The following is a 113,310-nucleotide window of genomic DNA, read 5'->3' as shown; positions in this document are numbered from 1 at the left end:
TAGCGATCGACAGCAGAAGAATGCCGAGTGTCGGACCGCAGTCGAAGAACAGGATGTTCCAGCGGCCTGGGGGCAGCTGCTCGTCCAGGACGTTCTGCAGCCACAGCACACCGGCAGGGTCGAGGCCAAGGTTGACTTCCGCATCCGCCATCTCTGGCGTCCCGAGGATGAGGTCGAGGTTGGGGATACGGCGGAACGCGTTGTCGTCTTCGCCTTCACCGATGCGGTAGCGGGCCGGCACGACGGCTTCCTCAAGCCGGTGCTTCCCCTGCAGGACATCGAAGATGGTCGGCTGGCCCTCGGGTGGGTCCTGGTAGCCGAGGATGTGGGACGCGGTGCGCTGGGGGTCGAAGTCGGCGACGGCTACGGAATGCCCTCGCCCGGCCGCCTCAACGGCGAGGTTGATGACGTCCTGAGTCTTGCCAGCGCCACCGGCGATGACAGAGCAGGCGAAGATGCGGGGCTCTTCGGGTGCCTGGGTGGTCCTAGAGGTTGGCAATGGTTCTCCTGAGAGTCGTGCTGTGGCGCCCTCGTATTCCGTCGGAATATCGCTGCCTCAGCGAGCGCGGTATTCCGACGGAATACGAGCCTGCCTCACTTGCCGCCGAGGCGGTCCTGTTCCCACTCGGTGGGCTGATAGTTGACGGCGGACTTGAGGTGGGCGAGGTAGTCACGGTCCTGGGCATCCCAGGAGCGGCTGGCGGCCGAGGCGCGCTGCTCGGCGACGGCCAGGGCGACGGCCAGGGCCACGTGAGCGATCAGCCTTGCGTCGCCGGATGCGGACACCTCCGCAAAGTATTTGTCCGGCTTCGCTGCATCGGGACCGATGGGCTTGGCACTTGACCGGAGCCACTCGTGGGCCGTCTCCCGTGCGGCCTTGCTCGGGGCAGCGAGAAGGGCGGGGGCGAGGAGGCGCAGGGTCTCCCGGGGGTTCGAGGGGACTCCCAGTTCCAGGACGGTGCGGCAGGCCTGCACTCGCAGTTGTGCCGCTTCGGCGCTGGGATCGGGCTCTGGTTCCTTCTGCTCCTCGGGATTGGTCCGCTCGGTCTGCTGGTCGGAGGCGTTGAGTTCAGAGCTGCTTGGCTTGGCCTGTCCAGGATTGGCACCCGTTGCCGGGACTCCCTCGGGCCCTGGGTCGTCGGGGGAGTGCTTCTGCTGCTGCGGGACGGGGGGAGCTGGCTTGGCCTTGGTCTTGGCCTTGGAGGGTGTGGGTGCTGGCGGTGACAGAACCCTGGCGGCGGCGAAGGCGGCCTTGATTCCCTCTTCCTTCATGACCAGCCAGGCCTGCAGCAACTGCTCCGGAGTGGTGAGCCTATCGAGCAGGATCTCTGCCTCGCTGACAGCGAGTCCGTCCATGACGGCCCTTTGCACTTCGGTGGGCAGTTTCAGGAGCTTGATCCGGCGCGAGATGTGAGGCTGCTTGCAACCGGTCTGTGCGGCGACCTCCGCTTGAAGCATCCCGTCGTCGAGCGCTCCTTGAAAGCCCAAGGCCTCTTCGATCGGGTTGAGGGGGATCCGCCGCATGTTCTCGGGCAGGCCGAGGAGTCGGGCCCTGGGGATTTTCGAGTTCGTGACTTTGCAGGGAGCAGTGTCGTGGCCGGCCCGGGCCAGCGAGATCGCCCTGTTATGTCCGATCAGGGTGACGTAGTCCCCCGTCGGGACAGATCCCAGTTTCTCTTCCAGCTCGTCAAGCTTCTCCGGCTGCGTCTCAGCAAGGCGGGCACGCCAGTACTCGAGGAACCCTTCGACCTCAGCAACCGACAGGTCCTGCAGGACTCCGCCTTCTGCCTTGATCGACTCGGTGAGGTCGTCGATGTCCTCGTCCCGGTAGACGAGGCGGGGATTGAAGGGGTTGGGGTGGAGTTGCTCAAGGGGGATTTCGATGACCTCAACGGCATCAGGGTCGTCCCAGATGCTCCGGGTCTTCTTCTTCCTGCCGAAGGTCATCGTGGGCCCGGAGGCTCCAGCGGCCATGAGGGGTACTCCTGAGACGAAAGGGTGCTAACTGCAGGTGACCCTAGCGGGCTGGCAGCCCGGTCCTCGCCAACGGGGCGGTATTCCGTCGGAATATCCGAGACTTCGGGTCGATCTATACGCCCAGTTTTGGTAGCTCTCGTCTCGTTGTGTCCGCTCATCCAGCATGCTGCCGCGCATCGGCCTGGGGGACTGATATTCCGTCGGAATACTCGATCGGATGACCTCTCCCTGCGGCGCGTACGACGCTGGGTGCCAGGGACGGTCGTGCCAGGATTCGGCTACGGCTCGGAGAGACCCACAAACACGAAAGGCCCCGCACCCCGGATCTGTGTCCGGGGTGCGGGGCCTCATGGTCACGGTCTGTTGGCTGGACGGCCGACCGCCGGTGGGTGGGCCGTGGCTATCCGGCTTCACGGAGCCGAGGAGGGCGCCGTACGCGATGCAGGCCCTCTTCCAGATGCGGGCGGCTTCTTCGTATCCCTCCTGTGCGTGCAGGCGTGCCCAGAGATCAGGGAAGTTGCGGCCGGTGTCGTCCCCGTCTGGGTCGCTGTCCATCAGCATGGCGAGTTGGTCTGGGTCCCCCGGAACGGTGGGTCGAGGTAGTCGAGTCCGGGGAGATGGGGATGCACGGTCACGGTCGTGCCGGGGACGTGCTGGGTGCTGGTCCGTTGCAGACGGAGGCTCGTGGCGATGGATACCGCCAACCCGATGGCCGCTGCTCGCTACCGCGACAGGCATAGCGTCTCGCGCAAGAAGTCCGACCCTGGCGATGCCCTCGTACTGGCAAACATCTTGCGCACGGACATGCACGCTCACCGTCCCTTGCCTGACTACAGCGAACTCGGTCGAGCGATCGCCGTTCTCGCCCGCGCCCAGCAGGACGCGACGTGGAACCGTCAGCAGATCTCCAACCAGCTCCGCTCCCTTCTGCGCGAGTACTACCCTGCCGCGCTGGCCGCCTTCGAGCCTTGGAGGAACGCTCTCTGCCGACGGGAAGCACGGGAGATCCTGAGGGTCGCCGCCACGCCGACCCAGGCTGCACGGCTCACGCGCACGCAGCTGCAGGCCGCGCTGAAGCGCGCCGGTCGTGAACGGAGCATCGCCACCGAAGCGGACCGCATCCGTGACATCTTCCGGGCCGAGTGGGCCCACCACTCGCCGCTGGTCGAAGAAGCCCTCGGCAAGCAGATGCACGCCCTCCTGGTGCAACTGGAGGCGGCCTGCACGGCTGCCGACGACCTCGCCGGGGCGGTCGAAGATGCTTTCCCTCAGCACCCGGACGCTGACATCCTCCTCAGCTTCCCCGGCCTCGGCGTCCAGCTCGGCGCCCGGGTGCTTGCCGAGATCGGCGACGACCGCAATCGCTTTGCCGACGCCCGCGGCCAGAAGGCATACGCAGGCTCCTCACCCATCACCAGAGCCTCTGGGAAGAAGTCGAGCGTCTCCCGGCGATGGGTGAAGAACGACCGGCTCAACCACGCCGGCTACCTCTGGGCCTTCGCTGCCATCACTCGATCACCTGGGGCCAAGGTGCACTACCGGCGGCGCCGCGACCACGGGGACTGGCACTCCGCGGCTCAGAGGAACCTCTTCAACCGCATGATCGGACAGCTCTACTGCTGCCTGCAGCACAACCGGACCTATGACGAGGCCGTGGCCTTCCCACAGGCCGGTGCCGCCGCACAGGCGGTTGCAGCCTGAATTATCGAGCCTTCACCGAACAACGCGAATGTCTGGCAACACCGAGGCGTCCACGCCTTCCCGGGCGAGAACGGTCCGCGCCAGTTCCCGGACAGCACTCCACCCGGGGTCGCTGCCAAGAGCCGCTGTCGTCCACCGGTTCGTGGTTTCGTTGCGTGTCATCCCGTCGAAGATCGAGTCGATCACCCGCAGGTCGGGCAGCGAGTCACGGCCGAGGAGCCCTTCCTCCACCAAGCGCTCGGCCATACGGAAGGCATGCTCGAAATCGAGGGCGATCTCGTCCGTCACGACACCGTGTTTCTCCAACCACGTTGTCTGGTCCGATGCCGGTGCCGCCATCACCGTCAGAGACTCGATCAGGAGGCGCCGGCGAAACGAAGAACCGTGAGTATCCACAGCGGGATCATCCCACTCGTCTCGGAGAAAGATCCGCCTGTTCGACCGGCCCCCAGCAGCCGACTTGACCCGTTAACCGCCTGAGGTGTCTCGTAGATCCGCAGGTACATGACGTCCAGCTCCTCTCGCTGCTCGGTGGTGAGGGACCACCGCGACCGCCCCGGCCCCACGTCGATGCGGGGCCGGGGCGGCGCGGAGCGCCCGTCACGCCGGGGTCGGTTTCCCAAACTTGGGAAACCGACCCCGCCGGTCAGAGGTCCAGGTGGATCGTGATGGGCCGCCGGGGATCACCGGCGTGGGTGTGGACGGTGCGGCGGTGCGCGGCGAGGCCGGCGTCCCCGCCCTGGATGGGCAGGTGACAGTCCGGGCAGCCGCGGAACCAGGCGTCACCGTCGGGGAGTTCGGCCAGGGTGAGCGGGTGCGGGTGCGGGCCGTCAGCTGCGCGGCTCACGCGACCGCTTCCGCGTACTGCGCTTCCAGGTCCGGCCCGCCGATGCCGAAGACCTTGTGGCGGTTGACCTTCCACCAGGTCGGAGCGGGGGCTCGGTGAGCACTCCTATGACGGTCGGGGCTTTCGCCAAAACGGGGTCTCCTTCTCTCGCGGGCGGGTGGTGCAGGCGGCCGGGCGGCCTGTCCGGTCCTCGACGACCCGGAGCGGGGCGGGCGAGGGCCAGGCAGAGCGTCAGGTCAGCGGGCGGTGCGGAAGCGGCGGGCGGTCCACGACCGCAGCCGGGCGAAGCGGGTCGGGTGGGTGTGCCGCCAGGCGGTGGGCCACACGTCGTGCTCGGTGGGGAAGGAGCGGGACGCGCCGCACGTGCACGTCCAGACGTACGGCTCCTCACGGGTGTCGTCGCGGGTCGCGGTGACCTTGGCGGGGAGGCCGTCGTGGCTCCCGTGGAAGGTGCCGACCCAGAACTCAGTCTGCTCAAGCTGCGGCTTCATCAGGTTCCCTTCGGTGCTCGGTGGCGGTGCCGGACAGTGCGACTGCGGGGTCAGCGCTGGAGCGGATGGACGTTGTCGGGACCGAGGTCGTCGCCCGCCGGGGTGGGGGCGGGGATCGTGGCGTGCAGGTGGAGCGCGGGGTTGAACTGGTACTGCGGCGGGTGGTTGCGGACGATGGGCCGCAGGGTCAGGCCGCGCAGGGCGAAGATGCTGGCCAGTGCCCACATGAGGGCGGCGAGCCCGGTTGCGGCGGCGCGGCCTCCGGCCGGGGCGGCGGACCAGATCATGGCGAGGGTGCCGATGCCGAACAGCAGCCAGGCGATGCGGGCTCCGGCGTTGCCGAGGAACCCGCCGACCAGACCGAGCAGCCCGGTCAGCTGCCAGAACGCGTACAGGGCGGCGGGGGCGACGGCCAGGTGCGCGGCCTGGTCGGTGAGGAAGACCCGGACGGGGTGGTCGACCGTGCCCCACAGGCCGCTGCCGTCACCGCCGCTCGAGGCGGGAACGGCGGACAGGCCCTTGAGCGTGGCTGAGGCGATGTCGCCGGCGGCGTCCAGCATCATGACGATGAGGCTGATCCCGCCGAACAGTGCGGCCGCTTTGATCCAGTTGGCGACCTCTTGCCAGCCGCCGTGCCGGGCCTGGAAGACCTCCTCCCACCGCTGGTAGAGGAAGCCGCCCTCCTCCCAGGACTCCTTCCACGCGGCGCGCAGCCGCGCCAGGCGCTGCTTGTCCTTGCGGCCCGGGGGCAGTTCGAGCTGGTCGAGGATGCCGTTCGGGCGGGCCTGGCCGTTCATCTGCCTGTCGTTGTCGGACATGGTGCAGCTGCTCCTTCGGCGAAGAGGTTGGTGGTGGGCTGGCCGGAGCCGGTCAGCGGATCTCGTTGCGGGTGCGGGCGAAGAACGCCCCGCGCGTGGTGGTGTTGTTGTGGATCTCGGTGTGGTGGGTGACCGGACCCTCGAAGACGTTCTTGGTGACGGCCGCGCGGGCCTTGCTGATCGCGCCGCCGATGGCGGTGGCGGCCATGGCCAGGCCCGCGAACGGCAGGGTGACCATGAGGACGCCGTTCAACGTGACGGAGGCCAGGCCCTGGAGCACCAGCCAGGCACCACAGCCGATGCCGGTGATCCCGGCGCCGACGCCGATGCTCGCGACCGCGATCCCGGCCGCCCAGGCCGGGACGATCCGCTGGTCGTCCTGCTTCACGGGCGGGGTGGTGCCGAAGGCCGGCGGCTCGGTCTCGTCGCGGAACGAGGTGGGGTGGTGGCGTACGGGCCGGGCCGCCCAGTCGTCGATCAGGCGGCGGGCTTCGGCCGCGGCCTCGGACTCGGGCATGCCGTGCTGGGTGTGCAGGGGGTCCATCGGTGTTCTCCGATCACGCGGAAGGGGAGCGCCCTCCTGGCCGTGGTGGCCGGGAGGGCTCGTGGGGGAGGGGTGCGCGACGGCGAAGGGCGTCGCCGGAGTCGTGTCCGGCGGCGCCCTTCGGCGTTGCGTAGCAGGGGAGTTGAGGCTGGCAGGTGGGTAGTCACCGCACACGCGCCGCGGGCATCCTCGGACCAACAGGCGCAGGGAAGGGGCTGGGGTGGAGTTCGTCTTCGACTGCGGGTGGTGCGGGGGTGAGAACTTCTTCGTGGGCAAGCAAGTCGGCTTCTGGGTCGACAAGTGGGAGGTGCCCTCGGAGTGGGACTGCCGCTTCTGCGACGGACTCAACTACACGCCCGACCCGCCGTGGACCGAGGCGTAGTCAGAAGCTCGAGATCAGTCCGGCGAACGAGGCGAGGCCGCTGTTGATGGCCGGGGCCAGGCCGGTCGCGGCGAGGGTGAAGCCGAACAGCGTGCAGGCCAGCGCGGAGCCGACGCGGACATAGCCGCCCTTGACCAGGACGACGACGATGATGCCCAGCAGCACGGCGGCGGAGATGGACAGGGCCACGGTGGTGGTGCTCCTTCACAAGGGGTCGGGTGGGGCCAGCCACGCTCAGGCGGGCCGGCCCCGGGGATGGGTGGGTGTGATCAGGCGTCGGTGAGGCTCTTGATGGCCTCCAGCGCCTGGCGGGGAGAGGCGACCTGCTCGGAGCGGCGACCGCCGCCCTTGGAGCCGCGCCCGCCACCGCCCTTGCCGCCTCCGTCGCCGCGCCGGCGGGAGCGGCCATCGCCCTCGTCGTCCTCGTCGGGCTCGGGCCAGAACTCGCCGGGCCGCACGGGCTCGTTCCAGTCGAACCACAGGCCGCGCTTCTCCAGCTCGCTGATCTCGTGGTCGGTGAGCCGGTTGACCTCGTCGGGGAACAGCTCGGAGAGGTCGGTGTCGAAATCCGCGTACAGCGACCGCATGAGCACGGCGCGGCCGTTGTCGAGGACGATGACCGCGACGCCGCCCGTGCTGACGCCGTTCTCCGGGTCGGCCTCGCCGCGCATGGCCCGCTCGATCGCGGAACCCTCGCTGCGGGAGTAGCGGGCCGGGATGGTCGGCACGTCGTAGGCGTTCTCCATGGTGCCCTCCGCCGCCTTGCGGGTGGCGCCGGGCGAACCCATGTTGAAGATGACCGGCCTGCTGTTCTGTCGCAGGTTGTCCTTCATCTCCGTGGAGAACCCGTTGTGCGCGAACGGGCTCTGCCCGGCGGGGTTGAAGCCGATGCCGTACTTGAGCCCAGTGACCGTGAGGTCCTCGCCGTCCTTCTGGATGAACTCGCCGAAGTCCCCGTCCTGCGCCGCGGTCATGAACTCATCGCCGTAGACGTTCAGCTGCCGGTACGGGCAACGCGGGTCTCCCGGCTTGTAGTCGTGCGGCTGACCGTCGTGCGGCCAGGGCATCTCCGCCCTGATCTCGCACAGCGCCTTCGCCGCCCGCAGCGAGCGCGCCATCCACAGCGCGTTCGAGCCCTGCCGGTCGATGTACCGGCCCAGAGCGCTCGTCTTCTCGTCCTTGCGGACGGTGCCCAGCCACACGACCTCCCCATCCAGGGACTGGGCGGCCATGTGGATCGCGAAGAACTGCGTCTTGCCCGACCGGGACACCCCGAGGGTCAGGCCGTGGGCCGGGGCGTTCTTGTCGTGCTGGTACACCATCGTCTTCACCGGCTGGCCGGTGATGGTGAACCCGCACACGTACATGCCCTTGGCGTCCGGGGTGAGCAGCTCGCGGGTCGCCCGGAAGACCTGCGACAGCGGCGGGGAGTCGAACGCGCTGATCAGGAACTCGCTGCCGTCGATGAGGACGAACACGCAGGAGTCGTCCTCGGGCAGCTTCAGCGCGCGGCAGACTTTGGCCAGGTCGATGCGCGGGGTCTCGGTGGAGTCGGCCATCTTCGCCCGGTAGAAGGTGACCCCGCGTTCGTCGTCGCGGGTCTTGTGGACCAGCTCGGAGCCGGGTGCGCCGCCCTTGGGTGAGCCGACCTTGTCCGTCCAGCGCTCCTTGTCGGTGGGGGCCTTGCGGCGGCGCTGGTTGCCGTCGGGGGTGATGTGGGCCTCCATCCAGCCGGGGCCACCCTGGCGGCCGGGCTGGATGGCGACCTCCGCCAGGACGACGTCGCTGGAAGGCACAGCGAACGGGGCGGCGACCGCGGCCTCCGTGAGGCCGGTGATCGGCCGGCCGGTCTCCGAGGCGCGCAGCAGGATCGTCATGTCGTGCTGCATGCCGGGGTGCCGGGTGGCCTTGACGATGTGCGTGCGGCCGGGCATCCCGGCCTGCTCCCACAGCACCCGGGCGTCGCGGGTGAGCAGGTCGGCCCCGTCGTCCGGCTGCGCCACCGACTCCTCGAGGACTTCGGCGGGCGCCGGCTGCGGGGCCGGGGCGGCGAGGGCGGGGCGGTGACGGCGGCGGGTGTGCCGGGAGAACGGCATCACCAGGTAGCCGGCCACCGCCCATCCGGCGGCGAGCAGCCCGTCCATCCAGTACGGGCCGAAGCCGCCGGTGTGCCCGCCGGCGACGTCGACGGCGGCGGCCAGGACCAGCGGGGACCAGCGCAGGATCTTGCGTCCGGCGCCGGGCTCATCGCTCTTGGCGGCCAGGAACCAGCCGCCGATCCCGGCCGCGCCGGCCAGCTGCACGACCTGGTTGACGGGACTGTCGGGGTACAGGTTCGGGGCCACGGCCAGCACGGGCGCGGCGAGGGTGTAGGCGAGGCGTTCGAGCGCGACGCTGCGCGGCGTGGTCACCGGCTTCTCCTTCGGGAACAGCCACGGGCGGCCCCGCGAGGTGTGCGGGGCCGCCCGTGGCGGGGGGTGGGTGGGGGAGGGGGGTCAGCGGTTGAAGAACCCGGGCCGGGGTGTCTTCTCGCGCCGGTTGGAGCGGATGTCGTCCAGCGCGCCGTACAGCTTGGAGTGGGTGCGCTTGGTCTCGTAGGTGAGGTCGGCGGTCTCCTGCGCGGTCTCGTACAGCTTCCTGACCTGCACCCCGGCGCCCCCGAGGGCGACACCGACGTTGCTGGTCAGCTCCACGAACTTCGGGTCGAGTTCGGCGTTGTCGACGTCGCGGGCCGCGTCCTCGGCACGCTTGGCGTTCCTCTTGATGCTGCGCACGAGCTCCTCCAGGCCGAGCCCGGCGTCGTCGAGCGCGCGCCCGAGGGTGTCGAGCTTGGCCTGGACGGCCTTGTAGCGGTTGTCGCCGTCGGCCACGGCGGGCGCCGCGCCGCTGGGGCGGGGTGCGAGATCGCTGCTCATCAGCGGGTTTCCTCCCTGTTCCTAGTCGTGGTGGGCGGCGGCCGACACGTACTTGAGGCCCGCGTCTTCCTTGGCGGCCATGTCCTGGCCGTAGATGCGGGCGACCATCGCGGCCGCGAGCTTGGCGGCCTCCAGGGCGAGACCGCACTCGGTCGCGCACCGTTCGGCCTGCTGCTTCATGCGGGCCGCGGCGTCGGCCAGGTCCGAGATCAGCTCGGTGACCTCGGTGGTGACGTTGTGGTCGCCGATCAGGTCGGTGGCCATGTCCCGCAGGGCGTCGGCGACCTTGTCGAGGGCCTCCGCGAGGGCTTCGGCCCGCTCCTGGTCGGAGGCGGCCTGGATGGCGATGTTCGCCATCTCCATCAGGTAGTCGTCGAACGTGATGTCCGTGCGGTGCTGGGCGGCGAGGCCGCCCGCGCCGGACGGCCTGCTGACCTCCGAGCTGCTCACGCTGCTCCCTTCCGTGCTGGTCGGCCGGCTGGTGCCGGGCCGTGCGGTGTGCCGTTCCGGCGCGGGCGGCAGGCCCCGCACGCCGGTCGTCATGGCCGCGGGCTCGTCGGGGACGATGTCCGCGTCGACGATGTCGTCCCCGCCCGTGGCGTCAGTGCGCGGCGGGCGGCTGGGACGGTCGGGCCACTCCACCGTCGGGGTGGAGTCCTCCGCGCCGAACGGGCTGTCCGCCGGACGGCCACGCCGACCGGTACGACCCGTGCGGCCCGTACGACCGCGTCCCGTCCGGCCGGTGCGGCCGGTGCGGCGGGTACGTCCGCGTCGTCCGGCCCGGCCCGTGCTGCCGGTGCGCCGGCGCCGGAACCGTCGCCGCTTCTTCGCACCATCAGACGCTCCGTCACCGGCCGTTGAGTCGGTGCCCGGCGTATCACCCGCCTTGCCGTCCTTCGCGGCGCTGGAGGCCCCGTCGGGGGCGTCCTTGGCGGTCTTGGCGTCCTTGCCGTCGGTGCCCTTGGCCTTGGACTCCTTGTCCTTGGCCAGGCTCACCTTCTCGGTGCCGGCCGCCTTGGCGTCCTTCGCGTCCGCGGCGGCCTTCGCGTCGGCGCGGCGCTTGTCCCAGCGGCGCTGGGCTTCCTCGCCGACGGCCTTGCCAAGCGTGGTGCGGCCCGGGTCGGCCGACGCCGCGCCTTCCCGCTCCGCCTTCCGAGCCTCAGCCCGCTGCGCCTTCCTGGCCCGGCGGTCCTCCCACGCCTGCTGCTGCTGGGCGCGGGCCTGGTCGCGGTCCTTGCTCCGGTCCGCGACACCGGCGGCGTGCCCGGCGGTGCGCCGCTCCTGCCGCCCGGCCTGCCGGACCCCGGCGCGCTCCTGGCGGCCGCGGGCCCGCTCGGCACGGGCGCCGGGCGCCTGACTGGCGCCGTCACCCCGGGAGTTGCCGTTCCGGCCGGAGCCGCCAGAGCCCGTCTGAGCGCCTTTCGACCCCCCGGACTGACCGCTGCGCCCGGAACCGGCTGCGCGGCCGCCAGAGCCCGACTGGGAGCCCTTCGCGCCGCCCTTGCCGCCTCCGGCGCCCCCGGTCGATCCGGTCCCCGAACGGCCGCCGGGGCCGCCGGAGTTGGAGCCGCGCGACGCCCCGGACCGGTTCGGCCCGGCGCCGGAGTTGTTGCGGGACGGACCGCTGCCGCCGCCGCGCGAGGACCCTCCCCCGCCGCCGGCCTTCGAGCGGCCCTTGTCCGACCCCAGGCCGGAGCTGGACGACTTCGTGCGGTCGGCGTCGGCCTTTCCGCGCGCCGCCGCCTTGTCGCCCTTCGCTTTCATCATCGCGGCGTGGAGCTTTCCGTTCTGCTCCATCATCGCGACTTCCTGCGCGGTGCGGCCCTCCAGCAGCGCCGCCTTCCGTGCTATTTCAGCCTCACGGAAAGGCGCTTCGCTTTCGTGATTGGCCCGCGCCGTTTCCAGCCGGAATTCCAGCCAGTCACCGAGACGGTCAGCGAGAGAACGCGGCTGAACGTATTCGTCTTCGAATTCGATATCCGCGTCATCGTCTGCTTCGGGCGGGGAAATCCCGTCCGAGCGCAGCGCCATTGCCGGGTCCGGAGCAGCCGGAATCGTCGGCAGTTCCATCGTCGTTTCCTCCGGGCTCTCCGGGGGAGCGGCCGGAATGTCTTCCGGCGGCGGAATGGTGTCGATGAAATCCGGGGTCGGCGGCAGCGAGTACGTGGAATCGCCGCTCCACGGGCCGTGGACCAGGGTTCCGCCGCCGATGTCGTCGGACTCGTCGGACACAGGGCACCTCCCTTCCAGGGGACTTGACAGACAGTGGGGTCTCGTGTGCACGCGCGTGCACGTGCACGTGTGCACGCTTTACGCGCGCGAGGCCCCGCCGGAGCCCGGCGGGGCCTTCGTGGGTGACGCTCAGCTACGCGGGCCGTGCTGCTTCAGGACGGTGTCCGCGTACTGCATGAGGTGGTCGAACAGCCGCGGGTCGCCCGCGCGCCGCTTCTCCAGCACGAGCTTGAAGAGGCGGCAGACCAGCGTGAATGCGGCGATGACGTCGCCGCGTCCGGCCTTGATTTCCTTGGAGATTTCGGACCGAGTAACGCGGAGCCAGAATTCCATCCGGCCTACTTCCCCGCGACTTTCGATCGCCTTGCGCTCTTCTTCCTGCAGCCAGCCGTTCCGCCCTTGAATCGAGCGTTCGACGCTGCTGAGGGGGCGCGTCACGCCGACTCCCTCCTACCGAGGTCGTAAATCGACGTGGGGCCACCATACCCGGAATTCTGGGTCTGCGCACCCTGCTGCAGCGGATTGGGTGCGGCCTGGAGGCTCGGCGGGTTCTTCTTTCGCTGCCTTTCCAGCTCCTTTTCCTTCCTGTCCTTGGCCGTATTCACAACGGCCTCGTCGTGGGCGCGGCGCTTATAGGCGCTCTTTTCCAGGCCCTCGGTGAGGTTGTTCAGGTTCTTGAGGACCTGCCCGAGGGCCTTTTCCACGGGCATCGCGCGCAGCCTGGCGTGGTACCAGCGGTCGCCCTCCACGTGCGTGTCGCGCAGGTGCACGCGGGTCTCGTGCGTGAGGGTCTCCAGGTTCTTGCCGATGTCCAGCAGGACCCGCTGAACGTCGGCCAGGTACCGGGCGGTTGCCTCCGGGCTCTGCGCGACGTCGCGCAGAGGGGAGTAGTTCGGGTCGTTTTCGCTGTTCACGGCGGGGATTCCCTCCTGGTGTACTTGTGGGGGCTGTGACTGCTTCCGGCAGTCGCAGCGAGGGCCAGCCCGAATCCCGCGGGCTGGCCCTCACTGGTGTGTGCCGGACGGTGGATCAGGGGCGGTAGCCGCGGGCGAGCAGCTCGGCTGCCTCCTGGCGGTACTCCGAGGCCGTACCGGGCGAGGTGACCGCCAGCTCGTGCTGGATGTCGGCCAGCGGCAGCCGGTCGGCGTCGCCGCCGGCCACGAGGATCATCCGGGCGACCCGGCGGACCGCCCGCTCGCGCGGCTTGAGCTTCGCGACGTCCTCGGCTTCGACCGCGCGCCGCTCGAATTCGGCAGCAGCCCGCCGCGTTTCGGCGGCAGCCCGCTCGGCTTCGGCGGCTTCCTTCTCGGCACGCGCGGCATCAGCGAGAGCGACCTTCGCGAGGCGCTCCTCCTCAGCCTTCTTGCGGGCGGCTTCGGCGGTGGCACGCTGCGTTTCGGCAGCAGCCCTCTCCGTTTCGGCAGCACGCCGGTTCGCTTCGGAAGCGGCCTCGCGGGCTTCGGCGATGGTCTGGGTCTCGATCGCCTGAGCCTCCGCCGCGGCGACCCGATCGGCCTCCGCCGCTTCCTTCCGCTTCTCGGCTGCCTGGCGCTCCAGTTCCGCCGCGCGGAGATCAGCGGCAGCCTTGGCCTCGCGCTCGTCGGCCTCCTTGCGCTCCGCCTCCGCCTGGCGGGCGCGGGCTTCGGCGATGACGGCCGTCTCCAGCGCCGCCTCCTCCAGCGCGGCGGCCCGCTCTGCGGCGCTGACCTGGGCTCGGGCGTGGGCGCGGGCCTGGCCGGTCTGGCCGTCGACCTCCGCGCGGACCACCTCCACCTTGCCCTTGGCGCGCAGGCGCTCGGCTTCGGACGCTGCCTTGGCGACCTCGCTGCGCGTCTCCGCGTCCAGGCGGCGGCGCTCGGCTTCCTCCTCCCGCTCCTGGGCTGCCTGTTCCTGCTCATCGGGCATGGCCAGGGCCTGGTCGACGGTGTAGCCGTAGGGGGCCATCTTCATCGGCAGCAGTTCGTCCTCGCTGGCCTGAGAGATGTCGCCCTTGTACTTGCGCTTGAGCCACTGCTCGTAGGCGATGAGCTGCTGGTCGCGGCGGATCATCTCCGGGTAGGAAGTGACGCCCCACAGCCGCATGCGGCGGAAGATCCGGGCGGTTGCGACCGGGGCGAGGATCCACCGCAGCCAAGGGATCGAGTCCCGTTCTTCCTGGTCAGGGCGGACAACGCGATCGATGGCGGTGCGGCCGAGTTCGACGACCGTGATGAAGAGGACCGGCACGACGCCGTGGGCTCCGGCGGCGACGTAGTCGAGGAGCTTCCAGGCCCCTTCCGGGGCGCCGGATGCGGCGTTGAGGACGACGGTGGCGGCCGTCAGCAGCCACACCGGGTAGCGGATCCAGTTGATGGGGCGCTTGAGCCAGGCCATCAGCAGGTCGACCGCGATCATCACCATGATGCCGACGTCGACGCCGACCGCGAACAGCTGCCCCTTGCCCAGTGATCCGAAGCGGAGTTCCTTGTGGGCGAAGTCCGCGACGTGCTCGAAGCTGAGGTACAGGCCGATACCTGCGAGGGCGAGCGCAGCGATAACGATCGCTCCGGCCGTCCACTTCTGGGTGCCGGTCAGCTTCGCCGGGGACTCGTTCGTTCCGGTTCCGCTTTCCGTCTCCGAAACGAACTCCGGCGCACCCGAAACGGTGCCGGGTGTCCGCGAAATCGTCTTGGGCGTTCCCGAAACGGCGGTCGATGAAGCCGTCTCGGGGTCGGCTGCGGCCGCGGTCTGCGGCCAGTCGGTGATCGTCATAGGACACTCCAGACGGGGTAGTTCACGGCGTGCGCGAAACGAAGGGGACTGCTCCCGAAACACGGGCGGCTGCTGCCGAAACGGCGGTCGATGAAGCCGTCTCCGGGTCGGGTGCGGCCGCGGTCCGCGGCCAGTCGGTGATCGTTATGGCGCCCGCAGAAGGGTCGGTCAAGGCGTGTGCGAAACGGCATGGGCTGCTCCCGAAACACGACAACCCGTTCCCGAAGCGGCAGGCGGAGCGGTCGGCTGATCAAAAGACCGGCACCTGTTCTGCCCACGTCGGGCTCACGAGCTGGCCGGCGGACATGGGTGCGGGCGGCGGGCCTCGCGAAGCGTCACCGGGTGGCCATGAGACTGGGCGCGGCGCACGCAAGGCGGGCGCAAAGCCAGCCCTGGTCCCCTTCGGCAAGTGACTCAGACTGTCCGGCTCCCTGGCACCGCCCGACCCGGCCGCCGAAAGGCGTGGCGGTCGGTGCGGGCGGATCGGGCAGCCGTCAGGCCAGGGCCGCGATGGGGCGATGCGGGGCAACGACCTGGCCGTCGGGGAGCAGTTCGCCGGTGTCCTCGAAGAGCAGGACGGCGTTGCACAGCAGGCTCCAGCCCTGCTCCGGGTGGCGGGCCACGGTCTTCGCGGCCTCGCGGTCGGGGCTGTCAGCAGGCGGGCAAGTCGGCTCGTGCCGGCACAGCGACGAGGTGATCACGGTCATGGACGAACTCCTTCAGGGGGTCGGGGACGGTGTGGACCGGAGCGGGCGCCAAGGGCGCTGGGGCGATCGGTCCCTGCGTTCTCCGCCGCCACCGGGCCGACGATGGCCGGGCCGGTGGCGACGGGCTGGGCAGGGGCTGCGGGTGATGTGTGGTCAGGCGCTGGCCTTACGAGCGCGGTTGCGGGCCGCGCGGCGCTTCATCGCCCGGCGCTCGTCCTCGGACAGGCCGCCCCACACGCCGGCGTCCTCACCGGACTCGAGCGACCACTGCAGGCAGTGCTCCATCACGGGGCAGCGACGGCAGACCGCCTTGGCCTCCTCGATCTGCAGCAGCGCCGGACCGGTGTTGCCGATCGGGAAGAACAACTCGGGGTCTTCCTCCCGGCAAACGGCGCTGTGCCGCCAGTCGACGCCGGCCTCGGAGGCGGGCATGTGGGCAGCGGAGAGGCTGACGAGGTCCTGGATGTCCTGCATGGGGTCCTCCGTTGAGATCGCAGATGCGGGCAGCCCCAGGAACGCGGAGTCCCTGGGGCTGCGGGGGGATGGGGGCGGCTGAGCGCGGTGATCTCCGGCTCCGCCTGGTGCGGTGGTGCTGCAGTGGCAGAAGCTGACCTTCCGACCGTCCGCCCCGTAAGACAGCTGGTGTTACTCCGCCCGGAGGCGGCACCTGATCTGCTTGCCGAGCGGCGACGGCTCGACCGTCCAGTGATCGGTCAGCAGGTCGAGCAGGTGCAGACCGCGTCCGGACATCGCCTCGGCGCTGTCTAAGGCGACTTCGCGGCGGCCCGGCTGACCCGGCACGGCGTCGTGAACGATCACCTCGACGTCGGACGGGACGGCGTACACCTCGACGATCAGCAGGACGGGCTCGTTCTCCGAACTAGCCCGCAGCACGTTGCCCATCAGCTCGGACACCACGAGCTCGGCGGAATCAGCGAGGCCCGGGTCAGCGCCGTACGTCGTCGCCACCGAGCGGGTCAGCACGCGAACAGCGCTGAAGGCCTCCGGAGAGGCCGTCACCTCAGCGCAGAAGCCGCGCCGCCGCTCGGTCAACACCAGACCCCGCACCGGGTCGGGGACCACGAGTCGTTCGTCCACGGCCGCGGCGTGCAGAGTGCCGGTACCGAAGACCGTGACCGTCACCGGGTCCCACCCCTCTGGTCGTGCTCCCTGGCCCGGCGCAGCGCCTCGTCTTCCTGGCTCGGGTGCTCGTCCCCCTGTGCACCAAGCGGCGCGCGGGATGTCATCATGTTCCTCAGCAAGGTCGTACTTCCTCTCACCTGAGATGGGTGGACGATCGACAACGGCCCCGGGATGCACCCCGGGGCCGTTCTCGTTGTTCGGTTTTTCGCGGGCTGGGTTGGCCTCCCCTGGCGGAGGCCAACCCAGCGGGACTGCTGACCTGAGAAGGTCCTGCTGCCCCCTGCCATCGCCGCACATCACACAGGCGGCGATCACAGGCAACGCAGGCCGTACGGTGCTCAGGAATCAAGGCGGAGCCTTTCGCTCCCCCTCCTTTTCAGCGAGAGACGTGGATCGGTTCCAGCGGGACGCTGGTGTGGTTGTTCGGGGAGTCCGTGTCAGCCGGACGCTGTGCGCGCTCGCGGTCAGTGCGCCGGACTGCGGGCCCCACGCGACGCCAGTCCGACGCCCTCCTGCGGGCGTGGCTGCGGTCACGGCCGCGCTCCCGGCTCTGCTCTTCCCGCTGTTCGCGGACCTGCTGACGTACCACGTCTTCGCGGGTCTGCTCAGTCCACGCCTTCCGCTCGGCCAGCTCGAAGCCCATGGGGCAGTACTGGCCCTTCTTGCAGTCGGCGCAGGCGACACGGTGACGGGCGACGGCCTGCAGCGCACGATCCAGCGCCGCCAATCCCGCACGGCCCGCCGCGCTTTGGGCCAGGATCCGCGGCATCCGGCACCGCTTGCCACCGCTGCAGATTTTGCAGTCGGCCTGGTGCCGGGCGATCGCCTGCCGCGCACGTTCGAGCGGCGACATCTGCACCGTGTGCGACATGCGGTGGACCGTCTGTGCCGCCGGAGGGGCCGGCTTGTGGAACTGCTGTTTGCTCCGCCGGGCACCGGCCTCACGGGCACCCTCGACCAGAGCGGCACCCCACTCCTCGACGGTCATGTCGAAGACGATGCGCCGCGCGCTTCCCGAGCACCGCTTCCCGGCCTGCGGGTAGTGCGGCGTCAGGAGACTACGCTTGATCGAGTGCCAGGCCTCGCACTCCGGGCACCGGAGAGTCGGAACCTCTCCTTCGCGGAGATTGACGTGCTGGGGTCGGAAGTCGCTGAGCCGGTACGGGGGCAGCTTGCTGACACGCAAGACGAGCTCCTAGGCGGGGGGAGTGACTGGGCTGCGTTCCCTGCCAACCAGGAGCCGTACAGCGGGACCCGCTGGTCGGATCGTGGAGGACAGGCAGCGCAACTGCTGTCGGGCTGCCCTGCTCAAACCCGTCGGGGGACATCGTGTCGACTCGGTGGTCGGTCACCCCGGCGCCGCATGTAAGCGATGTCGAGCAGGCTGCACTATGCGGTTGGTCGTACGTCGGGATCGGAACTCGCGTCCGTTCCCTACCGGCCCGCCTACTGCGGTTCCGGGTGGAGGTCCGGTCTCGAGACGGCGTCAACTCAGCGCGCCGAGACGGGAGTCCGGTCCCCCCCCACTTCGATATCGAAGCTGCTTCCAGTAGAGGCTATGCTCACTATCGAAGTCAAGAGCTTCGATATCGAAATACGGCTAAGCGGTCACAGATCAGCGACCGGGGCCGCCACGACGCTGGCGCTGGACATCGAGGCGTCTAGGATCGCTAGCGAGGTGAGGAGTCGTATGGCGGATGAATCGGGCGACGAGCAGCCCAAGTACCTGCAGATCGCTGACGCCCTGAAGGCGGCGATCGAACTGGGCACGTATGGCCCTGGAGCCCGGTTGCCGGGGGAGAACGTCCTCGCGCCGCAGTACGGCGTGTCCCCGATGACCGCCCGCCGAGCACTCCGCATGCTCACGAGCCAAGGACTCGCCGAGTCCCGGAAGGGGGCCGGCTTCTTCGTTCAGGCCTTCCATCCCATCCGGCGACGAGGCATTCAGCGCCTGGCACGAGATCAGTGGGGGAGCGGCAAATCCATCTGGGCCGCAGACGAGAACCGACCGTTGGATGTCGACCAAGTAGCCGTTGAAGAGCTCATCCCCCCGGCTCACATCCAGCGCATGCTGGGGCTGGGAGACGAGGAAACCGCCTGCGCACGGTCGCGGCGCTACACGCTCGACAGACGTCCGGTCATGATCGCGACGTCTTACCTGCCGTACAGCCTCGTGGCAGGGTCGGCGATCACTCAGGCGGATACCGGGCCGGGTGGGGTGTACGCGCGACTCGCCGATCTTGGGCACGCGCCCGTGCACTTCCGCGAGGAGCTTCGAGGCCTTCTGCCTACGAGCAAAGAGGCAGCCGCCTTGGAAATGTCCCTCGAGCGTCCTGTGCTCAAGATCTGCAGGACGGCGTTCGCCGAGGACCAACGCGTGGTCGAGGTTAACGAGATGACACTCGATTCGGCTTCGTACGTCCTCGACTACGAGTTCGACGCCTGACGACATGGGGGCTACCGACCGATCGCTGAATGGCTGGCTCCGTTGCCAACTAGCTTCAGGCGCATGGACTGTGAGCGAGATGCCCCCGCGTAGCAGTGGTGTGGACTTAGCGTGGCAATACGGCCCTTGCTGCCTGTTCAAGGACCCGTCTAGGGGTGTGTAGTGATCGCTGTGGATCGGTGGACAGGTGAAGAGGGTCTGCTGCTGCGGTCGGTGAAACGCCAGTCCGTCCGCGATTTCGCTGACGACCTCGGCATCAGTCCCCGAACGGTCTCTCACTGGCGGGAAGACCCATCTCGCGAGTGCCGTCCCCATATGGCACAGATTCTCGACGCGGCGCTTGCCCGGTGCACGCCAGAAGAGCAGGAGGCGTTCCGCTTCCGACTGGCGGCACAGCGCGGGGAACCTGTCAGTGCCACAGGGGCCGAGGTGGCCCAGCCAGCACCATGCACCGTTGTCTCGTACAAATTCCTGCCGGTGTACCTGGGGGAGCAGCTCGGATCGCTCTACGCTGCTGGCGCGCCCCGGCCTTCGGGCCCGGGAGGCCTTGAGCAGCGGGTTCTGCCTGGTGAGCACCGGACGGCACACGCCTCCACAGTCCACGTCTTCGCGTGCGGGATCGCGTTGGCGCTCGTGGAAGAGCACCAGCGCTTCGACTCGCTGACCGAGTTGGCGCTGTGGCGGTACAGGTCGTACCTGACGGATCGGGACTGGGCCGGACAGCGCATGACGCACCTGTTGGAGCAGCACAGCCCCGCCGGGACGGTGGTTGGCCCTTCGCCGGACCCGGAGTACGTCCTGAGCGTGTACGAGTTGCGTGATCACTCGTGGACGAAGGCGGGGCTCGATCCCGCCTTGCAGCTGCTGACGACGCCATCGGTCCTCGTCAACCGCCAAGACCCGAAGAACATCAGGCCTCTCGGGGCCGGTGTTGAAGAAACGAAGTTCCGCGAAGGCTGGACGCACCCGGAAGCGGTGGCCTTCGACGGCGGTGCCTCGAGGGGAGCGGCCGGCTGGTCTGGAGTGTCCTATCACCCTCAGCCGGACGAGCGTGCCCTGACGACGAGCCAGATCGTTGCCCTGGAATTGGACGTCCAGGCGCTGTGGGCGCTGTCGTCGCACATCCTGCGCATGATCGAAGAAGGGCAGGACCCGGTGATGCCTCCGGCGTACGGGTGGCGCTTCCTGCGCGGCGCGTACGTCCGGCTGACTACGGCGAGGCCGACGGAGACTGCCCAGCATCGAGTGATGCGCGAGGCGATCCTTGCCACCAGCGAACTTCCTGATCGGCTTCGGGCCGCCCAGGATGCACTGCGAGACAGCAACCCATAACAGGCATATGGAAGGCGGACTGGGTGGAACCTCGTTCGACAGCGCTGCTGGTCATCGACGTACAGCAGGGCTTCGTCAACCGGCACAGCCGTGGTGTTCTCCCCGCGATCGTGCAGCTCGTCGAGGGCTGGCGAGCAGCGGGCGCACCTGTGGTGTTGACCCGGTTCCACAACCAACCAGGTTCGCCCTATGAAACGATCACAGAGTGGACCCGGCTGCGATCGCCAGAGGAGCAGGCTTTCGCCGCCGAGCTCGCTCCGTACGCCGCCGATGCGACCGCCATCATCGACAAAGACCAGGCTTCCGTCTTCACGCCTGAGGGAGCTCAGCTCATTCGGGATGCGGGATGGACCGACCTGGTGCTGTGCGGGATCGACACGGACGCGTGCGTGTACGACTCGGCTAGGGACGCCTACCACAACGGCTACCGGCCGTGGATCGTCACCGACGCCTGTGCCTCCACCGGCGGAGCCCAGTATCACGACGCGGCACTCCTGATGGCAGCACGGAACATCAGCGCGAACCACCTGGTGACCAGCGAAACCGTCCTGTCCCGCATCAACGGACCCCGGGGAGCGTCTGCGTGAATGCACGGTCATGCGACACCGATGTCCTCGTGGTCGGCGCCGGCCCGGCCGGGGTTGCGGCCGCGCTCATGGCAGCCAGCCTCAACCTCCGGACCACGGTGCTAGAGGCCGGACCCGTGGGCGGCAAACTGCACCGAATCAGCGCCCTGGGGAACGTACCTGGCAGCTGGACGACCGGCTCTCAGTTGGCCGAGGCGCTGGCCGCAGACCTTGAGCGCCTACAGAAGGCGGGCCGGTGCACCGTCGAGCAGGGCCGAGCAGTGAAGGCCAGCGGACACGACGACCGAGCCGAACTCACCCTCGCTGACGGCCGCCTGCTCACTGCGGAGACCATCGTGGTCGCCACTGGCGTGACCGACCTCGCTCCGTCCGACGTGGAGTGGGTAACCACTCCCTCCGAGTTCTCTGCTCCACCACTCTGGCGCGCCACTCCGCAGGAGCTCACAGGCCGGACGTACGTCCTCGGTGCTGATCGCCCACTCGGGACCTGGCTGCGAGCTCACCCGGATGTGACGACAACACTGCACGTGCTGTGCCCATCGACCGACAGATACAAGGCGGCCGAAGTCGAGGACGACCCTCGCGTACGACTCGTACCCGTTTCAGAGGTCGCGATTACCAAACCCAGGTACGGCGAGGGCTGGACGGTCGAGGTGAAGGACCATGACGGGGCCAAAACGATCTACTCCGTCACATCAGTGCTCAACAATCTCGGGAACAAGCCGGCTGCACTGGCTGGGCTCGTCTCTGACGAGGACGGCTACTGCCGACCGGACCAGCAGCACCGGCGCATTCGAATCGCAGGTGACCTTCGTTCTGCTCGCTTCCAGCGCATAGCCACCGCACAAGGCTCGGGAGCCGAGGCCGTGCTCGCCTACTACTACGGCACAACCCTGCCTGGCGGAGGCGGGGCTCGATGACACTCCCGAAGCGCTGGGCACCACGATGCCGCCATCAGCCGTCAGCGCGCCCCGACGACGAACGGAGCCACCAGGTGAGCCTCAAGGTCTCGGGGCTGTTCAGGCTCCTGGCTGGTGATGCCGGTTGGCCGGAGGGCGTCCAGCGCGGCATTCAGCGTGGCCGAGCCGCGATTCCAGCGCTTCGGAGCAATCAACTTGAGCCTCGGTGCGTCGGATGGGGGCATGACCTGGCTCCTGCAGTCGATCACTGGGACGAGCCCAAGGTTATGGGTGAAAAGCAGGACAGGCTTCTTCGCAATGAGCGAGCGCAGTTCGAGGCGGGCTACGGGACCGAGGACGTGGACGCGGCTGCCGAGGCGCTTAGGCCTGCCGATGACGACGAGGCCGTCGAGCTGGTCCGCAAGGGTGTCCCAGTCGTAGGAGCCCTCCTCGAAGGCCGAGCGGTAGTGGAGAAGTTCGACGCCTTCGGGCAGGTCCTCCGTGATGCGCTTCAGCCAGCGCTGCCAGTTGGAGTCGTTGACGGTCTTGGGGCTGGCGCTGACGTAGACACGGACCGGCGTATCGGAGCCGCGGTGTGCGGCGATGCGGTTCATGGCCGCGATGTAGCGGCGCTGCTGCTCAGGGCGAGCGAAGGTCTCCACATCGAGGGGATCGTCGTGCCTAGGCTTCTGCGTCGCATGCATACCGCTCATGATGCACGGGCGGTGCCCTGCGTGTGGAGCGGGGCAGGTCATCGACTGATTCTGGTGCCCCGTCAGGAAGCGTTCGCCCACTGGCGACACGAGCGGTACCGGGGTGTCTTTGTGGGATCTCAGGGGAGTACCGTGTCCCTGAATAAGATCCATATAGACATGGTTAAGCCCCGCGAGGTGGTGCTCCGGGGCACGGCCGCAGACCTATCCAGAGAAGGTCTCGACATGGAGCAGGGTACCCGTACCCTCCGACAGACACACTCCAAGGCACCCGCCGTGGCAGCGATGACGCGTGCGTCGCTCCGGACGGGTGCCTTCTTTGTCTTCCCGCGCCAATCCGGCTGCGGGTGCACCTCCGCCCCGGAAGGGGGCGAGATGTCGTAGTCGTCTGTGGCGGCGCCCGTTGAACGGGTCTTCGAGCCGCCGGGACGCCCGGCCACCCAGGTGATTAGCGGTCACCTCGGCTGATGGCGTCCCATCTGCCACCAGAGGGTTTGCCGACCCCCTGAAGGGATTGTTCGTCCGGTTAGCGGCCGGTCGAACTTTCGATCTTGGTTCTCCACGAACCAGCGCCAAAGGCGCCTTTTTCATGCCCACCTCGATGTCAAAGCGAGGCAGGAACCATGTTGCAGCATCGTGCTGCCCTTTGTCAGCCCATCCATGCCCGGTTGGCGCATTTTGCGGCGTCTTCCCGGTCACAGTTTCTTCTTGAACCACCCATGCCGCCATGCCAGCGGACTAGCACCACGCCCCGAGCACAGTTCTCTAGGACATCCACGTGAGCGGCATGGCAGCGTCGGCCGCGGTGCTGTCGGAGCGCGTCGAAGACGTCGTAGTCGACGCTTCGGTGCTTCCCGCGCAGCGGGATGTGCTGCGGTCGGTGCCGGCCTGGGATCGTCCTTGCGGCGAGGCTCTGGACGAGGCGCTGCGGCTGGGTCGGGGTATGCGGCTGCGGTTGCTGGCCGCGATCCGGGCGTTGCTAGCTGACGAATCGCTGGCTGGGCTTGGGGACGCGGCGCGGTTGGCGGCGGTGGTCTTGTACGCGAAGTCGCGGGCGCCGGAGGGGCGCAAGGATGATCTCCAGTCGTACATCTGGGGTGCGGAGCTGGGTCGGTGGCTGGGTATGACGGCGTCGACGGTCCATCACGACGTGCTGCCCGTTCTGCGGAGGACGGACGCGCTGCACACCCGGATGGTCATCAACAATGAGGGGCACCCGGTCGGGCTGGACTGCCTGGTCATGCCCCTGTGGCGGGCGCACCAGGGCGGGGGAGCGGCGCACCCTCTGGCGCTGAACAAGGCTGAGCTGGCGGTGCTGCTGCGCCTGATCGAGGCGTTGTTCGGGCCGGGCTGGGCGCCGGAGGACAAGGAGCCGACGCCGCCCGGGCTACTGGCCGGCCGCACGGGCAAGGGCGCGGCGACGGACCGGCTCGGGCTGTTGCTGATGGTGCTGAACACCCGGGCGTCGGGCTGGCTGCAGCTGTGCGGCGGCTCGGTGCGGAAGAAGGAGGGGCGCGGGGCGGCGACGCTGTCCCGGCTGCTGGGCTGCTCGCCGGCCGGGGCGCGGAAGGTGCTGGCCCGGCTGACGGAGGCCGGTGTCGTCGCGCGGCAGCGCAAGGCGACGGTGACAGGGATGAACGGCCGTGGCCGAGTCATGCTGCTGCCGGTCGCCCGTGCGTACGGCCGTGTTCTGGCCCCTGTGGAGCCGGTTTCGGGCTCTGGGTCGGTGTTTTCGCAGCGTCCCGATGGTGCAGTCGGAGATCTTGCTCCCGGCCAGGATGCCGGCGCCCTTGGTACTTCTGGGGTTTGTGGTGCTGAGGCGGCCATGGAAGCGGGAAATTGGGAGCGTCCCGATGGTGCAGAGTTCCACGCAGACCACGCTTCTGTGGTTACTCCCGTCTCTTCTCCTCAGCTCTCTGGTGGTTTTTCCGGCGAAGGCCGTGGGGGTGAAGGCCGTCGGCCGGAGCGCGTGTGCGTGCGCGAGGACCAGGCCGTTGGCGGCGAGGACGCCGCTGCCGAGCCTGCGTCGCCGGTGGCAGAGGTCGGCCCGCTCCGCGGGGCAAAGCCTGGCAAGTCCGCGGTCGATGAGCAGGGTGGGCAGCGTGCTGCCGGGACCAAGGCCGGTGGCCGGCTCAAGGCCGTGGCGGGCGGAAAGACTCGGCAGCGGGGGAGGGTGGACCTTCCCGAGGATCTTGATCTGCGGGTTGCTCTGGGGCCGGTCGCGTGGCTGTGGGCGGGGCTGAACCGCTGGCAGCAAGACCAGGTCGCGAAGGCTGTAAATGCCGAGCTGGAGCGGCTGAAGGACTTGCTGATGCAGCCGGAGGGCGCGCCTCGGCTGCTGGCCGACCGGCTTACCGACCGGCTGGAGGAGACCGGTGGTGAGGCGCGCGTGAGCAGCCCGTTCGGCTGGATCACCCGGCGGGGCCTGGTACAGCGGCCGGCCTGCTCGGACGTGCGCTGCGATGACGGGATCCGGCTGGACACCGGCAGCGACTGCGCGAACTGCGGGAACGTGATTCACATCCGTCGTGCCCGCCGGGTGCGGATCGCGGCTGACATCGACCGGGAGCTGCCCGGGCTGGGTGTGGCGGAGCGGCGCCAGGTCCTCGAGGAGCGGCTGCGTGAGCACGCCGCGGTGGAGGCGGAGGACTTCACGTGGCGCCGTGAGCAGGCCCGCGCGGAGCAGGTCCGGCGGGAGAGGGCCCGTGCGGCTGCCCGGGAGCGGGGGGAGCGCGAGCGCCAGGAGGCGGCGGCCGCCGACGCGGTGCGGCAGGCGCTGGCGTGCGAGGACTGCGGGCAGCAGCGGTCGGCCGGGCTGTGCGAGGCGTGCGGTTACCGGCGCCGGACCGAGGCGGCGATCGCGGAGGCCGGGCTGGTTGCGGCGACCTGGGCGGCCGACCTGGACGACGCCGCGGACGTCGCCGCGGTGGCCGCGCACGTCCGGGCGACGCTGGAAGCCGACATCGAGACCGCCCTGAAGCAGTTCCTGGAGCTGATGGAGCCGGGCGAGCTGGAGGCGAACCCCGTCGCTGCGGCGTCCGTGCTCGCCTTCAACGCCCTCCAGGTCGTGCAGCAGTCCCTGCCGGAGTACCGCAGCAGCGCCCTCGGGCGGCTGGGCGGCACTCCGGAGGCCGACGCGGAAGCCCGCCGGGCATACAAGACCGAGCAGAACCGCAGGTGGTTCCGTGCGAACCCGAACGGCGCGGACGCGGTCGCCGCCGCGACGAAGGCCGCCGACGCTGCTCGGGAGCGCACTGCCGAGTACCTGCTTGCGACGCGGTTGGAGCAGCTGCGCAAGCGGACGGTGGCCCGTACCGAGACGGTCGCGCCTGCGCCGTGGTCGGCCCGGCTGACGGAGCTCGCGGCCCGGCCCCTCGATGGCGACCAGGCCGGGGCGGCGATCGCGTGAGCAGCGAGCTGAGCGGGGTTGACCTCGCGCGCCAGGCCCTGGCCGCGGCCCGGGAGGCGGCGAAGAAGAACGTCGGCGCCGACGTCGCCGGCATGGAGGAGGCCGACGTCTTGTACGCGGAGGAGGAGCTGGGGACGAAGCGCGCCGAGCTCGTGACACTGGCCAGCGCGGCGATCGGCTGGGGCCGCAGCGACAGCGAGGTCGCCCTTCGCGCCCGGATGTCCCGGCGGACCGTACGCCAGCTCCAGGAAAGCGCCGACGGCGCGACAGCCGGGAGCCAGCACGAGTAGGGGTGTCCGGGGCTGCCGTCAACAGCCCCGGAGACCGGACCATCATCCATCCGGAGCCCCGCCTGTGCGGGGCTCCGGCCGTTCCGACTCATCCCGGCGGAGCAGGGGATCACTGTGCCCGCCGCGGAAGCCGGGCCGCAGTGAACCGAGGGAGACGTCATGACGGCGCCACCAACGGAGCTCACCAGCCGATTCCTTCCCGCCGGGCACCGGGCCCGGCTACCGTGGAGGACATGGCCAGGGAACTTCGCATTGAGCTTGATGACGACCAGTACGAGCAGCTCGCGCGCGAGGCGCACGAGCGGCACGAGGATCCGACGGTGTACGCCGGACGCGTCCTGGCCCAGGAGCTCAACAAGGCGCGGTTCCTCGAGGGCAGCGCGCTCTTCCTCAGCACCCCCGGGATGCGTGAGGCGTTCGCCAGCCGGTTCGGCCCGCAGCCCGGTACCGCCGCGTCCGCGGCGTAGGGCGGAAGCGACGCAGTGGACCTCACGGTAGATGTTCCGTGGCTCCTGGAGATCGCCCGCACGCAGCTGGGCGACCCGGACGTCACCGACTGGGGAGCGCTGGAGGCCGCCCGTGCACGGCACGCCTTCCGCGTCCTGGACGAACCCGTATACCCGCGGCCGCATCACCGGGCCGCCGCCCTCTTCCACTCGCTGGCCCGGGTCCCGGCACTGGAGCACAGCAACGAACTCTTCGGCGCGACGGTCGCGGCCGGCTACCTGCACGCCAGCGGTCTGCCCGTACGGTTCGCCGCCAAGGAGGCCGCCGACCTCGCCGTCCAGGTGTCGGGCGGACACCTGGACGTGCGCGCCCTGGCCGCGGCACTCAAGGAGTGGACCGAGCGCAGCTGAGCATAGGCTCCATCCGGTGGAGACGTTGCTGATCATCACGGCTGCCGTCCTGTGGGGCTGCGGCACGGGCGTATTCATACCCCATGCCGCGTACCGGCTCTCCGTACCCCCCGAGGAACCCTGGCGGTCGATGTGCCCGGCCGGCCATCCCCTTACAGGCGTCGGCAACGGATGGCTGGGACGTGCTCGCTGCGCCGCCGAGGACGCTTACGGGCCGAGCACACTGTCCACCGCCGCCGTCACGGCCGTGGTCTGCGCCCTGCTGGCGGCCGCCACCGGGGCCCGCCCCGAGCTGGTGGTATGGCTGCTGCTCGCCCCGGTCGCCGTGCTGCTCGCCGCCGTCGACTTCGCCGCGCACCGGCTGCCCGACGCGCTCACCCTGCCGCTCGCCGCGGCCACGCTCGTCCTACTCGGCGTCGCCGCAGTGCTGCCCGGCGCCGGCGGCAGCTGGACCTCCGCGCTGCTCGGCTCCCTCATCCTCGGAGCCGGCCACTTCGCGCTCTTCCTCCTCAGCAACGGCTTCGGGTTCGGCGATGTGAAACTCGCCCTCGTCCTGGGCGCTGTCCTGGGCTGGTACGGCTGGGCGATCGTCCTGATCGGAACCTTCGCCGGGTACCTGCTCGGCGCGCTGTACGGCATCGGCCTCATGCTCGCGGGCCGGGCCGACCGTACGAGCAGGATCCCGTTCGGCCCGTTCCTGCTCGCCGGGACGCTGGTCGGCGCACTCCTTGGCTCCCACCCTTCGTGAACCCGGGCTCCCGGAGCCAATAGGCCGCTGGATCGGGGGCTTTGTGCTGATAGTGCGAGGGCGGCCTTCCTGCTGACTAGCCTGGGCTCGCGCCGTGCTGGGAGAAAGCAGTCTGGCCAGCAGGGCGCGGGCTGCGTGGACCTTGCTGAAAAGCACCGGGACGGGGTGCTTGCTGTAGTTCAGGTGGCAGTGGACGGCGGCGGCTTCGGCGAGTTCGTCGACCAGCGGGCTGCCCTCGCCTACCGCCAAGAGCGCGAGCTGGAGGGGCTCTCTGACCGAGAGGAGCCCGGCGTCCGTGGTCATCGGATCCGCCCCTTCCTGCTATGCGGCAGCGAGCTGGAGGAGTTCTGGAACGCCCTGAGCGTCCTGGTAGGGCTGGAAGCGGGGGAGAAGGTCGTCGACGAGCTGCACGCAGCGGGGTGCTCCGATGCGACGTGCCAGGAGCAGGGATTGGGTGGCGGCGGCCGCGGCGGGCTCGGGTTCCTTCAGATCGAGGTAGCTCGCGGCGCGGTAGGCGAGAAACACCCCGCGGGTCTTGTCCCGGACCGTGGGGAGCAGGCCTTCGCCTTCGGTGATGAGCTGGTGGGCGCGGCCGATGTCACCGAGGTCCAGGAGGGCCTGGCCGGAGTCCACGGCGAGATCGGCTTTTATGTTGGCGCTTCGTTCTGTCTCACGAAGCATGCAGTTATGTTCGCGTAGCTGCTGTCTCAGGGGGGTCCGATGAAGCACGCCAGTACCAGCTCCTCAACTGCCATCGGTCTGGGTGTCGACGTCCCCATCGAGCCTTCGACACCGGAGGCCGTGGTCCTCCTGCATCGGACTGCGCAGGTTTGGACAGCTGGTTCGTGGACCTTCGACCCGTCCACCGTGCTGGAGCGGGCAGGAGCGCGCGACGGGAAGTACTTCGTCCTCGGTCCCGACGGTTCCTACGACGTCCAGCTGAACCGGTTCGGGCGCGAACTCGGCAGCTGGGGCGTGCGCTCGGACAACGGGCACGAGGGCTACATGCGCGACATCATGCTGTACTGCCGCTTCCTCCACGAATCCCGGGGAGGGAAGTCGATATGGGAGACGGACAGCGCTGACCTGAGCGCCTACAAGGTCGTCCGCATGCGCATGGACGACGAGAACTCGATCAGCGCTGCCACGTGGCGTCGGTCCATCGCGGCTCTCGACAAGTGGGTAGAGTGGGCCCTTTACGAGGAGCTACTGGATCGCGAGCCGTTCCGGTACATCGACAAGACGGTCATGACGCCGCAGGGGCCGAAGCGCGTACGGGTCAACGCCGAGTACGACGTGGACGACGACCAGGAGCCCCTGCGTATCGTGCAGTTCGTTGACTACCTGCTGTGGCGCAATGTCGGGCTGCGGGGCGAGTTGCCGGACGGCAGACCGGACCCGAAGTGGCGTGGCCGGCACGGTGAGCGCAACGCCCTGTTCGCCGACTCGCTCGTCTACACCGGCATGCGCCTGGGCGAGGGAGCGAGTCTGCTGACGACCGAGCTTCCTCCCGTGGCAGGGGGGCGGGGCGAGATCTACCTCGCGGCTCAGGTGACCAAGCGGCACAAGGCCCGCAGGGTGTTCGCGAATCAGCGGACGCTGCGGGCGTGGCACCACTACCTGTCGATCGAGCGTTCGGCCGCCGCAGACCCGCCGACCGGAACCGGAGGAACTGCGTGCGGAGGTATCCCGGCTGAAGAAGGCGGAGCGTGAGCTTCGCAGCGAGCACGCTGCCGAGATCCGGGAGCTGAAGGACACCGTGGCCACCTACGCCAACCAGATCCAGGTCCTGGCCTTGCGCAACGCCGAACTGGAGACAGAGAACGCCCGTCTCCTTGAACGACTGCGGCAGTCGGGGGACAACATCGCGGTCCTGCCGGCCCCGAGCCCTCCTATGCCCTGACTGAGCCCTCTTTGCCCTGACCGGGCGCGTCACCTGCCCGTTCGCGTGGCCTTCAGCGGTGTGACTAATGTGTCGCGCGACAGGCATATGCGGCCCGCCACGGGGGACCTGATCCTCCCCGGAACGAGAGGGCGGGCCTTTGTCCTGGCAGAGCACACGGTTCGGGCGAGTGGGTAAGCGAGCAATCTGGTGATGCGCGAGCTGGATGAGACGGCCGCTGGCGGCCCGATTGGGGCCCGCCTGGCCGCCTGGCGCCGCCGCCGGGGACTGACCCGGGATGACCTTTCCTCCAGCACCGGTCTGGAGCCCGATTACCTCGCCGGGCTGGAGACGGGCGGGGAGTGGATGGACCGCCGCGGCCGACTGGCGGCGCTGGCCACCGCCTTGCGGCTGGATGTCGCGGACCTGACCGGTCAGCCCTACCCGCCACGCGGGGAGGAGCACGCGGCAGTGCGGGCGGTCGCCTTCCACCTGCGACGCCGCATGGTCCGCCGACAAGCTGACACGGCCCCTGGCGTGCTGCTGGAAGACCTGGCGGAACGGACCCGGGCCGCCGCACGGGCCGATGCCGCGGGCGATGAGCACTATCTCGCGCTCGCGCTGCCGGAGCTGATCGGGGCGGCCGACCGCGCGATGGCCGCCGCTGCGGGGCCAGGGCGGGAGGAGGCGGTGCGGCTGCGCGTGGACGCGCATGTGCTGGGCGCCGGGCTGCTGCGGCGGCTGGGCTACAAGGACCTGGCGTGGATGCTATTGCACCGGGCTCGTCCCGGCACGCTCGAACCGCTGCCGGTGCTGGTCGAGGAGGTGCGGCTGTTGATCGATCTCGGCCTGCCGGAGTACGCGCTGGCCCGCGCCGAACGCGCCGAGGACGCCGGAGCCGACTGGGAACTGCCGGCGCTGTCCGCTATCGCCCAGGCCATGGCCGGACGCCGCCCGGAGGCCGAACAACTCCTTGCCGCGGCCGCCGAACGAGCCGCCGACGCACGGGAGTCGTCCCTGGTGGTCGCGGCCCGCGCCGCGGTCGCCGCCGAGTACGGCGACGCGGGCGAGGCCGCCGACCACGTCCGCGCGGCAGACCAGGAAGCCCTCAGCGGCGCGGGCCGCTCCGGTCTGCTGCTGGTCGCCGCAGCGGCCGAGGCCCGCCAGGACCGCGCCGACCAGGCCGCCGCCCGGCTCGTCGAGGCCGAAGCTGTGGCACCGCTGCGGCTGCGGCTGGACCCCTTCGCCCGGGACCTGGTCGCCGCGCTCATTGACCGCACCACCGTTCAGGCCGCGGCGGTGCGGAATCTGGCCGAGCGGGCCGGGCTGCGGTGATGCCGCTCGTCTTGGCGGGAAAGACCCCTGGGGGCGACAGGCTCGCCCTACGCTACGGCTGAGGCACGGGAGTTGAGGCGGGGGCGATGGACGAAGAGCAGGCCAGGCGGATCGGCGAGCGCCTGCGCTCGGCCCGCCGCCAGCGCGGGATGAGCCTGCGCAACCTCGCGGGACTGGCCGGGGTGTCGGTCGGCTACCTGTCGATGGTGGAGAACGGCCGGCGGCTCCTGGACCGCTCCAGCCACATCACCGCCTTCGCCGAGGCCCTGCAGATCGCCCCGTCCGAGCTGACCGGCCAGCCCTTCGCCCCGGCAGAGCCGCATGCGAGCGCGGCCCATGAGGCGATCCCGGCCCTGCGACTGACCCTGATGGGGATCACCATGGCCACCCCGCCGGACCGCCGCCCACCCCGGGTTCCAGTGGCGGTGCTGGCCGAGCGGGTGGAGAAGGCAAACCGGCTCTACCACGCGGCCGAATACGGCACCCTCGCCGCCGGGCTGCCCGCGCTGCTGTCCGACCTGCACGCCGCTGCCGAGGCCGCCATCGGTGCCGCCCGGCGCGCGATGCTGAAGCTGCTGGCGGACGCCTACCACCCGGCCTGCACGCTGCTGCTTAAGAACCTCGGCTACACCGACCTGGCGTTCATCGCCGTCACCCGGGCGTCCGAAGCGATCGCGGAACTGGACGATCCGGTCTACTCCGCCCTCTCCGGCTTCTTCCACACCCATGTGCTGATGTCCGCCGGCAGCCCTACTCAGGCCCTGGCCCAGGCCACCGCCGCAGCCAACACCCTGGAAGCCCATCTGACGAGCCCGGCCGCGCACGCTCTGCTCGGTGAACTCCACCTGATCTCCGCCACCTCGCTGACCCAGGACCGGCAACGGCCCGGGAAGGCCCGCGCCTCCGAAGTCCGCGGCCACCTCGCCGAGGCCGCGAACCTCGCCGGCCGCACCGGCGAGACGCGGTCCTGGCACCTGAACTTCGGCCCCACCAACGTCGGCATCCACCAGGTGAGCCTCAACACCGACCTGGGCCTGCACGGTGAGGCCGTCACCGCCGGGGACGGGGTACATCCCGAGGCCCTGGAACACGCGCCGGGGCGGCAGGCCGCCTTCCACGCCGATCTGGGCCGGTCCCTGTCCCATCTGCACGGCCGGGAGGCCGAGGCGGTCGCAGCCCTGCTGACCGCCGAACAGATCGCCCCCCAGCGCATCCACGCCAACGCGCCGGTGAGGAACACCGTCGAGTTCCTCACCGACCGGCAACTGCCCGCCCACACCGCCCGGGACCTGCGGGGCCTGGCCCACCGCATCGGCCTGCCACTCTGACCGGCGGCGCCTCTTCGCCCGGCTGGGGACATAAGCCCGTACGCGTCACAGTCGTAAGCGGCTGAGTACATTCACCCGTACACACCTCAGCGCGGAGTCCGTACGCGACGGAGCACGGTGCTTCGTACACGAACGCTCCCTGCGGCGGTCTTTCGTCGGCCCTGAACCGGTTGGGGGCCCGTGGGTTCACGACGGTGAACACCCCTGCGTGCTGGAGCTCTTACCCTCGGTCACGGTCCGGGCGGCTGCCGCCCGGAGAGAGGGTGAGCTGCACGATGTCCAGCACTGCGATGCACCACGACCTCCAGCTGATCTCTACGGCAGAGCACGTCCCGCTGGCCCGCCGCGAGACCGTCAAAGTCCTCGCAATCTGGGGTATGTCCGAGCAGGTCGTGGACACCGCGTGCCTGATCATCAGCGAGCTCGTGACCAACGTGGTGCGGCACGCGGCCGTGCTCTCGCCCACCGTCACGGTCACCTTCACCGTCGAGGACGAGGCCGAGCTGGTGCTGGCCGTCGCGGATGCCCACCCGTTCAAGCCGAAGCCTCTGCCGACTGCCCACGACCTCGGGGGCCGCGGCCTGTTCCTGGTCAACGCCCTGGTGAGGGAGGTCCATGGCCGGGCCGAGGTCGTCCCGGACCCGGCTACTGGCGGCAAGCGGATCGTCATCCGCCTGCCCCTGGTCCCCGTCCCCGCCTGATCCATCGCACTTCCGCGCCAAATCTCCGCAGGCGAATTCCCGTCACAAGAAAGGGACATGCTGATCTGATTCACCAACGCCGGTACTGACCTCGCCGGTGACCCTGGCGACAGGCACGCCCCCGAGGCCCCACGGCCCGACAAAACACACCCGCCGTCGGACCGCCTTCGGCGTCCGGACGACAGCAGCACCCGAACGACACCCCGAGAGTGCCAAGAGAGAAGGAGGCTCCGCGTGTTCATCGACATCCCTAGCGAACTCGAAGCCGCTCTGATCGACCGTTTTCTCCCGCCCTGGGAGCTGGACGGTTCGTCCCTGGCGCAGTCCACCATGGAGGAGTACCGGACCGAGCTGACGGTCACGCCGCGGTTCGAGGAGACCGCCGCGACGCTGCGCCACGCGCTGGCCGGAGAGGGGGGCGGATACGCCGTGCTGCGCCTGGGGAGCCTCACCAAGACGTTGGGGACTGGCGAGCGGTTCCGGCGGCTGGTTACGGGCTTCGCGGCCGAGGTGGCGGTCCCGTTCTCGCCCTTCCCGCGCTGGCCCCTCTGGAAGGACATCGGGGTCAAGGTCGACAAGGACCCCGGCAAGTCCAGCGGCATCGGATACAACGCGTTCCACATGGACCTGGTGAACGCGACCCTCCCCCCGGACTACACCACGCTCCTGTGCGTTCGCCCCGACCCGCTCGGCGGCGGCCCCAGCATCCTCTCCGACGCACACGCAGCGGTGGCGCGGCTGTCGGAGGACAGCCGCGCCCTGCTGGCTGAGTCGGCCTACCACTACGGGACCTTCTTCGACCTGTTCGGCGTGGGCGAGGAGTACAAGCCGTTCCCGGTCTTGGATGGCTCCGACCCGGGCGAGGGGTTCGTCCGGTTCACCGCCAAGATGCTGGAGCGGTCCCAGCTCGGCCAGGCTCACGCCGACGCCGCCAGGGAGCTCGCCGAGGAGCTCGTCCGAGGGCAGGTCTCCTTCATGCTCCAGCCCGGGGACTACCTCATCGTGAATCAGCGCCGCTTCCTGCACGGCCGGGAGGCGCTCCACAGCGGTCAGGAGAACGTCCCGGTCGCCGACCGGCGGCTGCTCCTCCAGCTGTTCCTGCGTGCGAGGGCCGGCGACGGCTCGGCCGCGTAGCCGGCGGACGGCACCGGTGACCCACCGAGTCCCACGCCCAGGTCCAGCCCCCGAGCACGCGGCACGGCCACGGGGCGGGGCCCGCTCGGGCACCCCCGGAAACAGACGCGCACCGGGCTCCCTGGGCCCGTGCGCGGAGCTAGATGCGAGAGTTGCGCAGCGACTGCCACACAGCTCCGGCCAGCGCCCGCGTCGACCGGGGAACCGACAGATGCTCGTGCTCGCGGTACAGGGCCCAGTTGTATTGCACGAGCGACAGCTTGTTGGAGGACAGCGACCCCGCCTGGTTGGCCCTGTACACCGCAAGCGGCTCATCCAGGCCCCGGGCGTCAGCGCCGTCCCGCATGATCGACAGCCAGAGGGCGTAGTCCTGGCGCTTGCGCATTTCCGGCATCAGCCTTGTGCCCAGGACATTGCGGTCGTACATGGCGGTGAGGGCACCGATGTGGTCTCGGACCAGCATCGCGCTGTAGTCCACGTGCTCCCGCGCACGGACCACCCGCCCGTTCGGGACCCAGTCGGTGCTCTCGCCGTCGTAGTCGGCGTCCATCTTGAAGTACGAGGTGAACGTCAACGGCGCAGTGCCCTCCGCGGCGAAGGCGAGCTGCTTCTCGGTCTTCTCCGGAAGCCACATGTCGTCGCTGTCGAGGAAGGCGATGTAGTCCCCGCGGGCCCGCTTGATCGCGAGGTTGCGGGCCCGGCCGGCACCGCCCCGCTCGGGTGCCGACTCCGGCAGGACGCGCTCGTCCTGCTCAGCGAACTCGCGGAGCAGGTCCATGGAGCCATCGGAGGACTGGTCGTCGGTGACCAGAAGCTCCAGGTCGCTGTGGGTCTGCGTGAGCACCGATCGGACGGCTGCGCCGAGCGTGGCGGCCGAGTTGTAGACGGGCATCACGACGGACACCAGGGGCACTGCGCTTCTCCTTGCTCGGTCAGGAACGACGGTCCATTCAAACACTGGAATCACTAGGAGCTGTCATGCATGTTGTTGTCGCTGGTCAGGGCTATGTGGGGCTGCCGCTGGCGGTGCGCGCCGCCGAGGTGGGCCACGGAGTCGTCGGCTACGACGTGGACACGGACCGCATCAAGCGGCTCACCGCCGGTGATTCGTACGTGAGGGACGTGGACTCCTCGCGGCTCCGCGCGGTGCTGGACTCCGGGGCCTACTCCGCGACCGCCGACACTGCCGCTCTGGCCGGCTTCGACATCGCGGTGATCACTGTGCCGACTCCGCTGACCGAGGGCGTGCCCGATCTGACCTACATCGAGTCCTGCGCCCGGACCCTGGGCGAGCACCTTCGCCCTGGCGCGACGGTGGTCCTGGAGTCCACGAGCTATCCCGGCACCACCGAGGAGCTGCTGCTGCCGATCCTGGAAGAGGTGTCGGGCCTCAAGGGTGGGGTGGACTTCCTGGCCGGATTCAGTCCCGAGCGGATCGGAAACAAGCGGTGGTCGTTCGACGGGACGCCGAAGTTGGTGTCCGGAATCAACACCACATCACTCGATGTGATCAAGGGTTTCTACGACGGCATCTTTCAGACCACGGTGCCGGTGTCCGGGACGAAGGTCGCCGAGCTGGCCAAGCTGATCGAGAATACCTTCCGATTCGTCAACATCTCCATGGTCAACGAGATGGCGATGCTGGCCGCTTCCCTCGGTGTGAACATCTGGGAGGCGATCGACGCCGCCGCGACCAAGCCCTTCGGATTCACGCGGTTCACCCCGGGGCCGGGAGTCGGCGGGCACTGCCTGCCCGTTGACCCGATGTTCCTCTCGTGGAAGGCCCAGCAGGAGCTCGGCGTCCCCTTCCGGTTCGCGGAACTCGCCGCCGACGTGAACCGCCACATGCCCGACTACGTCGTTCGGCGTGTCGTGGAAGGACTCGACAAGCGCGGGCTGCCCGCCAGAGGATCTCGGGTTCTGCTGCTCGGCCTGACCTACAAGTTCAACGCCACCGACCTGCGCAATTCCCCTTCGGCTCGTGTCGCCGAACTTCTCATCGACCTCGGCGCCGACGTGCGCGGCGCCGAACCCAACGTCCCGAGCGACGCCAAGCTGGACGTGCCCAGGGTCGATGCGACCCCGGACGAGGTAGCGGCTGCTGATGCGGTGGTTCTTCTCATGGACCACCCGCGATTCGACCTCCCGATGATCGAGAAATGCGCGACCTATGTTCTCGACTGCCGAAACCGCTTGTCAGGAGCGAATGTCGAGACCCTGTAGCTTCCGAACTCCCCTGGCCCGCTGCTGACTTCAACCCCAGGAGTTCCCTTGCGTGACGAATGGGAGAACGCCCACACGGACTACACCCGGCCCGCGCAGCGCCCGGCCCCGGCCTCGCTGGCCGAGAGCGAGGGCGAATGGCGCCGCTACCTGGAAGGTGACACCCCCAACGGCTGGCTGATCCAGCACAGTGCGATGACCGAAGCGCTCGTCAGCGGCCGGCCCATGTACCTGCTGCACACCACCAAGGACATCGCCGCCATCCGCACCAGCGGCGAGCTGCACGTCTCCACCGGTTGCCTGGTCGGGGCCCTGTACTGCTCCCCTCTGGCCCGTCAGCGCGAGGGACTGCGCCCGCACAACCTCGGGGCCTACCTGATGCAGACGAAGCCCAACACCACACCCGTGATCTTCGAGGTCATCCCGGACGCTCCGATCCCCACCAAGGGCGTGGACTATCTGCACCTCGGGGCCATTCACCTGCGCACCTACCTGCGCTACCAGAGCTTTCTCACCCTGGCCGAGAGCGACCAGCTTGACCATGCCGTGGCGGCCGGGCTGGGCGCCGCGGCCGTGTTCCTCGACACGGCTCTGCGCAACGCAGCCGGCCGCGCCACGGCGGCTCCCGAGTTCATCGACCAGTTGGCCGCTGCCGTGCCTGCCGTGCCGTTCCTCGGATACCTGTACTTCGAGGTGCTGTCCGAGTACCTGATGCTCCACTCCACGACCCCAGAGACCAAGAACTACGCCCAGGCCGGGGAGCTGAACAATTGGCTGTACAAGCGACTCGCGTTCGCCGCCGTGGACGGCATGCACCAGTTGTTCGACCTGGCCCGCTTCCACCCGCGCCACCAGCAGCTCGTCCAGCTCATCGAGGGTGTGGACCCGGCGCTCGCCCCGGGAGCTGCCGAGTACGTACGGCGGCGGTTGTCCCACCTGCTCGCCCGGACCGCGCTGCACCCGTCCCAGGACGCGGCGTCGGTCAGCTTCCGGGGCACTGATCTCAGCACGCTCCGGCACGTCGCGCCGGGGCTGATCGGTCAGATGGTCTTCCGTGAGATCCGGTACATGCCTCGCTACAAGCAGCTTTACCACTGCTTCGAGAAGGCCAAGGCGCTGGAGGCATGGGACTACTGGAACCACGAGGGCATCCCCACGCCGTTCAACGGCATCCTTCCCAAGGGCGAGATCGGGATACACCCCGTCTACCCGCGGTCAGCCGTCAGAGCGTGGACGGCTCAGCAGGACAGCAGAGGTCTCCTGCACCCGGTCCAGGAGGTGAACGCCGTCCTCACGCCGCACCTGGCGTCGTGGTGGGCGCCACCTCGCAACCGCAGCCGGAAGGCCACCACCGATCCGCGGATCACGGTGGACCGTAGTGCCTCGCTTCCCGCCCGCCACCTATCGATCAAGGGGATCTCCGCATGACCACGAAACCCCTGACCATCCTCACCGGTATCAACCGCACGTCCGAGCCCTCGTCCGGGAGCCTGATCCTCGTCAACGACCTGTACCGCGCCATGCCTGACACCCATACGATCTACCTCGGCCGGACGCCGGTCGATCAGGCGTGGAAGGCCGCGTTCGATCACCTGATCCCCCTCTCCACGACGAAACGCCCCCAGGGCCCCGGCTTCGCCGACTACGTGGACGAGCTGACGCGTGAGGTCGGTGCGCTCGTCGAGAAGATCCAGCCGAACGTCATTCACGCTCAGTACCTCGGGTTCGCTCTCAGCCTGGCCTTCAGCAGAACCGCTGGCAGCATCCCGATCGTCGCCATCGCCCACGGTCCCGACGTGATGGCGGCCGAGCGCAGCCCATCGGAACGCGAGGGCATGAATGAAGTCGCTGCCGCAAGCGCCGCGATCGTCGCCCCGACCTCTGCCCTCGCCGACCACATCGACCGTCTCACCGGACGCCGATTCACTGATCGACTCACCATCATCCCGTGGGGTATCCGGTTGAGCGATGCCCAGGTACGCGATCAACCGCCTACTGGAATCGGACCGCTGTCTCTGGTGCATGCCGGTCGCCTGGACGACAACAAATCCACGATCACCGCCGTCGAAGCCCTCGCTTTAACCGATCAGCCGCACCACCTGACCGTGATCGGCAAAGGAACGCTACGGGAGGGTCTGGAACAGCGGGCTCTCGAACTCGGGCTGCGGGACCGGGTTCGGTTCGATCCGTTCGTGTCCCGCGCCGAACTGTGGCGCCGCCTGCCGAACTTCGATGCCTTCGTCTTCACAACCAGAGGTCTGGAGGCTTTTGGGCTCGTCCTCATTGAGGCCCAAGCCCACGGACTTCCGGTTGCCTACTCCGATCTTCCCGGTGCGAGGGACATCCTCGGGAGCACTGGTGTTCCCTACACTCCTGGCGACCCGCGCTCGCTGGCCGTGGTCCTGGACGAGATGGGCCGGGACTTCCACCGGCGCCAGGCCCTGACCAAGGCGGCTCTCAATAACGCGCGCGGATACGACATCACGACCACCGGCCGCCGGCTACGCGAGCTGACGCTCTGCGTTACGAAGCCGTACGCATCGAAGCCATCATCGCCACCCTGACGACTTGCGCGTTGCTGCCTGGCCGACGACCTCGTCATGCGGCCAGGCAGCAGCGCAGTCTTGAGACACTCCCGGGCTGGAACAGGTTGACAGACCGCATAACGGCGGCGGATACCCAGGCGCACCAGGCGGGCCGGTCGGCGCCGGCGTCGCCCAGGTGTTTTTCCGCCGCGGCAAGGGCACGCAGCACGGCGCGTCGTTCGCTCCGGTCGCCCTGTGCGGCGAGGGTGCGGGCGAGGCGTAGCTGGAGCAGGCAGCGGGCGGCGGGGTTCTGGGCGCGGGTCAGGGCGTGGTTGAGGATGTTGGTTGCGGTGGTGTGGTCGCCTCGCCAGGCGGCCTGGTAGGCGAGGTCGCCCAGGAGGCCGGCGCCCATGTCGTGGTCTCCGGCTGCGTGGGCGTTGTGCAGGCCGGCGATCCAGTTCTGGCTGGCGTGGGTGTGGCGGCCCAGGTCGAAGCGGTGCCAGGCGACAGTCTGGGACAGGGAGGCCGCCAGGGTGTGCAGGCGCAGCCCGAGGGCGGGTGTGTAGCGGCCGTGTTCGAGTAGTTCGGTCACTGTAGCCAGGTGGGCATCCAGCAGTGTGGCGGTGTGCTGTCGCTGCTCGGGGGCGTGAGTGGCGAGTTGCTGGGTGGTGTTCTCCAGGAAGGCGACGAAGTCCTCGCCGATTGGTTTGCCGTCGCGGGCGCGGGCGAGTGCGCTTGTCGGGCCGGCGGCCCAGTCCGCGGCCAGCGCGGACAGGGCGGCGCCGGAGATCGTGAAAAAGGTACGGCGGTCCATCGCTGTTCGCAGAGCCTCTCTCAGGGCGGGCACGGAGCTGTCGGGTCCGAGCGGGACCACGCCGTCGGCAGTGAGCGGCAGCCAATTCGGCCAGTCATCGGCGCGGACGATGTCAGCGGGCCAGCCGAGCGCTTCGGCGATGTAGATCTGGGACTCGTCGTTGGGCTTGATGCCGCGTTGCCATTTACGCACGCGCGCCTCGTCCGTGCCTGAGCGCAGGCCACGCCGGGCGGCCGCAGCACGGATGTTGGAGACGAATTCCTCCATCGTCATGCCGAGCGCGAGGCGCGCAAGGGCCAGCGGGTGGCGGGTGGTCTCTTGCACGCCTTCATCCAATCACTCAGTGCGCATGAAGGGTGGCTGCTTCGCCTGGACGGGACCCCTGCGGGACCCCCGTCAACTTATCGACCCGGTCGCACAGTTGAGCTCATTGTTGCTCTTGCAGAGCGGCTCGTCGCCGGCCACTGCACCCTCGCCCAGGGTTGGCGTGCTGCCCGCCCCGGTCAGGGGCGGGCAGGCGGACCTCAGGGCGAGAAGTTCCCCTGCGGGCCCGTGGCACCACGGGCAGGCGGGCGGCAGGCGCTCGCACTGTCGGCAACTACAGCAACGGAAGTGAAGGAGAAGGCCCATGGAGTCCAAGTCCGATATCGCCGCCGTCAGCGCCTCGACGGAGGAGACCGAGGTCACCGGTCCCGTGGTGGTCGCCGTCGACGTCGAGGACGAGGAGTAGTCCCCGTCTCACGCGTCTTGACCTGGGTGCTCCCTTCCCGGCCCGTCCGGGCCCGGGTCGGGAGCACCCGTCGGTTCGAGGAGTGGAGGTCACAGTGATTCACGTGTTCGTCGGGCCGACGCTGCCCGGGTCCGAGCCGCAGCTCGCCGCCCCGGGCATACGGGTGTGGCCGCCGGCCCGGCATGGCGATCTGTTCGATCCAGCGATCCGCGGCGACGACACGGTGCTGCTCATCGACGGGCTGTATCACCAGGCGCCGGCCCTGCGCCACAAGGAGATCCTGGCCGCGATGGGCAGGGGAATCCGGGTCATCGGGGCGGCGAGTATCGGCGCGCTACGGGCCGCCGAACTGGCCCCGTTCGGGATGCTCGGCGTCGGCCGCATCTACGCTGCCTACGCCCAGGGGGAGATCGACGGCGACGACGAGGTGGCGGTCGGACAAGCCCCGGACGGCGCGCTCGGTGCACTGACCTGGCCAGTGGTCAACCTCCGGCACGCCCTGGAGCTCGCCCAGTCGGCCGGAGTCCTCGATGACGAGCGGGCCGCCAGGCTCCTGGCAGCGTTGCGAGCGGTCTACTACCCGCAACGCACCTGGGCCGCCGTACGGGCCGTGTGTCGCCGCCAAGGCGAGACGGACCTCGCCCGGTGGCTGGCCGAGCGACGCGCGCAGGACGAGCACTTCGGCGACCTCAAGCGTGCCGATGCCCTCGGGGCCGTAGGCACCGTCTTGGACGGCAGGGGGCAACCACAGGTTGATGTCCCACTGGCGCCTGCGGTGTGGGAGACGACGTACTTCCGGCGCTGGGCCAACGCCTTCGCTCGCACCTGTGTGGACGGGCTGGGGATGGCCACCGAAGACCGCCTCGTCTACCAGCAGGTCTTCGGCCCGCTGTTCGCCAAGACGTGGGCCGTCTACCTCGAGCACCGCTCTCTTCGTCCTGCCGACGGCGGGCGGGGGGTTCCGCTGGCGGTGCGGCTGGCCCAGGTCACCGGCGGCGACCTGCCCGCCGACCGCGTGTTCCGCCCTTCGGTCGATCTGCGAGACGAGCAGACGGTGGCCCTGCTGCTGGCCGGCGAGAAGAGGCAGGACCGCCAGGCGGTCGCCCGGTACGCCGACGCTCTTGCGGCCGAGCGCCGCTCCCGGCCCGGGTTCACGGTCGCGGCGGTGCGTGACGACCTGACGCGTCGGCTCCTGTTGCGAGTGTGGCGGTGCCCTGAGCAGGACTTCGACGCGGAGGCGTCCGCGCGCGGACTGGTCTGCGGAGCCGGTGCAGTCGCGGCGGCCAAGCGGTTCGTACCCGGGCTGCTTCAGGACATGAGAGAGACCACCGAACGGACGGAGGCGGCTGGTGTTACGCAGTGACGACCTGGTGGCGCTGTCGGGCACGGTACGGGCCCGGACGCCGGAGGAGACATGGGAAGCAGTGAGCGGACGCCTGCCGGAGTTCGGCATCACCCGCCTCGCGGACCTGACCGGCCTGGACTTGATCGGACTGCCGGTGTGGACGGCAATCCGGCCCGCCTCGCTGACCCTGAGCACGTCCCAGGGCAAGGGCGCCACACCTCTGTTGGCGAAGCTGTCGGCGGTGATGGAGGCGATCGAGTTGTGGCACGTCGAGCAGCCGCTGCCCGTCGCCGCGTACGGGCCGGCCGCCGAGGTCGCCCCCGACTGCCCCGTGACAGCCCTGCCGATGACCGTCCCATACCCCGAGCACACCCTGGCCCGAGTGGTGTGGGAGTGGACCCCCGGCACCGGCCTGGTCAGCGGCCGGGAGGCGCTGTTGCCGGTCGACCTGGTCCGCCGCCGCCTGCAGCGGCCGGAGTGGAGCCCGGATCTGCTGCGCGCGACCAGCACCGGCCTGGCATGCGGGAACACCCGAGACGAGGCGCTGCTGCATGCCCTGTTCGAGGTGGTGGAGCGGGACGTGCTCTACCGGGACGGGCAAGCTGGCGGCCGGCGGCGCACCCTCATCGAGCCCGGCACGGTCGACGACCCGCATGGCCGTGAAATCGTGGACCGGCTGCTGGCCGCGGGCATGGCGCTGGAGATCGCGCTGGTGGCCGGCCCGTACGGACTGCCGGTGTGCGTCGCCTACCTGTGGTCGGAGGACTTCCCGGTCATCTTCGCCGGCGGCGGCTGCCACATCAGTCCGGCGATCGCGCTGACCCGGGCGCTGACCGAGGCTGCGCAGTCCCGGCTGACCGCCATCGCCGGAACCCGCGACGACCTGCCCAGCGACCCCGCCTCGTTCGACACCGTCCCCTTCCCTCCCGCCACGACCGCTGAGCTGACGTCGTGGCCGCAAGCCACCGGCCACTTCATCCCGGCGGGCGGCGGCTTCGCCGAGCAGGCCATAGACGTGGCGCGCCGGGTCGCGCACGTGACCGGACACGAGCCGGTGGTCCTGGACCTGTCCGCCCAGGGCGCCCCCGTCCACGCCGTGCAGGTGGTCTGCCCCGGCGCCCGATCAAGGATGAGAAGGTCGATGCCCCGATGAACCCCACCACTACGGCGCCGCCCGGCGTCTCGCCCCCGCCGGGCGGCGGGCGCTCCGCGCAGTACGACGCCTTCCACGCCGCCCGCGCCCGCACCGATCTGGTCTCCCGCCTGTACGCCGCGGCAATGGGCGAGGACTACCCCGTCGAGGTCGCCGCCTCCGGCTCCTGCGACTGGCCCCTGCTGGGGCTGATGACCACGCGGCTCAGAATGCGGCCCGGCCAGCTCCTCGTGGACGCGGGCTGCGGCACCGGCGGCATCGGCCTGTGGCTGGCCCGCGCCCTCGCCCTGCGCCTGGAGGGCTTCGACCTGTCTTCCGTCGCCATCGCCCAGGCCGCCGAGCGGCGCCCCCGGTTCGGCCTGCCCGCCGAGCGAGCCGCGTTCCGCGTCGCCGAGCTGGAGAACACCGGCCTGCCCGACGCCAGCGCCCACGGGATCGTGTGCGTGGACGCCTTCGGCGGCGCCGCCGACCCGAGCGCGGCAGTACGCGAACTCGGCCGCGTCCTGGCCCCGGGCGGCCGGCTGGCGATGACCCGGGCCACGCGGCGAGGCGCCGCCCCTGCCTGGACGGAGCAGGCCCGCGCCGCCGGCCTCACGGTCGAGCACGTGGACGAGCGACCCACCGAGCCCGCTCTGTGGGAGCGGCTCTACCGACTGTGGATCGCCCACGTCGACGACCTGCGCAGGGAGCTGGGCGAGGACCAGGCGCAGAACATGCTGCGCGAGGCCCGCCAGGTGCTGCCCGCACTGCCGGGCCGCCGCGCCGTGGTGCTGACCCTGCGACGCCCCGCAACCTCCCCGGCCGGGCCCGTTGCGGCCGATACGATGCCCCGACCCGGCCGCCCCGACGAGAGGACCCCCCAGTGACCCCGCACCGCTCCACCCGTGCTGCGGTGTTCTCGGCCGGTTCCTGGGGTACAGCCGTGGCCAAGATCCTGGCCGACGCCGGAACGAGCGTCACCGTGCACGCCCGCCGCGACGAGATCGCCGACGCGATCAACACGACCCACCGCAACCCCGGCTACTTCCCGGACATCAAGCTGCCCATCAACCTCAGCGCGACGACCGACCCGGCCGCCGCCCTGAACGGCGCGGACTTCCTGGTGCTGTCCATCCCCGCGCAGAGCCTGCGGGCCAACCTCGCCGCGTGGGCGCCGCACATCGGACCCGACACGGTGATCGTGTCGCTGATGAAGGGCATCGAGCAGGGCAGCCACCTGCGGGCGAGCCAGATCATCACCGAGGTAACCGGCGTGGACGCCGGCCGCGTCGCGGTGCTGTCCGGCCCGAACCTGGCACGCGAAATCATGGACGGCCAGCCCGCCGCGGCCACCGTCGCCTGCGTCGACGAGGGCGCCACCCACCGCTTCCAGAAGGCATGCCACACCGGCTACTTCCGCCCCTACACGTCCACCGACGTGACCGGCTGCGAACTGGGCGGGGCCGTGAAGAACGTCATCGCCCTCGCGGTCGGCATCGCCTCCGGTATGGGCCTGGGCCACAACGCCCAGGCCATGCTCATCACCCGCGGCCTGGCGGAGACCACCCGCCTCGGCATCGCCATGGGCGCCGACCCGCTCACCTTCTCCGGCCTGGCCGGCATGGGCGACCTGGTGGCCACCTGCTCCTCTCCGCTCTCCCGTAACCGCACCTTCGGCACCCACCTCGGCACCGGGCTGAGCGTTCAGGAGGCGACGGCCGCCACCCGGCAGACCACCGAGGGCGTCAAGTCCGCAGAAGCGATCCTCGCCCTGGCCCGCGCCCACGACGTCGAGATGCCGATCACCCAGGTCGTCTCCGCCCTGCTGAACGAGAAGGTCACCCTCGGCGAGGCCGCCGCCGCACTGATGCAGCGGCCTCCCAAGTCCGAGCGCTGACCCCCGGGCCCCGCCGGCGCGGGCCGCCCCCTTCTACACCTCCTCCCACCCGGAGGTTCCTGCCCATGCGCGCATCCGTGCTGTCCGCTGTCCAAGTCGCCGTCACCATCGCCCTGGCGGCGTGGATGACCACCGGCTTCACCCGCCTGTCCGGCCGCTGGCTGCGCTGGAAGATGTTCTGCCGGGCCACATTCACGATCATCACGCTCACCGGCACCACCATCGATGGCCGTACCGAGCCGGTGAACGTATACGAATACCTCTCCCCGGGCTCCTTCATCCTCGGCCCGCCCCAGCTCCAGACGATCCTCGACCACCTCACCCACGGCGGGCGGTACGACCGGATCGACGGCCACGGCCGCGTCCTGTCCGCCCGCGGCGAGCAGAGGGTGGAAGTGAGGAGCAGCCATGTGGTTCTTTGACGCTCTCGCCTCCGGTTTCCAGCACCCCACCGACCCCGCACGGCTCCAGTGGTTCCGGATCATCTTCGGCACCGTGCTCACCGCGCGGTTCGCCCTCGCCTTCGGCCAGGGCGGCTGGGACCGCTTCACCCCCAGCTCCCTTAGCGCCCACCTTGCCAAACAGCGCCTCGGCCCCGCCCAGGCCCGCCTCCTGACCGGTGTCTACCGGCCCGCGCTGATCGTCCGTACGTGCGCCGCCCTCGCCCTGGCCCTCGGCCTCGCTCCCCGCCTCGCGCTGCTGGTCGTCCTGCCCGGCGCCGCGATGGAGCTGCTGTACCTCAAGAGCCCCAACGCCGTCCGCTACACCCTGCTGACCGGCACCTGCCTCCTGTTCGCCGGGGACCTTGGCCACGGCCTCGCCGTCGAGCACGGCGCCAGCACGGCGAACACCTGGGCGCAATGCCTGCTCGTGTTGATCACGACGGACATCTACTGGAACAGCGCCTGGCAGAAACTCCGCTCCCCACAGTTCCGCAGCGGGCTCTACCTCGCGCAGTGGGTCCACACCTACACCCAGGTCCGCGAGCAACTGCCCTACCGGCGCCAGTTCGCCGTCCCTGGCCTGGTCCGACGGTATGCCGGCAACCTCACCGACCAGGACGTCCGCCTCTGGCGCCTGGTCGCGGCCGGTGTCATCGCGGCGGAGACTGCGCTGCCGCCCGCGCTGCTCATCCCGCAGACGATGCCGTACGCTGTCGCCGCCGGCACCGCCATGCACGCCGCTTTCACCTGCCTTAAGCCCCGCCAGCTCATCACCTTCTCCGGCCTCACCCTCGGCACGTACGTCGCCTTCGCTTGAGACCATCGGCCTCATGGGCCAGGCACTCCCGTCCCAAGCAAGGTGGCCGCGCTGTGGTCGGGCAAGCCGGTCACCGTCCGACTGGATGACCTGGACAAGATCTGCGCCGCCCTCCAGTGCACGGTGGCGGACCTGATGGAGGCCGAGCCGGTGGCGGCGGCCGAGGGACGCTCGGAGACCGGGCAGCGCGCCGTCGGCGAGAGCGGGCCCGCACGCCCGATTCCCAGGCCGGGCAGCGGTGGAGCCCGGCGTTCGCTGCCGCCGAACTGACGGTCGGCCGGTGATCACCTCGTCGGTCACCGTCATCGTGGCGCCGACGGGGTACGCCCGTCACCCGCGAGCGGAGTGCGACTTCAGCGGATGCGGTGCTTCCGCCAGAAGGGGCCGAGGTCCCTGTGCGTCATCGACTGTGCGGCCTTCTTGAAGTCGATGGTGGTGGAGACGCCGTACCAGTGGTCGTGGGCGTACTTCTTGATGAGGCGCGCCATGGTGCCGGCCCCGAGGACGTGCTCCAGGTCGGCCAGGACGCAGGGGCCGATCCCGTACACGACCTGGAAGTACTCGCCACGGTGTGTAGACCAGTAGGCCATCGAGTTGGTGAGCGCGGTGGTGGCGCTCGGCCAGGAGTCGTCCGGCGAGCACTCGAACCCGTCCCAGCGGTAGTAGCGCGCGTTGGCGTACTGAGCGAAACTCTCGTCCAGCCAGGGTGAGTTGTACTCGTCGTTGCCCACGACGCCGTACCACCACTGGTGGGCGATCTCATGGACGGTGGCGCCGCCCTCCTCCTCGGTGCCGAGGATGACCAGGCCGGGGTACTCCATGCCGCCGGCGAACCGGGGGGTCATCACGAGGTCTATCTCGCCGTACAGATAGCGGCCGAACTCTCTACCGAACCGGTCGATGGCGGCGACGCCGTCCTTGCGGTTGAGGCGGACACCGGCGGCGGGCGTGTTCGGCGACCAGTACGACTTCACGCGCACGCCGTCGGGCGAGGTCTGGGTCGCGGTGCGGAACGGGCCCGCCGCCCATGCGAAGTCCCGCACCCGCTTGGCGACGCTGTGGGTGACCGTACGCCCGGTACCGCCGGGGCGGGTCCATGTGCTGCCGGTCGCCGGGACCTTGAGGGCGGACGGGTGGTCGAGGCGCACCCGGAAGTCGCTCGCCAGGGTGTAGAAGCTCTCGCCGTACGACACGGACGGATCGAGGTGCCACCCCCTCGCGTCGTGCACGGCGAGGACCGGCAGCGCGTTGCCCAGGAAGCGGAACGCGCCTTCGCGGCCGAAGCGGTTGTTGCGTGCGGGCACGGTGAGGGCCACGTCGAAGGAGACGGCCGTCCGCTCACCGCGTGCGAGCGGCCTCGGCAGAGTGATGCGCAGCGCCGTGCACTTCACGCCGGGGCGGCCCGGAGTGCCGCCGCGCACGTGGGAGACGCGGACGGGGGACGGTCTTCCGGATGTCACGCAGCCGTCCTCGCCATTGCCCCACAGACGTATGTACACCTCACGCAGGGGCCGGCTGGAGGCGTTGCGGAAGGACACCGTCTGCCGGCCCGCCCAGTGGGAGCCGTCGGCGTCGGCGCGCAGCTTCACGTCGTAGCTGGGACGGTCGGGCGTCGCGGGTTCGGCCGCTCTCACCGCGGCGCCGGGCGCCGGGCCGGACGGCGTGCCGGCCTCGGCCACGGTGGAGCCTGCAGTCGCGAGCAGCGCGAGCAGGGCGACCAGGAGACGGCGACCGGTTCTTGAGGGGCCCGTGGGCGACGAAGGCAACGAAGGCATGGCAGACGACATGACAGATGACATGCCAGCGGATCTTGTCACAGGGTTCCCCACGGCCGAGACAGGCCCGCGCGAAGAGGGTTGGCGCACAGTAAGGATCCCGGGCCAACCCTTCCGCAGTTCATCCCCTTCCATGAGGCCTGGCCACGTGTTCCTGACAATCACCACCACCGGCACCCCCGAACGCCCCGCGACCGACCTCGGCTACCTGCTGCACAAGCATCCGGACAACGCGCAGACGTTCTCCACCTCCTACGGCACTCCGTAGATACGTAGGTTGAAACTGCTTCCCGCTCTGCCTATGGCAGAGACACAGAGGGCGCTACTCGCCGCGCGGATCAGCGTGGACACCGACGAATCAACGTCCATCCCCCGGCGTCACCGCGCCCGGCGGGGCTGCCACCGCCCCGCCGAGCCCTGCTGCTATCAGCGGGTGCCGGTCAGTTCGAGCAGCCGCCGGACCGTGGGACTGCCGGCGCGGACCGCCAGGGTCTTGCCGTGCTCCATGGCCTGCTCCCCCAACCGGATGGCGGCGATCGCCGCCAGGGTCAGTGCCCCGGCCTCGATCAGCTCGGACCGTTCGCCGAGCGGCAGACGACAGACGGCCGCACGGTTGTAGCGAGCGAACCCACGTCAGGCTCTACCTTGTAGAGGAAGATCGGCGACCGGTTCCCCAGAGGAGTCCTCCGAGATTCGGCGAACCCGTCGGTTTCCCGTGTCCGGGGACAGCATGATCGACGCAGCGATCTGCGACGGCGACATCGTGACCGTACGGCGGCAGGACAGCGCCGACCACGGCGACATCGTCGCCGCACTCCTGGAGGACGAGGCCACGGTCAAGGTGCTGCGCCGGCAGGACGGGCGGGTGTGGCTCATGCCCCGCAACCCGGCCTACCAGCCGATCCCCGGCGACCAGGCGCAGATTCTCGGCAAGGTCGTCGGCGTCCTGCGCCTGCTCTGAACTGCCCGGCCTGGCACGCCGAGCGGGGTACCCACGGACCGATAGCCTTGGCCGTCCATACGCGGCCGCCGTCCTCGCTCTGCTGCGGGCCCGCGCCTAACGCCGCCCGTCGAACGGAGCCCCCTTCTCCCGCGGCGACTTCACCCACCTACGAGCGCACCTGGGACGGGTGTGGCACCGTGGACGCAGGCGGGTCCGCCACTCCCCCCGTGGTGGCGGACCACGCCGGTCTACGTGGCCGACGGCTCCGACTCCGGCGAGGAGGCCTCCTCGAGGACCTGTCGCAGATCGGTGTACATCCGCAGCCGCACCCCGGGCTGGCCGGGATCCCGGGTGGTGCGTTCGGCAGTCGAGGTCCCCCAGGTTCGAGCGATCGCCTCCTGGAAGGCGAGAACGGTGTCATCGTCGAAGCCCGCCACGTCGATGACGAGCAGGCCGGGTTCGGACAGGTGCGCTTCTCGGATCGGGTCCACGTCTGTCAGTACGTGTTCGTGTACGGCCGAGGTTCTGTCCAGGATGCGGATTCACCCGACCGGGCGAGTTGTCAGTGGTGGCGTCTACCGTCTCTTACATGACCAGTTCGCCGAACTTTCCTAAGACTGCATGGGTGTTGGAGGCAACCATCCAGACAGCGCCGGCCGCCCATTCTCAATGGCAGGAGCAACTCGACAGGCTCCGCCCAATCGCCTCGTACGACACGGAGACCCAGACGTGGCATGCCCGTCTCGGGGCGCTCGACTTGGCCGGCGTGCAGATGCTGCAGGCACTCTTCGACGCCGCACGCGTCCACGGCACTGCGGTGTGCCTGACGCCTGTGGCGGTTCCGGCCTACTGGGACGGTCCCGTCTTCACGCGGGGCCCGGACGTGGCCGCTCTGTTGGAGGCGCAGGCCGATCGGGGCCGGCCACTCGGCCAATTGCCTCTGGCCTGAGGAGCCCGGCGGTATCGGTCTGGCGCGCTGGCCTGTGCGGAGCATCCTGCGCCAACTCCGAGGACGTCAGTTGCTCACCTTGAAGCGGCGGAACATGTCCGGGAGGAACTGCCGCAGAAGGGCCTGGGCGGCATCGAGACGCTTGAGTTCGTCGTGGCCGAAGCGGAACACTTCGTACCCCCTGAGCTTGAGATCTCGGTCAGCGGCGACCATGTCCGCGTACTTGCCCGTATCCGGCGTGCGGCCGCGGTCGCGGGTGTAGTGCTGGGATCCGTCGACCTCCAGGACAACGCGCTGTCCGTGAGGCAGCAGCAGGAGAAAATCCATACGGGAGCGCAGCAACGCCTCGGGGCCGCGCTCCTTGACGGTCCTGTGGTCCCAGTGCAGCCACACTTCGGGCAGGAGAGCCGGGTCCCCAGGGGACGGCCCGAGGATCTGGTGGTAGGCGATGAAAAGGTTCTTCTGGCCTTCCGAGTTGTCCGGCAGGCTCTTGAGGAGTCGTTGGTATAGGGCCCCTCTGGCCTCGGTCTCACTGCTGAGCTCCCAGGCGTCCTGCCACCAGGCATGCAGATCACGCCAGCGCAGGCCCTCGATGGGGACCTCACGGTCGTAGACGAGGGTGTCGTCCGGGTTGCCTCCGACGATCTCGATGTCGTTGTCCACCGAGGACCGGAAGCGGATGTCGGGCTTGGTGAACGAGGCAAAGATGATGTTCTTCGGCCGCCGGGTGCCATGCAGCCGCGTCGACACCACGGTGAACACGGGGTAGCCGCCATCGTTGCCGGTCACTCTCAACTCGACCCCGACAGTCCGGAGATGACCGTTGATGGTGCCGACCGTCTTCTTCTGGAGGTGCTCGTCAAGGAGGACGTCCGCTGATACCAAGCCTTCCAGGAAGCGGGCGAGCCGGGCGTCCCCGGCCTCGAACACCCCGAGGTTGTCGAAAAGGTCTTCCGTAGACCAGTCCCCGGGGTTGCGGAAAACGTGCCGCTCGATGCGATCTCTCAGCGTCACCGGACGCGTCCCGTTCACCAGCAGGCCCTCCATCTCCTCGAAGGAGAGGCCCGAGTCCTCGGCTATCCAGAATCGGTCAAGCAACCGCAGGAACCGGTCGTGGTGCTGGACCAGCTCCGACAGGTCGAGGGCGCGCGCCAGTTCGCGGCGAGCCTTCTTAGGGATCTCGGGCGGTGCGTCCTCTGCCCACAGCAGGTCCTCGAGCTGGTAGCGGCGCGACGGACTCACATGGACGGGGCTCTGCTCCAGGATGCGTCGCGTGACCTGTGGCAGCTCAGCGTCGGGTACCTGCCCGAGACTCAGCTCGATCCGCTCGTGTTTACTCCCGGCATCATCAGGGACCGGTGGCATTCCCAGGTGTTCGAAGGCCGGATTCAGTTCCCGGTGCGTCAGACTGCCAAGACCCGCGACCACCTCGCCGACCAGTGTGCGAAGCGCTGAACGATCCCTGCTGTCGGCCATTCGCCGATGGTCGCAGAAACCGAGAGGAACCGGCAGCGGCATCCGTGCGCTGGCCCTGAGACACGTCAGGAGCGTCTGGAGAACTCACGTCCCACGACGTCCACGCCCGTCCTCTGTGCGACCGCCTCCGTGCCCCCGGGATGACGGGTCACGCGTACTGGTGGCGAGGGCGGCAGGGTAGAGCACCTGACGCCCGTAACGGGCGCGGGCGCGATCGGCGACGGCTTCGATCGCAAGGGGTTTGTTGTCGCCGGCGTCGAGGGTGAGCTGCCGGGTGGCCCGGTCGGCGGGACGAAGAGTGTCGGCGCGCAGGGCGATGCTGCGGACCCGGCCGCGCTGGAGACCGAGGGAGTCGTACACCGCATAGGCGGCCCGGGCCAGGAGGACGGTGTGCTGGGTGGCTTCGGGCAGGGTTCGGCTGCGGCGGGTGGCGCTGAGGTCGGCGTAGCGGATCGTGCATGTCACACCCGTGGCGATCTGGCCGGAGGCGCGGAGACGGGCACCGAGGTCGTCAGCGAGGGCGAGCAGGACGCACCGGTGGGCGGCCGGGTCGAGCTCGTCGCGGACGAAGCGGTGCTCCGTGCTTAGACTCGCCGGGGCCGGGGTGGGGTCGACGATGGTGATGTCGCGGCCGTGGGCGTGCTCATGGAGGGCGCGGCCGGCGCGGGCGCCGAGGAGGCGCTGCAGTGTGGACTGCGGGACGTCGGCGACGTCGCCGACGGTGTGCAGGCCGTACTCGGCGAGCGTCGCCGCCGTCTTCGCGCCCACGCCGGGCAGTTCCCGTACCGGCCGGGGCCTGAGGAACGCGGTGATGGCCTCGGGGGAGTCGTCGATGACGGTGCGCCGGCCTGGTGGGGTGAGGGCGCAGGCCATGGCGGCGAGCATCCGGTTGCCCGCGCACCCCGCAGAACTGGGCAGGCCGAAGTGGGCGAGCGCACGCAGCTGGACCACTTCGGTGAGGGCCCGGGCGTCGCGCTTCCTTCTCTGGAGGAAGTGATGTGGCGCAATGCAAGACATCGGAGATCTGTGCAGCTCAGAGCCAGTACCACCCACCGTAGCTGGTGCAACAAGTGTGGCGCTATCGCCGATCGAGTGATGTCCTACAAGAAGCTGTGTCACATCCTCTTTCCGCAGCTCACGGGGGCGTGAAGGCTGGTGGTGATCCCGTTTGCCGTTCGGTTGGGGGTCGATAGTCGCTGTTCCGAACGGCAGCGGCAGTGCGCTGGGTCCCCTTCTGGCGGCGCCACAACGTCTCCGACATCAACAACCGCGGCCAGATCGTGGGCTACTACGACGAATCCGGCTTCAACCCCGACGGCAACCTCCCCGCAGGCACGGTTCACGGCTTTGTGTGGGAAGGGGTGCGCTACGACAGCTTTACCGAGGTCCTGACGGCCGGGTTCCGGGGTGACTACGCCGAAGCCGTCGAGCCGGGCGAGGTCGTCGGTCAGGCTGTCGGCCTCGTGCGCCCCCGTCTGCTCGCCGATGTGCTGCCGAACCGGATCGCCGACCGTGCGGCTGCCCTCCACGCTGGCCTGACCCTCAACCAGCGGCCCGACGCACGCATCACATCGGACCCGCGCGTCGCATGGCTGTCGCGGATCATGCGGTGGTCCGGCGCCCCCACGATCGAGGACGACGCCACTCCCGGCGGTGTCCGCCCACCGCGGTCACAGCTCCGAGGACAGGGAGGGGCGCGGGCGGCCACCGGGCACGCGGCCCGACACCGCGGTGAAGCGAGCTGTACGGCAAGCGGCCGGGCGGAGTGACGGGCGACTGTCACGCTCCGAATTCTGTGGTGGCCCGGAGGTGCGATCCCTCCGGGCCACCCGACCATCAGCCGTATATGCCGTGCAACTTCTAGGGCTCCGCTGGTGGGGTGCAGCGGTCTATACCGTCGATGGGTCAGAAATTCCTGCTGCAGCGGGTGCCAGCGTCCGAGTCCATGTTGTACAGGCACACGTGTGCCCAGTAGTGCCCGGTGTCCTTGTACCAGTGCGTGTTATCTTTCGCCGTGCCGTCCCAGGGCTGGACCCAGTGGTCTGCTGAGACCTGCTTCCAGCTTTTGCCGTTCCACTGATCCAGTGTCATCTCGCACTGGTCGCGCCAGGATTGCACCAGGCCTTGGACGTGGAAGCCGTCAGAACGGTATACGCCGTTCATCCAGGCCTTGCACTTGCCAATGGTGACGGCGGACCCGTCGAGGTAGTACGGCTTGCCATTGTGAGGCAGCGAGCCACTGAACCTGACATCTGCGTGATCCGTACCGGGTCCCGCCGCCAGCGCAAAGCCAGCACGGCTGGTGGCCACCGCTGCCTGAGGCTTGGCAGGGTCCGCCTGGGCAGCCGGAGCGGCCAGGGCCAAACCGGCGGCCGTCGCAGCGGTCGCTGCCGCCAGCGCGATGCGGTTACGTGTGTTCACGTCTTCCCCTTCTTCGTCACTCCCCTCCAGCGGCGTTCCAGGGATGAGCGCCGTCGTGGTGCCGGAGGGGCTTGCGCTATCGAGTTCAGCGGGCTGGGGATTGAATGGGCAGCCGGTTTTGCCACCCTGATCAATGGCTGCATTGCAGGTCATGGGCACGGCGCACGACGCTGACCAAAGAAGGCGCCTGTCGTTTGCTCTTCGTCCTGGGCGTGCGTAGCGTCCGGGTGATCGCGCCGCGTCCACGGGGGAGGCGGCGGGCAGAGGGGTGAGCCATTGATGGCAGGACGTCCTGAGAGCCCACTCGATCCGAGTACGGGGCCGGTTGAGCGGTTGGCTGCCGAGTTACGCAAACTCCGGGCGGAGGCCGGGACTCCGACGTACCGAGTGATGTCGCAGCGCACAGGGCAGGGTGCGAGCACGCTGTCGCAGGCGGCCGGGGGTGAGCGGTTGCCGACTCTGCCCGTCGTGCTGGCCTACGTGAGGGCGTGCGGCGGTGATCCGGAGGAGTGGGAGGAGCGTTGGCGGCAGGCGGCCGCTGAAGTAGCGGCGGAACCCCGGGCCGAGAAGCAGGATGCCGAGCCTCCGTACCGGGGTCTGGCCCGCTTCGAACCCGGCGACGCCGATCTGTTCTTCGGCCGCGACGAGCTCACCGACCGCCTGTTCGAGCTGACCCGCGTCCGTCGGTTCACTGCGGTGTTCGGCCCCTCAGGCAGTGGCAAGTCCTCTCTACTGCGTGCCGGCCTCATTCCCCGCCTCCGCACTCCTGACCCGGCTGGCCCACAGCCGGCCGCGCTGCGCGTCCTCACCCCTGGCGAGCACCCCCTACGCACCCATGAACAGCGGCTGGCTCCGAAGGACGGCGACGGGGACACGTGGCTGATCGTGGACCAGTTCGAAGAGCTCTACATCCTCTGCCACGACCCGGCCGAGCGCGACCAGTTCATCGACCGCCTCCTGACCGCCACCGATCCCCGGAGCAGACTGCGCGTCGTCATCGCCGTACGAGCTGACTTCCTCGGCCGCTGCGCCGAACACCCTCAGTTGACCGCCGCCCTGCAGGACGGCACCGTGCTCGCCGGCCCGATGAGCCGGGACGAACTACGCCAGACCATCGTCAAACCCGCACAGGCCGCCGGACTGATCGTGGAACGCGGACTGACGACGAACATTCTCAACGAGGTCGAAGGGGAACCCGGGGCCCTGCCGCTGATGTCGCACGCCCTGCTGGAAACCTGGCGGCGCCGCAAAGGCCGCGCCCTCACCCTGGAGGCATACGAGGCCGCCGGCGGCCTGCACGGCGCCATCACCCGCACCGCCGAGGACGTCCACGGGAGCCTCACCCCGACGCAGGCCGATCTCGCCCGCCGCGTTCTGCTGCGGCTGATCACCCCCGGTGCCGGGACCCCGGACACCCGTCGGCCCGCCCAGCGCGAGGAATTCGACTTCGGCGATCCCGCCGACACCGCGATCGTCTTGAACCGGCTGGCCGGGGCGCGCCTGGTCACACTCGACGAGGACACCGTCGACATCGCCCATGAAGCCCTCATCACCGGCTGGCCCCGACTGCGGCGGTGGATAGACGAAGCCCGCGAGCGGCTGAGCCTGCACCGCCAGCTCACCGAAGCCGCACGAGCCTGGAACAACCTCCGCCGCGACCCCGGCGCGCTCTACCGTGGCACACGCCTGGCGGTGGCGGCGGAAGCCTTCACCGACCCAGGCGTCCTGACCTCCCTGGAAAGGGACTTCCTGGCCGCCAGCCGCGCGGGCCGGCGTCGGGAACGCCGACGGCTGCGTACCGTCACCACGTCCCTATCGGTCTTGGTGGCGCTCGCCCTGGTGGCCGGCGTCGTGGCCTGGCAGCAGAACGGCGAGAGCGGCCGGCGCCGGGCGGAGGCGACGGCACGGCGCGTCGCCTTCCTCGCGGACTCCCTGCGCGGCACCGACCCGGTGCTGGCCATGCGGCTCAGCGTGGCGGCGTGGCGGGCCAGCGCGACGACGGAGACCAAGGGGGCGCTGTTCGCGGCGGACACGCAGCCCGAGCGCGCCGTCTTCCCCCTACCTGCAACCCCGGGCGATGACGGGCCGTTCCTCAGCTCCGACGGCCGGACGTTGATCATGGAGGACGGTAATACGGTGGGTCGCTGGAACGTCGGCGCCCAACGGCCCTCCGGGGCGTTCGCGAAACCCGCTGACGACAGCCTGGTGGACGTGTCCCCCGACGGCCACCAGCTTCTCATGACCGTGGCCAACGGGAACTTCCAAGTGCGAGACGCCGACTCGGGGGTCGCGATCGGAAAGCCGTTCCGGCTGGGAGACGACTTCTTCGACACGGAGCTGAGCTCCGGCGGCGGGACCTTGTTCGCCGCAGGTGACGAATCCGCACAACTCTGGGACGTTCGGCGTCACCGGCTGCTGTTCGAACGCGACGCGGGCGTGAGTCAGGCGCTCGTCAGCCCCGACGGCCGGCTGACAGCTCTGTGCACCGATCAGGGTGGCTCGTTGGAAGTGTGGGACGTCGTCGCCCGACGGCGGGTGCGGAAACCGTGGGTGCGCGCGGCCGCACGAAGCGCCTGCACCGGGTCTATGGCCTTCGGTGCCGGCGGACTTCTGGCGGCCACCACCGACGACGGTGTACGCATCTGGGACACCGCTACGGGCCAAAGCCGCGACCTGCCGGAACTCTCCCAGGACGACCCGAGCGGCTTGGCGTTCAGTGCGGATGGCAGGTATCTGGCCGTGACCGGCGCCAGGGCCCTGGTCCTCTGGCGCATCGACGGCACATCGCGTTCCGTCCTTCAGTACACCCCGCGCAATGAACTGGCCGAGGACGTACGGATTGACCCGGAGGCAGGAGTGATCCGATACCTCGTGCGGGCCGGAAGCCAACTCTCCGCGATTAGGACCATCGCCTTCGACAATGCGGCTGACGCACAGTGGCGCCAGCGCATCACCACCCGTCAGGCACGGTTCAGCCCTGACGGGCGGCTCATCGCCACCGCCCGACGCGCCGGAAACACGGCCGAGTTTGAGCTGTGGCCCACCACCGGAGGCCCCGGCACAAAACTGCAGTCCGCGCACTGCGAGTCTGACGACGAAAATGAAGGGGATGAGTGCACCATCCACCTGACGTTCAGCCCGGACGGTCGCGCCCTCGCCTACGGGACCAAGACCCTGGACGGACCGTCGTCCCGAGCATGGCCGGAACGGATCAGGATCTGGGACACCCGGAAGAACCGGGAGACCACATCCCTGGACATCACGACCCGGCAGCCCGATGACGGTATGGCCGACAGCGTCGTGCTTGGCCCGGATGGGCACTCCCTCCTCGTCTACCGATCCGGCGCGGACGCGTGGGAGCGGTGGGACCTGCGGACGGGTCACCGGATCGCGCGGCACGTGATCCGGCGACCCGACGATGGATCGCGTATCTGGAGCGACACGTCACAATCCCTGGCTCTACGGCCCGACGGCCAGCTCCTGGCGACCAGCTATGCCGTGCTCGTCATGCTGCCGTCCGGCCGCTCCATCCTTCGCACGCTGAGCCAGAACGACGTTTCCACCGTGCCGGAGTTCAGCCCCTCCGGCGATCGGCTGGCTGTCGGTGACGACATGGGCTGGGTCTCCGTGTGGGACGGGGACGGCCGACGACGCATCGCGGAACTCGCGGGGACACTGACTGGGGACTTCACCAACGGGCCCGACGACGTCACCGCGATGGCCTTCTCTCCGGATGGGAGCGTCCTCGCCGTGGGTGGATCCGCAGGGAACGTCACTCTCTGGGACATGGAATCCGCTCAGCGCCTGGGCTCTACCCTGCCGAACTCCGGGGATTCGGTGCTGGCCCTCTCCTTCAGTCACGACGGCCGGACGCTGCAGGTCGCGGGCGAGCACGTGCCGCTGCGCACATACTCTGTAGACCCAGACCGCATCGCCGCCACCGTGTGCCGACGGGCAGGCGGAGGACTGACACACGACCAGTGGCAGACCTACCTCCCCGAGCTGCCATACCGGCACGTGTGCTGATCACGTGTGATCGTCCAGCCCTATGCGCCCGGAGGAACTGCGCGAGGCCATCGTCAGACGCGCTCAGCTCAGGGAGCCTCGGGCGGGAGCTTGCCCTGCGCCGTCCAGGTGCGCAGGACGCGTACGCGGCCGCACGTCCTCTCGATGAGCTGGACGGGTCTGGTGCAGGTTCAGGTGACAGGTTCGGTCACGCGGCCTGGAGGGCCGGTGTGGTCATGACGGTCTCGAATTCGACGGGTGTCAGCCGGCCGAGTGCGGCTTGTCGGCGACGCCGGTGATAGGTCCGCTCGATCCAGGAGACGATCGCGATCCGCAGTTCCTCGCGGGTGGCCCAGCTCCGGCGGTCGAGGACGTTCTTTTGCAGCAGGCTGAAGAAGGACTCCATGGCCGCGTTGTCGCCGGCTGCCCCGACCCTCCCTATCGATCCGACCATGCGGTGCCGGTCGAGGGCCCGGACGAACTTCCGGGACCGGAACTGCGAGCCGCGATCGCTGTGCAGGATGCACCCGTCGACGTGTTCACGTCGGGCCACGGCGTTGTCGAGGGCGGTCACGGCCAGGCGGGACTTCATCCGGTTGCGGCTCACGAGATCGTCGTGCACCGGCGGGCCGGCCTTCTTGCCCCTGCCGCACTTCTTGCCGAACGCGCTCCACCAGCGGTTGTCCCGGCAGATCCGCCACGCGGTCCGGTCCGCCATCCGAGCCCCGGCACCACGCGCTTCATCGGCCAAGAACCGGTAGCCGAATTCCGGGTCGTCGCGGTGAGCGTCGAACAGTGCGTTCGCGCGATACGACTCCTCCAGTACGGCGTCGGCCACCGGCTTGTCGAGCCAGCGGTAGTAGGGCTGTCTGGCGAGCTTGAGCACCCGGCACGTCACCGTGACGGGCACCCCGTCCACGGCCAGCTCCTTCACGAGCGGGTAGATCCTTTTCCCGGCAGATGCGCCCGCGACAGATAGGCCGCGGCCCGGCGCAGGACCTCGTTCTCCTGCTCCAGCAGCTTGATCCGCCGACGCACTTCCCGCAGTTCCGCGCTCTCCTGGCTGCTCACCCCGGGCTTGGACCCGTCATCGATGTCCGCCCGGCGCATCCACTTCCACAACGTCATCGGGTGAACCCCGAAATCGGTGGCCACCTGCTCGACCGTGACACCCGGGCCGCGGTTCCTCGCGACTCGCACGACGTCCTGGCGGAACTCTTCCGGATAGGGCTTGGGCACAGCGACATCCTTCCCACCCGCCCCTCAGGGCAAGCCAGTTCAGATGTCACCCGATCGTGCAGCAGACCCGGCCGTGGCGGGCTGGGTGAAGGAGACCTGGCCGCAGGTGGAAGGTCCGTGGCGGCGCTCGACGCCTGGCTGTGCATCGAAGACGAAGCCGGCTTCTCGATGACGCCGCCCACCGCACGGACCTGGGCCCGGCGCGGACGCACACCCCTCATCCGGGTCCGGGGACGCTCCCAGCGCCGCTTCTCCATCGCTGCTCTGACCTGCTACAAACACGGCGAACGCTCACGACTGATCTACCGGCCCAGGCGCCAAGGGCTGGCCGCAGGTGTCTGGAGTAGTTCACGGCGAGCCACGTTGTCCCCGGGCGGACCACGTCTGCGCAGAGAAGGGCCAGCAACCCGGCCTGGAGATGGCCCGTCTTCGTTGGCCTGCCGACCGTCGCTGTCCACTCCCGGACCTTCTCGTACCACTGCTCCGGTTCGGCGGCGATCGGACTGGCCTCCCAGCACTGCTGCCATGTATCGCCGGGGAAACTCTCCAGCCAGGAGAGCAGGATGCGCACCCCGACCATCCGGCTGTCCTGCGTGGAGGAGCCCTCGACCCTGAGCGGCGGCTGCCCGAGACGAGCGATGACCTCGTCGCGAGTCGCGGCCGTCTCGGGCCAACTGGTCAGCCGCGGACGGGCGGGAAAGCGCTTCAAGAGCGCGACCGCCTCGGCTCCCGCCAGCACCCGGTTCGGTGGTGCTGGGACAGAGGTAGCGCGGGTGAGACTCGACGCCGTCATGCGAGGGTCCCCCCGAACAGGATGCCGAGGGAATCAGGGTTGTAGGCGGGTGCCGACGCTTGACTATTACTCGTGCCGTGGCACGTCTGACTACAACGCCTCATTCCCCCTGCAGCGCCACGTCGGTGATCTCTACAGACACCTTGGTGCCAGCCGAAGCAGTACTGATCGAGGATGGCGTGTAGTTCAGGCTGGTCCGGCTCGACAACTCGGCCGTTTCGATGACCGGGCCGGACTCGTCACCGTGAAGTTCGTAGGTGATCTCGTAAACGGCGTCAGGGTCGATGCTGGCGCTGTCGCCCAGATAGGTGAGGCTCGGTTCGAGCGTCATATTGCAGCCCGCCGACCCGAAGCACTGCCGCTTGGTGGTGCGCAGCTTGATCGTGAAACTGTTGACAGTGATCTCGGCATACCTCGGCTCAGGATCGTCAGAGGCTGCGCTTGTTACCTCTTCAGCCGGAGTCTCGACCGCGGCTGGCTTGCTGTCGTCGTCACTGGCCTGCACAACCACAACCCCAGTGGCCACGACCGCAGCGATGACAGCGACAGCTGAGCCGATGATGACGAGGTTCGTGCGGGATTTCTTTGGTGTCAGCGGCGGGGGCGGCGAAGCGCTGGGCATCGGCGGCGTGTGTGTCGTGTCACTCATAGGTCCCCCCAGGGATCGTGGGATGCCGAAATCATGCGGCTGGGGACTCGGAACACGATGTGGATGTAGTCAACCTGTGACCGAATGAGTGGGCTTCGCGCGGGAGGCACCGATCTCTCAGGCTTCGACAAGTGGGCACGACTCGCGGTGCCGCCGGCTGCCCCGGCCGCGTTGGTGGTTGAGCCGGACCCCAAAGCCCGCCGCCCGGGGGAGGCCAGCGATCCTGGAGCTGCACGACGCTCGTACAACCGGCGATGCGGCTGTGCGAGTGCGGTCGGCCGGTGAGATCCATAGCCTGGTGGTGCTCGGGGGCGAAGCCTGCGGAAAAGGTGTGCCATGCCCCGTACGATCTGGTCCGGCGCGATCTCATTTGGCCTGGTCACGGTGCCGATCCATGTGGTCGGCGCGACCGAGGATCATTCCATCCGGTTCCATCAGTACCACCTTCAGGACGGCGGCCGGGTCCGCTACCGCAAGGTGTGCGAGCTGGAGGATCGCGAGGTGTCCCAGGACGAGATCGGCAAGGGCTATGAGCTGACCGAAACGCAGGTCATCCCGATCACGGACGAGGATCTGAGCAACCTGCCGCTGCCGACCGCTAAGGCGATCGAGATCGACGCGTTCGTGCGGCTGGACTCGATCGACCCGATCCGGATCGCCGAGGGCTACTACCTCCAGCCCGCCGGCCAGGTCGCCGCCAAGCCCTACAAACTCCTCGTCCAAGCCCTCGGCCGCTCGGCCAAGGTGGCGGTGGCGAAGTACGCATGGTCCGGCCGCGAGCGTCTCGGTCTGCTACGGGTCCGCGACGACGTCCTGGTCCTGCACGCCATGCGCTGGCCCGACGAGATCCGCGACCCCACCGAGCTGCTCCCGCCACTGACCGAGGTGACCGACGCGGAGATCGACGGTGCGCTGGCCCTGATGGACACCATGACGGTGGAGAAGCTGGAAGGCCCTGACTTCACCGACCGCTACACCGAGGCCGTTGCGCAGCTCATCGAGGCCAAACGTGAGGAGAAGCCGCTGCCCGAGGCGCCCGAGCCGGAGGAGCCGGCCCCGGTGCTGGACCTGATGGCGGCCTTGCAGGAGTCGGTGCAGAAGGCCAAGGTCTCCCGCGGTGAGGACGCAGGCCCGGCCGAGGTGCATGAACTGCCCACACCGAAGAAGACGGCCGCCAGGAAACAGCCGGCCAAGAAGGCGACCGCGAAGAAGACGACCGCAAAGAAGACGCCGGGGCGTCGGCCACGGAGCGCGTAGCAACAGCAGCCGGGTGCGCTGGGCTCCCGGGCGGTCCGTTACGACGGTGGTGTTGTGCGGAGTCCGGTGTCGGGGTGGCAGTGCACGCACGGCGGCACCTGGTCGCGCAGGGCTGCGAGGGCCTGTTCCCGGGTTGCCGGACGGCACCGGCCGCTCTTCTTGGCCGCCCAGCAGGTACCGGTGTGTACGGCGTCGATGTTGGTCTTGTTCAGGCCGTACTGGATCAGCCACTCAGGCGCGGGCGGCCGACGCTCGGCGCCTTGACGCCGCTCGGTCTCACGCCGCTCCTCCGCGGCGATCCAGCCGTCGATGAGGTCCAGCTGCCGCCGGGTGTGCTGCACGAGGATCCGGCGGGTGAAGCGCAGCGCCTCCAGACGCGACAGCCCCGTCTCATCCACCCTTCCTGAGCCTCCCTCGGCCGTGGCCTGGTCCTTCCTGCAGGTCTCAGCTTGCCTCAAAATTCGAACAAGAGATCTAATTTAAGTATGTACCGCGTCGACTACCTCACCGCCACCCAGGAGCGGATCCTGCGCTATATCCGTGAGCACATCAGCGAGCACGGCGAGGCGCCGACGATGCAGCAGATCGGGGAGGCGGTCGGCATGCGCAGATCCTCGGTGCACTACCAGGTGGGGGAGCTGGAGGCGAAGTACGCGATCGTCCGCGAGCCGGGCCGGTCCCGAGGGATCCGTCTCGCATGACCCGTCCCGGCCGCTACCACGTGCTGCTGGAGCTGGGCGGTCGGCCGGTTAAGCACGGCTGGTGGCAGCGGGAGCACATCGCGCAGGACAAATTTCGGCGCTGGACGAGGGAGTACGGAGGGGTGGCTGGGACCCGCCTCACCCTCCTGGACGACGAGGGGGCGACGGTGCTGGTGGCCTGGCCCTCCCAGGGGTAGAGCCTGATGCCCGGCTACTACGGGGTGGAGTCGCCGTCGGCGTGCCGGGCGGCCCTTTTCACGGCCTGTTCCAGTTCGTACCGGTTGGCGCCGGTGGCTTCCGCGTGAGCGGTGACGGCCGCCTGCGCCTTCCCGGCGGCCTCGCGCCAGCGGCGCCACTGTTCGGTGTGGGCTTCCCCGGTGAGGCCAGCGAGGCGGGCGCGTTCTTCCTCGGCGGATCGTTCCAGCTTGATCAGTTCGTCGTCCGGGGTGTCTGTCACGGGCGGGATCCTATGCGGCCGGATCCGGAGGCGGACGATCGGACTTACCGCCTGTTCGGGTAGATGCGCTGCCGGTTCCCGGGCGGGTCGTTGCACGGAGCGGCTACGAAGATCACGGAACTGTCCGTGATCTCCGAGAGGATGCCCTCCCGTGCGTCTTTCCCGTGCCGCTGCTGCGGCTGCCGTGTTCGCCGCTCTTCTCGTCCCCGCGACCGCACAGGCTGCCCCGGCTGCCGCTGCCGCGCCTGGAGAAGCCGTCACCCTGCCCGTCCGCGAGGTCCTCGCCGAGCTCCCGGTCCGTACCGAGGACCGCACCGGTTATGAGCGCACGAAGTTCAGGCACTGGGTCGACGCCGACGGGGACGGCTGCAGCACCCGTGCGGAGGTTCTGAAGGCCGAGGCCGTCGTCGCTCCCGAGCAGGGTGAGCGCTGCAAACTGACCGGGGGAGAGTGGTACTCGCCGTACGACGACCGCTACATCGCCGGGCCGGGCGGGCTGGACATCGACCACCTGGTCCCGCTCGCCGAGGCGTGGGACTCCGGCGCCTCGGCGTGGAGCGCGAAGGAGCGGGAGGCATACGCCAACGACCTCGGCGACGACCGTGCGCTGATCGCGGTGTCCGCCGCCTCGAACCGGTCCAAGGCCGACCAGGACCCGGCGACCTGGCTGCCGCCGGCCGCGGGGTACCGCTGCCAGTACGTCACCGACTGGGTCGCCGACAAGTCGCGCTGGGGCCTGAGCATCGACACCGTGGAGCTGGACGCGCTCACGGAGGTGCTGGAGAGCTGTCCCGACGTTCCGGTGACCGTCGAGCCGGCCCGCTGAGCCGCTGGGTGCGGAGGAGCTGACCGGGGTGTCGCGCGCCCGGGGTCAGCTGCCCGGGAGGCCGGGCTGAGGGGACCGGGCGCGGGGCGCGGCGGGTTGAGGGGTTGGGTGGTGTGCGGGGTGAGGCGGTGTGTTTTGGCCGTTGTTGACGTACGGGTAGCTTTCCGTTGCCGTGGTCGGGTGCTGCACGTGGTGGGTGTTTCGAGTGGATGCCACCCGTTCGTGTAGTGCACCGGCGTGCACCGGCGTGCACCTGCCAAGGCGGAGTGAGTGACGTGCGCCACAGGGGGCGTGGAGCGCCGGGCGTGCGCCCCGTGGGGGGCGGCATAAAAGAGCAGTTCATGGCCTATGCGCACCGACTTGTTGATCACTGAACGCGTTTGGTGCTGTTCGCTGAGTGATTTTCGACGTCGGGAGCATGCGTGTTCGGCGTCTTTGGCCGCTTGAGTGGTCCTCACCAGCGGGCGGGGCCAACAGCGTTGTTCCTGCCCTTCGCTCCCAGCCCTCAGCGAAGAGGACTCATGACCGAAGACGTACGCGCGGAGGACGGCGGCGGGCAGGTCGCCGATGCCGACGCGGTACTGCCTCTGCCACTGGAGTTCGAGGCTCTGTATGTGGCCACCCAAGAGGCGTTCCACGACTACGCCCTGTTCTACCTGGGCGCCAACGACGCTGCCGAAGAGGCCGTGCACCGGGCCTTTCTGGAGATCCTCAACCACTGGAGCGCGCTGCTGGAGGAGAGCAACCTCCAGCAGCAGGCCTGGGCGATCCTGCGGCGGGTCGTCATATCGCAGGCTCTGGAGGGGTTTCGCAGGAAGCTGGCCCTTCTGCGCAGTGACATCGGCCTGTTCAGGGCGATGTCCAGCCTGCCGCCGCGCCAGTTCGACGTGATCGTGCTGCGGCACGTCCTGGCCTGCGACACCAAGAAGATCAGCTGGTACATGGGAGTCACTCCCAGCACGGTCGACTACCACGGCCGCAAGGCCAAGGACCGCCTGCAACAGGCCGTCTCGTCGTACCTGAAGAAGGAAGGGGACCGTACGTGAGCAGCGTGGAAGAGCGCCTCAGGGCAGCCGGCAAGGCACTGCAGGAGGCCCGGCGTCCCTTCGACGTCGGCGCGGGCCTGCACCGCCTGGCCCGCGAGGCCGGCTACACCGCCACCGCCCGCCCTGCCCCCCGCCAGCGCACCCGCCCCGGCCCCGCTGCCGACCGTGACGTGCCGCCCGGCCCCCGCGCCGGGCACCAGCTCGCCGTCATCGCCCGCTGGGTCCTCAAGCAGCCCCAGGCCGCCGACCACGTCCAGCGCTTAGCTCAGGAGATCGGCGACGAGGACACCGTCGCCCTGCACGAGTCCTCCACCGAGGACCTCGACGTCGACGGCGCCCAGGTCTTCGCCTGCATGCTCTACCTCGCCGGACACCCCGAAAGCGCCTGCTTCTGGTGGCAGCTGGCCGCCGGCGCCGGCCACCGGGTCGCCGCCTACTGCCTCTACCTGCACCACCTGGAACTCGGCGAACTCAAAGAAGCCCGACAGTGGCGCACGCAGCTCCAGCAGGACATCGACGGCCCCGACGACGCCTTCCTCAGCATCGTTGAACAGTTCGCCGGCTACGTCCGCCGCAACTGCACCGCCACACCCGTGCCCGGCCTGACCGAGGAAGTCGAACGCCTCGCCACCCGCCCCAGCGGCGACGTCCTGGTCCTGCCCGAACGCGAACTCGCCGACCGCCTCCAGGACTGCGCCAACCATCGCTGACACCCCGTACGGACACGAGAAGAGCCCACCGGACGGTCACAGGTTCCTAGGCCACCGACCACCAGCAGGCTCCCCCGGCAAAGCCCCAGCAAGGAGCTCCCGCATGCAGCGTAGGCCCACGCCCCCCGCCACGGCCACCACAACGGGCCCTCACCCACACGAAAGCCGTACCACCGACCGGATCCTGGCCCGCCTACGCCGCCACCGCCGCACCGCGACCGCCCAGGTGCTGCGCGGCCTGTGCTACGGCGCCGGCACCGGCGCCGCCGGCTTGGCGTCCTGGTGGCTCCAACAGCACCTGTAAAGCAGAGCCACCTGCCAGGCCCCCACACACCGGCCACCCCGGCCGGTCCGCCGCCACCCGGCACAGCCGAACACCACGGCGGCGGGCCGCCGCGGCCACGCCCCCGAAGGCCGCGCCACATCTGCCACCGCCCTCCCAGGCCCGCATGACGGCCGCATCCACCCCGGAGGAGAAACATGCCCTTCGACGACGAACTCAGCAAAAGCCGCTTCGCCCGCTGGCTCCTGCACCACAGCCACCTCGCCGGCTACGACACCACCACGGCCCAGACACAGATGACGATCCTGCTACTGACCGCCATCGCCCTGTCCGACGGCCTCGACACCGCCACCACCACACACCTCGCCGACGCCCTCGCCGTCACCCCCGAAGACGTCACCACCGCCTACCTCCCCGAGATGCGCCAAGCCGTCCTGACCGCACTACGCAGCCACCCCGACCTACTCGACCTCGACGCCCGCCTGGACCAACTGGCCCGCCGCCACTGAGCCAAAGGCACCTTCCACGCCCGCAGCACGGTCCGTACGATGCCCGAGTGACAACCCGCCGCGCTCTTGGCGCAGGCACTCAGGCCGCGCGCAGTATCCGCGCCGCCCAGGCCGACCTGCTCGACGACCTCCCCGGGATCCGTCTGCCTGACCTGAACGAACTGCGGGGCCGCGGCGTGCTTGGCGCCCACCCGGCGCCGACCCCCGTTCCACGGCGGACACTGAGGTGACGGCGCTCGCGCCCACGACAAGCCCTCACGCCCCCAGTCCTGACACGCTCAGGCCGGGTTCACGCCCAAGCACAGCGGCTGTTCAGGAAGGGGTGCCGGACCGTGCGCTGCCGGCACTATCGTGAGAGGGACACGCCTGCCTGGTCCAGGGAGCCTGTGATGAGCCAAGAGCCGGCTTTTGCCGACAGCGTCCGCCAGCCGCTGAAGCCGGCCGCCGCGGACGCGGTACGCGCCTACGCGGCCCTGACCCGCGCCAGGGCGGACGAGTTCGCCGCCGTCCTGGAGGACATCGCCGCCAACGGCCTGCCCGCAGTGGAAGACTGCACGCCCTGGGAAGACCTCCGCGAAACCCACCTCGCCCGCCTCGCCCGCCAGCGCCCGGCCGTCGCCTGATGCCCACACACCACGGCCCCCGCCGCGCCCGCATCGCCTTCTCCGACGCCGCCGCCAAGCAGCTGGAGAACATCACCCGCGAGGCCGACCTCCACGCCCTGGACCGCGCCCTGGTCGTCATCTCGGTCGAGAACCGCTAGATCTTGATCCAGTAACGCCGCGCGGGACCGAACTCGGTGTCCCGGATCTCCTCGAAGACGCCGCCGCACCGCTCGATGGTCTTCACCGAAGCGGCATTGTCGACCGCGCAGACGGCCAACACCCGATCCAGGCCGAGTGCCCGCGCCTCATCGAGCAGCTGACCCACCGCCCAACTAGCCAAACCGCGCCGCCGCGCGGACGGCCTGATCCCATAGCCGATGTTTCCAGCCCACGACACGTAGTCGCTGCTGCCGTATCGGAGTGCGATTCCGCCGAGCACTCGATCGCTCTCCACGATCCACCGATAGATGCACCGCATCGCGTCGGTCGCTTTCGCCGTGTCCGACTGGTCGGTCAGCCGCTGCACCCAGGCCGCAAACCCCGCGGCCGAGTCCACCTCATCGGACGGACCCAGCCCGAAGCCGTCCTCGTGTTGGCCAGGACCCCACTCAGCGCGGGCCTCAAGCCAGGCGGCATGCAGGCTGACAGTGGGCGCGATCAACTCTGGCATCCGGCAAAGATACCGTCAGAACGTGTCCCCGACGCCGGGCAGTGCCTAACGTCCCTCACTCCGCCATTATCTGGGGTGCTCAGGAGTCGTAAGGCGTGTTGACCGAACTAACTCAAGAGTCCTCGCAGATCAGTTGGGGTTTCTGCTAGCTTCCCGGCATGCCCGGTGGACAGCGTCCCGACAGGGATCTGAAGAACTTTGTACTGCCTGAGTTAGGCAAGTTACTGGAGACGGGAGACCCCTGGGAGCCGTACCAGGTGCTGGACCCGTTCGGACTACGGATCGAGCCTGTCGCGACGTACCTCAGAGACCTGATGGCAGCAGACAGTTCGCCGTTGACGCCGCGCTCGTACGGGATGGATCTGCTGCGCTGGTGGCGCTACCTGTGGGCATGCGGTATCGAGTGGGACCGCGCGGTTCGTGAGGATGCCCGGGACTTCATGCTGTGGATGAAGCTGGCGGACAAGCCGGTACGTGTCCACTGGCGCCACCGCGGCAAGGAACCCGCCGAAATACGCCAGCCCGCCTGGACCGGCAGTCCGGCGCCGGGCGCTCCGAACCCGGTGACGGGCAAGCCCAGTGTCGGCAAGAAGTACGCGCCCAATACCCGGGCGCACTGCGAGACGGTGTTGCGGACCTTCTACGACTTCCACCTGGAGCGCAACACCGGTTCGCTGCTGGTCAATCCCTTCCCTCTGGTCCGCAATCGGCGCTCGGCACGAGCCAACGCCCACCACAACCCCGAGAAGGAACACAAGCAGCAGCGCACTGGCCTCTATCGGCCCAAGGTTCCCAAGCGGATCCCGCGCCGCATCCCCGACGAGAAGTACACCGAGGTCTTCGAGGGGCTCCGCTCGCACCGCGACCGAGCCCTACTGGCCTTCTGGGTCGCCACCGGAGCCCGCGCCGAGGAACTGCTCACTGCCAGGCAGGGCGATGCGGTCGTCGGCCAGCAGACCATCGGCGTGATCCGCAAAGGCACGCGCGACTACCAGGAGTTGCCCGCCACTCCCGACGCGTTCGTCTGGCTGCGGCTCTACCAGGAAGAAGCCTGGAAGAAGGGCGTCCCCCGCCGCCGCGGGCAGCCGCTGTGGTGGACTCTGCGCCGCCCCTGGCGACCTTTGGAGTACGACGCGGCGCGCATGATGTTCAACCGCGCCAACGAGCTCCTGGGCGCCAACTGGACTCTTCACGACCTGCGGCACACGGCGACGTTCTTGATGCTCGACGACCCGAACATGCCGCCGGTCTACGTCCAGCACATCCTCGGCCATAAGCATCTGTCCACCTTGGACATCTACAACCGGCCCACCAGGGACGACGTGATCTCGGCAGGTCTTGCACACCATGCCCGCCAGGAGCGCAAGCGCAACGACCCTCCTCCGGCCCCGCCCGCGCCGGCCTATAACCGAGACTCCCTCGACGTTCTCTTCGGCGGGGGGCCCAGGTGACGACTACCACCGTCCCTCTCGTCTCCCCGCCGGCCCGGGCCGCGAGAAGCCTGACTGGCGGAGAGATCGATGCCTATCTGCAGACGTTTCCGCCACGAAGCCCAGGAACCGACTGGGTCACTACCCGATTCTCCCGTGCGGAGGTTCTCCGCAGGCTGGAGAAGCCGCCGTTCAAGAACGGCAAGGACTCCACCCACTCGATGCGAATGGTCGGTGCGCGCCTGCTGCTGCGATGGCTGGAGACCTTCGAGGGCGAGACCTGGCAGCAACGCTGGAACGCCAGCCCGGGCTCAGCCACCTCGGCCGGCTGGACCGATGCCCCCCTCGCCTGGGGGATTGCCCACGGCAGGAAACCGCGGAAGGCAGGGCTCGGTTCCGGGCTGCTGGCACTGGTCTGCGCTGATGTCATCCGCCCCAGCATGGCGTGGCTCGCCAGCAGCCTGTCGCCCCACTTGCGCGAAGCCATCGAAGCCGCCCGCGATCCCAGAGGCTTTGCCGCACTGCGTAACGCCCGCATGCCCGGACAACCGGACCAGCGACGTACCTCGAAGGCGCTCAAGGCCCTGGCCCGCATCCTCGCGGCGAAGGGCGGCGCCATCGACGACATCGTGGTCGGCGATGTCCTCGAACTGCTGTTGGTGGCCACGCCGAACTCCACAAGTCACACTCGACTCGCCTATGCCCTGCTCCAGAGCCGCGGCCAGTTCCCCCCTGACGCCCCCAAAACGCTGCGGAGCATCGAGAAGCGTGCCGGACAGGTGAGCCCGGCCCAGCTCGTCGACCGATTCGATGTGCACGCCGATCCGCGACCTGCTCGTCAACTACTTGACCGAACGCCAGCCCTCAGTCGACTACGTCACATTGGTACATCTGTCCAGGAATCTGGTCGGCTACTTCTGGGCTGACCTGGAGCGGCACCACCCAGGGATCGACAGCCTTCACCTGGCCCCGGAGGTCCGCGACGCGTGGAAGGCCCGGATCGCATTCAAGACTGTCAAGCACCGCATGCCGAACGGCACCGTCGCCACGACAACGGAGCCACGCATTGGAGCCTTGATGATCAGGATGGCGGTGCGGGGTTTCTACCTGGACATCGCCGAATGGGCTTTGGACGAGCCCGAACGCTGGGGGCCGTGGGCAGCTCCGACCCCAGTAACCGAAGCCGACTGCTCCGCCAAGAAGGTCGCCCAGGAGGTCCGCGCCAGATCCGACGCCCGCACCCGGGACAGACTGCCCGTCCTGCCCGCGCTGGTACAGGCATCCGCCCGCCGGCTGAAGGAAGCCCGAGAGCGCCTGGAGGCATTGGAAGCGGCTGGCCTGGGAGCCACCATCACGGTGCACGGCAAGAGCTTCACCCTGCCCCGATCCACCGAGCGAGCCGACGGCAAACCTTCAAAGGTCGTTGACGCCGCAGGAACACCGCGCGACTTCCGAACGGAGGAGAAACTGGCCTTTTACGGCTGGGCGACCGTGGAGATCCTCCGGCACACCGGGATGCGCATCGAAGAGCTCAAGGAACTCGGCCACCACAGCATCATCAGCTATAAGCTGCCGACCACAGGAGAGGTGATACCGCTCCTGCAGATCGCGCCGTCCAAGACGGATCGAGAGCGCCTCCTGCTGGTCAGCCCAGAGCTTGCCGACGTTCTCAGTGCTGTGATCAGCCGTGTTCGCGGGCAGGACGGCCGGGTGCCGAGCATCCCGTCCTACGACCTGCACGAGAAGGTCTGGAACGCTCCCATGCCGCTGCTTTACCAGTGGTCTGTGGGCGGCGAGAACAGGGCGATCTCCATTCACACGATCCGCAAGTCGCTCCACACGCTGCTGGCGGATACCGGCATCACCGACGCCAGCGGACAGCCGCTGACCTTTCAGCCGCACGACTTCCGCAGGATTTTCATCACCGACGCCATCCTCAATGGCCTCCCGCCCCACATCGCGCAAGTTATCGCAGGTCACGACAGCATCAATACCACAATCGGCTACGCGGCGATCTATCCCGCAGACGCCATCGAAGCCCATCGAGCCTTCATCGCCCGCCGCCGCGGTCTTCGACCCGCCGGGGAATATCGGGCAGTGACTGACGAGGAGTGGCAGGAGTTCCTCGGGCACTTTGAGCGGCGCAAGTTGGCTCTGGGGCAGTGCGGCCGAGCATACGGAAGCAGCTGCGTCCACGAGCACGCATGTATTCGATGCCCGGCACTGATCGTGGGGCCTGGTGAGCGGCCCCGCCTGGAAGAGATCCGCGAGAACCTCCACGCCAGGATCGCCGAAGCCCAACGCGAGGGCTGGCTCGGGGAAGTTGAAGGACTTGCCGTCAGCCTTGCCGCAGCCGAGGAGAAGCTCGCCCAGCTCGACGCACAACAAGAACGTAGGGACTCCCCGCTCTTCCTGGGAATCCCTACGTTCGGTCAAAATGCCGCCCGCTCCAGATACGTCAAGGAGCCCTGAACCGGGCGCAGCCGATGATCTACCTCTGGACTAACGAGGGGCGCCCCCGAAAAAGATCTCCAGCACGCGGCAGGCGGCAGCACGCACACTTTCATCTTCGTGAGTAACAGCGACGGCGCAAGTGAGGCCGACGATCAGCATGAACAGAGTGGCTGGCGAGTACAGCTCGATGGGGTTCATGCTCAGAATTTAGGGCCCCGCAAATGGGAAAACAAACCCGAAAAAGGGCATAATGCGCCCCGGGTTTGCGGTGGTGATGCCAGCATTTAGGCATCAATGTGAACCGTAACAGGCCCATAGGGGCCTAATTCACTAGCCACTTCTAACTATAGAAAGGCGGCAAAGGGTCACAAAGGTTGCAAATCAGCATTAGATCTTCCCTGCTTCGTCACTATGTGAAGAGAAATTTCCACATTCGGACGATCGTCTTCAGGCCTTGAGACGTCGATTCCCCTTGAGCGCTCGACCTCCTGCAGTGCACTGAACTCGCGTTTGACTCAACAAATCGAGTCCAGCACGTCCACCAAAGGCAGCAGCGCAGGGCGATCGCCGCGACTCGCGCCAGGACTTCCCCGCGCCGAATGTCCGCATGCGCACCATCCGGCGTGCCGCCCGGCTGCTGCAGGGACATCCCCTTACCGTGCTTCCGTGACGATGCTGGCCAGCCTCCTCGACTACGTCAGCGTCGTCCCCAGCCCGACCCCCTCGGTTCCCCCGCTCTCGCCCCAAACCAGCGGATCGAGTAGTCCACTCTGGGCGTATCTGATCGTAGGCCTCCTCGGCGGCCTCCTCGGCGGCACAGGAGTGTTCGCCGCGTCCTGGCGTTCCACGAAAGCGCTCCGCGACAACACCAGAGAAACCCTGGGGCACGAACGGACCCGGCTGCTCAACGAACGCTTCGACACTGCAGCTCGACTCCTCGGCCACGGCGAAGCAGCCTGCCGCCTCGCCGGCGTTCACGCCATGGCCGGACTCGCCGACGACTGGGCCGAGCGCCGGCAAACCTGCATCGACGTGCTCTGCGCCTACCTCCGCATGCCCTACCCGCCCCACCCCGACGAGGACGCACCACTCACAGAGCACCTGACCTGGCAGGCCAACCGCGAAATCCGCCACACCGTCATCCGCACGATCCGCGACCATCTCCTGCCCACCACCCCACCGGACACGTCCTGGAGCGGATGCGACCTCGACTTCACCGGCACCGTGTTCGATGGCGGCGACTTCAGCGATGCCAGGTTCTCCGGCCGGGTGACGTTCAACAATGCCGAGTTCGCCGACGGCATCGTGTCCTTCCACGGGGCCGAGTTCTGCGGCGGCACCGTGTCCTTCGCCTACGCCAAGTTCTCCGGCGCCATCGTGTCCTTCGCCAGCGCCAGGTTCGGTGGCGGCACTGTGTCTTTCGACCGTGCCGAGTTTTCCCGCCGCACCGTGTCCTTCACCCGCGCCAAGTTCTCCGGCGCCACCGTGTCCTTCTTCGAGGCCGGGTTCGGTGGCGGCACCGTGTCCTTCACCCGCGCCAAGTTCTCCGGCGCCACCGTGTCCTTCTTCGAGGCCGGGTTCGGTGGCGGCACCGTGTCCTACATCCACGCCGAGTTCTCCGGCGGCACAGTGGACTTCACCAACACCCTGTTCGGTAGCGGTGCCGTGTCTTTCACTCAGGCCAAGTTCCTTGGCGGCACCGTGGTCTTCACCGACGTCGTTTTCTCCAGCGCCGCTGTGGACTTCCGCAAGGCAGGTTTCACAGGAGGTGTCGTCGACCTTCTGAACTCGCACTGGTTAACGCCGCCTGTCTTCGACGACGACGTTCTCGCAGATCACCCACCAGGGTTGCTCCTGCCGGACCGGCCGCCTGAATCAGCATCGTGACAATGCCGGGAGTAGTGATCCCGCGCTTTGGCTCACTGAGGCGCCCGCTGATGAGGTCCCAGGCGGCGACGATGGCGTTACAGGCGTCAGCCTCTGTGCCGCGACCTGCGTCGAGTCGGCCTCAACGGCGTCGCCAGCCGTCGGCATGGACACGGCTGCGGCAGTGTGCTGGTCATCTTGGAGCAAGTTCTGGCAGTTGGCCGTCCAGGAGAGCTCGGTCCGCGCGCATGGGGGCGCTGAGCAGAAGCCGAGCACTGCGACCGGTTTAGTTCAGAGAAGGCAAGTAAGGCAAGTGGCCCTGATCAGTCCGTGCCTTACAGATATCCGTGGGTTCGTCAGGCACGTACGGCACGTCAGCGCCGGGCGTGCTTGGCGCCGTAGGTCAGGAACTGGGTGAACCGTTGCCGGAGCGGAGCTGCCGGACGGCACTGTGGTGCCGGCCGAGGACGGCTCGCTCCAGCGGTACGAGACGATGTGCACGGTGATGCGCAAGGATCTGGAGTGACGCTGGATTTCACAGCGTCGTCGCCGATGCGACGGCCGACCCAGCCGTCGTCGGGTCCGTCCGCATAGCCACCCGTCGCTCCCACCACGACGACGTTTTCGTCATCCCCGCCAAAGACGCGACGAGCGAGCTGGCCGCGCTCGACGGCTACTGCTCTGCGCGGCTCGACCTGATCGTCACCGCCCTCCGCCAGCCCACCGACAATCGGGCAAAGCGACTCAGAACGTCCTCCCAGTCTGACGCCCTGCCAAGGGTCAGTCGAGGCTTCTGTCTGGTCGGGTGTAGAAGGACTCGACGCCCCGCCAGGGCGAGGGGCCGCCCAGTGATCGGTCCAGGCGCCGTTGGGATGGGGCAAGGGAACAGCGGGCCGCATTGACGAAGCTCAGGTGAGCCTCGCCCAGCGCGGTATGAATCGGCCGCAGTTCTTCGAGGTCGGTCGGCTGACGACCATGGAAGAGGATGGTGAAGTCCTCCAGGATCTCGCAGACCCGCTCGGCTGCTGCGCTGGTCGCCGGGTCGGCAACGAGGCTGACCGAGTGCTGGGCGGCCACGAACGGCACCCAGTCGACGGCGGGCCTGCGCTCGTCGAGGAATGCCTCGCGCAGCTCCGCCTCCACGGCCCCGAACGCCTGCAGGAACTTCTCGTAGGCGGCGGTCTGCGTCCCCTGCAGCCATTGCTGGTGCTGGCCGCGGCGCCCGACGACACCGCCGGCGATGACGCCTACGACCGTTGCGGTGACACCACCTGCGGTGGATATCAGCAGATCCCATGAGACGGTCAAGCCAGGTCTCCTCACGATGGATGAGCGGGGCGCCCACGGGTAGCCCCGCGCTGAACGAAGCCAACGGAATGAACGTCAATTCTTGCCCCGTGGGGATCACTTCGGGCTGGTGCGGGCACGCCCGGTACGGCTGCGCTGTCGTGGGCCGCAGCAGTCACGCGAACGACGGCCACCGGTCGGCGGCCCACTCCCGCCAGCCCACCCAGCCGGGCGGCGGGCCGGTGATTCCGTGGCCCTCCAGCTCCGCCACGTCGGGCTCCTCAAAATGCGCCCGTCCGTGCAGGATGTCGGCCTCGGACATCGGCAACGTCTCCGCTGGGGTGGTCGCCCAGCGATGGGCGATACGGGCGCGCTGGGTCACATCGTCCACCGGCAGGTAGACCATGCGGAAGCACGCCCCCTCGGCCTCCACCAACCAGCGAATCGCAGACCGTTCGTTCCGTGACCAGCAGCCATAGTCCACGACGACGTTGGTGCCCAGTCTGACTACCTCTAAGGCGAGCCAGAGCATGCGCCCCTCCAGCACGTCGCGCTCGCCGTCCGCCTCCGCCTCGCCGAACAGGGGAATCATCCAGTCGTCGGGCGTCAGACGCAGCGCGCGGTGCTCCGCGGCGAGCTGCCGAGCCCGCGTGGTCTTTCCGGCTCCTGGCAGGCCGACCATCAGGAACAACGTGGTCACACCCAGATCGTGGCAGGGAAGCCAATCAGACGACCACCGCTTTATCTGGCCGCCCGATCATGGGCTGAGCCACAGCCGGATGGAGGGCACGATGACAGTGCCATGGAAAACGTAGGCGGCATACGACACAGTCGCATTGGAGGCTCGACTACGTGCCTTACATCCCTGACAACTCTAGATGCCCACTGACCTGCTCGGATAGCCCAAGAACCCCAGATAACGACCTTGGTCGTCGCCTGCATCGAGGTCTAACCCATCCAGACCTTCCCCTGATACACCCCGCAGGTCACAAGGCGCGTCTGGTCTGCGCGAGCCGGATGCCGCAGAGTCCGTTCCCTGACGCAGCGCAGCATTGCACGCCTGCTGGACACGGCTGCTGCTCGTGCACAGCTCCAGCGGCAGCACCAGCGCTCCGGCGGGCGTCTCTTCGCAGTCGCCCACATCCACGCTGTGGTCCCGGCCGGGACCACAGCCGTCAGTCTTCGCCAGCACCCAGCCGGACGGCCGCCAGGGCTCAGCGCCTCCGGGACGGGCGAGGGGAATGACAGGACAAAGGGGTTCGGGACCGGTTCGACTGGTGGTACAGGTCGAGCCTTCTCGCCAGCATGCGGGGGAGCAGCTCCCAGTTGTGCTCGACTGCGGCCGCGGCGAGGTGGGGGCCTCTGTCGGTGGTGGTGAGGAAGTTGCTGATCCGGGTGTGTGGTGCACCAGCGAGCACATGATCTCTAGAGCTTGCTGGACGCAAGCGACGCGCAGCAAGCCCTGGCTGCTGGTGATGACGGTGCGGCAGGCGGAGCAGAGCGGAGACGACCCTGCGCCCACTGGGTTGGCAGCGAATTCGGTCGCTTCAGTCGCTCGGGTCGCTTCGGCGGCGACCTGTGAGTGACCAGCGACTGAAGCACGGTGCCCCTGAAAATTTTCAGTCGCTGGTAGAAACGTGCAGGTCAAGGGCCTGCTGGGAGGGCAGGTAGCGACTGAAGCGACCGAAGTTCTACATATCGGCTGTGCAGTTCACGCGTGTGCGTGTCATATATAGGCGTCTTGAGTCGCTTCAGTCGCTGGGCGGCCCTGTATTCACCTCTTGACCTGCAACTTTCTGGAAGCGACTGAGGCTGGCGGACAGCGAGCTGAGTCGCTTGGGCCAGTCGCTCGGTCGCTGGTCAGCGTGGATGACCGGCACGCCGGGACGCGAACCTGGTCCACTCGAACGGACGTCTTCGCTAGGCTGTCTCCGTCGTTGAGTCGCTTCAGTCGCTATTGGGAGATCGAATGCCTGCTGACCTGCGGGTTTCTGTCAGCGACTCAAGACCCAGCGTCCCCGCTGCCGCCCAGCCCGGTCCGCTGGTACTCGCCCGTTGGTGCGCCAGTCACGGCTGGCCGGTTCACCCGCTCGCCCCGGGAAAGAAGATTCCCGCCGCCAACTGCCCCGCCTGCCGTGAGCCCGGACACGACCGCCGGACTTGCTCCTGCCGGACAGCAGGCCGCTGGTGCCACGGGTTTCACGCAGCCACCCTGGACAGCACCCGCATTCAGGAATGGTGGGGCTCCAGGCCACAGATGGGCGTGGGCGTGGCCTGCGGACCGGCGAACCTCGTAGTCATCGACATCGATGCCCACCCCGCAACGCCGCCAGACCGGAGCCGGCTCCTGCCCGGCATCGACATCGCCGAGGACATCGATGTATCCGCGATGACCACAGGCTTCCACACCCTGGCGGTACTCGCCGCCCTCCGCGGCCAGCCCAGCCCTGCCGACGACACCACCACCCTGCGGGTCCGAACCCCATCGGGAGGCCTGCACGTCTGGTACCGCCAGACCGACTCGCGCCGCTGGCAGTGCTCCTCCGGTTCCAGCACCACGCGCGCCCTCGCCTGGCAGGTCGATGTCCGGGCCGACGGCGGCTACATCATCGCGCCCGGAACCACCACCGACGCCGGCACCTACACCCCGCTCGGCACCGTACGGACCCCCGCGCCGCTGCCGGCCTGGCTCGCCCAGGAACTCCAGCGCACCCACCATCTGCCCGCTGCCCATGTGCCCGCCCCGCGGCCTGTACCCGGCCGCGCGCGCCAGGCCGTCCTCGCGGCTCGCGGCAAGGGCAACCCTGTCGTCGCCGTACTCACCACGGCCCTTGCCGAGATTGCTAACTGCGCTCATGCCGCCGAGGGCACCGGGTTCTCCGAAAAGCTCAACCGTGCCGCCTACACCCTTGGCGGGCTCGTGGCTGGGGGGCACCTCACGGCTACGGACGCGGAGAACGCCCTCATGGAGACTGCCCGCCTGGTCCGCCCCGGGCAGGAATCCCGTGCCCAGGCGATCATCCGCAGCGGCATGACCGCCGGGGCACGCCGTCCCCTTCACCCCGGGAGCCGCCCGTGACCAGCCCCGCAGGCGGCGAGCCAAACATGCTCTTCGACTTCGATCCCCGGGCCCTGGCCGAGCGGATCATGGCCAAGGCCACCCCCGTCCTGCCGCCCCAACACGGCACACCGTCCGCGCAGACGCTGGCGACGGCCACCTCCGGCGCGACCGCCCATGGCCTGAGGCCCGACTCCCTCACCGACCGGGGCAACGCCAAGCTCTTCGTCAAGCTGTACCAGGCCGACTTCCGCCACGTCCCGGGCCTTGGCTGGTACCGGTGGGACACCACCCGCTGGCAGGTCGACGAGGACGACTCCGTCCTGTGGGCTGCCGGCGAGATCGGCGAACACCTCGCCACCACCGACCCCACCGGCGAGCACCCGGTCGAGGCGCTCAAGAAGCACCGCCGCCGCGCCCTGAGCACTGCCGGCATCAACGCAATGCTCGCCCAGGCGAAATCCGCGCCCGGCATGGTCCTCAAGGCCGAATACCTCGACGCAGACCCTTACGCCCTGTGCACCCCGGCCGGGATCGTCGACCTGCACACCGGCCTTGTGCGCACCCCGGACCCCAACAAGGACTTCCACTCCCGCTCGACCACCGTCGGCCCGGCCGCGATGCCGATCCCCAGGTTCCAGCGCTTCCTCGCCGACACCTTCGGCGACGATGCCGAAGGCACCCAAATGATCAGCTTCCTGCAACTGCTACTGGGATACTCCATCACCGGCGACGTCGGCGGCCAGGTCATGCCCTTCCTCTTCGGCGCCGGCAAGAACGGCAAGTCCGTCCTCCTGGACGTCTCGATGAAACTCCTGGGCGACTACGCCGACGCCGCCCCGCCAGGTTTCCTCATGGCCCGCCTCTACGAAGGCCACCCCACCGACCTCGCCGAACTCCACGGCCGGCGCGTCGTCGTCTGCTCCGAGGTCAAGCCCGGCGACAAGTTCGACGAAGCCCGCGTCAAGCACCTCACCGGCGGCGACCGCATCAAGGCCCGCCGCATGCGACAGGACTTCTTCTCCTTCAACCCCACCCACAAACTGTGGCTCCTGGGCAACCACCGCCCCGAAGTCGGCACCGGCGGCTTCGCCTTCTGGCGCCGCATGCGCCTGATCCCTTTCGAGCGCACCGTCGCCGACGACCGCCGCATCGACAACCTCGCCGACATCCTCGTCGCCGAAGAAGGCCCCGGCATCCTCAACTGGCTCATCGACGGCGCCCGCCGCTACCTCGGCGGGGAGAAGGACCTCACCGGCCCCGACAAGGTCCGCATCGCCACCAACGCCTACGCCGAGACCGAGGACCACACCGGCCGCTTCTTCGACGAGGCATGCCTCATCAGCCCCGACTGCCGCACCGAGCAGAAGACCCTCTACGACGCCTACCGCGGCTGGTGCCAGAGCGAGGGCTGCATCCCGATGAGCAACCGCACCTTCGCCGCCCGCGCCCGCGAACTGCTCGGGCTCGCCTCCCCGAAAGAGATGATCTTGTCGAATTCGAGGAAGTACTACCCTGGCATCGGACTGCTGGCGAACGAGGAGACGGCATGAGTTCCCTGATCAGCGAGAACGATCTCAAGCACGAGAGCGCACTCGTCTGGCTCGAGGACATCACCCGCCTCGACTACGTACGCCAAAGCCTCGACCGCCTCCCCACCCGCACAGGCAAGCCTGCCTACCACCGCGACGGCCGCATGGTCGGCTACGCCACCCTTGCCAGCGACGCCAAAGCCTCCCGCGCCTCCGGCACCTTCCGCCGCCGCGTCTTCTGGCTCCTCCCACACGACCGCGACACCGAACCCGATGGCCTGTACGCCAGCTCCGCTCCGGCCGAGGCCATCGACCCCGCGACCCTGCAACCGCGCACCAAAGGCCGGAAAACTGAGCGCTCCGAAGGCGGCCCCCCGTCCAGCGCGATGCGAGCCCTCGGGATAACCCTCCCCCTCTGACCCGCCCGACTCCAGTGACCGAAGCGACTCAAGCGACCGAACCTCCGACACCATCCCGCCTTCTGGCTGCGTGCCGTCTGCAATGGCGCGGGACGGCACCGCCACATAGCCGCCCGTCGCCAGCACCACACCCGGCCGGACTGGCGGGGTCTGCGGCGCCGAGCAGCCCCCCAGTGTCCAGGACCTGCCCTGGCCGGGACCTCGGCGCAGTTGTCGACGTGGATTGCGGCGAACACCGCGGCGCTGGAGCGGTGGCGTTCCCGGCTGACTGCGCCGGACAAACCGGGAGTGGGCAGTCGGTGAGCGGCTGGACGTGCTGGCCCGCACCGGGGACCTGCCGCACTTCCGGCAGAGCAATGACCGATCATTGACCACGCCCGTCGAGCCGGCCTTCGGCTTCACGAGCAATGCAGCGTTGCTAACCCAGCTGTTCCCCACGCTGGATGAGGCCGGGCCCGCGGCCGTTCTGCTGATCGCCCGGTCGACACCGACAAGGCTCGGCGCGGCCGGCGCTCGTACGCGAGCAACACCCTCGTCAAAGCAGGTCTAGGCCCACATCTGAGTCTCAGCTGCTCCCGCACCTCATGTACGTCACGTCAATGAGGTGCGGTTTCCAGGACGCCTTCATTGACATCGCGGCACATACCACCGACCACACCGACGGCTTCGCCGCTCCGGCACGGTTCCCACTGCGGGTGGCGCCCCAGCCTGGACGGCCATACCCCAAAGCCCCGGGCTAAAGGCGCGTCCCAGCCGCTGCCGGCGCTGCTGACAGGGACCGGCCACAGCACAACATCGATCCCGATTTGATGGCGGCAGGCATCCGGCACTCAGGTCAGCAGCTGCGTGGGTGCGCGGTGTTGTCCGGGAGGAGACCGGGACCCGTTGAGCAGTCCCCAGCAGTGCTGCTGACCGGCAGCATGGAGATGCTCGCGCCAGGACAACCTGCGCGGGACTCACGCCGTACTCTCGACGAGGTCCACCACCGCCTGCTCACCGAGACCACTCCCTGGGCCAGCGGGCTCCTCGCCTCCGTGGTAATGCCGTGCCGCTCATGGAAGGTCCTGCTCCGGGATGCAGCCCAATCCGGTTGGTCACCGTCGCGATGCCGGGCTGTACAGCATGGCCCGATGGGTTGCGCATGCCGTCCCGCGGCCTCAGCCGAGCCCCGACCTTGCCGTCCGATCCGCGGCGGATCCGCATGCGAATAGCCGGTAGGCTGCGGCGGTGCGCACGGTCGAGCTCCTGTTGGATGAGGCGGCAGAGCTAGCGGTTCGGGAGACCTGGCGGCGGCTGATGGAGGCGGGGCTGCCCAGTCAGGCGCGGCACCGCTCGCCGACCAACAGCCCGCACCTCACTCTGGCCGCCTGTCCGGAGCTGACCGCCCCGATCCGCTGGGAACTCGCCGAGGTGGCTACCGCCCTGCCACTGTCGACGCGGTTCAGAGGCGTGATCCGCTTCGAGCGGCCCACTTCGGTACTGGCCTGGGCGCTGGACCTTGACTCCGCCCTGGCCGACTTGCACCGACGGGTGTGGGAGGCGGTGGCCTCGGACAGCCCGCCCGCGACCCTGAACCCCTTGCATGAACCCGGGCGCTGGATTCCACACATCACCCTCGGGCGGACCCGGCGGGCTGGTGCCTTCGCCGACCGGAGGGTCAGCGAGCTGCTGCCGACGCCCCCGCTGTCGGCCCGGCTCGTCAGCCTGCGCAGCTACGACACCGAGACCGGTGCTCTGGAGATGCTAGAGCCCCGTCCCTGAACAATGCATCGGCCTTCGGCTGCTGGCCCGAACCCGACGATGATCCGGAGCTGGATCGACGCCGATTGGGACGGACCCCACCTGCGCGGCGGATACTGGAGGCATCGCCGGCGGTCGGCGCTGCCGTAGGCGATGCTCGAGGCCAGCCCATAGCCGGTTTCCCACATGTCGAGCGCGATCTCTTGTGCCGCCCGGAGCGGGACACCATCAGCCGCTCGATGATGCCGAGGGCATGGCAGTCCGGTTCCCTCTGCCCCCCGCCAGCGCCGAGCACAGCCCTGCCGTACCTCCAGGCATCGCCGTCGAGCGTGTGGCTTTGTTCACGAGTTTCGACGGCACTTGTTCAGCAGTTCGGGAGGCACCCCAGCGGTGTCGTGTTCGACGTTCACGAGAATGGACAGCACCGAGCCTTGGCCCCGTGATCGCTGAGGTATGGGCTCCCGGTAGCGTCACCGGGACAGCCGCATCGAAGGGGAGCATCCACTCGTGGACCTGGGCATCATTGGGCAGGCAGCCGGACTGTTCGCCGTCACCAACATCGACGACATCCTGATCCTGGCGCTGTTCTTCGCCCAGGGCGCCGGCCATCGGGGCTCCACCCGCCGGATCGTGCTGGGCCAATACCTGGGCTTCGCCGCGATCCTCGCCGTGGCGGTGGCCGCCGCCTTCGGCGCCACCTTCCTGCCCGAGTCCGCCATCCCCTACCTCGGCCTGCTGCCGCTCGCCCTGGGCCTCAAGGCTGCCTGGCAGGCATGGAGGGACCACCGCGATGGGGACGGGGACGAGGAGGCGGAACAGACCAGGGCGGGTGGGCCGAGCCCGCTGGAGGTCGCCGCAGTCACCTTCGCCAACGGCGGCGACAACATCGGCGTCTATGTGCCCGTCTTCGCCACCGCCGGCATCGGCGGCATGACGGTGTACGCCGCGGTGTTCCTCGTGCTGGTGGCCGTGTGGTGCTTCGCGGGCAAGTTCTTCGCCACCCGACCCGTCATCGCCAAGGCCCTTGCCCGATGGGGCCACGTCCTGCTGCCCCTGGTCCTGATCGCCATCGGCCTGCTCATCCTCATCGAGGGCGGCGCCTTCGGCCTGTAGCACCTAGCGGCACATCACCGGCGCAGTTCGAATTCCTCACGGGACCAAGCGCCTCCCGAACCGGTGAACAAGTGCTGTCCCTTCTCGTGTACAGAGCCAAACGTGCGGCCGCGTACCCGGGTGACCCTCGCGCGCCCGCACAGGACGCCCACACATTCGCGTCGGCACGACCGCGGCGCGGCTACAGGTCGACCGGGTCCAGCAGATGGGGGCCGTTGTTGCGGACGTTGTTGACGGCCGGGGACACCGGGCGCGCATCCAGGTGCCCGCTGGCGGGCTGGCCGAGCAGAGCGTGCAGTTCCTCGGTGTCTTGGTTCGCGGGGTCGAGCCAGGCCGCGTAGTGGTCCTCGGTGAGTGCCAAAGGCATGCGCGGGTGTACGCGGCCGGCTGCGTCGGTGGCCTCGGAGGTGATGATGGTGCAGGTCATCAGCCAGGCGGACGGGTCGTCGTCTGGGGCGACGGCAGGGTTGCGCCAATACTCGTACAGTCCGGCGAGCGCCATCACCTGATCATCTTCGGGGTGGATGAAGTACGGCTGCTTGCGTGCCTTGCCGGTGGCCGGGTCCTTGCCCGGCTGCCACTCATAGAAGCCGTCAGCCGGAAGCAAGCAGCGCCGTTTGACGAACGCCCGGCGGAAGGCCGGCTTCTCGTGCACGGTCTCCACCCGAGCATTGATCATCCGCGCGCCGATCTTTAGTTCCTTCGCCCAGGACGGCACCAGACCCCAGCGCAACGGCCGCAGCTCCCTAACGGGCGCCGTGCCACTCCCATCTCCGTGCGGGGCGCGCTCCAGTACGGCCCAGACATCGTCGGTCGGAGCAACGTTCCAGCTCGGTGCGAGCGCCTCGGTGGCAGGCCACTTCTCGACGTGGAAAAGAGGCGCCAGGTCTTGCGGGCGCCGGGAGGCAACGTATCGACCGCACATGCGGCCACCTTCTCATCGCCCGGCCGCGCGGCGAAGCCTCCGAGGGGGCCGACGCGCGTGGTGACCGTTGTCATCATCCAGATCATCGCTGCGGTCTGCGGTCTGCGGTCTGCGGTCGACCGAAGCGGCGCCCTGCCTTTGCGCGCCAGCTCAACCACACTGGGTCGGCTGCCGCCCCCTGGAGATCGCCAGCGTCCTCAGGCCCCCCGGCCCCCGGGCACCGAAGGCCAGGACGATTCTCACAAGCGAGGACCGCGAGGGCCTGCCGACAGAGTGTCGGGAGCCGGAGCGACCCGCCCCGCCGGTTGCTCAGGCGCCGCAGGGGGTGTCGTTGTTGCGCAGGCTGTGGGTGGTGTCGTTGAGCTGGTAGGAGCGCAGGTCGCCGATGGTGCCGCCCTCGCGTCCGATGCAGACATGCCGGCCGAAGTAGTTGTCCTTCTGGTAGACCCGGGCGGTGCGGCTGCTGTTGTTGATGATGGAACTGCCCTTGCCGCGGATGTAGTCCGGCAGGTGCCGCACCGATCCGTCGACGGCGCGTTTGACGTAGGGCTGGCCGTTGAAGTTGATGTCGGGGTAGATGCAGACGAACCCACGCGGGCACGCAATCTGGTCCCGGGCCACGGCGGGCGCGCTCGCCGAGATTGAGGCGTGGGCGGGGGTGACGCCGGCCAGTGATGCGGCCAGGACGGTCGGGATGGCGGCGGCGAGCAGCGCAGTCTTGCCGGTGCGGGGCCGGCGTGTACGCAGAAGTCTCATGGCATCCGACTGTCCTGGCGGAACGGTTCGTCATTCCGCTTCCCGCCGACGTTCATTCAGACGAGTGAGTCGACGCTGGCCAGCTCTTGACCAGCTCGTCGTCCGGGACACGCATCGCTGTAATCGGTGGACAGGCCTGTTACTCACTTTCGGGTGAGTGCTCGCCCCGGGGTGGGATGGCGTGTGCTGGCGGCTTGTTACCTCGGGCCGGTGTTCTCAAGGCTCGGATACTCGACGGGCCGTCAACTTGGTGTATCTGCGGCATAAATGGTCGATGCAGACGACAGTCAGGGAAATCTGCTGAAACAGTAACGGGCTTCGCGTTTCCCTCACAACGGTGCAGGTGCGGGTTGCACGGTGTGGGTGTGCGGCCGGCCGGCTGCACATCAGCACGACGCACCAGCCTGGGCCGGGGAATTTTGTCCGTGGGCCCGGCCGGGTGTGAGCACCTGAAGGGGGACCCTCGTGTCCGTTTCTTCTTCCGTCCGTCGCGTGACCGCCGCGGCTGCCGTGGCCGCCGCTGTCGTCGGCATCGCGGTGCTGCCGGCGTCCGCGGCCGGCCACCACCCGGGCCGCTATCACCACTCGGCGGTGTACATCAGCGACGTGCAGTACAACTCCCCGGGCCGCGACGACCGCTCCAACCGCTCCCTGAACAAGGAGTGGGTGGAGATCAGCAACGACTCCCGGCGGTCGGTGAACCTGGACGGCTGGACCCTCTCGGACGAGGACGGCCACACCTACACCTTCCACCACTACCGCCTGGACGGCCGCACCACCGTCCGCGTCCACACCGGCATCGGCCGTGACATCCGCACGGACCTGTACCAGGACCGCCGCCACTACGTCTGGGACAACCGCTCCGACACCGCGACCCTGCGCAACGACCACGGCCGGTTCGTCGACGACGCCTCCTGGGGTTACCACCGCCACGGCGGTGACGACCGGCGTCACGGCGGCGACCGCCGCGGCTGACCCCCACTCGGCCGGCGGGTAGGTGACGCCGGCCGGTGACCCGGCGTCCCGAGGGTGGGCTGCCCCGAGGTGGGGCAGCCCACCCTGTCATGTACCGGGCCTCAACGATGGGTAGTGCCGGGACCGGATCTGCTGCCTGCCGAGACGGAGGGCCGGGCGTAAGCGGAGATACGCGGCCTGCGTGTTGCAGAGGTGATCCACGACCCGCTACCGGCGACCCCGAGCGCTGCACCGGACGGGGCGGCGCCTGCGAGCCGGGTCAAAGTTGTTGGCGCATGTCGAGGTAGCAGCGCAGCCGGACTCCGGGCTGGCCGGGTTCCCGGCTGGTGCGTTCCACCGCGGTCGTCGCCCACATCGAGGCCAGCGCCGAGTGGAAGGCGAAGGCGGTCTGGTCGTCGGCGGCTGCGATGTCCACAACGACCAGACCGGGCTCCGAGACGTGCACCTCGTGAAGGTCCATGAACGCCACCACGCCTGCGCAGCGACCGTAGGTTCGCCGCAGCCCGGGAGTTCACCCGACTGCAGGACAGCACCGCGCCGGTCCGGGGCAGCGGGCTGGTCATCCGACTTTCCGTCCGATCGGGTTGAGCCGGTGCCGGTTCCCGGGCAGGTCTGACGTGCGGGCCGCTACGGAGATCACGCACTGTCCGTGTTCTTCCGAGAGGACCCCCGCCCGTGCGCATCTCCTGTACCGCCGCCGCGGCCGCCGTACTCGCCGCCCTCCTCATCCCCGCGACCGCTCCCGCCGCTCCCGCCGCTCCCGCCGCGGCGCCCGGCGACAGCGTCACGCTGCCCGTGCGCGACGCCCTCGCCCAGCTCTTGGTGAACGACGAGGATCGCACCGGCTATGAGCGCACCAAGTTCAAGCACTGGGTGGACGCCGACCGGGACGGCTGCAACACCCGCGCCGAGATCCTCAAGGCCGAGGCCGTCGTCGCGCCCGAGCAGGGCCCGCGCTGCAAGCTGAGCGGCGGCCGGTGGTACTCGACCTACGACGACCGCTACATCAACGGGCCCGGCGGCCTGGACATCGACCACCTGGTCCCGCTCGCCGAGGCCTGGGACTCCGGCGCCTCCGCCTGGACCGCAAAGGAACGCGAGGCCTACGCCAACGACCTCGGCGACGACCGCGCGCTGATCGCGGTGTCCGCGGCCTCGAACCGGTCGAAGGCCGACCAGGATCCGACGACCTGGCTGCCGCCGGCCGCCGGGTACCGCTGCCAGTACGTCACCGACTGGGTAGCCGACAAACTGCGCTGGAGTCTGAGCATCGACACCGACGAACGCGCCGCCCTCACCACTGCATTCGACCAGTGCCCCAACGTGCCCATCACTGTCATCTCAGCCCGCTGACCCGAGAACGAGGGGATCACACGGCGCCTTTCGGGTGTGATCGTCCAATGCGGTGGGTTGTCCCGATGAGCCAGCCGGCACAAGACAGGCGCCCGGGGTTCTCCGGGCGCCTGCCGTTGAACCGCTCCTGCTACGCCACGCTCAGGGCCTGCTCGGCCCATTCCAGGCCGAGGGCGGCCAGCACCTGGAGCTGGGCCGCTGCTCAGCTTGGCCCGCCGGGTCTTGGTGCTGGCAAGGACCACACCCAGTTTCACGGCGTGCTCCTGGCCGTCGATCGTGATCGTTTCTACGTGGGAGCGGCTGACGGGCCCTACCGTGCCGGTGCGGCATGGGACTGGGTCAGGGCCGCGCATCCGCGCTTGCCTGTGCGGCGGCGCAACAAGCGTGCACGACACGCGTGCACGCGAAGAACGGTCACACCTCTTGCAATGGCGCCCGACCGCCCCTGTCTCCGTCCTGTTCTCCGGTCTCCACACGCTCGGTCGACACCGGCACCGGGTACACGGAGTAGATCCGCTGCCACAGCCGTACGAGCCGCCGCCGCTTGGCCTCGCTCTGTGTCGTGAGGATCTGGGCCCGCAACTCGTCCTGCTGGTCGGCCAGGCGGCCATAGATCTGGCTCAACTCACTCGTCATGGGCTGCGGTTGCGCGTTATCGGCGAAGGTTGACTGACCTGTTCTTGAGACGGAAGTCGTCAGCCCGGCGACCCCGGTCGCTGTTGCGCGAGCCGGTGAGTAGCCCAGGCGGCGCTACCGGTGAATCTGGTCGGGGACGAGGGTGATGGCCATCCACGGCACGGCCGGTTCACGGAAGCTATGCCTGACAGGCTCGAGGCCGCTCTGCTCAGTGAGGCTGAAGGTGTCGCGGCGCTCGGGCGCCAAGAAGGTGGTGAAGAGGCCCGCCACCACGGCGGCCGCCGACGGGCGGTTCGAGAACGGCCTGTGGCAGTGGTTCGACGTCGACAGCGACGGGCAAGTGCTGGCGTACGGCGTCGGCGGCCTGGATCTGGAGGTGGCCGTCAAGAGCGTCCCGGGGCAGGCCCTGCTGCACCGCAACGACCGCGACGCCGACCCGATCCTCGTCCTCACCGCGTCCGCACAGGAGCCCTATGGCCTGGCCGCCGCCTGCCGCAGGAGGAGCAGCCTGCGGGACGGCTGGCGGCTGGCCACAAGGTGGTCAAGCAGATAGAGAAGGCCGGACTCCCGTTGCTCCTGATCATGCCGGGCACGTCGGCGGCTGGAATTCCGTGCACTCGGACGCCGGCACCGCCATGACCGTACAGAAAGTGTCCGCGTGCGCTGCTGACGGCCAGCTGCCGGTGAAGGCTGCCTTGTTCGGCTGGCTAGAGACCCAACCGTACTGCGGCTCTGATGAGGTGGGCGCGGGTAGGAGCACCCAGCTTCGTTCGCAATCTGAGCAGGTAGGTCTCGACAGTGCTGGGGCTGATCCCCAACCGGCGCGATGTCTGCTGGCTGGTGTGTCCCGAGGCTATGTGACGAAGAACCTCCAGTTCACGCGGGGACAAGCCAGCGTTGCCGGCCGGCGTTTCCGTGCGGCCGTGGGGAGAGACGACTGTCGCCATATCTTCCTCCGTTAACAGGTGATCTAGTCGGCACCGGCCGTGTGCCGGCACCAGTCGATCTGTTGACTGGTCGAGTGAGGCCCGTGGTCTTGAGGGGGGACAGTCCCTACTTCACACCGCGTAAACAGCTCTGCTTAACCGCACGCAGCGCAGTGATGACAATCCCTCAACGGCAATAAGGCGTCGGTGCTCTCATGCCTGGCGAATGGGGTCTACTGCTGATTATCTTCAATTTCTCAGCAGATTCGGGTTGATGGAATAGCTCTACGGTGGACGGATCATGCAATGGCATAAGCCGTCCGTGTCGACGGGGGCCACGCTGGGGCCAGTCGTCAGTCCGGTGCGCCGGCAGGGCTGCTGGCTTCTCGTCATCGACCGCCGGAGGAAGAGAGCCATGAGGAACCAGTCGGGGCCCGGTAATCCTTCCGGGCCCGGTTCAGCGGGGCTAGCGGCCACGTGCCTCGCCTCATATATACGTGAGATTGTGCAGCGTCAAGTCGTGAAGTTTGACGACTACTTCGTCTCCTGCGGCTGGCGCAGGATCTTCTCAGGCCCGAACGGCGGGCCACGAGAGGAGATCGAAAAATGGCTGAGAACATCACCCCCGCGAACACCGACCTCGGCGCGGAGGTTCAGCTGGAGACGGCGAACACCTCCTTCACCTACGGGGAGCCGCGCGCCGTCTCCCTCGACCTGGGCGAGGAGGTCGAGCTGGAGACGGCCGAGACCTCCTTCACCTACGGCGAGCCGCGCGTCTGACCGGTCGGCATCGGGGGCCGTGATCGTCGGCCACTGAAGCGACCGCCGCGAGCGAGTCTCCGGGCTGTCGTGCGGGTGAGGACAACTACGGTTGTCCGCCCTGGGCGGTTCCGGAGATCTGGACAGGCAGCCGCATCGGGGCGGGACCTCAGGGTCCCGCCCCCAGCTCTTCGCATGCTGCGACGCACCGGAGAGAAGGCGAATCACGCAGGAGGAGCAGTGAAGGCAATACCCGCTGAACTTGCCGAGCAGGTGTGCTCGGTCGGCATAGACATGACCGCGACCGTGCGACTCGCGGCGATATTTCACCGCAGCCTCGCCCGCCGTGCGGCGAACAAGCTCGGTGAGGCTCAGCGGCCTGAGGTGGAGGACCTCGTCCGTCACACCCGGCGGCTCTCGCCCGCTACCGTGCACTCCCTGTACAAGAACCTCGGCGACGCTGACCTGGCTGAGACCAGACATCAGCTGGAGAAGGCTGGCTCGCCGGCTCCGACCACGGTCTACACCGGCGCACACGATTGCCTGTGGCTCCGAGACGGGCTGCGGGAAGTGCTGCGCTCCCTTGACTGGGGCGAGGAAAACGTAGGGACGGTGGTCACCGTACTGCCGCCCGAGGTACGACGCTCGCTCGAACTCGCTCGTCTGGCCCTGCGTTCGGCCTGGCCGGAGGCGTGGAGCGAGCACAACACGCTCGTGGAGTATCTGGTCTTCGTGCAAGGCCCTGTTCGCTCGGCGACGCTGCAGAGCACCTTCGGCGCTATCTACGCCGAGCTGCAGGAGGCCGGCGACCCGCTGCGGATGTACGAGCTGCTCCTGCACGAAACGGCACACCACACACTCGCGCTTCGCGAGCAGTTCACGCGCTTCATCGACAACCCGGACGCCGTCGGCACCCATGCGCTGCGCCCCGACCCGCGACCGCTACGCGGTGTCCTGCACGCCGCATTCGTCATGTGCCGCATCGCCGAAGGGCTTCGCCGCTATCAGCACAGCCATCTGGCTGGCGGCCCGCTGGATGGCTGTCCCGTAAGGGAACGGCGCGCCTTTGCCCTGCAGTCGTTGCAGGCAGCGCTGGCGCTGCTGGACGAGTCCGCTCAGTGGACCGAGGACGGCCTGGTTCTGAAGGCCGCTCTGGAAGCCTGTGCACGGCGTGAGGCCGCGGATCTGGAGGTACGGTCATGAGCACCGCAACGGCAACAGGCCACCGCTTCGGTGTCAGTGGACGCTCCAGCGCGGAGCGCACGGTCGTCCTGGGCCAGCCCGGACAGCGTTGGCAGTTCAGCACTCAGTGGGAAATGCTTGAGCTGGCCGACGGTTCGCTGTTCTTCGACAGCACCTATGCCGATCACCGGGCGATCTCCGCGCCTTCCGATGCGCTGCGTCGGATCCTGCAGATGATCGAGGAGAGCAAGCCGACGCTTGAAGCCGTCGCCGAGCACCTCACCGGCCATGTCGACACCGCAACGGTCGAGCGCATCGAACGGCTTCTGTTGCCTCTTGCCAAGGCCGGCATCCTTGTGCCGCTGCGCGAGGACCAGCGCCCTGACTGGGCGGACGACGCCCTGACGGAGCGGTTCTCCACACAGATCGAGTGGCTCGGCACGCTCTCCACCACACCGTACGGACACTGGGACTACTTCGCGCGCCTGCGGAATGCTTCGGTGGCCGTCATCGGCCTGGGCGGTGCTGGCAGCCTGCTGTCCCTCGCCCTGGCCGCGGCGGGCATCGGCCGACTCACCCTGGTGGACGGCGACACCGTGGAGGTCTCCAACCTCACGCGCCAAGTCCTCTACCACCCCGGTCAGGCCGGCCTCGGCAAGGCGGACTGCTTGGCCGAACAGCTTGAGCGGTTCTCCCCGTACACCCAGTACCGGGTCATACCGCAGTACGTCAGCGAGCCCGAAGACGTCCGGACGTCGATCGAGGGTGCTGACTTCGTAGCCGTCTGCGCGGACGCACCGCGCTTCGCACTGAACCGGTGGATCGACACTGCCTGCAAGGAGAGCGGGGTGCCCTATCTCGGTGCCTTCGCCGGCTCGGTCGGTCCGATGTACCGGCCAGGGTCACCCGGGTGCTTCAGCTGCTTCGAACACAGACTGCGCGAGGAGCTGGGCGAGCGCCACGACATGGTCGTCGATGCGCTGGCCGCGAAGCAGTCCTGGCGGTATCCGGCCTTCGTCTCCGGGCCGCTGACTGTCGCACACCTCATGACGACGGAAATCGTGCTCCACCTGACGGGTGCCGCTATCCCGTCTTCGGCCGGCGGCATTCTGCGCTACCAGCACCCGAACACCGTGGTGGAGCCGTTCCCGGGGCATCACGCCTGCGAGTGCTCGTCCGCTACGGACACCGCACGCGCGCTCTCCTGAGACCCCTTCCCTGGACATCCGGTGCCCGGTGGCACGGTACCGCGTCTGGACGGCTCCGCGCCCAGAGGCGGCACTGTGCCACCGGCGCACGCAAACAGAGCGAGGTCACCTTTGAAGACTGCCCTGGTGAAGTACAAGAACATCGCGCATCTGCCTAATGCGCGGCGGCTGCTGGCCGCCGACGCCATCTCCAAGGCCGGCGACTGGGTCCTCTTCGTCGCGATGAGCGCGCTCGTCTTCCAGGCAGGAGGAGCCCGGGCACTGGCGCTGTTCAGCCTGGCCCGGGTGCTGATCCCTGCCCTGCTGGGACCCTGGGCAGGCAGCTGGGGCATGGTTCTCGCGCCGCGCACCCTCATGATCAGCGTCGATGTCGGCCGCTGCGTGCTGCTCATGCTGGCGGCGGCCGCCGCGCACACGCACCAGTCAGTGTGGCTGCTGGAGGCCCTCGTCGTGGGATGCGCGGTCCTGACCGCCTTCCATTCCCCAGCCGAGCGCCGCTTCCAGCGCGACGCCATCGAAGCGGAGCAGCGCGCCGACTTCAACGCCGTGATCGGCGCGACGGCCACCGCCGTCATGATCGCGGCCCCGGCAGCGGGAGCCTTGATGGCGACGACGGTCGGTAATGTCGGTTCCCTGGTCGTCGATGCCGTCAGCTTCATCGTTTCGGCGCTCATCGTCGCTGGCGTCCGCCCTGCCACTCCCGCCGTGACACCTGCGGGGGCACAAGAGCAGGCGCAACCCCAGTCGGCCGTCGGCCGCCGCGAGGGAACCCTCACGACGGTCGTGCGGGTGCTCAAGGAGCAGCCGGTGGTCACCGCCTGCGTCATCACCCAGGCTGCAGCATGTACGGTCGCCGGCGCCTCCTTGGTGCTCCTGCCCCCGCTCAGCAGCCGACTCCACGCCGGCGACGGCGCGATCGGCTGGCTGACCACCGCGATCGGAATCGGTTCCCTGCTCGGAGTTCTGGCTGGCGGTACGATCGCCCGGCAGGGCCGCTTGCTGATGTGCGTGACGAGCGTGGTCACGATGGGCGTGATCCTCGGTCTGCTTGGCTCCAGTCCGAGCCTGCCCCTCGCCCTGGGGTGCGCAGCCCTGGTGGGTGTGGCCGCCAACCTGCCGGAGCCCATGTACTGGACCTCCTACGCCGAGCGAGTCAAGGAGTCCGACTCCGGACCGGTGTACGGGCTGGTTGAGTCGGCCATCACCGGCGGTTTCTCCCTGGGCGGCACGATCCTGGGCGCGGCCATTGCCGCGGTCGGTACCCCGACGGCTGCCTGGGCCATGGGCATCGCGGCCAGCCTGGTCGCCGCCACGGCGTTCGCACCCGCCTTGCGGCGTCACCGAGCGCAGGCGGCGGTGTCGTCCTCTGTGTCGGGCGAGAACTGCGCCGGAGTCACACCGTGACCGCAACGACGACCGCAAGTCGTGTCCCCGGCCCTTCAGGCGCCGGGGACACGGCCCCGGCAACACCAGGTGATCACGGCTGCGTGACCGTGCGCAGCTACCGGCTCACCGCCGCGGCGGGTACCCGCTCTGGTGGGGGGTTGCGCCTCGATACAGGCCGCGGCCATGCCGAGGAGACCACCGCCGCGTTGCTGCTCGATGCCTGCGCCGGTCCGCAGCAGAGCGCAGTTCGCTACGCCGCCGTCCATGGCAGCGGGTCCCGCGCCGTCCGTGACGCCGCGCGTCTGGCCGCCGAACGGCTCGGACGCCCTTGGCCCGGCCCTGCCGTCATACCCCCGTCCGGCAGCGCGCTGGTCACCCAGCCCCACCCCGAGCGACGGCCGGCCGAGCTGGTGGAGACACTCCTCAAGCACCTGTCCTTCGACGGCCTCGAGGTTGCTGCCCAGGCTCACGTCACCACCGAGAGCCGGTTCCTGATGCCCGCAGGACAGGCACCTCTGCGCGAGACCGTGCACACCGGAGCGGCCGTCGTCGACGTCCTGAAGGCAGGTTCCGTGGTGGCCGATATGGACGTCGCCTGGAGCGGCGACATCCTGCCCGATATCGACCAGTTGGGCGTACGCGTCGAACAGGCGTTGATACGGGCCGGAGCCCCGCGGCGCGCGGTACCCGCCCGCGTGCAGATGCTGCTGGTCGACGGCAGCGCAGGCGCGTTCCTGCATGAGGTGTGCGGCCATCTGCTGGAGAGCTCGCGTCAGCGGCCTTCCCTGCTAGCTCGGCACCGAAGTCAGCAGGTGGCCCACCATCAGCTCAGTGTTGACGACAACCCGCGTCACGGCGCCGGCTTCGGTTCGCACCATTACACCCTGATGGGGACAAGCACGCGTCGCCGCTCACTCCTCACCGCGGGGCTGCTCACGGGGCTGCTGGAGGACCGCCTCGACGGCCCATGGCGTGCAGAGGACGCCCGGCACATGCCCCAGCCCCGGATGAGTCACCTGGAACTGTCGCCCGCCCCCTGTCCTGACGCTTTGGACCGTGCGCTGGGCGCTACCCGTGCACCGGTCGTCCGTGTCCACCGACTCGGTGTGGGTTCCTTGGATCACCGCGACGGCACAGTCGTCCTGGAGGTCAAGGACGCCACCTGCATGGAGAACTCCGGCCTTCACCGTCTGCCACCATTCCGGGTCACTGCGGAGGCGCGCGAGATCCTGCTCGCGGTCCAGGCTGTGGGCAGCGAAGACACCATGGCGACATGGTCGGCCTACTGCCTGGCCACATCGGGCCGGCTGCCTGTCGGCGCGAGCACACCCACGGTACTCACCGGACCGTTGACAACTCTGGCGCACCCTTCCCATGCCAGGCTCTGACCGGCGCACCCGAATGCTCGCCTCCTCAAGCAGAGGCTGCGCTGGAAGACTCAGCCGCTGGCGCCGGGCCGTCGCAGGCTCAGGTCGGGCATCGCGCATCGTGCAAAGGGGGTAGTGCGGCGTCCACCGCACGCCGCACTACCTCAAAGCTGACCGCCGCTGGTCGGCGGCCGGCCCCTATTGTCCGATGTTCCGGACGAAGTCGATGACGGCGTCGCGTACTTCGGCAGCCGTCCAGTCCAGACCGGCCTCGCTTACGGTCACTTCCGTAACGGAGACCCCTGGCGGCAGGCCCGGCTCCCACCAGGGCATCTGGAACACTGCGACCCCGCCTTCCTTGACCTGACGGGCAGCCGCGTCGTTCAACTTCTCGGCGGCGAAGGGAAGCCATACCTGGAACTGGTGGATGTGCGGCACCTCGGGCTGCACTTTGGACCACCCTAGCCCAGCCTCCTGAAACCCCTGTGCCATCGCGCGCGCGACCGCCTTCGCATGCGCTACGTACTCCGGCAGGCGTGGCAGCTCACGGTCGAGTCCGGCGAGCGCGGACAGCGCAGCGGGGAACTGATGAAAGACCCTCCCGCCGTAGCGGTGGCGCCAGATCCTGGCCTCCTTGATGAGCGAGCTCGGGCCGGCCACGACGGCACCGGAGAGGCCGTCAAGCGACTTGTAGAGCGAGACGTACACGGTGTCGGCCAGGGAGGCGATCTCCTGCAGCGGGCGCCCGAAGTGCGTAGTGCACTCGAACAGCCTGGCACCGTCGAAGTGCACGACAGCATTGCGTTCACGTGCCGCTTGGGTGACCTCGACCAGTTCCTCCCACGTGGGCAGCAGATACCCGGCGTCGCGCAGGGGCAGCTCCAGCATCAGTGTGCCGAACGGTTCCGGACAGGAGAGCACCTCCTCACCGGTCACCTGCCGTGGCGCCCCCGTCAGGCGAAGCGGGTTCAGATTGCTGACCCTGCGGAAGGCGTCCGCCTCGAAGACCTCGGGGTGGGACAGCGCATGAAGGGCGACGTGACTGTTTCCGGTGCGCTCTGCCCAACAGCGCAGGACGATCTGCTGCGCCATGGTGCCGGTCGGGAAGAAGGCCGCGTCTTCCTTGCCCAACAGCTTCGCGACCCGATTCTCCACCTCGGACACGACCCCGTCACCGTAGACATCGGTGGGCAGCGAGAGGTCATACGCACCAGGCGCCTGCTCGGCAAGCACGGCAAGCCGTTCCCCCAGGGACATGGTCGCCGACGGTCGGGCGAGGAGGCGCTTCGCCTGCCGCACAGTCCGCTGCTCCGGCTTTTCCGTGCCCGGCTCGTCTGCGCTGTCGGTTACCGCGGCCGTCTCCCCGTCGCTGCCGCCGACCTTGGTCATCCCGCTCACTACGTCACCTCCAGTACTGCCGGCTCCACCGGCCCACTCACATCGGTTCTCATCGGCGCCAGGGCTAGTCAGGGGCCCCAGGTGACGTCTCCCGTCCCGGTGGCCAGGGTGCGGCTCTGGCTGGTGCTGGCGGCTCGCTCAGACCCGGAGCCGCCGGGCGTGACGGTCAGTGCGGTCGTAATCCCGCCGAAGACGATGAGAACCGCTGCGGCGATCCGCGCGACACACTTGACCATCACAGAATTCCTCCCAGAAGCGGATTACGTGTCGGCTGCTTTCCCTGACATCTCGTCTTCAGCAAACCTGCCGATGCCTCTACTTTGATCAGCGGCAGGAGCGGAGGGAAGCGATCCGCAGTGGACGGAATATGCAGTGGCACAAGCCGTCCACCGGCCGTCCCGGGTCACTACGTGTCCCACCACGGCCCGGGCGTAAGCGTTGCCTTGCTGGACACAACGGTGAAGCCCTGCAGAGCAGCATGCTCCGCCACGGCCCGGCGGGAGGCACGAAAGGCGGCCTCTTCGGCGGTCGCCAGATCAGAGGAGACGATAAAGAAACCCAGCGTCGGCCCTTCCGGCGCGTCCAAATGAACGGAAATATGCTCTACCCCGTCGCCGCCTCCTAAGAACGGCACGAAAATATCGGCCACAGTGGAAGGCAGCACCGCACCAGCCGGAGCCCGAAGACGGACGTGAATGAGATACATGAACTCATGGTTCGCCCCCCGGATAACGCACACAACCGGCCAAGCAGGCAACTTTGTGCCATCGCATAAACAGGTCAGGCGTGCAGCATGATCCTTGCTGACCTAGAGTTGGCGAGCGGCAACGGCATGTACACGACTAGCGCAACCTGGGGGAGGTAGCCGTGCTCGACGTCTTGGGGCTCGACGCGCAAGCAGAAACCATCTACCGAGCCATGCTCAGCCACCCCAACGACGGGGTCACCGACCTGGCGACCCGCCTTCAGCTCTCCGAACAACAAGTCCGCGCCGGCCTGGACCGGCTCAGCGAACTCGCGCTGATCCACCCCTCGGCCCAGGAAGGAATCGGCTTCCGGACCATCAGTCCAGAAACCGCGATGGAAGCCTTGCTGGCCCGCCAGCAAGCCGAGCTCGCTGCACAGCAGATGCGCGTGGAGGCCTCGCGTGCCGCCGCTGCCAAGCTGATCGCAGAATGCTCCACCCTGCGCCCACGCGCGGTCGATGACGACTCCGAGCGGCTCATCGGCCCCGAGGCCATCCGCGACCGACTGGCGCAACTGGCCGAGGAGACCAAGCAGGAAATCGCAACATTCGCTCCGGGCGGCGCCCACTCGGCTGAGGACCTCCAGGCAAGCCGCATCCCCAACGCGGCCCTTCTCGAGCGCGGCGTACGCATGCGGACCATCTACCTCGACAGCGTCCGCAATCACCAGCCGACTCTGGACCATGTCCACTGGCTGAACGCCCGCGGCGGACAGGTCCGCACCGCGCCCACACTGCCCATCCGCATGATCATCTCTGATCGCCGGCAGGCGGTACTCCCCATCGACACCGTTGATGCTCGGGCAGGAGCCGTCATCCTGCACGGCGCCGGCACGGTCGCGGCCTTGTGCGCCTTGTTCGAGGGAGTATGGAGCAGCGCTGTTCCTCTGGGCACCATGCCGAAGCCCGATGCCAACGAGATGCCTCCGCAAGAACGCGCCGCACTCAAAATGCTTGCCCAGGGCTACACCGACGAGGCGATCGCCAAGCGGCTGGGAGTCTCGCCCCGTACTGCTCGCCGGATCGCAGCCGACCTCATGGAGCGGCTCGAGGCACGCAGCCGCTTCGAGGCCGGAGTCCACGCCGTGCAAGACGGCTGGCTCCCCTCATCACGGTGACGGCAGTCCCACCAGACAACAGCCCTTGGCCCCGCCTCCGACTCCCTGTGCTGTCAGGCAAGCCAGTGACAGTACAGGCGCAGGATCCCGGCCACACGAGCGGCCACTGCCTCAGCATGGGGCGGCACGCTTTCGTCACTGATGCCACGGATCAGATGCAGATGGAGGGACTGAAGCGTGGCGAAGGTATTGAATGCCCAGACCGGGGTGGGCCCGGGCCCTTCACCGTTGTGCAGGGCCGCCTCCACCACAGCCAGCCAACCGGTGGCCTGCTCGTGACCGAGGTCAGGTGCCTGCAGGATTCGCGTCAGCGCACGGGCAAGCCGTGCATCCTCCAACTGCACATACCGGTAGTCAGCCTGTCTGGCCGTCATCCTGCGCGCACACAGTTCGAGTAGTTCTGCGCGGCGGTTGGGCAGGACCCTCGCGAACGCGGCAGCAGCATCGGCACCGTGTGCGACGGCATGCAGCCAGCCCAGGGAGTCGTCCCAGCCACGGGTGTCCTGCTCGGCCGGATACCAGGTCGAGAAGGCGGCATACCAGCGCTCTGCCGCCGCCTGCGTCACAAGACCTGGAATGCTGTCTGCGCGTTTCAGGATCAGACAGAGAGTCAGCGGCGCGAAGCTCCTAGCCTGCACCTCCGGATGGGCGAGACGGCACGCAGCGGTGTCTCCAAGCTGCTCAAGGACTTCATCGAAACGTCCCTCGGCAATCCAGCGAGCGGCTGCAGTGTAGGCGAAGCCATCACGGATCTTAGGATCAGGCGAGATCAGCATCGCCAACAACTCGTCGGCGACCTGACGTGCCGGTACGGCCTTGGGAAAGGGGTAGCCGTCGGCAGCCATCGCCGGCCAGTCGACGAAGTCAACAGTCATCGCATCAAGTTTTCACATCACGGCGGCAGCCAGCAATGGGCTACGCCGACTGGAGCGTGGACACTGAGTGCCCCATCACCATGGGGTTCTGAGCGTTGCCCGGCGTCTCGTTGGATAATGCGCAAAGCCACGCCACCGCGCCTTACCGGCAGCGGCAGATGTCGCGCCCCATGCCCCCACCTGCGCGCTTGTGGAAGCTGACCGTGCCCGGCCGGGCACGGCGGAGCACCTGGCCGGACTGCCGGGCATCACGGCGCCCGACCTAGACCTGCCGGCCGCTGCGGCCGTGGCCCGGCACGACACCTGGGCGGCGGCGCACTGCCAGTACGCGACCCAGCCGACTCTGGACCGCCCCGATGGGGCGATCCACGCCACCACCGCCCCCGACCGGTGGATCGGCAAGCCGGAGATCGTCTACGCGCTTGCGGTGTCGGCCGTCGGCGGCTGAATGTATCCAGGCAGCAGAAGGCGCGGCGGGATGCTGTCGCGTGCAGGGCCTGCGCTACGGCCTGTCCCGGCTGGACGCCCTCCATCACTCGCGACTCGAAGACGCGGTGCGTGAGCTGATGCGTCGCGACGGCTGCTCTGTTGTAGTACCGCTGCGCTCATCTCGTCCGCGTGCTGCTCCCCTAGTCCGTGGGCCTTTTGCGATGCCAGCGGCTCCAGGCGCGCGCGGTTCCCCAGGCGACCGCGGCCACGATGAGGCCGGCGATGACGTTCTCGATGATGTTGTTCATGGGCATGCCTCCTAGGCGTCGGGCGGTCTGTCAGCCGAGCGACGCCAGGTTGTCGGGCGGTTGGGTGGACTACCGGGTCATGAGCCCGGCGGGCAGGCGGGGGCGCAGGAAGATGCGAGCTTCCTGCCGCAGGGGGATCTCGCGGGCGAAGTTCGCTGCGAGTTCGGTGCGGTGCCGGACCGGCTGAGGTACGTGCCGGTCCGGCTTGAAGCCGAGCATCCGGGAGAAGGCGTTCCACGCACGGGAGTCGGCGTTGGGGCCGGTGGCTGCGTGGTGGGCGGCGAGGAGATGCGCGGCAAGCGGGTCACCGGCGCCGGCGGCGAAGCGCCACCAGTAGGTTGCTGACTCGCGTTTGTCGAGGCTGTAGAGCAGACATCCGAAGGTCCGCGCGCCGGCCTCGTCGTAGTGGGCCGCGAAGGCTTCAAGGGTGTCGATCTCCGCTGAGCGCAGGACGGTGTTGCACAGTTCGATCACGTAGCTGAAGGCGAGGTACTGGCTGGCCTTCGGGTCGAAGGTGTTGATCGGGGTGGGGCGACGTCGGCGTGTGCGCGGCTGTAGATGGGGCCGGCCCTCCGGCCGGACCGTCCGTGGGGACGGCCCGGCGGTCGGCGGCGCCAGCTGGGTGATCTCCGTGGTCTCCTCCGGGTAGAGGGCGTCCGCGTCGGCGGCTGGACCTGCGGACGCGTACTGCACCCGGCTGGGTCGCTTGGCCTCGGACGCGAGCCGCGCGGCGAGGCGCTGCATGAAGCCTTCAGTGCTGTGCAGCATGACCTGCGCGCGGATCGCCTCCGCCTGGCGGGCCAGCAGTTCCATCGCGTCCTCCGTTCCCGCCCCGCCCAGAGACTGGTCCGGCCCCTCCGGGCCGTCTGCGGCCTCGGCGCGGCGGTCGGCCCTCTCGTGGACAGCCCTGGTCTGTTGGTTCAGGAGGTCTTCCGGCATCAGGAGTCCCCTTTCTCCTTAGCGAGTTCGGTGAGCAGCACCATCAGCTGTTTACGGCCGCGGTGCGCGTTCGTCTTCGCCGCGCTCACGGTGATGCTGACGATTTCGGCGACCTGTGCGTAGGGCAGCCCGACCACGTCGTGCAGCTGCACGCACTGAGCCTGGAGAGGTGAAAGGACCTCCAGAGCCTCCATCGCCCTGTCGAGATGGTCATATCGGCCCAGCTCCATCAGGGCTGAACTCATGGGCGTTTCGGGCACGAGATGCTCGTGGTCGGCGCGCCGCACGCTGCGGCGGCAGTAGTCGGTAATGGCGTCGTGCAGCATCTTGATCGCGAGACCCGACGGGTTGTCGGCCGCACGAATGCGTTCGATCTTGCGATGCATGTTGAGTACGGCGTTCATGACGGCGTCTTCGGCGTCGTGAAGGTTGCGCAGCCGGTACATGGCGATGCGCATGAAGGTAGCCATGTGATCCCGGAAGAAGATCTCGCCCTGGGGGTCGATCTCAGACGGCTCGGGGTCGGGACCGACAAGGTCGTGTTCTTTGCCGAACGGATCGTTCATCACTTCCCCCGCGCTGCCGGGCTGTCGCCGAAGATCAGCGGCGCAGCCGGGTGGCGCCGGCAGACGCATCGGCCACGCCGGCAACCGGCTCGGCCGAGGTTGGAGCAAGCCTGGTCGGCGGTGCCGAGGACAGACTCTTCGATGGCTCCGGAGCACGCAGTGGTCATCCGATAGGCGCAGGCCGAGCCGTACGCGTACCGGGTCCGAGTGGGCCCCACGAAGCCTCCTTCTTGATCCAGAACGAAGCCCGGCGGGCAACGGGTGTCAGCCGAGCGGAACAACGGCGCGTTCCGCCCCTGATGCCGTTCCGTACCCCCATCTGGGTTACAGCCCGACTCCACTTTCTTCGCACACACCGTTATCGGACAATCACATAAAGTCGCCTCACCAGCAACGACAGGTAACTCGAGTGACGCACATCACAAGTTGCGCCCCCGGGGGTGACCCGCGCACGCCCAGGCGCGAAGACGGAGCACAGTCCGCCGCGCCGGTGGAGACTCCCGCCGCTCCGGAGCGGCCCGCCCGTCCGGTCGGACGCCCCGCGACGCCGCGGCGCCCGGCAGCGAAGAAGGCGACGAAGCCGGGCGTCGACCCGCGCTTCCCGCACGGCCCGCTCGCCGTGCTGGACGGCGACGGCTCCGCGTACGGCGTCGACGGGATCGTGCTGGACTGCCCGGCGACCACATCCCGGAACTGGTGGAGTGGACGCTGCACGAGTCCGGCCTCGGTGCGCCGAAGCTCAACCGGTACGGCAAGGACTCCGACCCACTGATCGTCCTCACCGCCGCGGCCGCCGTGAAGCTCGGGCTGCCGGAACGCCTGGAGGTTCACGAGCAGCGCCGCTCCCTGCGCCTGCCGGAGGACCACCCGGTCGTCAAGCAGGTGGCGAAGGCCAAGTGGCAGCTCACGCAGCGCGGCTTCGGCCCGTGGGCGCGGATCTACCGCAAGGCGCAGGGCCGCGAGCGGCAGTGTGTGCAGCTGGCGATCCTGTCGTGGGACGCCCTCGATGAGCGGTCCTGGCCCGGTGTTGCCGGGATGGAGCCGGCCGACATCGCCCGCGTCCTCGGGGTGTACGCCCAGCGGGTCATCACCCCGCGCGGATCCACCGCCGTCTCGGCCTGGAACTGATGACGGCGCTGCGCCCGCCGACGAAGCCGGAGCGCGATGAGCAGACCGGCAACTGGATCTCGGGCCACAACCCGGGCCCGCTGGGAACGGAGCCGATGGACCCGGCGCCGCCGGAGGCCACCCCGGAGCACCCCGTCGTGGTGAACTCGGGCTGGACCGGCGGGTTCCTCAACGAGGAGGCGTACCAGTGGGTGCGGGTCGGTGGACTCGCTCAGCGATGAGAAGTGCATGATGCCCTTCGCGGTCGGCCTGGACCTCAACACCGCGTTCCTCGCCGCCGCAGCCCGCCTGGTCGTCGGCCTCAGCGCTCCCGACCACTTCCACGCCCCGAAGTTCAACCCGAAGTTCCCCGGCTCCTGGCTGGTCGACCTGTCCCACATCGAGCTGGACCCGCGCCTGCCCTCGCCGTTCACGCCGGACGGCTCCCGGCCGACGGGACCTGCCTGGTACCAGACGCACACCGTCGCCTACGCCCAGGAGCTCGGCTACGACGTCCACCCGATCGAGGCGTACCTGCGCCGCGAGACCGGCGCGTACCTGGACTGTACGACTTCGGGATGACCGTCACGGACAGCGGCACCACCCAGTACATGTGGGTCAACGATCCCGAGAACGGGCCGCGCTGGCCGATCACCTGAGGCACACCACTGACGGGCCGGCTCATACCGCAGCACGCCAGCCGTGGCCTGGGATTCCGGCGCCTACGGTTGGACGGCCAAGGAGCGGGGGAGGACTATGCAAACGACCTGCTTGACGACCGTGCGCTGATCGCGGTGTCGGCCGCAAGTCCGATCAGGACCCGTCCACGCGGCTGCCGCCGACCGAGGGCTACCGCTGCACATAGGTTACCGAATGGGTAGCGGGCGAGACCTGGTGGGGCCTGAGCATTGACGCCGAGGAGCAGGCCGCGCTCATGGAGGTCCTCGGTAGTTGCCCGAATGTGCCCATCTCGGTCAGCCTGGCTAGCTGACGTCCGGCATGGCCGCACCGGGCACTTGGACCGCGGCATGGCCGGGTGCGCATCCCATGGCATCGTGAGATGTCGCTTCACGTCTTCCCCCCACCGCAGGTACGGCAGACCTGGCTGGGGCGGTCTGGTCGGGCTCGGGAGGAAGGTCTGGGTCTGCCGAGCGTGCGGGGAGGGTGTCGGAGACGTCTTGTCGGCGGCTGCTTCGATCAGCTCGGGTGATCCGGTAGGCGAGGTCGGGCTCGCGCAGCCATCCCGCTCTTCGTGCACATGTTGATGCCGAGGTCGCTCACGTCTCGGGGCCGCTCGTTCCGCGTCTCGTGGACGTGGATGACCTTGTCCTTGTCGACGCTTTTGCCGTCCCAGAGTACTCCGAGATCGATCACTTCAGCCTCTTGACCTGGGGTTCCAAGTTGGGCGGTGACTCCTGTCTGGCCATCCAGCGCGGGCAGCTTGCATGCCTGTCGGTGCCACCTACTAGGGTTCTCATTCGCAACTCGCGATCATGATGGGCTCGCGGGCAGCAGAGCGAACGGGGAGGATCACGGGGGATGGGTTACACGATCCCGGGCTGGCTGGACGAGGTTCTCGACTTCATCGGGATCAACTTCCCGAACGTGGACGAAGACGACTACCGCGAAGTGGCCGACGCGATGCGGGAGTTCGCAGACACGTTCGAGGGACACGGCGGCAGCGCGCACCTCGCTGTGTCCCGGATCCTATCCTCGTCCGAGGGCTGGGCGGTCGACGCGTTCGAGAAGCACTGGAACCAGGTAAAGGCCAGTCATCTGGAAAAACTCCCAGAACTGGCCAGGCTGTTCGCGGACGCGTGTGACACGCTCGCCGAAATCATCTTTTGGATGAAGGCGAAGGCCGAGGCCGAACTCGCCGTAATGGCTGGGTCGGTGGGCCTGTCCATCGGCCTCGCCTGGGTGACCGGCGGTCTGTCGGCGGTGCTCGGTGCCGCCGAGATCCAGGCGATGCGACAGGCGGTGAAGCGGATCATCGACGAGGCCGTGGAGCGGATCGTCGACGAGGTGATCGCCAAGCTGACCGAGCCGGTCAACGCCAAGCTGGAGTCGATGGTCGAGGACATGGTGCTCGACCTGGCCGACGGCGCGTTCCACATGCCGGCCGCCGACGTCGGCGGTGGCGGGGGTGGAAAGCACGGCGGGGGCGGAATGCACATCGCCTCCGCCGGAGGTTTCTCGGGTGGAGGCGGCGCGCCGAAGCGCACGTACATCGACCACACCGAGTTCGAGGACGGCGCGGGTAAGGTCTCGCGGCACGGTAGTGACCTGCACACCGCCGCCTCCGACCCGCTGGGCCGGGCCCGGGGTGCGTTTGGCCGCAGCAAGGGCCGCGATCCGTTCACGCGGGCTTTCGACAGCGTGCTGCACGGCGCACTGAAGGGCACTGAGAAGGCCCTGAAGAAGATCGCCAAGCACATCACGGAGACCGTCCCGGACCGGGCGCGGGCGACTTCTCGTATCCACAAGGACACGGACCACGGCGTCCGCAGCAAGATCGATGCCATCATCGGGGGAAAGAAGGACGGTGACGGCCACGGCTCGGGCGGCCGCCCTCAAGCGGACGGCGGCCGGGGGCGGAAACTGCGGGACGGCCTCAAGCTGGCCTCGGCCCAACTTGCGCAACGGGCACGCGAGCTGAAGTGCAAGTATCTGGGCGGCGACCCGATCGACATGGCGACTGGGCAGATGATCCTTCCCCAGACCGATGTCGACCTGCCGGGAATGCTGCCCCTCATCCTGAAGCGCACGCATGCATCCGATTACACGGCGGGCCGTTTGTTCGGCCCGTCCTGGGCCGCGACGCTGGATGAACGGTTGGAGGTGGACGAGGCGCTGGGCGGGTATTGGTGGTATCGGGAGGACGGCTCGATGCTGGCCTACCCGCGCTTGCCTGATCTGCCCGGTGACCGGGTGGGTCCGGCCGAGGGCGTCCGGCTGCCGCTGACGTATGTCACACGGGGAACGAGCTACGTGCTGGCAGTGCTGGATCCCCACACCGGGCTGATACGCCACTTCGAGTCGGCAGCAGCCCACGAGGGGGTGTGGTGGCTGGTCGGCATCGAGGACCGCAACGGCAACACCACAACCATCGAGCGCGACGGATTCGACAGGCCGGTGACCGTCACGCACAGCGGCGGGTATCGCATCCAAGTCCACACCGACGCTGACCAAGACCGTGTCACGGGCCTGAGCGCGCTGACCGATGACGAGCCGATCAGACTACGCACGTTCGGTTACAACGCCGCCGGCGATCTGGTCGAGGTACGCAACGCGGTCGATGCCTGCTTGCACTTCACCTGCGACGACGCGCATCGCATCACCGGCTGGCGAGACTCGAACGACACCGAGATCAGCTTTGCCTACGACGCACGGGGCCGGGTGGTGGAGACCCGCGGGACCGACGGCATCCTCAATTCCCGCATTTCTTACGGCGAGCTGTCTCAAGACGGAAGCAGCACCGTCACGTACACCGACTCGCTGGGGCATGCCACCGTTTACCGATCCAATCGGTACGGTCAGATCATCGCGATGACCGACCCGCTCGGGCACACCAGCACCGAGCGATGGGACCACCACGACCAGTTGCTCGCCCACACCGACCCACTAGGCCGCACCACTCGCTGGGGATGGGACGAGAAGGGCAACCTCATCTCCCGCACCGAGCCCGACGGGACCATCACCCGCATTACCTACAACGAGCACAATCTGCCGATTGCACTCATCGCGCCGGATGGCACCACGGTCGGTCACGAGTACGACGAACGCGGCAACCGCACCGCTGTCATCGCCGCGGACGGCTTCGTGCACCGCGTCACCTACCACCCCACCGGCGCGCCGCGAAGCATCACCGACCCGTCCGGAGCGACGGTGCACATGACGACCGACGCGGCCGGGTTGACCATCGCCATGGAGGATGCCCGCGGCGCCCGCACCACCTGCCGGCGTGACGTCCTGGGCCGTCCCCTCGAAGTGCTCGATCCCCGGGGCCACCGCACCGTCTTCACCTGGGACTACGAAGGCCGCCTGACCTCACGCACAGCTCCGGACGGTGGCCGCGAGACGTGGGTGTGGGACGGCGAGGGCAACTGCCTGCGTCACACCGATCCCCTGGGCGCCACCACCGAAAGCACCTATGCACCCTTTGACCTGCTCGCCACCCGCACGACACCCGACGGTCTCACTCACACCTTCGGCCACGACACCGAGCGACGCCTCGTCCAGATCACCAACCCGGCCGGAATGACGTGGAGTTACCACTATGACGCCGCGGGACGACTGGCCAGCGAAACCGACTTCGACGACCGGAGCACCACCTACAAATACGACGCGGCCGGGCAGCTCATCCAGCGCACCAACGCGGCTGGCCAAACCATCGCCTTCGAGTACGACGCCCAGTCCCGCATCGCAGCCAGAACTGCCGACTCCAGTCGCAGCGTGTTCTCCTACGACCTCGGCTCACGTCTGGCTCAGGCCATCAGTCCACAATGCACGCTGGAGTTCTCCTACGACCGCGCAGGTCGACTGCTGAGCGAGACTGTGGACGGCGCCACCCTCCAACTCGGCTACGACGCGGCGGGCCGGCGTACCTCTCGCACCACCCCCACGGGCGCCCGCACGACCCTCACCTGGGACTCCGCCGGCAACCGAACCAGCCTCAGAGTCGACGACCGGCATACCATGACCTTCGAGCATGACCTGCTCGGCCAGGAGACCGCACGCGTCGTGGGCGAACACCTCCGCCTCACCTCGGCCTGGGACGAGGTCAACCGCCTCACCCACCAGGACCTTTCGATAGCCAGCGGTCGCCGCCTGCGCGCCCGCAGCTACACCTACCGGGGCGACGACCACCTCACCGCCGTCACCGAACACGTCACACAGCACAGCACCACCTACGATCTCGATCCGATCGGCCGCCCGCTTCAGGTCGCCACGCCAGCAGGCACAGAGATCTATGCCTACGATGCAGGCGGCAACCAGATCTCCGCCACATGGCCGGACCGCGTCGCCGACCCCGCCGTCCGCGGTGAGCGCCACTACACGGCAACCCGTCTCCTGCGCGCCGGCCACACCCACTACCGCTACGACGCCGCCGGCCGCCTCGTCGAACGCGTCAAGAAGCGCCTGTCCCGTAAACCCGACACCTGGCAGTACACCTGGGACGCCGAAGATCGCCTCACCTCCTGCACCACCCCCGACGGCATCACCTGGCACTACCGCTATGACCCGCTGGGCCGCCGCACAGCCAAGTACCGCCTCACAGACGACGGTTCGACAATCCTCGACGAGACCCGCTTCACCTGGGACGGCACCCACCTTGCCGAACAGACCACCAGCGCCACCGGCGCCACCCTGACCTGGGACTACGACGGCTTCACGCCCCTGGTGCAGTACGAGCGCAAACCTCTCTCCGACGGCGAGGTCGACGCCCGGTTCTTCGCCATCGTCACCGACCTTGTCGGCACCCCCAGCGACCTCGTCGACGAAGACGGCGCCATCGCCTGGCGCAGCCGCACCACCACCTGGGGGACCACCGCGGTCGCCTCGAATGCCACCGCCCACACCCCACTGCGCTACGCCGGCCAGTACGCCGACCCCGAGACCGGACTCCACTACAACTACCTGCGCCACTACGACCCGGAAACCGCCCGCTACATCAGCCCCGACCCGCTGGGCCTGCTCCCGGCACCCAACCCGATCGCCTACGTCATTAATCCGCTCACCTCGAGCGACCCCTTGGGCCTGGCACCGGACGGCTGCACCGACAAGGGCGGCTGGTACGGCGGCATGACTCCCGCCCGCGACGGCAACGAGATCAACCACATGCCGGCGAAGTCCGCCTATAAACATCTCGTCGACCCCAAGCTCACCCCGCACATGGGCCCCGCCATCCGCATGGAGAAGCGAGACCACCGCAATGTAACGAGCACCGGATACGGTGCCGCGGCCAGACAATGGCAGCAAAAGCAGCGCGACCTCATCAACGCCGGACGCTTCGACGAAGCGATGAAGATGGACATCGACGACATCCGACGCCTCTACGGCACCAAGTACGACCAGCACATCGCCGATATGGTGGCAAGCCTGCCCAAGAACAAGGCGCTGCAGGAGCTCCTCGCCAAGAACGGCTGGACCATCAACTACGACATCTTGAAGTAGGAGGACAAGCACATGGATCTAGCAGTACAGCCGCCCCAGGGAGTCGGCGATATCCGGTTCGGCGAGGAGTTCACCACCGTTGCCGAACGACTGCGGCCTCTCGGCGACCTGAAGGTCGCGGCGCCAACCCCGGGCAACACTGCGTTCAAGGCCACCCTCGGACTGCCCGATTTCGAAATCACTGTCCTGGTGGACGACGGCACTCACGTCACCGGCGTCGAAGTGTGGCGTTTCGAGCACGACGACGCGGACGTCCACGTCACCTTCGGTGACCTGGACCTTTTCCGCACCCCGGCCCGGGAACTTGCGGCCCGCATCGAAGAGATGGGCCACGACAGCGACTCCCCTGAACCTGAAGTCACGATCTTCCCGGAACTGTCCCTGCTCCTCTCCCGCGACACCAGCCGCGACGTTCCACTGGATGACACAGACGGCCTGCCACTGTATGTCCACTACGTTCTCGCCGCCCCTGCGGGCTATTTCGACTAAGGGCTGTTTCTCGGATCTCCCACGGTGATCATTGTTTGAGGGTCACGCTGGTGGCATGGGGCCGGGGTGATCTGACGAATGCGGAGTGGCGGCGGCTGGAGCCGTTGTTGCCGCCGATCGGGCTGCGTGGTGGTCGGTGGGCTGATCACCGGCGGGTGGTCAACGGTGTGCTGTACCGCGTCCGGACCGGAGTGCAGGAGCGGGCCTGGCGCTACAGCACGGCGAGCTTCCTGGAACTGCGCTTGCCCGGCCCGACGGTCGCCGCGCTGCTGCGGGGCGACGAACAGGACATCCACGGTCTCCACGTCGTCGCCCCCGGCCCGCCGCCCTCCAGCGCCTCCACCTCTCGGCTGCGCGGCCAGCAAGAGTGGGACCGGGTGACCACGCCGTGGCCGCGCACCGAGTGGACCATCAACCGGGACGCCAACACGCTCCAGCCCGGCCACGACCTGCTGGTCGGGGACGGCCCCTCTTTCCTGAACTTCGACCAGGCCCTCAGCTCCTTCCTCTACCAGCGCCCCCACGACAGCAACGCGGGCCGCTCGGACCTGTGGCGTATCGCCCTGCCGCAGCGTGCGGGCTGGCTGTCACAGATCACCATCGGGCCCGACCTGCTGACGGCCGTCGTCGACGGCGAGGCGCTGGACGGCGCGGTACTCGAGCTGAGCTGGGCGGCGGGCAACGACCTTCAGCACGTCGACGGCGCCGGCGCCTACCGCTTCGCGTTGCCCGACGGACTCGCGCACGACAGCCTGCTGATGCTCCGCCGCGAGGATCAGTGGCTGGACTGGCGCCACTTCCCGGCTCCCACGTACGGGCCCGCCCGCCATGCCTCGGTCGTCTGGGAGCAGCCCGGCCCGGAGCTGGAGCTTCTCCTGGTGAACGGGGAGGGAAAGCACCTGGAGTGCAAACAGGAGGTCCCGGAGGGCGACTCGCGGAAGAAGATGCTCAAGACCATCGCCGCCTTCGCATCGCAGGACGGCGGCACCGTCCTGATCGGGGTCCGCGACGACCTGCAGATCGTGGGCCTGCCCGAGAAGCCGACCGTCGACAAGCAGGAACTCCAGGTCGTCGGCATGATCCGGGACAGCGTGGAACCAGCGCCGCCGTACGAGTCACGCGTGATCGACCGCGACGGCAAGAAGGTCCTCGCGATCGAGGTCTCCGGCGGGGGCCAGATGTACGCCTACCGCGACCGTGACTCACAGCGCCCGGAGTTCTACGTCCGCGTCGGCCCGAACACGGTGCCCGCGCGCCACCATGAGATCGCCGCCGGATTCCAGCAGGCTCCGACCGCCACAACGTTCTGAGAACCGCCGCACCGGCGATGGCATCGGAGCAGGGGAACCCTTGCCGGGCACCTGCGGTACACCTGGCGGCATGAAGTTGAGCGACCTCAGTTCGCTGATGGCACGCCGTGAAGACGGCGGCCTCAGCTATGACCGCTTCCGCGCCGACCCTGTACTGGCTTCCCTGCACTGGCCAGACGACGTCCTTGAGCAGTTTCTCTTCGATCACGGGGACAACGCCGCTTTCGTGTCCGACTACGGCAGCATCGACCTGGACGAGGTCAGATGGCGGCTGGAGACGATCCCGGCCGCGGACTTCGTTGGGATGCCGACCGGAGAGTCCGATGCCGGCTGCATCGAGAGCTACGCCGAGAACCCGGTGTACTGGGTCAAGGTTCGCCGCCCCGAGGTGGGTCGGCACTGGGAAGAGCACGGGACGTGGCTACGCCCGCCGATCCTGATCGTCCGACGCCTGCTGGACCCATCAGACAGCGGGCTGCAAGTCGTGGAGGGCAGGACACGCGTTGGTGTCCTGCGCGGCCGCCTGCGCGAGGGTCTGCACGTCGCGTCCCACCATCAAGCCTGGGTTGGGCACGCGTGACAACGCTTCGCGCACCACAGTGCGTACGCTGCGAGCGTTTGACCGTTCTTCGAGGAAGAGCTGCGGATGACTGAGAACCCGTCGGTGCCCGGACCGCGCCGGGACCTGGCGATGCACAACGACTGGTGGGCGTCGGGCTGGGACCACGTCCTGCCCCGCCAGGGCTTCCCGCTGACGATGCTGATCGGGACCGCGAGTCAGCCCGGTTTCACCGGCTCCCTGGACGACCTCCTGCAGGAACTCTTCGACGGCCACTGGGACATGATCGGCGGCGACCTCGACGGCGCGCTCACGTTCTCGTGGCCCGATGAGGAATGGGACTACGAGGAGGCGCCGGAGGGGCGCGAAGCGAACGAGGCACATCGCTGGGAGAAGTTCGGCGCCATGCTCACGGCCGCCGGCTACCCGGTGCCCAAGACCGTGCGGGACCTGTCCGAGCTCTACCTCACGTGGGGCCTGGCGCGCCGCGAGGAGACGCCGGACGGCACCCGATGGTCGATGCCCGCCGCGCTGCCGTCGCCCGGTGACCTGCTGCCCCTGGACGCCGACCTCGCCAAGCGGCTCGACCGCATCCCCTGGACATTGCGCACCGGCCCCCTCGTCGACGGGCTCATCAACCACTTGGTCGACGACCTGGGCGAACCGCAGGAGATCCTCACCTCCCTGGACCGACTGGCGGCCGCCACCAGCCAAGATGCCGACGACGTCCGCATCGCCCTCGCTGAGCTCGTGCAGTCCGGGGACGCCCGCGTGCAGCGCGGCGAGGAACCGGCCGATGTGGAACGCCTGGAGGCGCACCAGCGCTTCCGCCTGGTCATGGACTGGGAGCACTTCCACGCTAACCGCATCCAGGTGAGCCGCGGGTGACCGAGGCCGCGCACGGCACCGTGGGGACCAGCGACACGCGCCTGATCGTGATCCGGGGCAACAGCGCCTCAGGGAAGTCGTCCGTCGCGGCCGGCCTGCGCGAGAAGTTCGGCCGCAACCTCGCGATCGTCGGCCAGGACAACCTGCGCCGGAACGTGCTGCGCGAACGCGACCGGCCCGGCGGTGCCAATATCGGCCTGATCGACCTCACCGCCCGCTACGCCCTCGACAACGGCTTCCACGTCGTTCTGGAGGGCATCTTGTACGCCGACCGCTACGGCACGATGCTGCAGAACCTGGTGCGCGCCCACCAGGGCGTCACACGGTGCTACTACCTCCACGTGCCCTTCGAGGAGACGGTGCTCCGGCACGCGACGAAACCAGATGCCGAGTACCTTGCGCACGTCAACGAGGGCCACCTACGCGGCTGGTACCGAGAGATGGACCTGCTGCCCAACGGCCTGGAGACCGTCATCGACGCGGCCAGCACCCTGGACGACACGGTCCAACAGATCCTCTCCGAGAGCGGCCTGGACGGTATTTCCCCGATCGACCGCTGAGGGGCGCCACCGCAGGTACGGTCAGCTTCACGGCAGGCAAGACGGCACACACCACCGGACCCAGGGGGGCCAATGGGCGTGGAGAACGGACCGCAGAGCATCCCGTGGGGCGGCGAGTGGCGACGACACCTCCGCTCCGATGCCGAGATGGATCTCGTGCGCTCGGGATGCGCCGTGTCGAATGCCCGACCTGCAAGGCGGCCGCAGGGCGGCCCTGCCGCACCGCGGGCGGCCGCCCGACCAACGAACACCGTGCACGCCGTGACGCCGTCGGCCCCATCCCGTACGCGAAGTGGCGAAAGGAGGGCCTCATTCCGGAGCAGCGGACGTACACGATTCCGGCTGTGCTCAAGGAGTCGGAGAAGGCCCGCGCCGACTTCAACGTGGACACCGCCCTGGCCGACGGTGTGGCGGTCGTACGCATGTTCCTCGCCGACCGGCTCGGGTTGTTCCTCCAGGGCGAGGAGGCCATGGACCGCATCGACGACGCCGTGCGCAAACTGATCGAGGTCCGCGGCCCGGTGGGGACGGCCGACGTGGTCACGGTCCTCGCCAGCCAAGTCGCCTCGCTGCTGGCTGCGAACGCCGGACCCGACGGCGATCCGGAGGTCCTGTTCGACACGATGATCCGCGCGCAGATCGACATGGTCCGCAGGATGAATGCGATCGAGAAGGAACGAGCCGACGGCTGACCGGCCCTCACTGATGTAGTGCCACCCACTAACCTCCTGCCGACGCAGTACCAACGTGCACGCCGGCAGTGTCCCGTTCGAGCGAAGGGCTGAGCTGTGCCCGACCGACCTGAAATCGTCTGCATCTGCGGCTCCACCCGGTTCGTGGACGAGATGCGTGCGGTGAATCGTGATCTGACCTTCGCCGGGATCATTGTTGTCGCGCCAGGTGAAGCAGACGAGTTGATCACCGACAAGCAGAAGACGGCTCTGGACGCCCTCCATCTGCGCAAGATCGACCTGGCAGACCGGGTTCTGGTCGTCAACCCTGGCGGCTACATCGGCGAGTCCACGCGCAGGGAAATCGACTATGCCCAGGCCACCGGCAAGCCGATTTCGTTCACCGATCCCGCCCCCGCTGCAACGTAGCTTGCCGGAGGGCGCTGTCACGTTGTTGGGTAGGTGCTGATGGCACGTCGTGGCGTGGTGGAGCCCGGTTCCGGGCTGTGGACAGACCGCGGTGGCGAGCCCGGCGACGCCGGTGATCTGCTCCCAGATTGCGAAGCGGACGGTCATCTCGGCGCCGTAGTCGTGTGCAGGCATCAGATGGCGGCGGGGCCGGAAGTGGGGCGAGATACCACTGAACGCGGACAGGAACCGCTGGGCCCTGCCCACTGAGCGGAAGCCCTTCATCGCCCGTTCGCGCTGCCTGGTGGGTTGGTGGCTGTTCTCCGCCCGGTTGTTCAGGTACTTCGACTGGCGGTGCTCGACGCAGGGCATGACTTCGCGGCGGGCGGCGCCGTAGCAGCGGAGCTTGTCGGTGACGATCACCCGTGGCACCGTTCGGCTCTTCTTCATCAGCCTGCGGAAGAAGCGCCAGGCCGCGGCCTTGTCCCGGCGGTTCTGCACCAGGATGTCCAGGACGTTGCCGTCCTGGTCGACGGGCCGCCACAGGTACTTCTGGTCCCCATTGATCTTGATGAAGACCTCGTCCAGGTGCCATTTGCCACCCGGCCGAGGCTGCCGACGGCGCAGCGCGCCTGCGTAGGTCTGCCCGAACTTGCCGCACCAGCGGCGCACCGTCTCGTAGGAGACGACGATCCCGCGCTCGAGCATGAGCTCCTCAACCTCGCGGAACGACAACGGGAAGCGGAAGTACAGCCACACACAGTAGGAGATGACCTCGACCGGGTACCGGTGCCCCTTGTACGACGGCGACACGGCCCCCACAGGCAGCCCCCTCCAGCACGACCAACCAAAAGATCATCCCACCGGTCAGCCAACGTGGCAGTGCCCGTCAAGGCATTCCGCGTCCTCGTTTCCGTGTTCACCATTGCCGACACTCGCCGCCGCGAGACGTACTGCAAAGGCGCCTGCGGGCATCCAGGCA

At 68.6% G+C, this 113,310-nt stretch carries 110 protein-coding genes and 9 pseudogenes (1 of these 119 only partly in view); 73 read left to right on the top strand and 46 right to left on the bottom strand.

Translation table 11 applies throughout. The features are described 5' to 3' along the window. Both ACIGYR_RS35990 and ACIGYR_RS35985 read right to left on the bottom strand, forming a co-directional pair. Positions 1-499, bottom strand: the 5' portion of a protein-coding gene (locus tag ACIGYR_RS35990) for a ParA family protein (RefSeq protein ID WP_399608239.1). It extends 407 nt beyond the left edge of the window; 499 of the gene's 906 nt are visible here — the first part of the coding sequence; it begins with the start codon at positions 497-499; its stop codon lies off the left edge, out of view. 95 nt (positions 500-594) lie between these two features. Then, on the bottom strand, positions 595-1,974 hold the full coding sequence (locus tag ACIGYR_RS35985) for a ParB N-terminal domain-containing protein (RefSeq protein WP_399608237.1): 1,380 nt from the start codon (positions 1,972-1,974) through the stop codon (positions 595-597). A 705-nt stretch (positions 1,975-2,679) separates the two neighbouring features. Between ACIGYR_RS35985 and ACIGYR_RS35980 the strand changes: the two are divergent. Continuing rightward, positions 2,680-3,678, top strand: a pseudogene (locus tag ACIGYR_RS35980) (transposase); the annotation flags it as partial. Between the two features lie 12 nt (positions 3,679-3,690). Here the strand turns inward: ACIGYR_RS35980 and ACIGYR_RS35975 are convergent. The 5 genes from ACIGYR_RS35975 to ACIGYR_RS35955 all read right to left on the bottom strand — a co-directional run bounded on the left by ACIGYR_RS35975 (position 3,691) and on the right by ACIGYR_RS35955 (position 6,378). Further along, positions 3,691-3,966 (bottom strand): hypothetical protein, encoded by a 276-nt coding sequence (locus tag ACIGYR_RS35975; protein ID WP_400014403.1) that lies wholly within the window; start codon positions 3,964-3,966, stop codon positions 3,691-3,693. A gap of 358 nt (positions 3,967-4,324) precedes the next feature. Next, positions 4,325-4,525 carry a hypothetical protein gene (locus ACIGYR_RS35970; protein ID WP_399608232.1) on the bottom strand — a complete coding sequence of 67 codons (201 nt, stop codon included), beginning with the start codon at positions 4,523-4,525 and terminating at the stop codon, positions 4,325-4,327. Positions 4,526-4,761: 236 nt separating this feature from the next. Continuing rightward, entirely contained in the window at positions 4,762-5,016 is a 255-nt protein-coding gene (locus ACIGYR_RS35965; protein ID WP_399608229.1) for a hypothetical protein, read from the bottom strand. Between the two features lie 50 nt (positions 5,017-5,066). After that, positions 5,067-5,834, bottom strand: a complete 768-nt coding sequence (locus ACIGYR_RS35960) for a hypothetical protein (protein WP_399608227.1) — start codon at positions 5,832-5,834, stop codon at positions 5,067-5,069. Positions 5,835-5,886: 52 nt separating this feature from the next. Further along, positions 5,887-6,378, bottom strand: coding sequence for a hypothetical protein (locus ACIGYR_RS35955; RefSeq protein WP_399608224.1), 492 nt, complete (start codon positions 6,376-6,378; stop codon positions 5,887-5,889). Positions 6,379-6,598: 220 nt separating this feature from the next. Here ACIGYR_RS35955 and ACIGYR_RS35950 point away from each other — a divergent pair, with 220 nt between their 5' ends. Next, positions 6,599-6,760, top strand: coding sequence for a hypothetical protein (locus ACIGYR_RS35950; RefSeq protein WP_179858475.1), 162 nt, complete (start codon positions 6,599-6,601; stop codon positions 6,758-6,760). Here the strand turns inward: ACIGYR_RS35950 and ACIGYR_RS35945 are convergent, their stop codons facing one another. From ACIGYR_RS35945 to ACIGYR_RS35895, 11 genes are all read right to left on the bottom strand, one after another. Then, positions 6,761-6,949 carry a hypothetical protein gene (locus ACIGYR_RS35945; RefSeq protein ID WP_398653063.1) on the bottom strand — a complete coding sequence of 63 codons (189 nt, stop codon included), beginning with the start codon at positions 6,947-6,949 and terminating at the stop codon, positions 6,761-6,763. 80 nt (positions 6,950-7,029) lie between these two features. Continuing rightward, a complete protein-coding gene (locus ACIGYR_RS35940) occupies positions 7,030-9,171 on the bottom strand; it encodes a chromosome segregation protein ParM (RefSeq protein WP_399608220.1) in 2,142 nt (713 codons plus the stop codon). Positions 9,172-9,255: 84 nt separating this feature from the next. Next, complete coding sequence (locus tag ACIGYR_RS35935; protein ID WP_399608218.1) at positions 9,256-9,675, bottom strand: conjugal transfer protein TraB; 420 nt, start codon at positions 9,673-9,675, stop codon at positions 9,256-9,258. A gap of 21 nt (positions 9,676-9,696) precedes the next feature. Further along, complete coding sequence (locus ACIGYR_RS35930; protein ID WP_399608215.1) at positions 9,697-11,907, bottom strand: ATP/GTP-binding protein; 2,211 nt, start codon at positions 11,905-11,907, stop codon at positions 9,697-9,699. A gap of 129 nt (positions 11,908-12,036) precedes the next feature. Further along, on the bottom strand, positions 12,037-12,345 hold the full coding sequence (locus ACIGYR_RS35925) for a hypothetical protein (RefSeq protein WP_399608212.1): 309 nt from the start codon (positions 12,343-12,345) through the stop codon (positions 12,037-12,039). After that, a complete protein-coding gene (locus ACIGYR_RS35920; protein ID WP_399608210.1) occupies positions 12,342-12,821 on the bottom strand; it encodes a hypothetical protein in 480 nt (159 codons plus the stop codon). The genes ACIGYR_RS35925 and ACIGYR_RS35920 overlap by 4 nt, the downstream gene beginning before the upstream one ends. A 115-nt stretch (positions 12,822-12,936) precedes the next feature. Beyond that, complete coding sequence (locus ACIGYR_RS35915; protein ID WP_399608208.1) at positions 12,937-14,658, bottom strand: DUF2637 domain-containing protein; 1,722 nt, start codon at positions 14,656-14,658, stop codon at positions 12,937-12,939. Between the two features lie 494 nt (positions 14,659-15,152). Next, positions 15,153-15,344 (bottom strand): DUF5999 family protein, encoded by a 192-nt coding sequence (locus tag ACIGYR_RS35910; protein ID WP_399608304.1) that lies wholly within the window; start codon positions 15,342-15,344, stop codon positions 15,153-15,155. Between the two features lie 174 nt (positions 15,345-15,518). After that, complete coding sequence (locus ACIGYR_RS35905; RefSeq protein WP_399608301.1) at positions 15,519-15,797, bottom strand: WhiB family transcriptional regulator; 279 nt, start codon at positions 15,795-15,797, stop codon at positions 15,519-15,521. 213 nt (positions 15,798-16,010) lie between these two features. Beyond that, entirely contained in the window at positions 16,011-16,508 is a 498-nt protein-coding gene (locus tag ACIGYR_RS35900; RefSeq protein ID WP_399608205.1) for an ATP-binding protein, read from the bottom strand. A gap of 376 nt (positions 16,509-16,884) precedes the next feature. Next, entirely contained in the window at positions 16,885-17,496 is a 612-nt protein-coding gene (locus ACIGYR_RS35895) for a hypothetical protein (RefSeq protein ID WP_399608203.1), read from the bottom strand. 702 nt (positions 17,497-18,198) lie between these two features. On the opposite strand from ACIGYR_RS35895, the gene ACIGYR_RS35890 reads away from it, so the two are divergent. The 4 genes from ACIGYR_RS35890 to ACIGYR_RS35875 all read left to right on the top strand — a co-directional run bounded on the left by ACIGYR_RS35890 (position 18,199) and on the right by ACIGYR_RS35875 (position 21,793). Then, complete coding sequence (locus ACIGYR_RS35890; RefSeq protein WP_399608298.1) at positions 18,199-18,954, top strand: GntR family transcriptional regulator; 756 nt, start codon at positions 18,199-18,201, stop codon at positions 18,952-18,954. A gap of 315 nt (positions 18,955-19,269) precedes the next feature. Continuing rightward, entirely contained in the window at positions 19,270-20,286 is a 1,017-nt protein-coding gene (locus tag ACIGYR_RS35885; RefSeq protein WP_399608200.1) for an XRE family transcriptional regulator, read from the top strand. Continuing rightward, the gene (locus tag ACIGYR_RS35880) at positions 20,283-20,873 is read left to right on the top strand and encodes an isochorismatase family cysteine hydrolase (protein WP_399608296.1); all 591 of its coding nucleotides are present in this window, start codon (positions 20,283-20,285) and stop codon (positions 20,871-20,873) included. The genes ACIGYR_RS35885 and ACIGYR_RS35880 overlap by 4 nt, the downstream gene beginning before the upstream one ends. Continuing rightward, positions 20,870-21,793 (top strand): FAD-dependent oxidoreductase, encoded by a 924-nt coding sequence (locus tag ACIGYR_RS35875; protein ID WP_399608198.1) that lies wholly within the window; start codon positions 20,870-20,872, stop codon positions 21,791-21,793. Before ACIGYR_RS35880 ends, ACIGYR_RS35875 begins: the two co-directional genes overlap by 4 nt. Before the next feature lie 41 nt (positions 21,794-21,834). Here ACIGYR_RS35875 and ACIGYR_RS35870 read toward each other — a convergent pair whose 3' ends face one another. Continuing rightward, positions 21,835-22,476 (bottom strand): hypothetical protein, encoded by a 642-nt coding sequence (locus ACIGYR_RS35870; RefSeq protein ID WP_399608195.1) that lies wholly within the window; start codon positions 22,474-22,476, stop codon positions 21,835-21,837. Positions 22,477-23,272: 796 nt separating this feature from the next. Between ACIGYR_RS35870 and ACIGYR_RS35865 the strand changes: the two genes are divergently transcribed. The 12 genes from ACIGYR_RS35865 to ACIGYR_RS35810 all read left to right on the top strand — a co-directional run bounded on the left by ACIGYR_RS35865 (position 23,273) and on the right by ACIGYR_RS35810 (position 34,169). Next, complete coding sequence (locus ACIGYR_RS35865; protein ID WP_399608293.1) at positions 23,273-25,894, top strand: hypothetical protein; 2,622 nt, start codon at positions 23,273-23,275, stop codon at positions 25,892-25,894. Beyond that, positions 25,891-26,184, top strand: coding sequence for a hypothetical protein (locus tag ACIGYR_RS35860; RefSeq protein WP_399608194.1), 294 nt, complete (start codon positions 25,891-25,893; stop codon positions 26,182-26,184). The genes ACIGYR_RS35865 and ACIGYR_RS35860 overlap by 4 nt, the downstream gene beginning before the upstream one ends. 233 nt (positions 26,185-26,417) lie before the next feature. Continuing rightward, positions 26,418-26,651, top strand: coding sequence for a hypothetical protein (locus ACIGYR_RS35855; protein WP_399608191.1), 234 nt, complete (start codon positions 26,418-26,420; stop codon positions 26,649-26,651). A gap of 15 nt (positions 26,652-26,666) precedes the next feature. Further along, the gene (locus ACIGYR_RS35850; protein WP_399608188.1) at positions 26,667-27,041 is read left to right on the top strand and encodes a fic family toxin-antitoxin system, toxin component; all 375 of its coding nucleotides are present in this window, start codon (positions 26,667-26,669) and stop codon (positions 27,039-27,041) included. A 16-nt stretch (positions 27,042-27,057) separates the two neighbouring features. Beyond that, positions 27,058-27,789, top strand: coding sequence for a prepilin peptidase (locus ACIGYR_RS35845; RefSeq protein WP_399608186.1), 732 nt, complete (start codon positions 27,058-27,060; stop codon positions 27,787-27,789). Between the two features lie 135 nt (positions 27,790-27,924). After that, complete coding sequence (locus ACIGYR_RS35840; protein ID WP_399608183.1) at positions 27,925-28,488, top strand: hypothetical protein; 564 nt, start codon at positions 27,925-27,927, stop codon at positions 28,486-28,488. Between the two features lie 21 nt (positions 28,489-28,509). Then, positions 28,510-29,502 carry a site-specific integrase gene (locus ACIGYR_RS35835; protein ID WP_399608181.1) on the top strand — a complete coding sequence of 331 codons (993 nt, stop codon included), beginning with the start codon at positions 28,510-28,512 and terminating at the stop codon, positions 29,500-29,502. Positions 29,503-29,548: 46 nt separating this feature from the next. Next, a complete protein-coding gene (locus ACIGYR_RS35830; protein WP_399608179.1) occupies positions 29,549-29,692 on the top strand; it encodes a hypothetical protein in 144 nt (47 codons plus the stop codon). A gap of 192 nt (positions 29,693-29,884) precedes the next feature. Further along, positions 29,885-31,006 carry a helix-turn-helix domain-containing protein gene (locus ACIGYR_RS35825; protein WP_399608176.1) on the top strand — a complete coding sequence of 374 codons (1,122 nt, stop codon included), beginning with the start codon at positions 29,885-29,887 and terminating at the stop codon, positions 31,004-31,006. Between the two features lie 86 nt (positions 31,007-31,092). Beyond that, complete coding sequence (locus ACIGYR_RS35820; RefSeq protein WP_399608174.1) at positions 31,093-32,334, top strand: helix-turn-helix domain-containing protein; 1,242 nt, start codon at positions 31,093-31,095, stop codon at positions 32,332-32,334. A 275-nt stretch (positions 32,335-32,609) separates the two neighbouring features. Further along, positions 32,610-33,035 (top strand): ATP-binding protein, encoded by a 426-nt coding sequence (locus ACIGYR_RS35815; protein ID WP_399608171.1) that lies wholly within the window; start codon positions 32,610-32,612, stop codon positions 33,033-33,035. Positions 33,036-33,269: 234 nt separating this feature from the next. Continuing rightward, positions 33,270-34,169 (top strand): TauD/TfdA family dioxygenase, encoded by a 900-nt coding sequence (locus ACIGYR_RS35810; RefSeq protein WP_399608169.1) that lies wholly within the window; start codon positions 33,270-33,272, stop codon positions 34,167-34,169. A gap of 139 nt (positions 34,170-34,308) precedes the next feature. Here the strand turns inward: ACIGYR_RS35810 and ACIGYR_RS35805 are convergent, their stop codons facing one another. Further along, positions 34,309-35,082, bottom strand: a complete 774-nt coding sequence (locus ACIGYR_RS35805; RefSeq protein WP_399608167.1) for a glycosyltransferase family 2 protein — start codon at positions 35,080-35,082, stop codon at positions 34,309-34,311. Positions 35,083-35,147: 65 nt separating this feature from the next. Here ACIGYR_RS35805 and ACIGYR_RS35800 point away from each other — a divergent pair, with 65 nt between their 5' ends. The 3 genes from ACIGYR_RS35800 to ACIGYR_RS35790 are packed head-to-tail and all read left to right on the top strand — an operon-like array spanning position 35,148 to position 38,956. Continuing rightward, on the top strand, positions 35,148-36,392 hold the full coding sequence (locus ACIGYR_RS35800; protein WP_399608292.1) for a nucleotide sugar dehydrogenase: 1,245 nt from the start codon (positions 35,148-35,150) through the stop codon (positions 36,390-36,392). 48 nt (positions 36,393-36,440) lie between these two features. After that, a complete protein-coding gene (locus ACIGYR_RS35795) occupies positions 36,441-37,820 on the top strand; it encodes a hypothetical protein (RefSeq protein WP_399608165.1) in 1,380 nt (459 codons plus the stop codon). Beyond that, positions 37,817-38,956, top strand: coding sequence for a glycosyltransferase family 4 protein (locus ACIGYR_RS35790; protein WP_399608162.1), 1,140 nt, complete (start codon positions 37,817-37,819; stop codon positions 38,954-38,956). Before ACIGYR_RS35795 ends, ACIGYR_RS35790 begins: the two co-directional genes overlap by 4 nt. A gap of 34 nt (positions 38,957-38,990) precedes the next feature. On the opposite strand, the gene ACIGYR_RS35785 is transcribed toward ACIGYR_RS35790, so the two are convergent. Continuing rightward, entirely contained in the window at positions 38,991-40,055 is a 1,065-nt protein-coding gene (locus ACIGYR_RS35785; protein ID WP_399608160.1) for an XRE family transcriptional regulator, read from the bottom strand. A 509-nt stretch (positions 40,056-40,564) separates the two neighbouring features. Here ACIGYR_RS35785 and ACIGYR_RS35780 point away from each other — a divergent pair. From ACIGYR_RS35780 to ACIGYR_RS35750, 7 genes and pseudogenes are all read left to right on the top strand, one after another. Continuing rightward, positions 40,565-41,824 carry a TfuA-like protein gene (locus ACIGYR_RS35780; protein WP_399608158.1) on the top strand — a complete coding sequence of 420 codons (1,260 nt, stop codon included), beginning with the start codon at positions 40,565-40,567 and terminating at the stop codon, positions 41,822-41,824. Then, entirely contained in the window at positions 41,811-42,959 is a 1,149-nt protein-coding gene (locus tag ACIGYR_RS35775; RefSeq protein ID WP_399608155.1) for a YcaO-like family protein, read from the top strand. Before ACIGYR_RS35780 ends, ACIGYR_RS35775 begins: the two co-directional genes overlap by 14 nt. Further along, on the top strand, positions 42,956-43,825 hold the full coding sequence (locus ACIGYR_RS35770) for a class I SAM-dependent methyltransferase (protein WP_399608152.1): 870 nt from the start codon (positions 42,956-42,958) through the stop codon (positions 43,823-43,825). The genes ACIGYR_RS35775 and ACIGYR_RS35770 overlap by 4 nt, the downstream gene beginning before the upstream one ends. Next, entirely contained in the window at positions 43,822-44,835 is a 1,014-nt protein-coding gene (locus ACIGYR_RS35765; protein WP_399608150.1) for an NAD(P)H-dependent glycerol-3-phosphate dehydrogenase, read from the top strand. Before ACIGYR_RS35770 ends, ACIGYR_RS35765 begins: the two co-directional genes overlap by 4 nt. A gap of 65 nt (positions 44,836-44,900) precedes the next feature. After that, positions 44,901-45,257 (top strand): hypothetical protein, encoded by a 357-nt coding sequence (locus tag ACIGYR_RS35760; RefSeq protein WP_399608148.1) that lies wholly within the window; start codon positions 44,901-44,903, stop codon positions 45,255-45,257. Continuing rightward, positions 45,244-46,095: a hypothetical protein gene (locus tag ACIGYR_RS35755; RefSeq protein ID WP_399608146.1), complete on the top strand. Its 852-nt coding sequence runs from the start codon at positions 45,244-45,246 to the stop codon at positions 46,093-46,095. The genes ACIGYR_RS35760 and ACIGYR_RS35755 overlap by 14 nt, the downstream gene beginning before the upstream one ends. A gap of 27 nt (positions 46,096-46,122) precedes the next feature. Next, positions 46,123-46,365, top strand: a pseudogene (locus ACIGYR_RS35750) (helix-turn-helix domain-containing protein); the annotation flags it as partial. Positions 46,366-46,448: 83 nt separating this feature from the next. Here the strand turns inward: ACIGYR_RS35750 and ACIGYR_RS35745 are convergent. After that, on the bottom strand, positions 46,449-47,870 hold the full coding sequence (locus ACIGYR_RS35745) for a M1 family metallopeptidase (RefSeq protein ID WP_399608144.1): 1,422 nt from the start codon (positions 47,868-47,870) through the stop codon (positions 46,449-46,451). 148 nt (positions 47,871-48,018) lie between these two features. Here ACIGYR_RS35745 and ACIGYR_RS35740 point away from each other — a divergent pair. Both ACIGYR_RS35740 and ACIGYR_RS35735 read left to right on the top strand, forming a co-directional pair. Further along, positions 48,019-48,132: pseudogene (locus tag ACIGYR_RS35740) on the top strand (hypothetical protein); the annotation flags it as partial. Between the two features lie 453 nt (positions 48,133-48,585). Beyond that, positions 48,586-48,831, top strand: a pseudogene (locus ACIGYR_RS35735) (LexA family protein); the annotation flags it as partial. A gap of 230 nt (positions 48,832-49,061) precedes the next feature. Here the strand turns inward: ACIGYR_RS35735 and ACIGYR_RS35730 are convergent. Then, a complete protein-coding gene (locus ACIGYR_RS35730; RefSeq protein ID WP_399608142.1) occupies positions 49,062-49,304 on the bottom strand; it encodes a DUF6207 family protein in 243 nt (80 codons plus the stop codon). Positions 49,305-49,402: 98 nt separating this feature from the next. On the opposite strand from ACIGYR_RS35730, the gene ACIGYR_RS35725 reads away from it, so the two are divergent. Beyond that, entirely contained in the window at positions 49,403-49,762 is a 360-nt protein-coding gene (locus ACIGYR_RS35725) for a hypothetical protein (RefSeq protein WP_399608140.1), read from the top strand. A 66-nt stretch (positions 49,763-49,828) separates the two neighbouring features. On the opposite strand, the gene ACIGYR_RS35720 is transcribed toward ACIGYR_RS35725, so the two are convergent. Continuing rightward, a complete protein-coding gene (locus ACIGYR_RS35720) occupies positions 49,829-51,238 on the bottom strand; it encodes a hypothetical protein (protein WP_399608138.1) in 1,410 nt (469 codons plus the stop codon). Positions 51,239-51,322: 84 nt separating this feature from the next. Continuing rightward, positions 51,323-52,189, bottom strand: coding sequence for a DNA polymerase thumb domain-containing protein (locus ACIGYR_RS35715; RefSeq protein WP_399608136.1), 867 nt, complete (start codon positions 52,187-52,189; stop codon positions 51,323-51,325). 266 nt (positions 52,190-52,455) lie between these two features. On the opposite strand from ACIGYR_RS35715, the gene ACIGYR_RS35710 reads away from it, so the two are divergent. Then, complete coding sequence (locus ACIGYR_RS35710) at positions 52,456-53,007, top strand: hypothetical protein (protein ID WP_399608133.1); 552 nt, start codon at positions 52,456-52,458, stop codon at positions 53,005-53,007. 136 nt (positions 53,008-53,143) lie between these two features. On the opposite strand, the gene ACIGYR_RS35705 is transcribed toward ACIGYR_RS35710, so the two are convergent. Next, a complete protein-coding gene (locus ACIGYR_RS35705; protein WP_399608131.1) occupies positions 53,144-53,818 on the bottom strand; it encodes a hypothetical protein in 675 nt (224 codons plus the stop codon). Between the two features lie 120 nt (positions 53,819-53,938). Here ACIGYR_RS35705 and ACIGYR_RS35700 point away from each other — a divergent pair, with 120 nt between their 5' ends. Continuing rightward, a complete protein-coding gene (locus ACIGYR_RS35700) occupies positions 53,939-57,685 on the top strand; it encodes a helix-turn-helix domain-containing protein (RefSeq protein WP_399608129.1) in 3,747 nt (1,248 codons plus the stop codon). Between the two features lie 187 nt (positions 57,686-57,872). Here ACIGYR_RS35700 and ACIGYR_RS35695 read toward each other — a convergent pair. Then, positions 57,873-58,903 (bottom strand): transposase gene (locus ACIGYR_RS35695; protein WP_400014401.1). Its coding sequence is split into 2 segments (ribosomal slippage): positions 57,873-58,616 and positions 58,619-58,903, totalling 1,029 coding nucleotides; the frame shifts between segments, so codons are not numbered across the junction. 168 nt (positions 58,904-59,071) lie between these two features. Between ACIGYR_RS35695 and ACIGYR_RS35690 the strand changes: the two are divergent. Further along, a pseudogene (locus ACIGYR_RS35690) lies at positions 59,072-59,221 on the top strand (IS630 family transposase); the annotation flags it as partial. A 575-nt stretch (positions 59,222-59,796) separates the two neighbouring features. Here ACIGYR_RS35690 and ACIGYR_RS35685 read toward each other — a convergent pair. After that, positions 59,797-60,345 carry a hypothetical protein gene (locus ACIGYR_RS35685; protein ID WP_399608690.1) on the bottom strand — a complete coding sequence of 183 codons (549 nt, stop codon included), beginning with the start codon at positions 60,343-60,345 and terminating at the stop codon, positions 59,797-59,799. A 336-nt stretch (positions 60,346-60,681) separates the two neighbouring features. Between ACIGYR_RS35685 and ACIGYR_RS35680 the strand changes: the two genes are divergently transcribed. Next, positions 60,682-61,602: a Ku protein gene (locus tag ACIGYR_RS35680; protein WP_399608693.1), complete on the top strand. Its 921-nt coding sequence runs from the start codon at positions 60,682-60,684 to the stop codon at positions 61,600-61,602. Positions 61,603-61,640: 38 nt separating this feature from the next. Here ACIGYR_RS35680 and ACIGYR_RS35675 read toward each other — a convergent pair whose 3' ends face one another. Beyond that, positions 61,641-62,000, bottom strand: coding sequence for a DUF6233 domain-containing protein (locus ACIGYR_RS35675; protein ID WP_399608696.1), 360 nt, complete (start codon positions 61,998-62,000; stop codon positions 61,641-61,643). A gap of 87 nt (positions 62,001-62,087) precedes the next feature. On the opposite strand from ACIGYR_RS35675, the gene ACIGYR_RS35670 reads away from it, so the two are divergent. Continuing rightward, positions 62,088-62,303 (top strand): LexA family protein, encoded by a 216-nt coding sequence (locus ACIGYR_RS35670; protein ID WP_399608698.1) that lies wholly within the window; start codon positions 62,088-62,090, stop codon positions 62,301-62,303. 214 nt (positions 62,304-62,517) lie between these two features. Here ACIGYR_RS35670 and ACIGYR_RS35665 read toward each other — a convergent pair whose 3' ends face one another. Further along, a complete protein-coding gene (locus ACIGYR_RS35665; protein WP_399608701.1) occupies positions 62,518-62,760 on the bottom strand; it encodes a hypothetical protein in 243 nt (80 codons plus the stop codon). 151 nt (positions 62,761-62,911) lie between these two features. Here ACIGYR_RS35665 and ACIGYR_RS35660 point away from each other — a divergent pair, with 151 nt between their 5' ends. From ACIGYR_RS35660 to ACIGYR_RS35630, 7 genes are all read left to right on the top strand, one after another. Next, positions 62,912-63,586 carry an HNH endonuclease family protein gene (locus ACIGYR_RS35660; protein WP_399608703.1) on the top strand — a complete coding sequence of 225 codons (675 nt, stop codon included), beginning with the start codon at positions 62,912-62,914 and terminating at the stop codon, positions 63,584-63,586. A gap of 521 nt (positions 63,587-64,107) precedes the next feature. Beyond that, positions 64,108-64,632, top strand: a complete 525-nt coding sequence (locus ACIGYR_RS35655; RefSeq protein WP_399608706.1) for a sigma-70 family RNA polymerase sigma factor — start codon at positions 64,108-64,110, stop codon at positions 64,630-64,632. Continuing rightward, entirely contained in the window at positions 64,629-65,342 is a 714-nt protein-coding gene (locus tag ACIGYR_RS35650; protein ID WP_399608709.1) for a hypothetical protein, read from the top strand. The genes ACIGYR_RS35655 and ACIGYR_RS35650 overlap by 4 nt, the downstream gene beginning before the upstream one ends. A gap of 103 nt (positions 65,343-65,445) precedes the next feature. Beyond that, positions 65,446-65,646, top strand: a complete 201-nt coding sequence (locus ACIGYR_RS35645) for a hypothetical protein (protein WP_399608711.1) — start codon at positions 65,446-65,448, stop codon at positions 65,644-65,646. Positions 65,647-65,822: 176 nt separating this feature from the next. After that, positions 65,823-66,134, top strand: a complete 312-nt coding sequence (locus ACIGYR_RS35640) for a hypothetical protein (protein ID WP_399608713.1) — start codon at positions 65,823-65,825, stop codon at positions 66,132-66,134. A 389-nt stretch (positions 66,135-66,523) separates the two neighbouring features. Then, positions 66,524-66,757 carry a hypothetical protein gene (locus ACIGYR_RS35635; protein ID WP_399608715.1) on the top strand — a complete coding sequence of 78 codons (234 nt, stop codon included), beginning with the start codon at positions 66,524-66,526 and terminating at the stop codon, positions 66,755-66,757. Then, positions 66,757-66,897, top strand: a complete 141-nt coding sequence (locus tag ACIGYR_RS35630) for a hypothetical protein (RefSeq protein WP_399608799.1) — start codon at positions 66,757-66,759, stop codon at positions 66,895-66,897. Before ACIGYR_RS35635 ends, ACIGYR_RS35630 begins: the two co-directional genes overlap by 1 nt. On the opposite strand, the gene ACIGYR_RS35625 is transcribed toward ACIGYR_RS35630, so the two are convergent. Next, positions 66,894-67,409, bottom strand: coding sequence for a GNAT family N-acetyltransferase (locus tag ACIGYR_RS35625; protein ID WP_399608717.1), 516 nt, complete (start codon positions 67,407-67,409; stop codon positions 66,894-66,896). The two genes, ACIGYR_RS35630 and ACIGYR_RS35625, sit on opposite strands and share 4 nt — an antisense overlap. Before the next feature lie 158 nt (positions 67,410-67,567). Between ACIGYR_RS35625 and ACIGYR_RS35620 the strand changes: the two genes are divergently transcribed. Genes ACIGYR_RS35620 through ACIGYR_RS35610 form a run of 3 tightly spaced genes read left to right on the top strand, consistent with a single transcriptional unit; the run spans position 67,568 to position 71,311 of the window. Further along, positions 67,568-68,860 (top strand): tyrosine-type recombinase/integrase, encoded by a 1,293-nt coding sequence (locus ACIGYR_RS35620; RefSeq protein ID WP_399608720.1) that lies wholly within the window; start codon positions 67,568-67,570, stop codon positions 68,858-68,860. Further along, positions 68,857-69,765: a hypothetical protein gene (locus ACIGYR_RS35615; protein WP_399608723.1), complete on the top strand. Its 909-nt coding sequence runs from the start codon at positions 68,857-68,859 to the stop codon at positions 69,763-69,765. The genes ACIGYR_RS35620 and ACIGYR_RS35615 overlap by 4 nt, the downstream gene beginning before the upstream one ends. Next, complete coding sequence (locus ACIGYR_RS35610; RefSeq protein ID WP_399608725.1) at positions 69,650-71,311, top strand: tyrosine-type recombinase/integrase; 1,662 nt, start codon at positions 69,650-69,652, stop codon at positions 71,309-71,311. Before ACIGYR_RS35615 ends, ACIGYR_RS35610 begins: the two co-directional genes overlap by 116 nt. Positions 71,312-71,341: 30 nt before the next feature. On the opposite strand, the gene ACIGYR_RS35605 is transcribed toward ACIGYR_RS35610, so the two are convergent. After that, complete coding sequence (locus ACIGYR_RS35605) at positions 71,342-71,491, bottom strand: hypothetical protein (RefSeq protein WP_388813021.1); 150 nt, start codon at positions 71,489-71,491, stop codon at positions 71,342-71,344. Positions 71,492-71,965: 474 nt separating this feature from the next. Here ACIGYR_RS35605 and ACIGYR_RS35600 point away from each other — a divergent pair, with 474 nt between their 5' ends. Next, positions 71,966-73,180 (top strand): pentapeptide repeat-containing protein, encoded by a 1,215-nt coding sequence (locus ACIGYR_RS35600; protein WP_399608797.1) that lies wholly within the window; start codon positions 71,966-71,968, stop codon positions 73,178-73,180. A gap of 759 nt (positions 73,181-73,939) precedes the next feature. Here ACIGYR_RS35600 and ACIGYR_RS35595 read toward each other — a convergent pair. Together ACIGYR_RS35595 and ACIGYR_RS35590 are read right to left on the bottom strand one after the other, a co-directional pair. Further along, positions 73,940-74,467 (bottom strand): hypothetical protein, encoded by a 528-nt coding sequence (locus tag ACIGYR_RS35595; RefSeq protein WP_333738840.1) that lies wholly within the window; start codon positions 74,465-74,467, stop codon positions 73,940-73,942. 154 nt (positions 74,468-74,621) lie between these two features. Further along, complete coding sequence (locus ACIGYR_RS35590; RefSeq protein ID WP_399608729.1) at positions 74,622-75,146, bottom strand: AAA family ATPase; 525 nt, start codon at positions 75,144-75,146, stop codon at positions 74,622-74,624. Positions 75,147-76,415: 1,269 nt separating this feature from the next. Between ACIGYR_RS35590 and ACIGYR_RS35585 the strand changes: the two genes are divergently transcribed. From ACIGYR_RS35585 to ACIGYR_RS35565, 5 genes are all read left to right on the top strand, one after another. Beyond that, entirely contained in the window at positions 76,416-77,525 is a 1,110-nt protein-coding gene (locus tag ACIGYR_RS35585; RefSeq protein ID WP_399608731.1) for a bifunctional DNA primase/polymerase, read from the top strand. After that, entirely contained in the window at positions 77,522-79,057 is a 1,536-nt protein-coding gene (locus ACIGYR_RS35580; RefSeq protein ID WP_399608734.1) for a phage/plasmid primase, P4 family, read from the top strand. Before ACIGYR_RS35585 ends, ACIGYR_RS35580 begins: the two co-directional genes overlap by 4 nt. Further along, entirely contained in the window at positions 79,054-79,455 is a 402-nt protein-coding gene (locus ACIGYR_RS35575) for a DUF6009 family protein (RefSeq protein WP_399608737.1), read from the top strand. The genes ACIGYR_RS35580 and ACIGYR_RS35575 overlap by 4 nt, the downstream gene beginning before the upstream one ends. 1,227 nt (positions 79,456-80,682) lie before the next feature. Next, positions 80,683-81,216, top strand: coding sequence for a 2'-5' RNA ligase family protein (locus ACIGYR_RS35570; RefSeq protein WP_399608741.1), 534 nt, complete (start codon positions 80,683-80,685; stop codon positions 81,214-81,216). Between the two features lie 486 nt (positions 81,217-81,702). After that, the gene (locus tag ACIGYR_RS35565; RefSeq protein WP_399608744.1) at positions 81,703-82,308 is read left to right on the top strand and encodes a cadmium resistance transporter; all 606 of its coding nucleotides are present in this window, start codon (positions 81,703-81,705) and stop codon (positions 82,306-82,308) included. Between the two features lie 181 nt (positions 82,309-82,489). On the opposite strand, the gene ACIGYR_RS35560 is transcribed toward ACIGYR_RS35565, so the two are convergent. Beyond that, a complete protein-coding gene (locus ACIGYR_RS35560; RefSeq protein WP_399608747.1) occupies positions 82,490-83,233 on the bottom strand; it encodes an SOS response-associated peptidase in 744 nt (247 codons plus the stop codon). Positions 83,234-83,542: 309 nt separating this feature from the next. Next, positions 83,543-83,989: a peptidase inhibitor family I36 protein gene (locus ACIGYR_RS35555; RefSeq protein ID WP_399608749.1), complete on the bottom strand. Its 447-nt coding sequence runs from the start codon at positions 83,987-83,989 to the stop codon at positions 83,543-83,545. A gap of 492 nt (positions 83,990-84,481) precedes the next feature. On the opposite strand from ACIGYR_RS35555, the gene ACIGYR_RS35550 reads away from it, so the two are divergent. Then, a complete protein-coding gene (locus ACIGYR_RS35550; protein ID WP_399608752.1) occupies positions 84,482-84,964 on the top strand; it encodes a lamin tail domain-containing protein in 483 nt (160 codons plus the stop codon). Between the two features lie 259 nt (positions 84,965-85,223). On the opposite strand, the gene ACIGYR_RS35545 is transcribed toward ACIGYR_RS35550, so the two are convergent. After that, positions 85,224-85,424 carry a DUF6207 family protein gene (locus tag ACIGYR_RS35545; RefSeq protein WP_399608755.1) on the bottom strand — a complete coding sequence of 67 codons (201 nt, stop codon included), beginning with the start codon at positions 85,422-85,424 and terminating at the stop codon, positions 85,224-85,226. A 215-nt stretch (positions 85,425-85,639) separates the two neighbouring features. Here ACIGYR_RS35545 and ACIGYR_RS35540 point away from each other — a divergent pair, with 215 nt between their 5' ends. Further along, positions 85,640-86,317, top strand: a complete 678-nt coding sequence (locus ACIGYR_RS35540; protein WP_399608758.1) for an HNH endonuclease family protein — start codon at positions 85,640-85,642, stop codon at positions 86,315-86,317. A gap of 414 nt (positions 86,318-86,731) precedes the next feature. Here ACIGYR_RS35540 and ACIGYR_RS35535 read toward each other — a convergent pair whose 3' ends face one another. Next, on the bottom strand, positions 86,732-86,953 hold the full coding sequence (locus tag ACIGYR_RS35535) for a hypothetical protein (protein ID WP_399608761.1): 222 nt from the start codon (positions 86,951-86,953) through the stop codon (positions 86,732-86,734). Between the two features lie 223 nt (positions 86,954-87,176). Between ACIGYR_RS35535 and ACIGYR_RS35530 the strand changes: the two genes are divergently transcribed. Continuing rightward, complete coding sequence (locus tag ACIGYR_RS35530; protein ID WP_399608763.1) at positions 87,177-87,506, top strand: hypothetical protein; 330 nt, start codon at positions 87,177-87,179, stop codon at positions 87,504-87,506. Positions 87,507-87,660: 154 nt separating this feature from the next. Here ACIGYR_RS35530 and ACIGYR_RS35525 read toward each other — a convergent pair whose 3' ends face one another. Beyond that, positions 87,661-87,900 carry a response regulator transcription factor gene (locus tag ACIGYR_RS35525; protein WP_399608766.1) on the bottom strand — a complete coding sequence of 80 codons (240 nt, stop codon included), beginning with the start codon at positions 87,898-87,900 and terminating at the stop codon, positions 87,661-87,663. Between the two features lie 585 nt (positions 87,901-88,485). On the opposite strand from ACIGYR_RS35525, the gene ACIGYR_RS35520 reads away from it, so the two are divergent. The 5 genes from ACIGYR_RS35520 to ACIGYR_RS35500 all read left to right on the top strand — a co-directional run bounded on the left by ACIGYR_RS35520 (position 88,486) and on the right by ACIGYR_RS35500 (position 93,802). Beyond that, on the top strand, positions 88,486-88,659 hold the full coding sequence (locus tag ACIGYR_RS35520) for a hypothetical protein (protein ID WP_399608767.1): 174 nt from the start codon (positions 88,486-88,488) through the stop codon (positions 88,657-88,659). 219 nt (positions 88,660-88,878) lie between these two features. After that, positions 88,879-89,841 (top strand): aKG-HExxH-type peptide beta-hydroxylase, encoded by a 963-nt coding sequence (locus ACIGYR_RS35515; protein ID WP_399608770.1) that lies wholly within the window; start codon positions 88,879-88,881, stop codon positions 89,839-89,841. Further along, positions 89,838-91,028 (top strand): HesA/MoeB/ThiF family protein, encoded by a 1,191-nt coding sequence (locus tag ACIGYR_RS35510; protein WP_399608773.1) that lies wholly within the window; start codon positions 89,838-89,840, stop codon positions 91,026-91,028. Before ACIGYR_RS35515 ends, ACIGYR_RS35510 begins: the two co-directional genes overlap by 4 nt. A 126-nt stretch (positions 91,029-91,154) precedes the next feature. After that, complete coding sequence (locus ACIGYR_RS35505; protein WP_399608776.1) at positions 91,155-92,432, top strand: MFS transporter; 1,278 nt, start codon at positions 91,155-91,157, stop codon at positions 92,430-92,432. Between the two features lie 89 nt (positions 92,433-92,521). After that, positions 92,522-93,802 (top strand): metallopeptidase TldD-related protein, encoded by a 1,281-nt coding sequence (locus ACIGYR_RS35500; RefSeq protein ID WP_400014399.1) that lies wholly within the window; start codon positions 92,522-92,524, stop codon positions 93,800-93,802. Positions 93,803-93,979: 177 nt separating this feature from the next. Here ACIGYR_RS35500 and ACIGYR_RS35495 read toward each other — a convergent pair whose 3' ends face one another. The 3 genes from ACIGYR_RS35495 to ACIGYR_RS35485 form a co-directional block, all read right to left on the bottom strand. Next, positions 93,980-95,170, bottom strand: a complete 1,191-nt coding sequence (locus tag ACIGYR_RS35495) for a threonine aldolase family protein (RefSeq protein WP_399608780.1) — start codon at positions 95,168-95,170, stop codon at positions 93,980-93,982. Positions 95,171-95,247: 77 nt separating this feature from the next. Beyond that, the gene (locus ACIGYR_RS35490) at positions 95,248-95,415 is read right to left on the bottom strand and encodes a hypothetical protein (RefSeq protein ID WP_399608783.1); all 168 of its coding nucleotides are present in this window, start codon (positions 95,413-95,415) and stop codon (positions 95,248-95,250) included. 170 nt (positions 95,416-95,585) lie between these two features. Next, positions 95,586-95,885 (bottom strand): hypothetical protein, encoded by a 300-nt coding sequence (locus tag ACIGYR_RS35485; RefSeq protein ID WP_399608785.1) that lies wholly within the window; start codon positions 95,883-95,885, stop codon positions 95,586-95,588. Between the two features lie 161 nt (positions 95,886-96,046). Here ACIGYR_RS35485 and ACIGYR_RS35480 point away from each other — a divergent pair, with 161 nt between their 5' ends. Then, on the top strand, positions 96,047-97,042 hold the full coding sequence (locus tag ACIGYR_RS35480) for a helix-turn-helix domain-containing protein (RefSeq protein ID WP_399608787.1): 996 nt from the start codon (positions 96,047-96,049) through the stop codon (positions 97,040-97,042). A 53-nt stretch (positions 97,043-97,095) separates the two neighbouring features. Here the strand turns inward: ACIGYR_RS35480 and ACIGYR_RS35475 are convergent, their stop codons facing one another. Further along, positions 97,096-97,917 (bottom strand): DUF2785 domain-containing protein, encoded by an 822-nt coding sequence (locus ACIGYR_RS35475; protein ID WP_399608790.1) that lies wholly within the window; start codon positions 97,915-97,917, stop codon positions 97,096-97,098. A gap of 169 nt (positions 97,918-98,086) precedes the next feature. On the opposite strand from ACIGYR_RS35475, the pseudogene ACIGYR_RS35470 reads away from it, so the two are divergent. Next, positions 98,087-98,365 (top strand): annotated as a pseudogene (locus ACIGYR_RS35470) (hypothetical protein); the annotation flags it as partial. A 358-nt stretch (positions 98,366-98,723) separates the two neighbouring features. Here the strand turns inward: ACIGYR_RS35470 and ACIGYR_RS35465 are convergent. Further along, a complete protein-coding gene (locus ACIGYR_RS35465) occupies positions 98,724-99,593 on the bottom strand; it encodes a hypothetical protein (protein WP_399608793.1) in 870 nt (289 codons plus the stop codon). Beyond that, the gene (locus ACIGYR_RS35460) at positions 99,593-100,159 is read right to left on the bottom strand and encodes an RNA polymerase sigma factor (RefSeq protein ID WP_399608794.1); all 567 of its coding nucleotides are present in this window, start codon (positions 100,157-100,159) and stop codon (positions 99,593-99,595) included. The genes ACIGYR_RS35465 and ACIGYR_RS35460 overlap by 1 nt, the downstream gene beginning before the upstream one ends. A gap of 487 nt (positions 100,160-100,646) precedes the next feature. Between ACIGYR_RS35460 and tap the strand changes: the two are divergent. From tap to ACIGYR_RS35410, 10 genes and pseudogenes are all read left to right on the top strand, one after another. Beyond that, a pseudogene (gene tap / locus ACIGYR_RS35455) lies at positions 100,647-101,830 on the top strand (telomere-associated protein Tap); the annotation flags it as partial. Positions 101,831-102,805: 975 nt separating this feature from the next. Then, a complete protein-coding gene (locus tag ACIGYR_RS35450) occupies positions 102,806-107,443 on the top strand; it encodes a DUF6531 domain-containing protein (RefSeq protein ID WP_399609033.1) in 4,638 nt (1,545 codons plus the stop codon). Between the two features lie 12 nt (positions 107,444-107,455). After that, positions 107,456-107,932, top strand: a complete 477-nt coding sequence (locus ACIGYR_RS35445) for a hypothetical protein (protein WP_399609035.1) — start codon at positions 107,456-107,458, stop codon at positions 107,930-107,932. A 50-nt stretch (positions 107,933-107,982) separates the two neighbouring features. Continuing rightward, positions 107,983-108,135 (top strand): annotated as a pseudogene (locus tag ACIGYR_RS35440) (transposase); the annotation flags it as partial. A gap of 555 nt (positions 108,136-108,690) precedes the next feature. Further along, positions 108,691-109,242, top strand: coding sequence for a helix-turn-helix domain-containing protein (locus ACIGYR_RS35435; RefSeq protein WP_400014416.1), 552 nt, complete (start codon positions 108,691-108,693; stop codon positions 109,240-109,242). 70 nt (positions 109,243-109,312) lie between these two features. Beyond that, positions 109,313-109,822: a hypothetical protein gene (locus ACIGYR_RS35430; RefSeq protein WP_399609036.1), complete on the top strand. Its 510-nt coding sequence runs from the start codon at positions 109,313-109,315 to the stop codon at positions 109,820-109,822. A gap of 66 nt (positions 109,823-109,888) precedes the next feature. Next, complete coding sequence (locus ACIGYR_RS35425; RefSeq protein WP_399609038.1) at positions 109,889-110,689, top strand: DUF6042 family protein; 801 nt, start codon at positions 109,889-109,891, stop codon at positions 110,687-110,689. Then, a complete protein-coding gene (locus tag ACIGYR_RS35420; RefSeq protein ID WP_399609040.1) occupies positions 110,686-111,249 on the top strand; it encodes an AAA family ATPase in 564 nt (187 codons plus the stop codon). The genes ACIGYR_RS35425 and ACIGYR_RS35420 overlap by 4 nt, the downstream gene beginning before the upstream one ends. A 344-nt stretch (positions 111,250-111,593) precedes the next feature. Continuing rightward, complete coding sequence (locus ACIGYR_RS35415; protein WP_399609041.1) at positions 111,594-111,941, top strand: hypothetical protein; 348 nt, start codon at positions 111,594-111,596, stop codon at positions 111,939-111,941. Positions 111,942-112,037: 96 nt separating this feature from the next. Next, positions 112,038-112,349: a hypothetical protein gene (locus ACIGYR_RS35410; RefSeq protein WP_399609043.1), complete on the top strand. Its 312-nt coding sequence runs from the start codon at positions 112,038-112,040 to the stop codon at positions 112,347-112,349. Between the two features lie 120 nt (positions 112,350-112,469). Here the strand turns inward: ACIGYR_RS35410 and ACIGYR_RS35405 are convergent. After that, a pseudogene (locus ACIGYR_RS35405) lies at positions 112,470-113,150 on the bottom strand (IS6 family transposase); the annotation flags it as partial. Between ACIGYR_RS35405 and ACIGYR_RS35400 the strand changes: the two are divergent. Further along, a partial coding sequence (locus tag ACIGYR_RS35400; protein ID WP_400014414.1) for a DUF5958 family protein occupies positions 113,118-113,310 on the top strand: 193 nt, incomplete at its 3' end. The pseudogene ACIGYR_RS35405 and the gene ACIGYR_RS35400 overlap by 33 nt on opposite strands.

Source organism: Streptomyces sp. NPDC053076, from assembly GCF_044546845.1.
Classification (GTDB): domain Bacteria; phylum Actinomycetota; class Actinomycetes; order Streptomycetales; family Streptomycetaceae; genus Streptomyces.
Note: the sequence above shows the minus strand (reverse complement) of the source record. Positions and strands in the feature narration are given on the sequence as shown.

Coding starts and splice junctions, on each gene's coding strand:
- ACIGYR_RS35985 (WP_399608237.1), bottom strand. CDS start 1,974: ATGGCCGCTGGAGCCTCCGGGCCCACGATGACCTTCGGCAGGAAGAAG.
- ACIGYR_RS35965 (WP_399608229.1), bottom strand. CDS start 5,016: ATGAAGCCGCAGCTTGAGCAGACTGAGTTCTGGGTCGGCACCTTCCAC.
- ACIGYR_RS35960 (WP_399608227.1), bottom strand. CDS start 5,834: ATGTCCGACAACGACAGGCAGATGAACGGCCAGGCCCGCCCGAACGGC.
- ACIGYR_RS35955 (WP_399608224.1), bottom strand. CDS start 6,378: ATGGACCCCCTGCACACCCAGCACGGCATGCCCGAGTCCGAGGCCGCG.
- ACIGYR_RS35935 (WP_399608218.1), bottom strand. CDS start 9,675: ATGAGCAGCGATCTCGCACCCCGCCCCAGCGGCGCGGCGCCCGCCGTG.
- ACIGYR_RS35915 (WP_399608208.1), bottom strand. CDS start 14,658: ATGACGATCACCGACTGGCCGCAGACCGCGGCCGCAGCCGACCCCGAG.
- ACIGYR_RS35905 (WP_399608301.1), bottom strand. CDS start 15,797: ATGCCCGCCTCCGAGGCCGGCGTCGACTGGCGGCACAGCGCCGTTTGC.
- ACIGYR_RS35895 (WP_399608203.1), bottom strand. CDS start 17,496: ATGACCGTCGAGGAGTGGGGTGCCGCTCTGGTCGAGGGTGCCCGTGAG.
- ACIGYR_RS35890 (WP_399608298.1), top strand. CDS start 18,199: ATGGCGGATGAATCGGGCGACGAGCAGCCCAAGTACCTGCAGATCGCT.
- ACIGYR_RS35885 (WP_399608200.1), top strand. CDS start 19,270: ATGGCACAGATTCTCGACGCGGCGCTTGCCCGGTGCACGCCAGAAGAG.
- ACIGYR_RS35870 (WP_399608195.1), bottom strand. CDS start 22,476: ATGCATGCGACGCAGAAGCCTAGGCACGACGATCCCCTCGATGTGGAG.
- ACIGYR_RS35865 (WP_399608293.1), top strand. CDS start 23,273: ATGGCAGCGTCGGCCGCGGTGCTGTCGGAGCGCGTCGAAGACGTCGTA.
- ACIGYR_RS35855 (WP_399608191.1), top strand. CDS start 26,418: ATGGCCAGGGAACTTCGCATTGAGCTTGATGACGACCAGTACGAGCAG.
- ACIGYR_RS35835 (WP_399608181.1), top strand. CDS start 28,510: ATGAAGCACGCCAGTACCAGCTCCTCAACTGCCATCGGTCTGGGTGTC.
- ACIGYR_RS35825 (WP_399608176.1), top strand. CDS start 29,885: ATGCGCGAGCTGGATGAGACGGCCGCTGGCGGCCCGATTGGGGCCCGC.
- ACIGYR_RS35820 (WP_399608174.1), top strand. CDS start 31,093: ATGGACGAAGAGCAGGCCAGGCGGATCGGCGAGCGCCTGCGCTCGGCC.
- ACIGYR_RS35815 (WP_399608171.1), top strand. CDS start 32,610: ATGTCCAGCACTGCGATGCACCACGACCTCCAGCTGATCTCTACGGCA.
- ACIGYR_RS35800 (WP_399608292.1), top strand. CDS start 35,148: ATGCATGTTGTTGTCGCTGGTCAGGGCTATGTGGGGCTGCCGCTGGCG.
- ACIGYR_RS35790 (WP_399608162.1), top strand. CDS start 37,817: ATGACCACGAAACCCCTGACCATCCTCACCGGTATCAACCGCACGTCC.
- ACIGYR_RS35770 (WP_399608152.1), top strand. CDS start 42,956: ATGAACCCCACCACTACGGCGCCGCCCGGCGTCTCGCCCCCGCCGGGC.
- ACIGYR_RS35760 (WP_399608148.1), top strand. CDS start 44,901: ATGCGCGCATCCGTGCTGTCCGCTGTCCAAGTCGCCGTCACCATCGCC.
- ACIGYR_RS35755 (WP_399608146.1), top strand. CDS start 45,244: ATGTGGTTCTTTGACGCTCTCGCCTCCGGTTTCCAGCACCCCACCGAC.
- ACIGYR_RS35745 (WP_399608144.1), bottom strand. CDS start 47,870: ATGCCTTCGTTGCCTTCGTCGCCCACGGGCCCCTCAAGAACCGGTCGC.
- ACIGYR_RS35725 (WP_399608140.1), top strand. CDS start 49,403: ATGACCAGTTCGCCGAACTTTCCTAAGACTGCATGGGTGTTGGAGGCA.
- ACIGYR_RS35720 (WP_399608138.1), bottom strand. CDS start 51,238: ATGGCCGACAGCAGGGATCGTTCAGCGCTTCGCACACTGGTCGGCGAG.
- ACIGYR_RS35700 (WP_399608129.1), top strand. CDS start 53,939: ATGGCAGGACGTCCTGAGAGCCCACTCGATCCGAGTACGGGGCCGGTT.
- ACIGYR_RS35685 (WP_399608690.1), bottom strand. CDS start 60,345: ATGAGTGACACGACACACACGCCGCCGATGCCCAGCGCTTCGCCGCCC.
- ACIGYR_RS35680 (WP_399608693.1), top strand. CDS start 60,682: ATGCCCCGTACGATCTGGTCCGGCGCGATCTCATTTGGCCTGGTCACG.
- ACIGYR_RS35670 (WP_399608698.1), top strand. CDS start 62,088: ATGTACCGCGTCGACTACCTCACCGCCACCCAGGAGCGGATCCTGCGC.
- ACIGYR_RS35655 (WP_399608706.1), top strand. CDS start 64,108: ATGACCGAAGACGTACGCGCGGAGGACGGCGGCGGGCAGGTCGCCGAT.
- ACIGYR_RS35645 (WP_399608711.1), top strand. CDS start 65,446: ATGCAGCGTAGGCCCACGCCCCCCGCCACGGCCACCACAACGGGCCCT.
- ACIGYR_RS35640 (WP_399608713.1), top strand. CDS start 65,823: ATGCCCTTCGACGACGAACTCAGCAAAAGCCGCTTCGCCCGCTGGCTC.
- ACIGYR_RS35635 (WP_399608715.1), top strand. CDS start 66,524: ATGAGCCAAGAGCCGGCTTTTGCCGACAGCGTCCGCCAGCCGCTGAAG.
- ACIGYR_RS35630 (WP_399608799.1), top strand. CDS start 66,757: ATGCCCACACACCACGGCCCCCGCCGCGCCCGCATCGCCTTCTCCGAC.
- ACIGYR_RS35625 (WP_399608717.1), bottom strand. CDS start 67,409: ATGCCAGAGTTGATCGCGCCCACTGTCAGCCTGCATGCCGCCTGGCTT.
- ACIGYR_RS35620 (WP_399608720.1), top strand. CDS start 67,568: ATGCCCGGTGGACAGCGTCCCGACAGGGATCTGAAGAACTTTGTACTG.
- ACIGYR_RS35610 (WP_399608725.1), top strand. CDS start 69,650: ATGTGCACGCCGATCCGCGACCTGCTCGTCAACTACTTGACCGAACGC.
- ACIGYR_RS35605 (WP_388813021.1), bottom strand. CDS start 71,491: ATGAACCCCATCGAGCTGTACTCGCCAGCCACTCTGTTCATGCTGATC.
- ACIGYR_RS35600 (WP_399608797.1), top strand. CDS start 71,966: ATGCTGGCCAGCCTCCTCGACTACGTCAGCGTCGTCCCCAGCCCGACC.
- ACIGYR_RS35585 (WP_399608731.1), top strand. CDS start 76,416: ATGCCTGCTGACCTGCGGGTTTCTGTCAGCGACTCAAGACCCAGCGTC.
- ACIGYR_RS35575 (WP_399608737.1), top strand. CDS start 79,054: ATGAGTTCCCTGATCAGCGAGAACGATCTCAAGCACGAGAGCGCACTC.
- ACIGYR_RS35560 (WP_399608747.1), bottom strand. CDS start 83,233: ATGTGCGGTCGATACGTTGCCTCCCGGCGCCCGCAAGACCTGGCGCCT.
- ACIGYR_RS35555 (WP_399608749.1), bottom strand. CDS start 83,989: ATGAGACTTCTGCGTACACGCCGGCCCCGCACCGGCAAGACTGCGCTG.
- ACIGYR_RS35545 (WP_399608755.1), bottom strand. CDS start 85,424: ATGGACCTTCACGAGGTGCACGTCTCGGAGCCCGGTCTGGTCGTTGTG.
- ACIGYR_RS35535 (WP_399608761.1), bottom strand. CDS start 86,953: ATGACGAGTGAGTTGAGCCAGATCTATGGCCGCCTGGCCGACCAGCAG.
- ACIGYR_RS35525 (WP_399608766.1), bottom strand. CDS start 87,900: ATGGCGACAGTCGTCTCTCCCCACGGCCGCACGGAAACGCCGGCCGGC.
- ACIGYR_RS35520 (WP_399608767.1), top strand. CDS start 88,486: ATGGCTGAGAACATCACCCCCGCGAACACCGACCTCGGCGCGGAGGTT.
- ACIGYR_RS35510 (WP_399608773.1), top strand. CDS start 89,838: ATGAGCACCGCAACGGCAACAGGCCACCGCTTCGGTGTCAGTGGACGC.
- ACIGYR_RS35495 (WP_399608780.1), bottom strand. CDS start 95,170: ATGACCAAGGTCGGCGGCAGCGACGGGGAGACGGCCGCGGTAACCGAC.
- ACIGYR_RS35490 (WP_399608783.1), bottom strand. CDS start 95,415: ATGGTCAAGTGTGTCGCGCGGATCGCCGCAGCGGTTCTCATCGTCTTC.
- ACIGYR_RS35485 (WP_399608785.1), bottom strand. CDS start 95,885: ATGTATCTCATTCACGTCCGTCTTCGGGCTCCGGCTGGTGCGGTGCTG.
- ACIGYR_RS35475 (WP_399608790.1), bottom strand. CDS start 97,917: ATGACTGTTGACTTCGTCGACTGGCCGGCGATGGCTGCCGACGGCTAC.
- ACIGYR_RS35465 (WP_399608793.1), bottom strand. CDS start 99,593: ATGCCGGAAGACCTCCTGAACCAACAGACCAGGGCTGTCCACGAGAGG.
- ACIGYR_RS35460 (WP_399608794.1), bottom strand. CDS start 100,159: ATGAACGATCCGTTCGGCAAAGAACACGACCTTGTCGGTCCCGACCCC.
- ACIGYR_RS35450 (WP_399609033.1), top strand. CDS start 102,806: ATGGGTTACACGATCCCGGGCTGGCTGGACGAGGTTCTCGACTTCATC.
- ACIGYR_RS35445 (WP_399609035.1), top strand. CDS start 107,456: ATGGATCTAGCAGTACAGCCGCCCCAGGGAGTCGGCGATATCCGGTTC.
- ACIGYR_RS35435 (WP_400014416.1), top strand. CDS start 108,691: ATGCTCCGCCGCGAGGATCAGTGGCTGGACTGGCGCCACTTCCCGGCT.
- ACIGYR_RS35430 (WP_399609036.1), top strand. CDS start 109,313: ATGAAGTTGAGCGACCTCAGTTCGCTGATGGCACGCCGTGAAGACGGC.
- ACIGYR_RS35425 (WP_399609038.1), top strand. CDS start 109,889: ATGACTGAGAACCCGTCGGTGCCCGGACCGCGCCGGGACCTGGCGATG.